Below are 115343 nucleotides of genomic sequence, written 5' to 3'. Positions count from 1 at the left end.
GGCGACAAATACCAGACGATGGATCAGAAGGCCGATCTGAAAACTCTAGCCACAAAAGACGTTCGCGCAGTCGATTATATCGCTGGGTGGTTCTGGAAGGCTTCTGACTACATTAGGCACGGCGGGCGCTTTGCCTTCGTCTCAACCAATTCCATCTGCCAAGGGGTCCAGGTTCCGCTAATCTGGCCGAAAATCATCGCTGCCAAGCAGGCAGTCTTTTTTGGCCACAAGGATTTTCTGTGGGGCAACAACGCCGCCAAGAACGCGCAGGTTACGTGCATTATCGTCGGCGTGGCGAGTGTGGAAGCCAAACCGAAATACATATTCGAGGGGGAAGAGCGCAAAGAAGTTGAAAACATCAACTTCTATATGGCGCCCGGCAAGAACGTCATCGTCGAAAGGGCGAATGAACCTATCTCCGATGTCGCGATCATGTTTGGCGGCAACATCCCAAGGGATCAGGGAAATCTTCTGCTCGCACCCGATGAGGCGAGGGACTTGACGGCCTCATACCCAGCGGCGGCGGCATTGATAAAGCCCATCTTGGGCTCCAACGAGTTCATCAATGGTTTGGAGCGATATTGCCTTTGGATCACTGACGCACAGGCTTCGCTCGCTTGTTCTATCCCGCCGATCAAGGCGCGGCTTGATCGCATCCGCGAATATCGACTGCATGGTAGCGAGCGCGGGCGTGCGGGTCTCGACACGCCTTACAAATTTGAGCGAACGATCATCGGGAATAACCATACGATTATCATTCCCAGCGTTTCATCGGAACGTCGCGCCTACCTTCCATGCGGATTGTTGCCCGCCGATGTGCGCGTCTCTAACCTCGCGCTCGCCCTCTACGACGCCCCTCTTTGGAACATGGCGCTGATTGCCTCGCGCCTGCATCTCGTCTGGATCGCCACCGTCTGCGGCAAGCTGAAAACCGACTTCCGCTATTCCAACACTCTTGGCTGGAACACTTTCCCGGTTCCCACGCTCACCGAAAAGAACAAGGCTGACCTGACCCGCTGTACCGAGGACATTCTGCTGGCGCGCGAGGCACATTTTCCAGCGACGATTGCCGACCTCTATGATCCGGAGAAAATGCCCACCAACCTTCGCGCGGCGCACGAGCGCAACGACGAGGTGCTTGAGCGCATCTATATTGGCCGCCGCTTCCGCAATGACACGGAGCGGCTGGAAAAGCTGTTTGATCTTTACACCAGGATGATTGCATCGCCGGTCGCGGCGACGAGAAAGAAAAAAGCGGGGGCGAGCGCGTGAGCGACTACGTGTTGTTTCAAATGTGGGGGCCATTTCGGCAGTCTTTGATCGAGGGCCATACATTCTATGTCGAGCAGGCTCGCAAACGCCTGCTATCGCAATTCGATGACATCAGCGCGGAAGCCGACAAAGCAGCCGAGGAATGGCTAGAGCGCAACAGCCATCTATTTGACCCTGACAGGCACGACCCCGGCGACTTCGATGAGGCTGCCTACAACCACAGTATTGAATTCTACGGGCTCCTGACCGACATGCGGGATCAGACCCGCCTGAGTGTTGTCGCCGGGATGTTCCACGAGTGGGACAAGCAGCTACGCGATTGGCTAGTACGGGAGATTGGGCATTGGCATCTTGGCGATAGCACTGCCCTGAAAGTCTGGTCGGCTGACTTCGGACAGATCGCCGATCTCTTGGAAAGCCTCGGATGGAAACTTCGCAGCGCAAGCTATTTTCGCAAGCTTGATGCGTGCCGCCTTGTGGTCAACGTCTACAAGCACGGCGAGGGAAAATCGCTTGATGAGTTGAAGCAGAGCTATACCGAATATCTTAGTGACCCGTTCAGCGGTGCTGGCAGTGCTTTTTCAGACATGAAATATCGTGACCACACGCACCTCAAGGTCAATGACGATCAGTTTCAGGCGTTCGCGGACGCAATTGTCGCGTTTTGGAAGGATGTTCCAGAGAATATCTTCGAGTCGATGGTCACAGACGTTCCTGACTGGTTTGGAAAAGCCATTCTGAAGGACCGCGACGGCCAGCTACGGATGAGCAAGAAATGACCGATAGTTTTTCAAAATCTGTGCCGTCTGTCTCCGTCTCCTACGCCCGCAACGGCTCATCGACCAAGGCCAACGCGCTTGGGATGCGGCCCATGCAGGAGCGCGCCTATGAACGGCGCGGCGAGCAATATCTTCTCATCAAATCACCGCCCGCCTCAGGCAAGAGCCGCGCGCTCATGTTCATCGCGCTCGACAAGCTGACTAATCAGGGTCTCAAGCAAGCCATCATCGTCGTACCGGAAAAATCCATCGGCGCGAGCTTCCATGATGAGCCGCTCACCAAATATGGCTTCTCGGCTGACTGGATCGTTGCGCCGAAATGGAATCTCTGCGACGCGCCCGGCTCCGACAACGGCGGCAAGGTCAATTCCCTCGGCGCGTTCCTCGACAGCGAGGATAAGGCTCTGGTCTGCACCCATGCGACCTTCCGCTTCGCCGTGGACAAGTTTGGCGTTGAGAAGTTCGACAACCGGCTGATCGCGGTGGACGAGTTCCACCACGTTTCCGCCGACCCGGAGAGCAAGCTCGGCCAGCATCTCGGCGCGTTCATCGCTCGCGACAAGGTGCATATTGTCGCCATGACCGGCTCATACTTCCGGGGCGATGCCGTGCCGGTGCTGGCCCCACAGGACGAGGCGAAGTTCGATGCCGTCACCTACACCTATTATGAGCAGTTGAATGGCTACCAGTATCTCAAGCAACTCGACATAGGCTATTTCTTCTACTCCGGCTCCTACGTCGATGACATCGCCAAGGTAATCGATCCATCGGAAAAGACGATCATACACATTCCGAACGTCAATTCCCGCGAGAGCACCAAGCGAGGCAAGACGACGGAAGTTAGCGAAATTATGGGAACGCTGGGGAGTTGGGAAGGCAAGGACCCCGACACGGGTTTCGATCTCGTCAAACGAGCTGATGGCCGCATGCTCAAGATTGCCGACCTTGTGGATGACGGCCCCGACCGGCATGCCAAGGTGCTCGCTTCGCTGAAAGACCCTGCGCAAAAGAACAACCGGGACCATGTGGACATCATCATCGCCCTTGGCATGGCCAAGGAAGGCTTTGACTGGATTTGGTGCGAACACGCGCTCACCGTGGGCTATCGGTCGAGCCTCACCGAGATCGTGCAGATCATTGGCCGCGCCACCCGCGACGCGCCCGGCAAGACTCGCGCCCGCTTCACCAACCTGATCGCCGAGCCGGACGCATCCGAGCAGGCCGTGACCGAGGCGGTGAACGATACGCTGAAGGCCATCGCCGCCAGCCTTCTTATGGAACAGGTCCTTGCGCCGCGTTTCAACTTCACGCCAAAGAATCCGCAGAGCGGCCCGGTCGAAGGCTTTGACTATGGCGAGGGCGGCTACGACCCGAGCAAGAGCAACGTCGGGTTCAACGAGGAAACCGGCCAATTCCACATCGAGATCAAGGGCCTTGCCGAACCCAAGAGCAAGGAAGCGGCGCGCATCTGCACCGAGGATTTGAACGAGGTGATCGCCGCCTTCGTGCAGGATAAGACGGCCATCGAGCGTGGGTTATTCGACGAGGAATTGATCCCCGAGGAACTGACCGTGGCTCGCATGGGCAAGATCATCAAGGACAAGTATCCCGAGCTGACTGACGAAGATCAGGAAGCCGTGCGCCAGCACGCCATCGCCGCTCTCAACATCACGCAGCAAGCCAAGCAGATCGCGGTTGGGGGTGACGGCGGGAATGGCAGTGATACCGAGCAACGCGCCAACACCGCCCTGATCGACGGCGTGCGCAAGTTTGCAATGGATGTGCGCGAACTGGATATTGATTTGATTGACCGGATCAACCCGTTCGGCGAAGCCTATGCCATCCTCGCCAAGACCATGAGCGAGGATAGCCTGAAGCAGGTGGCGGCGGCGATTGCCGCCAAGCGCACCAGCCTGACGCTGGAAGAAGCGAAGGAGCTTGCTGTCCGTGCCGTCAAATTCAAGAAGGAACGCGGTCGGCTTCCATCCATCGATTCACAGGACGGATGGGAACGGCGCATGGCCGAAGGGGCTGCCGCCTTTGTGCGCTTCAAGGATGAGGGCCGCTATGAGTGACCTCGACCTTGACGATCTGCGCGCTGAACTCGACGCCTTTGCTGTAGCTGAGAAGAAAGGCGGGCGCTCCGCGCGCGAGGAACGCATCATGGCCGGTTTTGAGGAAATCCAGCGCTTTGTCGAAACCCACGGCCATGCCCCGCAGCACGGCGAGGACAAGGATATTTTCGAGCGGCTTTACGCCGTGCGACTCGACAGGCTCCGCGCGCTTGAGGAATGCCGTTCGCTCGTCGCGCCGCTCGACAAGCAGGGACTTCTAGCTGGCGCGGCGACGGCTCCCGCTGCGCCCGTCGAAGAAATGGACGACGAGGCATTGCTTGCCGAACTGGAAGGTGCAGCAGGAGCATCAGACATCACGGAGCTTCGCCATGTCCGCACCAGCGCGGACAAACGCGCCGCCGAGGAAATTGCCAACCGGGAAAGGTGCGAGGACTTCGACGAGTTCAAGCCGCTCTTTGAAAAGGTAAAGCGCGAAATTGACGAAGGCATCCGGCAAACACGGCCATTCGAGCTAAAGGCCGAAATCCGTCCCGGCGCTTGGTTCATCGTCGGCGGGCAGTTGGCCTATGTCGCCAATATGGGCGAAACATTTTCCAACGCTCAAGGCAAGACGGACGCGCGGCTGCGCGTGATCTTCGACAACGGCACGCAAAGCAATCTGCTCATGCGCTCGCTGCAACGTGCGCTCCACAAGGATGAAGCCGGGCGGCGCATCACCGATCCCTCGGCCGGGCCGCTATTTGCCGGGGAAAGCGAAGATGGCGACCATGACAGTGGCACCATCTATGTCTTGCGCAGCAAGTCCGACAATCCCGCCGTTGCGGCTCACCGCGATGTGCTGCACAAGATCGGCGTGACCGGTGGTGACGTTGCCAAGCGGATCGTCAACGCGAGGCTCGACGCGACTTTCCTTCTGGCCGATGTGGAGGTCGTCGCCACCTACAAGCTGTCCAATATTAACCGCACGAAGCTCGAAAACCTGATCCATCGCATCTTCGATCCGGCGCGGCTCGACATCGAGATCAAGGATCGCTTCGGCAATCCAGTGATCCCGCGCGAGTGGTTCCTTGTGCCCGTGTTCGTGATTGATGAAGCTGTTGAACGGATCAAGGACGGGACGATCACCAACTACAAATACGATCCGGAGTCTGCCCGGCTTGTGCAGGCTGCAAGCTAGGACTGTCCGGCAATCATGGCGCGACGACCGGGCAATACTTTGGAAAAATGGGAAGTCGCCGTCGTCAAGGCGATGCTCGCGCAGAAGTATGTGCCGCAGGACATTCAAGCCTATTTTTCAAGACCCACGCGGTCGATCAATCACGCGCGCATTTCCGAGATACGGGATGGAACCAAGCACAAGACCATCAAGCCTGCATCGGACGCAGAGCTTGATGCGTTCCTAGAGGCTTGGCCCAATATCGACCCTGCCACGGGCCTGCATCTGCAAGGGGATGAGCTTCTTGTCAAAGCGCGCGAGGCGATGATCGCGGCTGTCCATACCTTTAACAGCGCGGGGCTTCATTTCAGGGCCGAGCTTTTCATCGTCACGAGCATCATCGCCTGGACTTATCTGCTGCACGCTTACTACAGGCGTGAGGGCATCGACTACCGATATAAGAAGAGCGGCACTGTAGAAAAAACGCCAAGCGGAGCCGAAAAATTTTGGGAATTAGGACAGTGCCTTGCGCACGGCAAATGTCCGCTCGACAAGGGCGTGGTCAACAATCTGAAGTTTCTTACCGAAATCCGGCACGAGATAGAACACCGCTCCACTAACAGGATAGACGACGCCCTGAGCGCCAAACTTCAGGCGTGCTGCATCAATTTCACCGATGCGATCAAGAAGCTGTTCGGCAAGGAGTTTGCGCTCGAAAAGCGACTGCCGATTGCCCTACAATTCGTGACGTTTGATGGTGCGCAGCGGGCCGGTTTGGTGGGCGCAGACCTGCCCGCCAACATCGCCACCGCGATGGATAATTTCCACAATGGGCTAACAGACGACGAGCAGAAAGACCCTAAATTCCGCTATCGCGTGGCGTTTGTGCCAAAGGTGTCGGGCAAGGCTTCCAAAGCAGATATTGCCATCGAGTTTATTAAGCCGGGCACACCAGAAGCCGATGCCGTTGAACGGGTACTGCTCAAGGAGGTGGAACGGCCAAAACTTCTTCCTTCTGAAATCGTTGCGAAGATCAAGGCCGCTGGCTATTCCGCGTTCAACATGCGCGATCATACCCACTTGGCGCAACAACTCGAGGCGCGGAAACCAAGCAAAGGCTATGGCGTTCAGGTCGCTAAGACTTGGTACTGGTACGAGAACTGGCTCCAGAAGGTGATTGAGAAGTTGGCGGAGGGATGGACACGTCCAAAGCCACACGGGGCGAAAAGTTGATGCTGGCGAATGCCTGACAACCTCATAAAGCATCTAACAGCGTGTCTAAACGAACCACTTTGGATTTAACCATCCCCCATTTCAAATGAAGCGCCTATGGAGGATTGCTTTGACTGAACCAGCCTCAATCCAATTCCTACCTGAGTGGCTTTTTGTTCAGCAGTCCCAGCTCCGAAGATACCTCTTGCCCAGCCGTGAGAGAGACTTGGAAAACTACTCTCAGCAGTTGTCCATGACCAAAGAGTTTTTCGATTCACTTCCGGCCAGATCGATTTTGTATGAAATATATAGGATTACGCCAGACAAGCTTAAAGAGGTTTTCGATGATGGGCTTGTCGGGCTTACGCATGCGTGTGAGTCGCTTCTTGGGTTCTGGGCCTTTCAGCATGGCTACAAGTTCAAGGCATCCTTGGATGGGTACCAATATGCGATGAATGAAGGCAATTTTCTTCTCGCCTTCTCTTGTGCTCGCGCGATGTTTGAAGAGATGGCTCATTTCCATTTTTTCTTGTTGCGGATTGAAGCCAGCCACTCGAAGACAATTCTGCTATTTGAGCAGGAGGCCCCGCGGATTCGGAAAGGAAAGCTTCCACCGGAAGGCTGGAATCGGAAGGTTGTCGCTTCCCAGCTTGAACTAATAAAGAGAGTGGCTAAGGCCGTTCAAGGCTCGGACTTTGACTGGAAGGGTTGGTTCCAGCAGACCGCAGAAAGATATGAGCTGCCACGCGTCGATATAGTTGAGTTGGTTGGCGAGCACACCGAGATGAGGAAAACACACATCTGCGACTGTATCGAGGCCCTTGACCAACAATCTCAGTTGAAGGCTACTGAGATGTACAATTTGCTTTCGGAGATGGTGCACCCGAACTTTGGTTCTAACTCCCTCGTCATTGCGACAAGAAAACGTGTCAGTGAAGTCGTTGGTGAGGTCGTCTTGTCGAACAATCCGAAAACCGTCGAAGCTGCGGCGTGGTTTTTTGAGTTAGCCGCCGCGCCCTTAGCCCAGATATTTGAATTGGAAAGAAGTTGCATTGTACGTTCACAAGCTTTGCTGAAATATTATCAAAGTTGGGCAGTTAATCTCTCGCAGGGGACCGAAATTCCCAGCAGCAGCACCAAACGTTGAGCGGGAAAGGCGGACTGTTGACGCGACGGGCTTGTTGTATGGGGCCACCCGATCCGAATGAGACCGAATGCAGTGCTGCGTTTGGCTCGACACGATAGCCGTGATGGCATTGCCGGATATATTTCTGTCGAACCGGTGAGTGCCAGCCACTAACAACCGGCCTTCATGATCAACAGGAGCATTGACTTGAAGAAAGCTAGGGCCGCTAGGAAGACGGGCAAGCGCCGCGAATGGACGAAAGCCGATCTAAGAGAACTCAAAGATCATTCAAAGGCGCGAACGCCAGTCGCCAAAATATCAAAGCTCACTAAGCGCTCGGTGGGAGCCCTCCGCCAGAAGGCGTTGCACCTGGGCATAGGACTGGGCCACCGACGATAGCTGCTGCTGCACCGCGCGGCATGACGAAAAAGAACATGCCGCGCGGCGCGATAGGTTTAGCCCTGGCGTGCTTTTGGATGATAAGCTTTTGGTGGAAACCTTACCGAAGCCGCAAGCTTGCTCGACAGTGCAGTGTCCTTGGCGGTCCCATAGTCCTTTCAGCTCATCATTTGAGCCCCGTCGGGGGTTCGAGTCGGCGGAGCGAATCGAACGGTCCCCCACCCAATTCGTGCCTTTGTTTTCAAAGACTTACCGAGCCGCCTAATCGGACTTCTCCGAACCGGGAGGCGCGTGGCCCCTCCCCACGGTGCGTTCCTGCTATACTTCGGCCCCAGGCTCGCCTTCCAATATCGAAATCGTGAGTCGGTCGAGGGGACCCAATGTCCGACGCATCACCTCAAGTGGCTCTGCGATTCCTCACGCTCGGCATAGAGCTGACCACCGAGGAGAACGCATGCCTCAACACGATCCACGATACGCTAGACCGGCTAACTCAGCGCCGTAAGGACCGCTTTCCGTTCACGGGCACGCTCGATCCCGTGTTGCGCCAAGTGATCTTGTACCGAATCGTCGCAACAGCAAGCGGCACCATTGTGAATTGGAATACGGGAAATGTGCTGTGCAGCTTTTTGACAGCCCGAGCGCTCTTCGAAACCTTTGCATTCTTGTGGGACTACAGGCGGGCAATTGACGACGCAGAGACGGGAACGCTCACCGAATTTAATGCTGTCACAGAACGACGGTTAGCGGCGACCAAAAGCCCGACAAAACTGGCACGGAATCCCGAGTGGGAGGCCACAAACATCCTCACCTTTATCAACCGAATGTCCAAGCAGCATCCTTGGGCAAGCAGGGCCTACGAGTTGATGTCGTCGAGATGCCACCCCAACACGGAAGGAATGCTTGACGCATTCGCTGACATAGAAACCGAAACTAAAGAAATCAGATTCTCGGACCGAAATGACCAAATCGCATCGGCGTTCAGACTGATCCTAGGCGTAACTGGCCTCGTCGCGGAGGCCGAACGCCTGCTTGATGAGCTGGAAAATGTCACTCAATCGATGGCTGAAAAGATCAAGGACAGAGATTTTAAGAAGCGCGTCGATGACGCTGATCGCGAAGAGAAACGATTCGAACAATTTGGAATCGACGAGGAAAACGCGTTTCTTGGTGACGCGCGCGGACAATTCGCTATCGGTAAAGCCCATGCAGTAGGCGGTGGCACCATACTTAAGGACCTGTTCCGCTCCTATTTCTGGCTCACTCTCGCGGCAGCGCAGGGGATCAAGGAAGCAAAACACTACAGGGACAGGATCGCAAAACAAGTAACGCCGCAACAGGTAGGTGAGGCAGAGGCGTTAGCCGCGTCATGGAAACCAATGACGCCGGACGAATGGGAAAGACACAACGAAGAAATTATCACTGGTCTCCGCGCCCGATTTGAACCTCCATAAGCATAGCTGCCGACGGTCAAGCTTACCCCGTGCTTGAGCTGGTCACTTCCTGACGCGTTGAGTCCCACAACCTCTTCTGCACCTCGCCCTCTAATTCTTTCACCATCTTCTCACCTTCCGACGCGAGACGATCAATGGATTTGAACTCGCGGGTCTGATGTTGAAAATTCATCTCATGTTCCGAGAGAGCCGAAAGCATCAACTGATCCAGCGCATCGAACTTTTGCTTGATGGAATCGCGAATAAAAATGCCATTCTTGCGAAAATACAAATAGAACTTGCGGCTTGCCTTCCTTGCCCGCGCTATCTTGAAGGGCTCAATTTGGTTTCGGTACGCATTCGTTTTGTCCTCCGCGTCCCTCACAAGCTGACGCTGCCACTCAGCCAACTTGCTGTGCACAAGGAAGTCTTCGAGCTGGTCAGGTCGCATCCGGCTTAGGTCAGGATGGGACTGGTAGCGAGAGACTAAGCTGATCGTGATTCCGTGAGCATCCATCAGACGAGCCCAAGCCTCCGGGAGCGCCTCGAACTCCTTTTGATGCAGCTTGGTAGCGCGATCCATTTGGGCGTTGATTGAGAACTTCAGGTGTTCAAGCTCCTTCTGTTGTTCGTGCTTGTACGCTGCGAGGCGCTCCTCGAATTTTGCATTCAACCATTTCTCACTGAACGTGCGAAACAGCCACCAGACAAATGCGCCGACCGCGCCGACTCCGACAACTAAGTAGCCGACGAACGCGAAGAAGGTTGATAGCAATTCCATTGACGGTCCTCGGCCTTCTTATCGTCGTTCGGGGTGCAACATCTCCTTAAGAATCTGGATTATCTGATCAGCGCTTAATGAACTTGAGTGCAGTGAGGCCCGCATCGATTCAAAGGTCGAATACATTCTACGATACGTCTCTACGGACGGCATGTGTGCGTTCATGTCGCGTCCCTTGAAGTGACTAAAGCGCTTCAAATCATCTATGAGGTAACACGCAATCCCACAGTGAGGTTCGTTATTGCCGTCGAATCCACGAAACTTGACGTGCTTCCCAAACGGCTCTGCTTCTTTTTCCACTCTAGCTTTCTCGGCAGGAGAAAGCTTTTCATATCCTTCCTCGATGAACATCCACATGTCGAGAATGTCCCCTGTCTCCCTGACATCTTTCGGCGTCTCGAAGGGGGCAAAAGGAATGCCGGTGTATTCCCAATTGAAACCCCACAGTTGGTCATTGTGAATCGTTGCGGAAACGAAGTTCGGGTCGAAGTCACCTTTGATCTTCTGCGCTTTATACATGTCAGCCAGCATCAGAATTATGAGCTTCTCGCCATCAGTCAGTTTCATCGAATCCCCCCAGGGCAAATCAACGCCCAAGTGTATTGATCCACGATTCAACCGGATAGAGCGAAGTTGCCGCAGGACCAGAGAAATTATTCGGGCTGAGAGCTGGCATCATCTGAACAACCCTCCGGCCTTCCGCCGTTTCGGACGCACGCGCGATAAAGCCAAGGCGCAACGTAGCTTCCCGCCCACACTCCCCGCCTCGCGTGGTCGGCTTGGGTGGCAGCTATACGCCGGACATTCTCGCGAAGTCGCGGTGTCGGCGCGCTCTCTGACTAAGTAAACAGGGTCGAGAGAAAGGCTCTTCTGCTCAGGCAGATGAATCGGCAGCATACGATAAGCTTTTCATAGAAAGCTTACCGATAATCGACGCGTGAAATTTCCGGTTGCGCGTTGAAGAAATCACTCTAGAATCGGCAGATATTCATTCTGAGTGACATGGCAGGCAAGCAAGCCAAGACGCTTTCGACCGATCATATCGACGATCTCCTCTTTTTCGCCGAGCGCTCTCGGCATCCGCACCGCAACCGCCTGATCGTACTGCTCTCGGTAAAGGCTGGCCTTCGCGCAGCAGAAATAGCCAAATTGACCTGGGAAATGGTGCTCGACCCGAGCGGCGAAGTCGGCAGCACCATCGAGCTTCAAGACAAAATCGCAAAGAAGGGCAGCGGGAGGTCGATTCCGCTGCACGCCGACCTACGAGAAACGCTCGCCGCAGTAAGGCAGCTAGGCGTAAATCAAGGGCCGGTCATTCGGTCACAGCAAGGCGGCGCAATGACGCCGCTGAGTATCGTGGTCTGGTTTCACCGCGCGTTCAAGACGCTGGATTTGAAAGGCTGCTCGTCGCATTCGGGCCGCAGAACGTTTATCACCCGCGCCGCTCGCCTAGTGCACAAAGCTGGTGGTTCCTTGCGGGATGTTCAATTGCTCGCTGGACATCGCTCGATCCAGACCACGCAAGGCTACATCGATGGCGACACGGATGCACAGAGGGCTTTGATATCTCTGATCTAGGACCGCGTTCGTCCAATTTACGACTGCCCCGACAGGTGGCGGCAAAGCCGACTGCCCCCTTTACAAAGCTTCGTGAAGTACACAATCACGCCGATGCTTTCATTCGCGCCGTCTGCACGTTCGCTGGATCACTGTCGCTACTCGATGAGATCGATGACGAGTTTCGCCGCGCGGGCCTCGATCAAGCTGTCGCGTCGGGTGAAACATCGCCCATTTTTGATTGGCTCCTGACGGCGTTCAGCTTTCAGGGCGTCTCGGATCAAGCGGCCCGAAGCTACATGGAAAAGCATGGTAGCGCGTCCTGGGCCAAAATGGAGGCGAGCGTCCAAGCGTGCCCTTCGTGCCCAAAGCTCCAAACTTACTGGCACTATGAGGGCTGCCGGTACGACAAGGGCAGCTTCACCTGCGCCGAGCCCGACCACATCGATGCCTGTCCAGTACCTCGGGCACGCCTGCGCAACGGGAGGCTGAATCAGACAGCGGCGTCATTCTTCCTCTTCGTCAGAGACATCGCTGGTGGTGATCTCGTCGGATGGATTGATACCCAATTGGAGGCGGCCAGAGGATCCGCGAACGCCGATCTCGAAACTGCGAGGCAGGAAGCCTTAATTGGTCCCCTCCGAGGCATTTTTGGCGTCGCCGACAAGGTTCTGACCAACGCCCTGTCATGGCTTATGATAGGCGCGCGCGACCAACGACCCATCTGGTTCGAAACTGGAAAGGCCATGGTGGTTGTGGACCGGCTTGTCCATAATCACCTGTTTCGGACGGGCATAATGGAAGCTTGCGGCATTCCCCATCACTACGGCCGCGGGTGCTACGCCGAAGGCGGCTGTGCCGAGATCATCCGAGGTGCCGCAGAGCGAATTGATGCACGCAGCTTCAATCCGAATTTTCCGAAAATCTTCCCGCGTTTCGTCCAGCATGCCGTCTGGTCATTATGTGCAGCGGACCGCTTAGACGTGTGCAACGCTAATCGGATTGACGACCAAAAGCCTTGCCAACTCAGCTACTGCCAACTGTTTCGAATCTGCGGTCGAAAACCGCTAAAATCGATGTAATTTCATGTAGTTACCATATATTAAGGTGCTTGTTCTTGACCATTTATTAGCATATACTGTGCAGGCAAGGTCGATTCACGACTTTAGCTGATTTTAGACTTGGAGATACTTCCGGGATTACCTGAATTACCCTGAGTACTTCTTGGACTAAAATCACTATTCAATCGCAGATTGAGGGAGCCTTGTCGGCTCCCTTCTGCATTTCTGGGAGCTAGTAGATGGGCAAGAAAACTGGGAAGGCCGCACCGGCAAAGGTTGATCAGGTCTACGTCCTAGGACTCGACGTTAATGGCAAGCCGCGCGGCGCTCGGTTCGCCGAGCTAAAGGACAGCATCGTGTCGGCGGCCATGGACATGAATTGCCGGGTACTGATCGACCAACCGGAAGCGGTGTCAGCGTTGGGCATGAAGCTGCCGGTGGGACGAGTCTACGGCAGCGGCAAGGTCGTAAAGCTGTTCGTCCCGAACATCAGGCGTGAGCTCTACGACAAGATACTGGAAGCGGCAGGTCCGCTTGCACAAGAAGAGCCTGCTGCCGAAAAACCAGACGCTCCAGGGCAGGCTTGCGACAACGCTCAGACGAACGGGAAAACGGACGCCGCGACCGCGGAGGTAAGATGTACTTCGCCGGTAACGTCCGGCTTACCGCGCAGTTGGGAAGAAATAGGCGTCGGCCACATGGTTCTGGCCCATGAGTCGCCCGATGATGGCTGGTGGGAAGCCGTGGTTATCGCGAGGGACGCAGAAATTCTGACTTTGCGATATCGCGACGCCCCCAAGCTGCCGAAGTTCATCAGGCACATCAACACGGTCGCGTTGGTCAACCCCGGCCCCGCCTGATTCTGGCGGCCCGACAACTGGCTCGGGCTGCGGCCCGAGCCGCTCTTCCTAGAAGCCCCGGCCACAGCCGTCGGGAAGCAATCCAAACACATTCCACACATCCAAAGGAGACCCAACCATGTCCACGGACACGGATCGCATACGTATGCTCAACGACCAACTTCGACGGCACCTAACGGGTGGCATGGCCGTTATGACGCCCGGCATCGCAGCCCTAGGCTCCGAAGCTGTCCACCGCCTGATTCAGACCATCGCGACTTTCGACGATTTTTGTACCGCCAATGACCCGCACGGTGAACACGATTTCGGAGCGTTCAAGTACGAAGGGGTCGGCGTGTTCTTCAAGATTGACTATTTCGACAAGGACCTAAACCTCCAGTCGCCTGATCCAGCCGATCCCGCTGTTACCGAGCGCGTGATCACCCTGATGCTGGCTGAAGAGTATTGATTGCGAAATCAGTCGGGCTTGATCGCAGAGAGTCGCTTGATCGCTTCGCGAGGGTCGAACCCGATTGCTTCAGCAAAGGCTAGAAGCTCGACTACGTCTATCTTTCTTTGCCCTCCTTCGACGGTTGCAACGAAGGACTGATATCGACGGAGCTTCTTCGCGACCTCGGCCTGAGTCAGCCCTGCCTGCTTCCGTTTTTCAACCAAGAAGTCCTTCAGGGCTTGATGTCTTGAAGACCGGAGTGTCCGGGACATGCTCGACCGCTCAAATGAGAGGGTCGATCAAATAATCCGATTTACAGATTATCTAAAAACCAGATATTTTGTGTGCTGAGATCGCGGCCCTAAGCCCGGTTTCGAGCACCAACGCTATGGCGAAAGGAGAAACCGGTGGCCAAGGGATTCAAGCTGGTGAACACCAAACCTAGTACACGGAAGATCAAGAACAAGCTTGGCGGGGCTAAAGTCGTTCACGTGAAGCCCTATCAGAGCGTCCGCAAGAAAAAGAAATAAGAGGACATATCCCATGCCCTTACTGGGGAAGCGGCCTCACGCGAATCCCATCTCAACAACACGGTGGGAAAGATGAGCGATCCAATCTGGCGTGGGGCAAACCTCTCAGGCACGACCTTCGACAGGCCGTGGAAATGGCTGCTTCTGCCCGGCGTCATCATACAATGGCTTCAGTATATGTTTCCGGGCAGAGGTTTTCGTCGGGTTGTTTCTGACACCCGAACTGCCCGCAGCCCGTTGATGACCTACTACTACAGCGCGGCGTTCTACGGCTTTGTCCTCATTCTCTGTCTTGCTCTCGGGAGCAAGTAATGGACGAGACACTGCTGCTTTTAATTCTGGCGGTCGTGGCCATTATCCTTGCTGTGCCGTATGCACTTGCGATCTTGCTCTACACGCTCCCATTTTTCGTATTATGGCTACTGATACCCATACTGACCGATGCGGAGCCACAACTTGTCATTGATCCGTCGTCGCACCCACAACTGGCAAAATTGCGTGCTGAAAAGCGCGAGGCCAAAGAACGGTACGATGAGGTTCGCTATTCTGACTGCGGTATTCGATGGTCCGACAACTTGGACCGCTTCGAAGAACGATCCATACGCGGCCGAGAATTGAATGAACAGCTCGAATATTGGCGCGCCGAGTCTAATCGGATCACGGCCGAAATTGACGAAATCGCGTTTTCCGAGATGGAGCTAGTCAGGCAGTGGCGAAAGGCTTTGCTCGCTTGGTCTCAAAAGCAGGCTGGGAACGCGGCGAAGCGAGCTGGCTGGAAGATTGCAGTGATTGTTTTCGTTGGCGTCTGGATCGCCGCCGAACTCATCGGCATGGCCTTTCCGAGCGTTATCAAGTTCTTCGCGTTCGCTTGGAATCCTGCGCCGGACTTGCTTCATCCGGGGATAGCAATTGGCGCGACAGCGGGTTGGGCGGCAGGCGTTTACCGCGTTCTTCATCCGCCAGAGTCCTTCGCCGAGCGAGCGCAGGCAACGATCAACGAATATAAGGACGCAAAGAGAGTTCGCGAGCGGGCTGAAGATAAGCAGATAGAAGGGTCGCCGCGTGAGACGGCCTCCGAAGAAGAATACGACTCCTCCGACAACGAGGGCTTTCCGGAGGAAGAATACGAAGTGGAAGAATCTTGGTATGGCGTCTTGGGCGTGTCACCCGAAGCAAGTCATGATGAGATCACCAAAGCATATCGGGAAATGATTAAACAATATCACCCTGATCGGGTGTCAGGTTTGGGAGAGAAGCTGCAGCTTCTCGCCAAGGTGGAGACTCAAAAACTGAATGCGGCACGAGAAGAAGGGCTGTCTCTGCGGACATAGGGCGGCGTTTTCAGCAGTCGTTCTGCCAGCCAAAATTCATTCAACCTGTCAGGATTCGAGGTCGCAAATGCGCATTCTGTTTACCGCATTCATTTTTCTGTTCTCCACGGCGGCACTGGCGGAGACCAAGCCGGTCGAAGTCAAGATCACGTGGAAGGGCGACTACGCGCACAACTCTGCAAAGCACTGGACTAAGGACAATCCCTACGACAGCGGCTTCAGCAAGAGCTTCAAGAACGGCACGCCGCAGGAGTTCGGCGAAGTGCAGAAGGACGGCGAGTTGAACGCATTCATCTATTCGCCAAAGGACGCGAAAGGTCCGGTGCCGTTCGTGATCGTCATGCATGGTTGTGATGGCATGACCACGACAGAGAAAGAGTGGACGGCTCGCGTTGCCGACGCGCTCAACAAGGGAGGCTTTGGCGCGCTGGTGCTCGACAGCTTCACCACCCGTTATGTAAATGAAAGTTGCGGCTTATCGGACTTGCACTGGGGCAGGCGTCGCGCTGATGATGCCTTCTCAGCGTTCGACTATCTGATCGATAAGAAGCTGGCAAAAGCCAACGAAGTCTACATCATGGGCTACAGTAACGGGGGCACGACGGCGCTGGTGTCGATGACGACACAAGAGTCTGATCACCCGCACCATTTTGCGGCGGCATTCGCAGTTGCTCCAGGCTGTAGTCCGTCCTTGCAGCATTCCGCCCTTTATACTGGCCCGATTGTGATCTTTATGGGCGATAAGGACGATGCAAATAATCCAGAGTGGTGTCGAGAACTGACAAACAAGAAACGATCAGTTCCGGTGCAAATGATCGACTACCAAGGTGCCAACCACGGGTTCGTGCTCGACGTGCCGTCGCATGTTGGTGATCATGGCTGGGCACTGACCTACAATCCAGTGGCCGAGAGGGATATGATGCAAACTATCACCGCCGCGATCAAGACGAAGAAGTTCGCCAAAGGCGTCGATCTCCGATAATTACTTCTTCCACGAGTTTTCATGGGCCAAAAATCGGAACCGGCGGGGTTCGAGCAAGTCTATGCCCCCGCTCTAGACCCCAACAGAATGCCGCGCGCTCCCGGAAATGGCTGAATGCGCCGCGATAAAATTCCCCCTTTCCAATTCAGCCTCTCAACTTTCGATCGTTGTGCTAGGGTTGGTCCGTCTCCAATGTGGGGACCTTTTTCGATGCAACGCATTTTGGAGGGAATTGCAGATGAAGTGGCAGTACGTCTTTTCTCTCATTGTCGCGTTCACCACGCCAGCCGTGGCGAACGATACGGACCAAAACCTCAAGCAGGAGGTTGAGAAGATCGGGGCCGCATACGCCGACAGCTTCAATAAGCATGATGGCGCGGGCATAGCTGGGTTATTTGCAACTGGTGGAATGCACGTCAATCCGGCAGGGCCGAGAACCGACATCGCTTCGTTCTATGAGGGGGCATTCAAGGCCGGGCTTGATCACGAGGAAATAACTGTAGATCAAGTTTGGCCTTTGGGCAGTGATACGCTTCTGGCAATGGGCCAATATCGCATCACTGGCAAGAACCAGAGCGGTGCCCCCATAGAGACAGGCGGCATTTGGACTTCAACGGATATTCGCGAAGGCGGCAGGTGGAAAATCAGGATGCTATCTGCGATGCCGAAACCACCAGCCCCGCCCCCGAAGTAGAACCTAACTAAGCCGGTTGGAATCGCGCGCCAGGAGCGGCCGGACAGAGTTCCGGCCGCCGAGCGCCAATGCTGCATTATTCGTATCCCGCTTTCTCAAGACCGCCGATGTAAATTTCCCGCATCCAAGCTTGAGCGAGCATGGTCCGATCAGATATTTCTTTAAGCGTCTGCACGGGCGTAAGTGACCGGAGAGCCGCGACAGCCTCCCGAGCTTCTTCCGTTCTGCCAAGATGCGCAAGAGTTGCAGCCTTGTAGCGCCACGTTACCCTCGCAGACGGCGCAAGCTCGATTGAGCGGTTGAATAGCGGCAACGCTTCGGCGAAGTGTCTTTCAAAGAATAGAATGATGCCGAGACCTTGCATTATGAAGTAGTTCCGTGGATCGAGCGGGTTGATGCGCAGCGCTCTTTCAAAGTTGCAGCGGGCGGTATCGAGTTCGCCACGGTATAGATAGCCAAACCCACTATTGACGCAGACAAACGCTGAGTTTGGCTGAAGGCGTAGCGCACGTTCTGCGTATTCCCGAGATGGAGCATGCTTGCCAAGGAGGATCGTGAGCACCCAAGAGGCGATAGCGAGTGCAGTACCGTCCTCGGGATCAGCTTGCACTGCTTGCTCCGCGATTCGCTCCGCCTCAAGCACTCGTTGCCTATATGGCTGCGCGCCCATGATGCATTGGCGTCCAATACAATCGGCCAGAAGCGCCAGCGCACTGGAATATTGCGGATCCAGGGCAATGGCTCGTCGGAGCAATTCTTCCGCCTGTACATAGGACTGCGGATCAAACTGTCGGATAAAGGGCTGCGCCCGCAGGAAATAGTCGTAAGCGGTCAGGTCGAACGTTGGCCTTCTTTTTGATCTTTCGATCTCCCTCAAGTTGATGGTCGGCTCGATTGCCGCAGCAACAGCGGAGGTCATTTCGTCCTGCAACTCGAAAACGTCGTTGTACTCGCGCTCGAACCGCTCTGCCCAAATGTGATGTCCGGTTTCAGCCTCGATGAGCTGACCTGTGATCCGAACGCGGTTACCCGCCTTTCGAACGCTTCCTTCTAGCACATATCGCACGCCGAGTTCCCGACCAACCTGTTTGATGTCAACAGCTCTCCCCTTGTAAGTGAATGAAGAATTCCGAGCGATGACGAAGAACCACTTTACGCGGGACAATGCAGTGATGATGTCTTCCACCATTCCGTCCGCAAAGTATTCCTGCTCCGGGTCGCCGGACATATTCTGGAAGGGTAAGATCGCAATAGAAGGCTTGTCGGGCAACTGCAATGCTGGCCGACTCGAGCCCTCTGGTGCCGAGTTCTCACCTGATCGCGAACGAAGGGCAAAAGCTCGAACCGGAACCGAGATGTTCTTGAGCGCCTTTTCTCCTTGGTCTTCCAGCGCGAGGTCGATCCTGCCGTTAATCTCTCGCTGCACTTTTTCGGAAATGAGAATGCCACATGGCTCGGCTAATCCTTCGAGACGCGCGGCGATGTTGATGCCTTCACCATAAACGTCGCCTTGATCATCAACGATCACCTCCCCAAGGTTGATACCGATGCGGAGCTGGAGCGGACCGGCCGCGAGCTGGTCTTGAATATCTTTGCCGCACTGCACAGCCGAAACCGCACTGGCAAATTCCGCCAATATGCCATCCCCGGTCGTTTTGATCAGGCGACCCTTGTACCGGGTCAGCGCTGGCTCGATGATCTCTCTGCGCAATCGCCCGATTTCAGCGTAGGTGGCCTCCTCCGCGCGCTCCATCATGGCCGAGTAACCGACCACGTCGGCCGCTAGAATTGCTGCCAATCGCCTCTGCAGGGGCTCCGCTGGCACTATGTCCTCCCGCCGCGAACCGCTATCATCAAATCACATCTGCGAGTTGCCGGGAAGTCATCAGAAGGCGACCGCCGCTAAGTCAGGACGTGAAAAAGCGGGAGCCGCGAAGGCAAACCTTCACGACTCCCTCAAGTGCCGCAGCTTCGTTGTTGTCCAAGGTAGGAAGCGCCCCTCATCCACCGAGAGCTACGGAATATAGGAAGACGCGAGGCGAGCGCGCCACTGAACGCTTGGAGCCCCGCGACCAGCGAGTTTGCGTCGGCAAGGAATGATTTGGAAAAACCCGACGAGTGTGGCCACTGGGATTTAAGAGAATGAACTGTTGAGCCGAACCACGCCGGTTGCGAACGGGTTCGCTGCATCGAGAATGGCGACGCCGATCTTCGTGTTTGAGGTCGCCGTGGCGGTGGCATACGCCGCGCCGACTCGCAACCCCAGTCGCCGTCTTGAAAAGGTCCTGTTGGCGTTTCCCACCGTCGAGAGCGCTGGGGAGCGCTGAGCCTTTGCTTTCTTGCAGCGGTTCGGCTCCGCGAGCGCTCGACGAGAGGCTCCGCTGTCCTACAGCGGCGATCTAGCCGCTCTGCCGGTCAAGTCATGTCCGCTCCGAGTCCCTATGCGGATGGCAGAGGATTACCGCCTGTGACCCAAGGGCGGACTCGTTCGTTGTTAGCTCCCGGCTTGGTGGAAGGTGCAATTCGTCACCGAAGCAGTCGCGACCAATTTCGGTCACCTACGTTGACCGAACCGCACGAACTGATCCGAAAGCGTTCTCCATCGACAAGGTCTGCTGAAGGGTGTTCAATATTGGACGAAAGACCCGAAGAGGTCCCGAAGCAAACAAACACAGTTATTGTGTCCATAGGGAGAAACGAAATGTCCATCGTCGCGCGACGATTGTCGGCGTTTTCGACCGCCATTATTTTGCTTGCTGCCGCTGGAAACACCGCAGTTGCCCAGAAGAAATACGACATCGGTGCGACAGACGATGAAATCAAAATCGGCAACATCATGCCTTATAGCGGACCAGCTTCCGCTTACGGCGTCATCGGTAAGACAGAGGCTGCGTACTTCAATAAGATCAACGCAGAGGGCGGCATCAATGGCCGCAAGATTAGATTTATCTCATACGACGACGCCTATAGTCCGCCGAAGACTGTTGAACAAGCCCGCAGACTCGTTGAACGCGACGAAGTTTTATTGATTTTCGACCCGCTGGGTACAGCGTCCAATTCGGCTATTCAAAAGTATATGAACGAGAAGAAGGTGCCTCAGCTATTCGTTGCCACCGGTGCGACAAAGTGGAACGACCCGAAACAATTCCCTTGGACAATGGGCTGGCAACCTAGTTACCAGAGCGAAGGTCGCATTTATGCTAAGTATATTTTGAAAGAAAGGCCGACTGGCAAGATCGGTATCCTCTATCAGAACGACGACTATGGAAAGGATTATGTCAAAGGCATCCGAGACGGTCTCGGCGCTAAGGCGGCTTCGATGATTGTCGGAGAGGAAAGCTATGAAACCACCACGCCAACCATCGACTCGCACGTAGTGGCGCTAAAGTCGGAGGGTGTAGATATTTTCATCAGCATCACGACACCGAAATTCGCGGCGCAGTCAATCAAGAAAGTAGCGGAGCTTGGTTGGAAACCGCTGTTCATTCTAAACAGCGTTGGCACGTCTACCGGGACCGTGATGAGGCCCGCAGGTTTTGAAAACGCACAAAACATCATCTCGGCCGCTTACAACAAAGATCCTACAGACCCGCAGTGGAAAGATGACGCAGGTATCAAAAACTTTGACGCCTTTCTTACGAAATATTTCCCGGAGGGCAATCGAGAGGACCTCTTTCTAATGACTGGCTACAATGTTGCTCAAACGATGGTTCATGTTCTCAAACAGTGCGGGGGCGATCTTACCCGCGCGAATATCATGAAGCAGGCCGCGAGCATCAAGAGTCTACAGCTGGAAGGGCTCTTGCCCGGTGTCACGATCAACACCAGCGCAATTGACTTCGCTCCGATCAAGCAATTTCAGCTCAGGAAATTCCAGGGCGAGCGTTGGGAATTGTTCGGCGATATCATCAGCAGCGAGGTCGGCGAGTAGGCATGGGAGGTGATCGGCTGAGTGGTAAGAGTTCATCCCACTAAGCATCGGGGCCACGCGGGTTCGTACTTCTGAATCTACCGCGAGGTCACAGTCAAATGTGCACCGAGCGCGGCTTGGCTCAAGCCACGGGCGCGACGTATCATCCTCAAGTTGGCACCAATGATTTGATCAAGGGCTTCACGGTGCGAGTGCGGCATGGTGCCTCTCTTCGGTTGGCGTCGCACTACTTGCGAAACGCCAGACCTTTTCCGCGAAACACCATTCCGCGGGACCTGAAACGCTTGCTTGGATCGCGGTCGTGGTCATTCGAGCATGACCCATCCAGCGCTGGATGAGATTGAGCGAAGCCCGCCCTGTAGCGCGATACGCCGAATGCATGGCTTAAGCCACGGGGCTCACTGGATCTCCCGTTTGGGACCGTTGAATGCGACCCTTATCGCGTGGCGACACGGTGGCGACACGGCCCCAAGATCAAGAAAGCCGCCCCGAAGGGCGGCTCTCAAGAACCTCATTAAATCAGAGGCTTATTTGGTTGCGGGGATAGGATTTGAACCTATGACCTTCAGGTTATGAGCCTGACGAGCTACCGGGCTGCTCCACCCCGCGTTAATCCTTGCGCGCCTTCGAAAAATGCCGGGGACGGTGAATAGAGGGCCGGCGCTGCGCGCGTGGCTTGCTCTTCCGTCCCAAAGGCTTCCTTGGAAGGCAACCCCGGGCAAAGCCCGTTGGGTGCGGGCGGTATGTACCAACCCGGGCTGCCTTTGGAAAGGGCTGCGGCGACGTTTTTTTCGACTTTATGACAGGCCGATGGACCGAATTCGGGTCTGTTTGGCTCGCCCTTGCCACAAGTTCCACAAAGGGCCAGCCTGCGGCAACAAAACGAGGCGAAACGCCGTTTGAGGAGGAGCGCCATGGAGCTTTCCATGGACCACCAGATTTTGGACCAGACCCTGGACCAATCGCCGACGAGCGCCGCGCAGCTGGCACTCGCGGACGCGTTCCACGCCATGACCGCGCGATCGCGGGCCGAGCCGGCGCCTGATCTGGCCGAGCGCCTCGACCGGCTGGCGCGGCTGCGCGCTGTTGTCGCCGAGAACGAGGAGCGCTTCCGGCAGGCGATCTCGGCCGATTTCGGCCACCGCTGCGCGGTGGAGACCAATATCGCCGAGACGATGATGGTGTTCTCCGAGATCCGGCATGCCGCCAAGCACCTGAAGGCCTGGATGGCGCCGCAGCGCGTGGCGACCGCGCTGCAATTCCTGCCCGCGCGCAACCGGCTGATCCCGCAGCCGCTCGGCGTGGTCGGCATCATCGCGCCCTGGAATTATCCGCTGCAGCTCACGCTGGCGCCCGCGATCGGCGCGATCGCCGCCGGCAACCGTGTCATCATCAAGCCGAGCGAACTGGTGCCGCACTTCGCCGCCTTACTGAAGGAAGCGGTCGCTGCGAAGTTTGACGCGAACGAACTGCTCGTCACCGGCATCGAGGACGAAATCGCAAAGGCCTTTGCTTCGCTGCCGTTCGATCATCTGGTGTTCACAGGCTCGACCCGGGTCGGCCGGCTGGTCGCGGAAGCCGCGGGACGCAATCTGACGCCGGTAACGCTCGAACTCGGCGGCAAGTCGCCGGCGATCATCGACGCCTCGGCCGATCTCGAGGAGGCGGCCGAGCGCATCGCCTATGGCAAGCTGCTCAATGCCGGGCAGACCTGCATCGCGCCCGATTATGTGCTGGTGCCTGAGGCCGCGTTGCAGGCGTTTGCCGAAAAACTGCGTGCGCAGATGCGACGCATGTTCGGCACCGATCCCGCCAACAAGGACTACACCTCGATCATTTCCGACCGGCACTATGCACGACTGGAAGGCCTCATTGCCGATGCCGCGCAGCGCGGCGCGAAGATCCTGCAACCGGCAAGGCCCGACGATCCGAACTGGAAGGCACACCGCAAATTCCCGCCGACGCTGATCGTCAATGCCACCGAAGCCATGGCGGTGATGCAGGAGGAGATCTTTGGCCCCGTGCTGCCGGTGCTGGGCTATCGCGATCCCGCAGACGCGATCGCCTTTGTCAACGCCCGCGACCGGCCGCTGGCGCTCTATTGGTTCGGCAAGGACCGCGACGCCCGTGACGAGGTGTTGGCGCGCACGATCTCCGGCGGCGTCACCATCAACGACTGCCTGTTTCATTTCGCGCAAATCAACCAGCCGATGGGCGGCGTCGGCGCATCCGGCAGCGGCGCCTATCACGGCGAATGGGGATTTCGCACGTTCAGCAAGCTGAAGCCGGTGTTTCATCGCTCGAAACTCAACCGCCTCGCCGACCTCTATCCGCCCTATGGCGGCAAGATCGCGCGGCTGGAGAAGCTGATGCGGTTGATGTCGTAAGGAACGGTCGTTCCGGGGCGCGGAGCGAACCCGGAACCTCGAGATTCCGGGTTCGATGCTACGCATCGCCCCGGAATGACGATAATGGGGGAAACACAAGTGACTGACACATTCGATTTCGTCGTCGTGGGCGCGGGCTCCGGCGGTTGCGCGGTGGCGGGGCGGCTGTCGGAGGATTCGGCGACATCCGTGGCGCTGCTCGATGCCGGCGGACGCAACGACAATTGGCGGATCACCACGCCATTCGGCCTTGCCTTGCCCTATAGCGCGGCCAACTGGGGCTTCGATACCGTGCCGCAGAAGGGATTGAACGGCCGTATCGGCTATCAGCCGCGCGGCAAGGGCCTCGGCGGCTCCTCGGCGATCAATGCCATGGTCTACATCCGTGGCCACAAATCGGATTACGACCACTGGGCCTCGCTCGGCAATGCCGGCTGGTCGTATGACGACGTGCTGCCCTATTTCAAGCGCTCGGAGGACAACAGTGATTTCGACGGCGCGTATCATGGCAAGGGCGGCCCGCTGCATGTCAACAGGCTGCGTTCGGAGAATCCGATCCATGAGATCTTCCATCAGGCCGCGCGCGAGGCGCAATTCCGCATCCGCGAGGACTTCAACGCCGAGGACCAGGAAGGACTCGGCAGCTACCAGGTGACACAGAAGAACGGCGAGCGCTGGAGCGCGGCGCGCGCCTATCTGCAGCCCCATGTCGACAATCGCGCGAATCTGCAGGTCGAGACGGGAGCGCATGCGACGAAAATCCTGTTCGAAGGCGGCCGCGCGGTCGGCATCGAATATCTGCAGGGCAAGCAGACCAGGCGGCTGCGCGCCCGCCGCGAGGTGATCCTCGCCGGCGGCGCCTTCCAGTCACCGCAATTGCTGATGCTGTCGGGCATCGGCGACGGCGATGCGCTTGCCGCGCAAGGCATCGGCGTCGTGCACCATTTGCCGGGCGTCGGGCGCAATCTGCAGGACCATCCGGATTTCGTGTTCGTGTACGCGTCCGACTATCCGCACCTTGTTCACTCCTCGCTCGGTCGGCTGCCATCCCTGCTCCGCGCGATCCAGCGCTACCGCAGCGAGCGGCGCGGCCTGATGACCACCAATTTCGCCGAATGTGGCGGCTTCCTGAAAACCCGGCCCGACCTCGACGTACCAGACATTCAGCTTCATTTCGTTATCGCGATGCTCGACGATCACGGCCGCAAGAAGCACAAGGAGGCCGGGTTCTCATGCCATGTCTGCCTGTTGCGACCAAAGAGCCGCGGCAGCGTCTGGCTGAAAAGCGCTGATCCGATCGCAGCCCCCATGATCGATCCGAATTTCTTGGGCGAGGCGGAGGATCTCGAGACGATGGTCGCCGGCTTCAAGACCACGCGACGGCTGATGGAGACGCCCGCGATGCGCGCGTTGCAGAAGAAGGACATGTTCACGTCCGACGTGAGAACGGACGACGACATCCGCGCCGTCCTGCGTAACCGCGTCGATACGGTCTATCACCCGGTCGGCACCTGCAAGATGGGGACGGATGCGATGGCCGTGGTCGATCCCAGGCTCAAGGTCCACGGCGTGGAAGGATTGCGCGTCGTCGACGCCTCGATCATGCCGACGCTGATCGGCGGCAACACCAACGCGCCGACGATCATGATCGGAGAGAAAGCGGCGGACATGATCAGGGAGGAGGTGCGGTAGCTCTTCTCCCTCTCCCCGTTCTTACGGGGGCCCGTCGGGGCAAAAAAATACAGACGATTTTAGCGATCTGAAACCGGAATGATCGGTTGGGCGTTCATACGTTCCATGGCAGGCTCCCGCTCATGAACAGTTTCGATCTCGCGGTCTATGCGGCCCTCGCGATTGCGATCGGGTTCGGTTTCAGGACCGGCCTGCTCCGCAGCGCCATGACCATCCTGGCCTATCTGCTCGCCGCGCCGATCGCGATCGCGCTGATGCCACTGATCGCGCCGCAGATCACCGGCAATCCGAATTCGCCGCTGCTGCAGAACTGGATCTGGTTCTTCGCCATCTTCGTGATCGTCGGCATGCTGTTCGGGCATATCGGCCGCGTCGCGCTGAACGACACCATGGGCGAGGCCGGCATCGGTGACCGCCTCGGCGGCGCTGCGCTGGGCGCCATCCGGGTCGGACTCGTCGCCACCACGCTGGTGCTGGTGTTCGACCAGGTCGTGCCGGCCAACCACCAGCCGCCCTTCCTCGCCGGTTCGCGGCTGCGGCCGCTGTTCTCGACCGTCGGCCAGATGGGCTTCAAGTCGCTGCCGCCGGAGGCGGGTGCCGCGATCGACCGCCTCAAGCAGGAACGGCGCATCTAGGATCATGCCCGCACATTTGCATCGCCGCGCAAGCGTGCATGCATTTTGATGCGAGCCGGTCCCTTATCAGCGGCACCACGATTGGCTAGAGTGCCGATCATCCAAAACCAGCCAGCTATTTACGGGAGTGAAACAGTGGATCTTGGGATCAAAGGTCGCCGCGCCATCGTCTGCGCATCCAGCAAGGGCCTCGGCCGTGCCTGCGCTATGTCGCTTGCCGAAGCAGGCGTTCACGTCACGCTGACCGCCCGCGGCGCTGATGTCCTGAAGAGGACGGCTGACGACATCCGCAAAGCCTGTCCGGACGTGATGGTCACCGAGATCGTCGGCGACATCACGACGCCGGCAGGCCGCGAGGCCGTGCTGAAGGCCTGCCCCGAGCCGGATATCCTGATCAACAATGCCGGCGGCCCGCCGCCCGGCGATTTCCGCAACTGGACCCGCGACGACTGGATCAAGGCGATCGACGCCAACATGCTGACCCCGATCGAGCTGATCAAGTCGACCGTCGACGGCATGATGGCGCGCAAGTTCGGCCGCATCGTCAACATCACGTCGGCCGCGGTGAAGGCGCCGATCGACATTCTCGGCCTGTCCAACGGTGCGCGCGCCGGCCTCACCGGCTTCATCGCCGGCCTCTCGCGCAAGACCGTGATCAACAACGTCACCATCAACGGACTCCTGCCCGGCCCGTTCGAGACCGACCGGCTGCGCGGCACCGCAAAGGCCGAGGCCGACAAGCGCGGCATCACGCCGGATCAGCTTCTGGCCGAGCGCGCCAAGCTCAACCCCGCCGGCCGCTTCGGCCAGCCCGACGAGTTCGGCTACGCCTGCGCTTTCCTCTGCGGCGCCAAGGCCGGCTTCATCACCGGGCAGAACATCCTGCTGGATGGCGGCGCGTTTCCTGGAACGCTGTAGCGGCAACTACGCTTCCACTCGCCTATGCCCGGGCAGCCACGTACTTTGGACGGCGAGGCAAGACGTGGGTGGCCGGGACAAGCCCGGCCATGACGACGTTGAGCCAGCGAGAATGATCACCGCTGCTTGGTGATCTCGTCTTCGTCGCGCTGGCTCGGGGCCGATGAATCGGCGGTGGTGTTTCCGTCGGTCCAGTCGATGCCGAACGCGTCCAATCCCTCCGCGAGCAAATCGCCCAGCATGGGATCGCCGAGCAGATAGCGGATGGTTTCGCGCCGCGGCGCGCGATAGGTGGCCCGGGCCTCCACGGCGCGCGCACGCAAATCGTCCCAATCGTCGATCGTGCCCTCGCCGCGCCCGAGCCATGTCAGCGCGACGAGGTCCAGCTGCTCGTCCTCGTTCAGGGCGGCGATGAAACTGCTGAGTTCTTGCCCCGATGGATCGGAGCCGTCGTCGTCCAGCACGTCGACCATATCGTCATCGGCGGCGTTCGAGCCCGAATCCGGATCGGAGTCCGCTTCCTTGACGTCGAATTCGCGGGCCTTCTCGATGATGAAGGCGACCTTCTCGGCGGAAATTGCAAGCTCTGGCATGACTGCCCCTTTTGGCCTGTCCTGGGTTCCCGCGATAACGCCGCACCGCGTCAGATGATCCATTGCGCTGGGTGACGGAAACCCGCATCTTTTGCCGCCAAAGCAAGAGCAAGGAGGGCACGCCGCAATGCAGTGGACAGTCGGCAAGGTCAAAATCACCAGGGTGGTGGAATTGGAGACGGTCGGCTCGACCCGCTTCATCCTGCCCTTGGCGAGCAATGACGCGATCCGGAAGCTGCCCTGGCTGATCCCGCATTTTGCCACCGAAGAGGGCCGGCTGAAGATGTCGATCCATTCGCTGGTGGTGGAAACGCCAGACCGACGCATCGTGGTCGACACCGGCCTCGGCAACGACAAGCAGGGCCGCGGCGTCCCGACCTGGAATAGCCGCAGCACGCCGTTCCTGGAGACGATGATGGCGGCGGGGTTTGCCCCCGACAGCATCGACACCGTGCTGTGCACGCATCTTCACGTCGACCATGTCGGCTGGAATACGAAGCTCGTCGACGGCAAATGGGTGCCGACCTTTCCCAAAGCGCGCTATGTGTTCGGCAACACCGAATATGAATATTGGCGCGATCATTCGACCGAGCCGGACAAGCAGGCCGTGTTCAACGATTCAGTGAAGCCGATCCTCGAAGCCGACCGCGCCGAGTTGATCGCGAGCGATCACCGGCTGTGCGAGGAGATCAGCGTGATTCCGACGCCCGGCCACAGCCCCGGCCATATGAGCATCCTGATCCAATCGGACGGTGAACAAGCGTTGCTGACCGGCGACGTCGCCCATCATCCCTGCCAGATGGCACATCTCGACTGGTCATCGACCGCGGATTCCGACCAGGTACAATCGGCCGCGACGCGGGCAGCGCTGTTCGGCCGCTTTGCCGACACCCGGACGCTGGTGATCGGCGGGCATTTTTCGGCCGGGCATATCAAGGGCGATGGCGACGCGTTCAGGTTTGAGGCGCTGGCTTGACGACATTGCTCCTCATGGTGAGGAGCGCGTCTTCGGGCGTCTCGAACCATGCAGGCCCCGCTTTCTCGTCCGCGACCATCCTTCGAGACGCCCGCCTTCGGCGGGCCCTCAGGATGAGGGGGAGCAATGCGGGAACGGCGACTAGTCGGCGGTTGAATTTCCCGCCGCGCTGTTCCATGAAGCTATTTAACCGATCGGTCCATCTCCAGGGAGAAACGAGAATGAAGCTTGTTCGTTACGGCGAAAAGGGTGCGGAAAAACCCGGCCTGATCGACAAATCCGGCCAATTGCGCGACCTGTCGGCGCATGTGAAGGACCTCACGGGCGAGGCCTATTCCCCGGAATCCCTGACCAAGCTGGCGGCCCTCGACCCAGCGTCACTGCCCGCCGTCTCCGGCAAGCCGCGGTTCGGCGCGCCCGTCACCGGCATTTCCAAATTCGTCGCGATCGGCCTCAATTACAGCGACCACGCCAAGGAAACCGGCGCTGCCATCCCGACCGAACCGATCATCTTCATGAAGGCCAACACCTCGCTGTCTGGCCCCAACGATGTGGTCGAAAAGCCGCGCGGCTCGACCAAGCTCGACTGGGAAGTCGAGATCGCCGCCATCATCGGCACCCGCGCCAAATATGTCTCGGAGGCTGACGCGCTCAACCACGTCGCCGGCTATTGCGTCTGCAACGACGTCTCCGAGCGCAACTTCCAGACCGAGCGCCTGGGACAGTGGACGAAGGGCAAGTCGCATGACACGTTCGGCCCGCTCGGGCCGTGGCTCGCCACCAAGGACGAGATCAAGGACGTGCAGAACCTGTCGATGTGGCTCGACGTCAACGGCCAGCGCCGCCAGACCGGCTCGACCAAAACGATGATCTTCTCGATGGCCAAGTGCATCTCCTATGTCTCGCAGTTCATGACGCTGCTGCCCGGCGACATCATCACCACCGGCACCCCGCCCGGCGTCGGTCTCGGCATGAAGCCGCCGACCTTCCTCAATGTCGGCGACGTCATCACCCTCGGCATCGAAGGCCTCGGCGAGCAGCGGCAGGAGATCGTTGCGGCTTAGGCGGCGACCTCATCTGTCATTCCGGGATGGCGCTCTCGCGCCAGACCCGGAATCTCGAGATTCCGGGTTCGATGCTTCGCATCGCCCCGGAATGACAACAAGGATCCAAAATGAAACTCTCCTTCTCCGCCGCCTCGCCGTTCGCCCGCAAGGTGCGCATCGCCGCGATCGAGCTTGGGCTGATCGACAACATCGAGTTCATGCCCGCGACCGTGGCGCCGGGTACGGTCAATGAGGACTATTCGCGCATCACGCCGCTGAAGAAGCTGCCGGTGCTGATCACCAATGACGGCGACGTCATTTTGGATTCCTACGTCATCGTCGAATATCTCAACGAGATGGCGGGCGGCAGCCTCATTCCCGACTACGGCCCTCGGCGCTGGAAGGCCAAGACCAATCATTCCCTCATCAACGGCATGCTCGATTCCATGCTGCTGTGCCGCTACGAGAAGATGGTGCGGCCGCAGGACCTGCAATGGCAGGCGTGGTCGGACGACCACTGGAACCGGGCCTGGACCGGCATGGCGCGTTTCGAGAACATGCCGGACGTGCTGAACGGGCCGTTCGACATCTCGCAGATCGGCCTCGTCTGCGTGCTCGGCTACGCCGACTTCCGCTTCGCCGATTGCGGCTGGCGCAAGGCCTATCCGAAGCTCGATGCCTTCCACCAGAAGATGCTGGAGCGGCCCTCGGTGAAAATCTCGGTGCCGCCGGCGGCGTAGCGCGCGGAGTGTTGTCATGAGTCTGAAATACGCGATCGGCGATCTCACCATCCATCGCATCATCGAGCAGGAGACCACGTTCCTGCCGGCGCTGGAGATGCTGCCCGGGTTGACGCCGGAGGTGCTGGCCGAGAACCGCGCCTGGATGCGTGAGGCGAAAGCGCTGGACGAGCAGGACGGGTTGATCCTGTGCTTCCAGTCCTACGTGATCAAGACGCCACATCACACCATTCTGGTCGACAGCTGCATCGGCAACGACAAGCCGCGGCCGCGACCGAAGTGGAACATGAAGACCGACGACACCTATTTCCGCGGGCTCGCGAGCGCCGGCATCTCCGTCGACGACATCGACTTCGTGATGTGCACGCATCTGCACGTCGATCACGTCGGCTGGAATACGCGGCTGGAAAACGGCCGCTGGGTGCCGACCTTCCCGAAGGCGCGCTACGTGTTCGCGAAGCGCGAGTTCGACTACTGGACCGAGCAGAACGCGAAGGCGGAGGTCGCGCCCTTCGTCGACAGCGTGCTGCCCGTGGTCGAGGCCAAGCGCCACGAGATCGTCGGCAACGACCACCAGATCGGCGATCACGTCCGCATCCTGCCGACACCAGGCCATACGCCCGGTCACGTCGCCTTCACCTTCGGCCGCGGTAAGGACGACGCGGTCTTCAGCGGCGATCTCATGCACTCGCCGATCCAGACGCTGTATCCGGAGCTCTCGATCAAGTTCGACGTCGACCAGGCAGCGGCGGCAACCACACGCCGCAGCTTCCTGGAGCGCTATTGCGACACCGACGCGCTGTGCTGCACCGCGCATTTTCCGTCGCCGTCGGTCGGGAAGATCAGGCGCAAGGGGAATGGATTCGTCTGCGCGGCGGTGTAGCGCCGCCTTCGTTTCCGTCATGCCCGGGCTTGTCCCGGGCATCCACGTTCTTACAATCCACGACGGCGAAGAAGCGTGGATGGCCGGGACAAGCCCGGCCATGACGAGGAAACATTATGGCCGATCTCCCCGAAATCCCCCTGCCCGCCGGAATCCGCTCGCGTTACGTGGACGGCATCAACGGCTTGCGCATGCATGTGCTGGAGGCCGGCTTCGAGACCAGGGGCCGGCCCTGCATCCTGCTGCTGCACGGCTTTCCCGAGCTTGCGTTCTCCTGGCGCAAGGTGATGCCGGCGCTTGCAGCCGCCGGTTATCACGTGATCGCGCCGGACCAGCGCGGCTATGGCCGCACCACCGGATGGACTGCCGATTACGACGGCGACCTCGCGCCGTTCCGTCTGTTCAACGTGGTGCGTGACGCGCTCGGGCTGGTGTCGGCGTTCGGTTACAGGCAAGTGGATCTGGTCGGGCATGATTTCGGCAGCCCGGTCGCATCCTGGTGTGCGCTGATGCGGCCCGACGTGTTTCGCTCGGTCGTGATGATGAGCGCGCCGTTCGGCGGACCGCCGCCGCTGCCGTTCGACACGGTCCACACACCGGCGAAGCCGCAGGCTGAATATCCCGTGCATCGTGAGCTGGCGGCCCTGCCTCGACCGCGAAAGCATTATCAATGGTATTATTCGACACGCGCGGCCAACGCCGACATGCAGCACGCGCCGCAGGGCGTGCATGATTTGCTGCGCGCCTATTATCACCACAAGAGCGCGGACTGGACCGACAACAAGCCGTACCCGCTGAAATCATGGTCGGCGAGTGAGCTGGCGAAGCTGCCGACCTACTACGTGATGGACCGCGACGAGACGATGGCCGAGACCGTCGCGAAGGAGATGCCCTCGCCGGCCGAAATCGCCGCCAATCAATGGCTGCCGGACCGCGATCTCGCTTACTACAGCGCCGAATACGGACGTACCGGCTTCCAGGGCGGCCTGCAATGGTATCGCTGCGGCACGTCGGCTGCTTACAACAACGAGTTGCAGCTGTTCTCCGGCCGCAGCATCGACGTGCCCTCCTGTTTCATCTCGGGCAGGCAGGATTGGGGCACCTATCAGCGCCCCGGCGTGTTCGAGACGATGCAGGCGAGCGCGTGCACCCAATTGCTCGGCTGCCATCTGGTCGACGGCGCCGGCCATTGGGTGCAGCAGGAGCAACCGGCCGAGGTCAGCCGATTGCTGCTTCAATTTCTCCAGCGCGCCGCCACGGCCCCTGCCGCCTGAAGCGCCGCCACCCTCCCGCCACAAGGCGTTAATCGGGGGTTCAGGGAACATTCGGCAATGTCTGACGTTGCGGAGATACCGGAGCTGGGTCCGGCGACCATGGAGAACGACATTGGACAAGAAGATCGCTGGAATTTTGGGAGCGGCAGCCGCGTTCGGAGCGCTCGGCAGCGCCCAAGCTGCGCCTGCGCCTACGGACGTCCTGCAGGCGAATTCATACGCCGACCTGCTGGAGCCGATCGCAAACGCCGGCGCCCGGCTGCAAGCCCTCGATGAAGCGACCCCGCCAAAAGCCGGCGAAAATGTTCAGGTCGCCCAATTCTATCATCACCACCATCACCATCATCACCACAGCTTCTATCGCCGCTATTACGACGCGCCGGTCGTGGTGGTCCCGCGATATCGGCGCTATTATCACCATCATCATCACCATCACCACCATCACAGCTTCTATCGCCGCGGCTACTGAGGTCGCAACGGCAGGAATGAGGTGAACAGGACCTACGGGTCCTGTTTTGCTGTCGGGGGGCCGGGCATCCGGAAATCCAGGCAGAATCGCCCATCGCGATCGCCGCAAACGGCAAACGCCGGAAGCAAGGAAACAGGCGGGACCGCAGGGCCAGGACCCGGTCGTCCGCCCTATCCGTTGCGAGCCTTGTCCTTTGCCGCGCGGTGCAGGTGCCGGTAAGTGCCGTCGAACACCGTATCGGACGACGACGTCCACTCGGTGCCGGCCGCCAGTTTGGGCCTGTTGTTGTAGATGCGGCGGGCCTGCAGCTCGCGCTCCGCCGCTTCCTCCTCGCCCATGGGCTCGAGATCGAAGTTCGCTTCCTCGGGAATGACGATGATCTGCGCAAAGGGCTCGTTGGGCCGGAAGATGTGGGTTCGGCCCTCGGCGGGCGCCTTGAACACGCAAAAGAACATCATGGGCCACCAATTGCGGATCAGCGCGGGGACGGCGATCGGCACGGTGTCAGTTGGGTCGGTATAGAATCGCGGATGCGGCTCGGTGCGAACCGCCAGGCCTTTTTCGACCTTGAGATCGAGCAGTATCTGATAGGTGTAGAAGGCCTCGCCAAACTTGCGAAACGGCGGCCATTCCGCGCCCCCTTCCGGCGGCTCACCCCAATCGGCCTCCAGGATCAAGTGACCGTCCCTGGTCGTAACGTGAAGCTCGAAATCATAGGGATAGAACAGCTCGATGCCGTATTGCGCGCCCTCGGAAAACGGCACGCAATGCCAGACCTGCTCGCGCGAACCATCGGCGCGAGGTTCGCGCTTGCCGGCCCATCCGGGGATTTCAAGCTTGGTGCGACGCGGCGCCAGCCGCGGATCGTTCAGACGAAACTTGACCTTGTCCATCATTCACCCGTCCAGCCACGTTTTAAAAAGTTCCTACCTGTGTCGGCCCCGGGTTCATGCACCCAAACAACGTTGTGACGGCCCTTCGGATGCAACCGTTCGCGCAGCTCGCGTGAATTGACCCTGAACGAATTGCAGCCTATATCAGATTAGAATTATTCTAAACTAGAGCAGGCGTGATCCGTGAAGAATTTTGCCGATTTGACCGAGCGCGAGGTGCTTGCCGTGGCGATTTCCTCCGAGGAGGAGGACAGCCGCATCTACATGAGCTTCGCGGAGGACCTGAAGGAGCGCTATCCGGATTCCGCCAAAATCTTCGAGCAGATGGCCGAGGAAGAGCGCGGCCATCGGCACATGCTGCTGGAAATGTACGAACAGCGCTTCGGTCCGCATTTGCCTCCCATCCGCCGCGAGGACGTCAAGGGCTTCCTGCGCCGCCGCCCGGTCTGGCTCACCAAGAACCTGCCGCTCGACACCATCCGCAGGGAAGTCGAGACCATGGAAATGCAGGCCGAGCGCTTTTACGTGAAGGCGGCCGAGCAGGCGGAGGATGTCGGGGTGCGCCGCCTGCTGGGTGATCTCGCCGAAGCCGAGAAAGGCCATGAAGAGACCGCCGCGAAGCTGACGGACCAGATCCTGAGCTCCGACGTGCGCGCCGAGGAAGACCGCACCAACCGCCGCATGTTCGTGCTGCAATATGTGCAGCCCGGCCTTGCCGGCTTGATGGATGGATCGGTCTCGACGCTGGCGCCGCTGTTCGCGGCTGCCTTTGCCACCCACCAGAACTGGCAGACTTTCCTGGTCGGCCTCGCCGCCTCGATCGGCGCCGGCATCAGCATGGGATTTGCGGAGGCGCTGTCGGATGACGGATCGCTCACCGGCCGGGGCTCGCCCTGGCTGCGCGGTCTCACCTGCGGCTTGATGACGACGCTCGGCGGGCTTGGCCACACCATGCCTTATCTGGTGCCGGACGCCTGGCCCAATGCGTTCTGGATCGCGACCGCGATCGCCGGCGTCGTCGTGTTCTTCGAATTATGGGCGATCGCGTTCATCCGTGCGCGCTACATGGACACGCCGTTCCTCCAGGCGGTGTTCCAGATCGTGCTCGGCGGCGCCATCGTGCTCGCGGTGGGCATCTTGATCGGGGCGGCTTAGGCGGCGGCAATGAAGCGGCATTTTTCATACACCGCGCTCGCAAGCCTGTCTGGCGGGCTCATGCTGCTTGCGTCGGCCGAGGCCGCGCGTGCCACCGACGAGATCCAAGTTTACAACGCCGGCATCGCCGATGTCGGCCAGTTCACGATCCAGCAGCATCTGAACTACATTGCGCTCGGCCAGAAGAACCCGGCCTTTCCCGGCGGGCTGGTTTCCAACCACAGCCTGAACGGCACGCCGGAATTCGCCTACGGCGTGACCGACTGGTGGGAGGTGGGCCTCTACCTGCCGTTCTCGGTTCAGGACCAGCGCTTCTACTCGGACGCGTTCAAATTGCGAACGCTGTTCGTTTCGCCGCATGCCGAACAGCGCAATTTCTTCTATGGCGTGAACTTTGAATTCAGCAACGAGACGCCGCCATTCTCCCAATCCCGCTTCTCAATGGAGATTCGCCCGATCATCGGCGTCCGGAACAGCGACTACGAGTTCATCGTCAATCCAATCGTCGACGTCCATTTCGGAAAGTTCGCCGAGCAGCACTTCACGCCGGCCGCTCGTGTCGCACGCAGGTTCGGCGAGAACCTGTTCGCGGGATTGGAATATTACAGCGACCTCGGCCAGATCGGGAGCTTCGACAAGCTTGCGGACCAGCAACACACGCTGTTCGCGGTCACCGATTTCAAAGCCGGGGATTTCGATGTGAACTTTGGTATCGGCTACGGGTTAACGCCGGCATCCGACCGGCTGGTGGTCAAGACGATCATCGGTTACGCGTTTCCGGTCCCGGGCGCGACCTCCGATGCCAACACACGCATGAGCAGCGGCCCCGTCAATCCGTTCGCACACGCCTCTGCGCGCAGCTTCCAACCCTAGGACGAATTTTTCGTCGGATCGGACCAATTGATGACCGTCCAACTGCACTATGGGACCCCGGCAAAGATCTTCCACTGGCTCATTGTGGCGCTGCTTGCCGTTCAATATCCGATCGGCTGGCTGATGCCGGACCTGCACCGCGGGATGACGCCGGGTGCCGCGATGACGTTCCACATCTCGATCGGAATGACCATTCTGGTTCTGACCGCGCTTCGCCTCGTCTGGCGGCTGACCCACCCTGTCGCGCCGGAGAGCTCGCTCCCGGCCTGGCAGCGCCTGAGCTCGGAGGCCGTGCATTGGCTGCTCTATGTGCTGGTGCTGACGACGACAGTTTCCGGCTGGCTGTTTGCGTCGTTCCGCGGATGGTCCGTTTCGTTCTTCTACCTCGTGCCGCTGCCAATGCTGGCGTCCGATAACGAAGCCGCCGGACGCACCATCGACGGCCTGCATCAGGCGATGGAATGGGCGCTCCTCGTGACCATCGTCATTCACGTTGCATCTGCGCTCGCGCACATTTTCGTCTACCGCGATCGCGTCATGCAGCGGATGCTGCCGGGATAGTTTTTTCTGGGGGTCAACTTCTATCAAGCGGCGGTTGCCACAACAGGCCAAACTGCGCATCATCCCTCCGCAACGACAGGAGAAGCGTGGTGGCCAAATCAGAATTCAGCTTCAAAAGCGCGGTCGAGTTGTCGGCCGCATTGAGCGCAAAGAAGGTCTCGTCGCTCGAGCTCACGCAAGACGCGATCAACCGCATCGAACGGCACGACGGCAAGATCAACGCGATCTGCGTCCGGGATTTTGATCGTGCGCTCAGTGCCGCGCGCGAGGCGGATGCCGCATTGGCGCGCCGCGAGAGAAAGCCCCTGCTCGGCCTGCCTATGACGGTGAAGGAATCCTACAACATCGCCGGCCTGCCCACGACCTGGGGCAATCCCGAGCAGAAGAATTTCATCGCGAAGGAAGATGCGCTGCCGGTCACGCGCGTGAAGGACGCCGGCAGCATCGTGCTCGGCAAGACCAACGTGCCGCTCGCGCTCGCCGACTGGCAGAGCTACAACGACATCTACGGCACCACCAACAATCCCTACGATCTCGGCCGCACGCCGGGTGGTTCTTCGGGCGGCTCGTCGGCCGCACTCGCCGCGGGCTATGGCCCGCTGTCGATCGGCTCCGACATCGGCGGCTCGCTGCGCGTGCCGGCGTTCCATTGCGGTGTTTACGCGCACAAGCCGACCTTCAATCTCGTCGCCATGCGCGGTCATACGCCCCCGCCGCTGCCGCCCTTGCCGTTCGAGCGTGACCTCTCGGTCATCGGCCCGATGGCCCGCAGCGCCGCCGACCTTTCCCTCTTGCTCGATGTCATGGCCGGGCCCGATCCGATCGACGCAGGCCTCGCCTACCGGCTCGACTTGCCGGCGGCGCGCCACACCGCGCTGAGAGATTTCCGCGTGCTGGTGGTTGACACGGATCCGGTGCTGCCGACCGACACCGCGGTGCGCGGGACCATCAACAAGCTAGCGGACAATCTCGCCAAGGCCGGCGTCAGGATCGAACGCAGCAGTCCGCTGTTGCCGGATTTCGCGGCCTCGTCCCGGCTCTATATGCGCATGCTGATGTCGTTCCTGGCCGCGTCCTTTGCGCCCGACATCTATGCCGGCGCCAAGGCGGCGGCGGACGCGCTGCCGGAAGGCGACAACAGCCTTGCCGCGGAACGGCTGCGCGGCATCGCGCTCAGCCATCGCGATTGGCTGGTCGCCAATTCCGGACGCACGCGGCTGCGGGCGCAATGGCGCGAGCTGTTCAAGACGTTCGACGCCGTGATCTGCCCGATCATGCCCATTCCGGCCTATCCGCACGACCATTCGCCGGACCAGGAGATGCGCCGCATCAAGATCGACGGCAAGGACCATATCTATTCCGACCAGCTCGCCTGGCCCGGCATCGCGACGCTGCCGGGGCTGCCCTCGACCGCGATCCCGACCGGCTTCGCACCGGACGGCCTGCCGGTCGGCGTGCAGATCGTCGGCCCGTGGCTGGAGGACCGTACGCCCTTGAGGCTTGCCGAACTGATCGAGCGCGAGTTCGGCGGCTTTGTGCCGCCGAAGATGTTTGACGATTAGTCTTCGTCATTGCGAGCGAAGCGAAGCAATCCAGGAATGTATCCGCCGAAAAAGTCTGGATTGCTTCGTCGCATCAGCGCAAAATTGCTTCGCAATTTTGTCGCGAGCTCCTCGCAATGACGGAGGAGAATGCTTCACTCAACTGTCAAACATGATCACGCTGCGCAGCGTCTTGCCGGCTTTCATGTTGGCAAAACCCTCGTTGATCTCCGACAGCTTCAGCTTGGCCGAGATCCAGTCTTCCAAGTGCAGTCGGCCGCGCAGATAGAAATCGACCAGGCGCGGCATGTCGACGCGAAAATGGTTGGAGCCCATCGAGGAGCCCTGGATCCTGCGCTCGCGCAGGAAGTCGAAGCCGTGCAGCTCGATTTTCTGGCCGAACGGGATCATGCCGACGATGGTGGCGGTGCCGCCGGAGGCGAGCATGGCGAACGCCTGCTCCGCCGTCTCCTTGCGGCCGAGCACCTCGAACGAATGATGCACGCCGCCATTGGTGAGGTCGCGCACCTGCTTCACGACGTCGCCGTCGGCGGGATTGATGATGTCCGTGGCCCCCAGCTTGGTCGCGAGCTGGAGCTTTGCCGGATTGGTATCGATAGCGATGATGCGGCCTGCGCCCGCAATCTGCGCGCCGTTGATCGCGGCCATGCCGACGCCGCCGCAGCCGATCACCGCCACGGTCTCGCCGGCCGTCACTTTCGCCGTGTTCACCACCGCGCCGTAGCCGGTGATGACACCGCAGCCGATCAGCGCGGCGAGATCGAGCGGCATCTCCTTCCTGATTTTGACGATCGCGTTCTCGTGCACCAGCATCTGCTCGGCAAATGACGAGAGGTTGAGGAACTGGTGCAGCTTCTCGGGCCTGGACCATTGCATCCGGTCGGAGACGCCCGGCAGCAGCTTTACGGTGGTGTCGGTGCAGAGCACGGTCCGTCCCGTGGTGCAATTATCGCAGGTGCCGCAGAACACGGACAAGCAGGTGACGACGTGATCGCCCGGCTTCACGTAGGTCACGTCGGAGCCGACCTGCTCGACGACACCGGCCGATTCGTGGCCGAGCACCGCGGGCAGCGGATGCGGATAGAGGCCTTCCATGAAGTGCAGGTCGGAGTGGCAGAGGCCCGCGACCGACGTTCGGATCAGGACCTCGCGCGGGCCCGGCTTCGGCAGGCTGATATCCTCGATGACCAGGGGCTTGTTGACTTCATAGAGGACGGCGGCCTTCATTTGCGTTTCCTCGTTGTTGTTTTTTCGTAGCGTGCAGGTCTTCACCTCTCCCTACGGGAGAGGTGACCGCGAGCCTACGCTGCCAGAACCAGTTCGCCAACCTCGCTCATGTCGGCGGTACGATCACCGAGCAGCAGCGCGGCAATGTTCTGGTGCACGGCATTTTCCGTAAGCCGGAACGGATCGCTTGGCGACACCCGATGATCGACCACCAACCGCGACAGCAGCAGACGTCGCGCATCGCCGCGCATGTCGTGGATGCGGTGCGCTTCCCAGGCGAGCGCAACGGCGCTGGCGACGTGATAGAGCACGCTGGTGGCGCGCCGCGCATCGGCCTCGTTGTCGGCCTTGCCCGCGACCTCGCGCGCAAAGCCGACCGCGCGATCGGTGAGATCGCGCAAGCGGTCGCGCCAGGCTTGCGGCACGGACGGGCTGTCGTCGAGCCGGGCGTGCAGATCGGCTGACAGCGCGGATTCGGCGCCGTGACGGCCGACCGCACGCCGCAGCGCATCGATCGCGACGATATTGCCGGTGCCTTCCCAGACCGAGCCGAGATGCGCATCGCGCAGCAGCCGCGCCGTGGCGAACTCCTCGATATAGCCGATGCCGCCGCGCATCTCGAGCGCATCGCCGCAGACTTTGCGCGCGTCGCGCGTCGCGCGGAATTTCAGCGTCGGGGTGAGGATGCGCAGCAGCGCTGCTGCGTCCTGGCTGCCGGCCTCGGCGCGGTCGAGCGCATCGGCGGTGAGAAAGCTCATCGACAGCGCCTGCTCGACCGGCAGCATGATCTTGAGCATCTGCCGCCGGCCCAGCGGCAGGTCGATGATGCGGTTGCCGAACACCACGCGGTTCGTCGCCACTGTCATCGCGTCATGATAGGCGCGGCGCATCAGCGCGGTGGATTTGACGCCGTTGGAAAGCCGCGACGAGTTCACCATCTCGGCCATCTGCACGAAGCCGCGGTCGAGCTTGCCGACCGCATAGGCGATCGCGCCCTCCAGCTTGATTTCGCCCGAAGCCATCGAGCGCGTGCCGAGCTTGTCCTTGAGGCGCACGATCCGGTAGTGGTTCTGCGAGCCGTCGTCGAGAAAGCGGGGCATCAGGAACAGGCCAACGCCGCGCGTGCCGGGGCCGGCGCCTTCGGGACGCGCCAGCAGCATCACGACCTTGGCATCGGCATTCGAGCAGAACCATTTCTCGCCATGAAGGCGCCAATGGTCGCCGTCCTGCACCGCCGTGGTGGTCAGCGTGCCGACATCGGAGCCGCCTTCCTTCTCGGTCATGAACTGGCCGCCTTGCGTCAACTTGCTCATATCGGTCTGCGTCAGGCCGTCGAGATACTTCGCCTTCAGCGCCTCGCTGCCGAAATTCGCCAGCAGCTTGGCGCAACCATCGGTGACGTTGATCGGGCAGCCCATGCCGAATTCGGTCTGGTTGAACAGGAAGGTGAAGGCGTGCTTGGCCACGACCGGATATTTGTCCGGCCAGCCCATAATGCCCCTGCGGATCGAGAGCGCATGGATCCCGAACTCGCCGAAGGCCGCCTTCTCCAGCTCGCGATAGGCCGGGTGATATTCGATCCACTGCACATCACGGCCGAACTTGTCGCGCTGGTGCAGCACCGGCGGGTGCCGGTCGGCGAGCCGCGCGCACTCGTCGAGCGGGCCGCCGGCCAACTCACCCAGGCGGTCGAGATGCGGTTCGATATGCCGGAACAGCGCCTCCGGCAGATGGATGCGTAGCAAATCCGTCAAGGCCTGATCGGCCCGGTAGAAATTCATGCCCGATGTATCGGGCGCCAGCAGGCCGGACGGTGCGGCCGCGACATCTTTCTGCTGCGTTGTGGCTGGCTGTCGCATGATCGTCCTCTTCGTTTCCGTACCCTGCGGTCGTTTTTGCGCTGCTTTAGCGCTTGCCGCTTGAGATGATGTCGATCATGCTCCCGCCGCGAGAGCGGATAAAGCCGCAAATCGTCAGGGAGGCATGATCGCCGTGAAGGAGCAATTCGCTCTGCGGAATTGTGATCGAGCTTGCCGGCGCTGCCGCTGGCTGTTCGCGCGCGCCATGCCTAGATCAGCGGCTCCCCGTCTCCGAGAGATCACGCCATGGAACATCCGAAATACAAGATCGCCCTCATCGTCGGCGCCGGCGAGGGCTTGAGCGCCTCGCTGGCGCGGCTGCTGTCCACCCAAGGCATTCGCGTCGCGCTCGCCGCGCGCAAGATCGAGAAGCTGGGCGCGCTCTGCACCGAGACCGGCGCGAAGGCCTATGCCTGCAACGCCACCGAGCCTGATGACGTCGAGCGCCTGTTCGGCCTGGTCGAGCGCGAGATCGGCACGCCCGATCTCGTCGTCTACAATGCCAGCGGCCGCGCGCGCGGGCCGTTTGTCGATCTGGTCCCGGCCGAGGTCGCGCAGGCGATCGCGGTCAGCGGCTATGGCGGTTTCCTGGTGGCGCAGCAGGCGGCCCGCCGCATGCTGCCGAACAAGCACGGCGCGATCCTGTTCACCGGCGCCTCGGCAAGCGTCAAGGGCTATGCCCAGTCGGCGCCGTTCGCGATGGGCAAGTTCGCGCTGCGCGGCCTTGCACAGAGCATGGCGCGCGAGCTGTCTCCGCAGGGCATTCATGTCGCGCATTTCGTGATCGACGGCGGCATCCGTGGCGCCGCGCGGACCGAAGCGGCGGACAGGCCGGATTCGATGCTCGATCCCGACGCCATCGCCGAGAGCTATTGGAACGTGTTGCAGCAGCCGCGCAGCGCCTGGAGCTGGGAGCTGGAGCTGCGGCCGTGGGTGGAGAAGTTCTGAGGCGGCAATTCAAGAACAGCCGTCATTGCGAGGCGCGAAGCGACGAAGCAATCCAGACTTCATCCGCGGAGACAGTCTGGATTGCTTCGCTTCGCTCGTAATGACGAAAGAGCTGCCGTAGGGTGGGCAGGCCACAGCGCCGTGCCCACCATCGATGGCGAGAAACAAATGGTGGGCACGCTTCGCTTTGCCCACCCTACAAGGCTAGGGAGGAACGATGACCACGGAAACCAGCATCGACACCGGCACTAATGAATTGCTTTGCGTCGTCCGCGACCGCGTCGCGGTGATCACGTTGAACCGGCCGGAGGCGCGCAACTCGCTGTCGGACGCGCTGACACCGGCGCTGCGCACCATGATCCGCACCTGCGGCGAGAATCCCGATATCGGCGCGTTGCTGATCACCGGTGCCGGCGAAGCGTTCTGCGCCGGCGGCAACGTCAAGGGCATGGGCGCGCATCGCGACCCGAAGAAGCTCGAGATGTCCTTTGACGACAAGGTCGCCGATCTCCAGGAGCGGCAGCGGCTGCTCACCGGCGCGCTGGTCTCGGTCCGCAAGCCGACCATCGCCGCGCTGCCGGGACCGGCGGCGGGCGCGGGACTTGCCATTGCCATGGCCTGCGACATCCGCATCGCCGCACAATCGGCCTTCGTCGCCACCGGCTACGCCCGCATCGCGCTCAGCGGCGATTACGGCATGGCCTGGCTGCTGACCCGGCTGGTCGGGACCGCGCGGGCGCGCGAATTGATGTTCACCGGCGACAAGGTCGACGCCGCGCGCTGCGAGGCGATCGGTCTCGTCAACCGCGTGGTGCCTGACGACAAATTGCAGGAAGAGGCTTTTGGGCTTGCAAAGTCGCTCGCCGAAGGCCCGCGCCTCGCGCTGCGTTACATGAAGGACAATCTCGACGAAGCCCTCCAGTTCGACTTCGAAACCGCGCGCGACCACGAGGCCGAGCGGCTGGTCCGCCTGACCACGACCGCCGATCACAAGGAGGCCGTGCAGGCCTTCATCGAGAAGCGCAAGGCGGTGTTCACGGGGAAGTAGCTGGCCGTTCGTAGCCCGGATGGAGCGCAGCGTAATCCGGGCGCTTGCGAATGTGGCACGAATCCCGGATTGCGCTGCGCTCCATCCGGGCTACGCAGCAAGCGTGAAAGCAAAAAAGCGTCCGGCGCTGAATCAACAGAGCCGGGCTTGCAGTGATGTCAGACCGAGGCTGAGGGGCTTACGGCATTGGCGCTAACCTACCAGATTGGCGTTTGATATGCGCGTTTTCTAGGCGGCTCGCGGAGATGGCGTTGAAGCTTTCGTGCAGCGGCTCGCAAGGTCTGCACATCCGGCTTAGGGGCGACGGCGTCGATGAGGGCCTCGACGATCATGCGTAGCAGGCGCCAAGCGCCATTCTTTACGCGGCCTCCCGGCGGGGAGAGTCACCGAGATGTTCCGCGATGAGCGGCTCGGTCAGCAGTGCCAACAGAAGGTGACAGAGGATGTGCGCCCTCGCACTCCTGGGATCCTCGCTCGGTGGTCGCGCGAGGCCGATGCCGCTCTTGAGATGCTTGAAGGCGATCTCAATACGCCATCGCAATCGATAGAGACTGCTGATTGCTGAAAGTGGAAATTCATCGCGATCGAGCGAGGTGATGATGATCATCCATTCGGCCGCGACCAGCGTCTCGGGCATCAGCTTACGGCCCATGTCGCGTGCCCGGCGCGTGATCTTGGCTATCGTGACATCGCGCGCCTGCTTGGGCTTGCGGATTGCCACCAGACGCAATGCGATGGGCTCTTTCGCCGACCCCTTGATCCAAATGGGCTGATCGATCAGTCCTTTGCCGCGTGCGGTTTTAAGAAGCGCAATGAGATCGAGGCAGTTTGCATCCGCATCGAGCCAGCGCGCTCCGTTCCATTTGGCTCGCACCACGATGTCGGCGCCTCCGGCAAGCACCTTCGCGATCCGATCGGGCTGCAGATAGGCGCGATCGCCGACCCGAATTTCCCCCGCTACGACATCGGCGCGATCGATGACCTCGCCCTCGCTCTCGTCGGTCAGATCGAAGGCGGTAAAGTGCTCGCTCGCCAAGTCGAAGACCGAATGCACCCGCCATACGCCGCCAGCTTCGCGATCGTTCCGGCCGGCCTTTGCCACCGCAGTGGCATCGACAAGGCGGACCGGTCGCCCCTTCGCTACGGCTGGGCACGTCCCGCCCACGTCCGCAACGAGCAACCGACCAACCAGTCGTTCGAGCCAATCCGCCGAGTTGCGCAGCCGCTTGAGAAGCGCGACGTTCGATAACGAGGCAAGCCCCATCGCCTCCGCCCATGCGGCCGTCAATCGCAGCCCGCGTGTGCCCCAACAATACGACAGCACCAGCCGCAACTGGTCCACAGCGCATTCGATCTTGCGCGCTCGCTTGAACGCACCGGATTCTCGCGCCTCCCGCTCAAGCAGGTCAGCGCCGCCCAGCCGATCGACAGTGCGCAGCCATTCGGCGTTCGAAAGTGATTCATCCGTCATTCGACGCAGGAATCACAATCGATTCTCGCACGCAAGATGGTAAGTTAGCGCCAATGGGGGCTTACGGTCTGACGGGAAAGCGCGGCGAGACGCCAGCTGGCGCAGGGAATGTCCTTTGGCGCGACATTGATCTCCTTGTCGAAGCGCACCAGTTTCCAATCGTCCGGATGGTTGACGAAGGCGAAGCCGGATTTGCGCGCAAGCGAGATCATCGCCTGGTTGGAGCGCAGCGTATCACCGAAGATGTGTGTAGCGCCCAGCGCAGCCGCGCGGCATTCCAGGTTCTTGAGCAACGCGGTGGCGATGCCGTGGCCCTGCCAGCGATCGGCGACCGACAGGCCGAATTCGACCGTCGCGGATTCCGCGTGGAGAGCGTAGCGGGCTTCGGCGACGATGGTCTCGAAGCCGTCGACCATTCTGGTCGCGACCACAGTGAAACGTTCGCGCTCGCCGACCTGGAAGAAGTCGTGCAGCAGGCCCATGGGCAATTCGCTGATCGCGCCGAAGAAGCGGTTGTAGCGGGAGCGGGTCGTGAGCGAACGGAAATAGTGCTGAAGCTCGTCGGTGTCGCGCGGCTCGACGAAGCGGACCTTGAGCGCGTCACCCTGCCGGGTTCGCAACGTGTCCGAATATTGCTTCAGGTCTTCAAGGCGAAGAATGCTCATGACATCGGCCTTAGGAGAAAAAAGGACCGCCGGCGCCCCTGTGATCAGGCGGCGCCGGCCTGGCGGCCAATCAGGCCCGCCAGAAGGGTTTGTCGGCTTCATCGGCGATATCGCTCCAGGACAGGCCGACGTCGTGGAGATCGCGGGCGGTCCAATTGGTCAGCTCGCGGCGGGTGCGGTAGCGCTCATGCCAGACATACAGCGTCTCCCCGATCTGGGAGAGCAGGCCCGGTGCATGATGATTTGTCATCAAATTGTCGGTGCAAGTGGACATTTTCAGCTCCTTGAGCTAAATTTCAACGGAGTATCCGCCTGTACGCGGCCTTCGACAAACGACAATTTGTACTCCTTCGCATGAAATAAGCTCATGCATCCTGCTGCCAAATGACTGCCAGATTGCCGTCCCTGAACGGATTGCGGGCGTTCGAGGCTGCCGCGCGCCATCTCAGCTTCACGCTGGCAGCGGTCGAACTGAACGTGACGCAGACCGCGATCAGCCACCAGATCCGCAGGCTCGAGGAGGAGCTCGGCATTCGCCTGTTCATCCGGCAGAACCGCGCGCTGGCGCTGACGCCGGAGGCGCGCGAGTACCTGCCGGGCATTCGCGCCGCCTTCAACGACCTCCGGCTCGCGACCGACCGCCTGCTGCGCAAGGACGACGACAAGGTTCTGACGATCTCGACGCTGGCATCGCTCGCCGCGAAATGGCTGCTGCCGCGGCTGACCGATTTCCAGGAGGCCCATCCCGGCATCGACGTCCGCATCACGACATCGACGAGCCTCGTCGACTTCCAGCGCGACGACGTCGACGCCGCGATCCGCTACGGCCGGGGCCAATGGCCGGGCCTGCGCGCCGACTGGCTGATGGCCGATGAGTTGTTTCCGGTCTGCAGTCCGTCGCTGCTGCGCGGCGACAAGCCGTTGCAACGCCCCGAGGACCTGACGGGCTATCCGCTGCTGCACACATCCAACGCCAACAGCGACGACTGGCGGCTGTGGCTCACGGCGGCGGGCCTGCCCGTCGACATCTCCAAACAGCCCGGCATCACCTTCGACATGATCTTCATGACCATCCAGGCCGCGATCGACGGCATCGGCGTGGCGATGGGACGAACCTCCTACGTGCAGGACGACATCACCAAGGGCCGGCTCGTGGTCCCCTTCAAGATCGCGTTGCCGGCCGATGCGGGCTTCTACCTGGTCTCGCCGGAGGGCCGCCGCGAAGCCCCAAAGCTCGCCGCCTTCCGCCAATGGATAATCGTGGCGACGCAGAATAAAGCCTGAAAAATCATCAGCTTCCGCAGCAAAACAAGTTGACTCGCGGTGCCTCGCGCGGGAGGGGTAAGCCGGATTGTCACAGCAACAATCTGTCGCCTTGCCGTGAAAATGGATTCCGGTCCGGCCACGTCCGAAGGGGAGAAACGCCATGGCTGGACCAGCAGCATCAACCAATCCGCCCAGGATCAAGTCGCGCATCGGCGCGATCCTGCGCGCCACCAGCGGCAATTTCCTCGAGCAGTTCGACTTCTTCCTGTTTGGATTTTATGCGCAGGATATCGCAAAGGCGTTCTTCCCCGCCGCAGACGAGACCGCAGCTCTGCTCAATGCTTATGGCGTGTTTTGGCTCGGTGCGCTGATGCGTCCCGTCGGCGCGATCGTCCTCGGCTCCTATATCGATCGCATTGGCCGTCGCCAGGGCCTGATCGTCACGCTCGCGCTCATGGCGCTCGGCACCGTAGTGATCGCCTTCTGCCCGTCTTACGCAGCGATAGGTGTCGCTGCCCCCGCGATTGTGCTGATCGGCCGATTGATTCAGGGCTTCTCCGCCGGCGTAGAACTCGGCGGTGTCTCTGTTTATCTGTCCGAGATCGCGACCCCAGGTAACCGCGGCTTTTACACCTCGTTCCAATCTTCCAGTCAGCAGGTCGCGATCTTTGTCGCAGCGATCATCGGCTTCATCTTGAGAGAAGCCATGCCAGCCGACACGTTCCTGGATGCGATCGGAGGGATCGCGAAATGGCGCATCCCGTTCTTTGTCGGCTGCATCATCATCCCCGTCATTTTCATGTTGCGGCGTTCGCTCGAGGAAACCCCGGCGTTCCTGGCCATGAAAAAGCATCCGACCGCGCGCGAGGTGTTCGCGTCGGCGATCGCGAACTGGCGCATCGTCATTCTCGGGATGATGATCGCGGTACTGACCACGACGACCTTCTACTTCATTACGGTGTATGCTCCCGGTTTCGGCAAGCAGCTCAACCTTTCGCCGCAGGGGACCCTGCTCGTGACCCTTCTCGTCGCGGTCACCAACTTCATCTGGAATCCGGTTGGCGGCGCAGTCTCTGACCGGATCGGCCGCAAGCCGGTGCTGGTGACCATCGCGATCCTGGCATTCTTGACTGCATACCCGGCGCTGTCCTGGCTCGCGGCAGCGCCCACTCTCGGGAAACTGCTGGCAGTCCAGATGATGTTCTCGTTCTACTTTGGCGTTTACAGCGGCACGATGCTGGGATGTCTGGTCGAGATCGTGCCGGCACATGTCCGTACCACCTGTTTCTCCATCGCTTTCGCATTGGCTGCAGGTATCTTCGGCACGTCCACCCCGGCCGTGGCAACCAAGCTCATCGGCATGACCAACGGGGACAAGGCCTCGCCGGCGTACTGGCTGATGTTCGGCGCGGCGCTCGGCATCATCGGCGCGCTCGTCGTCTATCGCGGCGGCGGCAAGGCGGTGAGAACGTATGACGCGGTGGTCGAGCCGGTGGCGGGACACTGATCGTCATTCCGGGGCACCCGAAGGGCGAGCCCGGAATCCATTTCTCAGAGCATTCCTGCGGCACGATGGATTCCGGGCCCGCGCCAAGAGGCGCGCCCCGGAATGACAGCGGCCGCCCTACAGCTCCACCACCACGTAGTCGCTCTCGACCTTCACCGGAATGGTCTCGGCGACATACGGCCCCTTCACCACACTCGCGCCCGGCTCGACATGTGCCGGGTAGGCCTTGACCCGAAAGCGGCGGGGGTCGCAGTAGGATTGGCCGGTGCGGACGTCGAACTCCCAGCCATGCCAGGGGCAGCGGATGATCTCCCCGAGTTTGGTGTATTCGATCTCGCCGGGGTCGCTCGATTGCGCAAGGCCGATCAGCGGGCCCTCGCATAGCGCTGCGCCCTGATGCGGGCAGCGGTTCATCAGGCCGAAATATTCGCCCTTGATGTTGAAGACCGCGATCGGCCGTCCGTCGATCTCCAGAAATTTTCGCGTGCCCGGCGGCAGCTCGTCGACCTGACCAATAACGTGTCTCGCCATCAGCAAATGCCGTAGAGCTTCTTGGCATTGCCGAGGTAGAACGCCTCGCGATTGGCCTCGCTGACGCCGGCCGGCAGCACGCGCGAGGGCTCGTCATAGTCCCAATGCGGATAGTCGGTCGCGAACAGCAGCCGGTCCCAGCCGATCCATTTGATGACGTCGAACAGATCCTCGCGCCGCTCCGGATCTTCCATCGGCTGCGTCGTCCACCACACCTGCTCGCGGATATATTCCGACGGCGGCCGCTTCACATGCGGCACCTCGCTGCGCAGGCGCTGCCAAACCTTGTCCAGCCGCCATCCCAGTGAGGGCGCCCAGCCGAAGCCTGCCTCGATCATCACCATCTTCAGTTTCGGGAAGCGCTCGAACACGCCTTCGAGCACGAGACTCGCCAACGCGGATTGCTGGCACTGCGAGTGGCCAACCATCTCCTCGATGTAATAGCTCGGCCAGCCCGACGGCGTGATCGGGTTGCCGCCGAAGCCGAAGGCGTGGACGCCGACCGGCAGCCCCGCTTCCTCCGCAGCCTGATAGATCGGCCAGTAGCGGCGCTGCCCGAGCGGCTCGACATTGCGGCTGAGCAACAGCACCTGCACGAAGTTCTTGTCACCGGCGCGCTCGCGGATCTCGGCGGCCGCCGCCATCCCGTCCTCATTGCCGACGACAATGGACGCCTTCAGGCGCTTGTCCTTGGAGGTCCATTTGTCGATCTGCCAATCGTTGATCGCCGAGCACAGGGCGGCCGAGAGCTCGTGGTTGCGGATGCCCTGCCCGGTGTTGAGCGGGTTGAGCACGCCCAACTGCACGTTATTGGGATCGAGCAACTGCTTCTGCATGAAAGACAGCGAGGAGCCCTGCGGGCCGCCTTCGGGTGGATAGGCATCGCGGCGCGAGGCGTTGGGCTGCGCCTTGGGATAGGGCGGGCCTTCCATCATCCCCTGATAGGCATGGACGCCGTAGATCTCGAGATGATGCTGCCAGCGTTTGGCGAGATAGGGATAAAGTTCGGTTCGGGTGGCGCGCGCCGGATGGATGTCGCAGTCCGCGATCGCGGTCTTGGCGGTGACGGGGGAAGCGGCTTCGGTGCTCTCGCGGAACTGGATATTCATCGCCTTGCCTCCTTTGGCAGCGGCTAAGTCAGGCGGGGATAGGTGGCGTGTGGATTATCGATCATGATCTTGCGCACGAGATCGGGAGTGAGCCCTTTGGGCAGCGCATCCTGGCCGTCGAACTGCCAGTGCGGATAGTCCGTGGAGAATAGGACCAATTCGTCCGACTGCATATGATCAAACAGGCGAATTAATGTCGCTTCATCTGGCGGCGCATCAAATGGCTGTAACGAGAAGCGGATGTTGCTACGCACAATCTCCAGCGGCGCGCGATCGACCCAGGGCGTTTCCATCCGCACCCCTCGCCAGAACTTGTGCAGGCGCCAGAGATAGGGGGAAATCCAGGAGATTCCGGATTCCAGCATCACCATCTTAAGCCGCGGGTGCCGGACAAACACGCCCTCGACGATCAAACTGGTGAGCTGGGTCTGGAACGCCTGCGCCTCACCGACATAGTCCTCGATGTGGTAGGAACCCCAGCCCACCGCGGTCGGCGGATTGTGATAGGCGGAACCGGCATGGATGCCGACCGGCAGGTCGAGGCGTTCCGCCACCTCGTAGATCGGCCACAGCGCGCGCTTGCCGAGCGGCGTGTCGCCCATCACCAGCATCAGCACCTGCACGAAACGCTTGTCGGGCGCGCAACGCTCGATCTCGGCGACGGCCTTCTCGACGCTTTGCGTCGGGATCACGATGGAGCCGCGCAGCCGCGGATCGCGATCGAGCCATTCCTTGGCGAGCCAATCGTTCAGCGCGCGGCAGAAGGCGGCTTGCAAATCCTCGGAAAACACCATCTGCACGCCGTAGAGCGGATTGCAGATGGCATGGTTGACCCGGAAGGCATCGAGCACATGGCGCTGCATGTCGGCGATGGCGGAGCCGGGCTTGCCGGATTCGGGCCGCCAGTCCGGCCGCGCCGTGATCGGCGAGTTTTGCGGATAGGATTGCGAGATCAGATCGACCATGCCGCGCGTCGTCACCTGATCACGCCAATAGTCGTTCAGGTACGGCAGCAGGCTGGTCAGATGCGGCACGGCCGGATGCACATCGCAATCCACCCCGCCGGCGATCAGGGACGCCATGACGTCTCCCTTACGTGTCCTCGTCGCGTTTCCCTTGCGCAGCGCTTCCTCGCGCCGTCTTGCGTCCCACCATTCAAGCAGGCCTGCCCGTCATCCGCAACTCGGCCAATGGCGCTGTCATATGCTAGGAAGGCACGGCTCGGTTGCGAAGATCAGAGGTGCAGGAATGAAAGAGCTGGTTGGCATTGCGGAACAAATCGCAGGCAGACTGATTGCGCGCAAGCAGACCATCGCGGTCGCGGAATCCTCGACCGGCGGCCTGATCTCGGCGAGCCTGCTCGCGGTGCCCGGCGCGTCGGCTTATTTCCTTGGCGGCGCCGTGGTCTACACCCGCGACGCGCGCCGCGTGCTGATGGATATTTCGGACGAAGGAATGAAAGGCTTCCGTTCGTCCTCGGAGCCTTATGCGAAACTTCTGGCGGAGCAGATGCGCGGCCAATTCGGCTGCGACTGGGCCCTGTCCGAGACCGGCGCCACCGGCCCCACCGGCAACCGTTACGGCGATGCCGCCGGCCATAGCTGCATGGCCGTCGCGGGGCCTGCGGCCGAGGTGATGACGCTGGAGACCAGCAGCAACGACCGGCTTGCGAACATGCAGGCGTTCGCGGCGACGGCGCTGAAGCTGCTGCTGCGGAATTTGTCGGAGTAACTGCATCGTCAACCCAAGTGAGTCGGGAAAGCCTCCCCAAAAGCTCGCTGTCATGCCCGCGAAGGCGGGCATCCAGTACGCCGCGGCCTGTCGATTGAATCACAACCGTCTCGGAGTACTGGATCGCCCGGTCAAGCCGGGCGATGACAGCGGAGGTCGGGTCGACGTTACCTTCCCAAATGCCGCATGAAAATCCGCACGATGTAACCCTTGAAGCGCGGCGCCTCGTCGTAGAGGTCCGACGCGATCCGCTCGATGGTCTCGCGCAGCGACACGAACTGCGCCTGCCGTGCGCTGCTCTCGGTACCCTGCATGCCCGCAAGCTCATCCATCGCGGCATCGCTGATCTGGCATTGCACGATGTCACCATCGCCGTCGCTCAGCATGGTGAAGCGGAAGGCCAGCCGTTCGAGGTCATGGCCAATGATCCTGTCGCGCGTCAGCGGCATCTAATCGTCCCGGTCGAGCGCCCCCGCGCGGGACAATGCTGAAAATCTCTCCGCTTGTCAGCAGCAAACGGGCCTTCGTCCTACTGAAACGCAACCTCGGCGAAACTGCGCAGCTTGCGTGAATGCAGCCGCTCCGATTCCTGCTGCTTGAGCCGTTCCAGCGCCTTCAGGCCGATTTCGAGATGCTGGCCGACGCGGCGGCGGTAGAACTCGCTGGCCATGCCGGCAAGCTTGATCTCGCCGTGCAGAGGCTTGTCGGAAACGCAGAGCAGCGTGCCGTAGGGAACGCGAAAGCGGTAGCCGTTTGCCACGATCGCCGCCGATTCCATGTCGAGCGCGACCGCGCGCGATTGCGACAGGCGGCGAATGACCTCCGGCCCGCTGATCTCCCAATTGCGGTTGTCGACGCTCGCGACGGTTCCCGTGCGCATCAGCCGCTTGAGTTCGAAGCCTTCGAGCCCCGTGACATCCTCGACCGCCTCCTCGAGGGCCACCTGCATCTCGGCGAGTGCCGGGATCGGCACCCAAAGCGGCAACTCGCGATCGAGCACGTGATCCTCGCGCACATAGCCGTGCGCGAGCACGTAGTCGCCGAGCCGCTGCGTGTTCCGCAATCCCGCACAATGCCCGAGCATGAGCCAGGCATGCGGCCGCAGCACCGCGACATGGTCGGTGACGTTACGCGCGTTGGACGGTCCGGTGCCGATGTTGATCAGAGTGATGCCGCGATAGCCGGGCTCGACCAGGTGGAAGGCCGGCATCTGCGGCGCACGCGCCGGGGCAACGCCTGTCGTCGCGCCGCCGCTGCGCGTGATCACATTGCCCGGCGCAACAAAGGCATCAAAGCCGGCCTCGCCGGACTGGAGGCGCTGCTGGCACAGCTGCGCGAAGGCGTCGACATAGAACTGGTAATTGGTGAAGATCACGAAGTTCTGGAAATGCTCGGGGTCGGTGCCGGTGTAGTGGTAGAGCCGGCGCAGCGAGTAATCGACGCGGGCGGCGCGAAACAGCGACAGCGGCTCGGGCGCGCCGGGCTGAAGCTCGAACGTGCCGTCGGCGATGGCATCGTCCATGGTGGCCAGATCAGGCACGTCGAACGCATCGCGCAGCGATCGCGTCACGGCCGAGTTCTCGCTGGTGCTAATGGCAGCTTCGATGTTGATGTCGCGGCGATAGGCGAAGTGGACGGGGATCGGCTCGCTGGACTCGCCGATTTCGACTGGCACGCCGTGGTTCTGGATCAGCAAACCGATCTGCTCGGTGAGATAGGTCCGGAACAAATCCGGCCGGGTCACGCTGGTTTCGTGCACGCCGGGCCGGGCGACGAAACCATAGGCCAGACGCGAGTCGAGCCGCGCATGCGTCGCGGTCGTGACGCGGACAAACGGATAGTAAGCCCGCGCCCGCGTCGTGATCGCCTCGCCGCCGACATAGGCTTCGAACCGGTCGCGCAGGAATTTAGTGTTGCGCTCGTAGATCTCTTCGAGACGGGCGACGGCCGCAGTCGCGTCGGAAAAGGCTTCGGTGGCGATGGAGGGAGGAGATTGCATGGTTCGACCGCGGATGGTTGAGCGTGAGTCGAACTATAGCAAGAAACAAGGTGCCGTAGGGTGGGCAAAGCGAAGCGTGCCCACCATCAACCTTGGGGAACGAAAATGGTGGGCACGGCGCTTTGCGCCTTTGCCCACCCTACGGGACCGTCACGCCGCGGCTTGATCGCCGCGCCGTCGCGCGTCACTTCTCCCGGAACGCCCGCATGAACTGATCGTGCAACGGTTTCATCAAATAGGACAGCATGGTGCGGTCGCCGGTCTGGACGAAGGCTTCCGCCGGCATGCCGGGGATCAGCTTGGAGTCGCCGAGTTTGGCGACCTCTTCCGCGGACATCGACACGCGGATGGTGTAGTAGCTCTGGCCGGTGCGCTGGTCGGTGGTGACGTCGGGCGAGACGCGGGTGACGACGCCGTTGAGTTCGGGCGTGGTCCGCTGGTTGAAGGCGGAAAGACGCAGCAGCGTCTTTTGGCCGATCTGGAGCTTGTCGATATCGACCGGATTGACCTTGGCCTCGACCTGGAGATCGTCAGCCTGCGGCACGATCAGCATCAGGGCATCGCCGGCAGTCACGACGCCACCGACCGTGTGAACGGTCGATTGCAGCACCATGCCGTCCTGCGGCGCGCGGATGTCGACGCGGCGGAGCTGATCCTCGGCCGCGACCTTGCGCTCGATCAACTCGCCGATCTTGTCATTGGTCTCGCGCAAATCTTTCGAGACCTCGCTCACCATGTCCTTGTCGACCTGGATGATCTGGAGCTCGGTCTCGGTGATCTTGCCCTTGGCCTGGGCCCGCGACGCGATGTACTGCGCACGCTCGCCGTTGAGGCGGGCGCTGTCGCGCTCGAGCGTGGTCAGGCGCGAGATCTGCACCAGATGCTTGTCATAGAGATCGCGCACACCGACCAGTTCTTGCTGCACCAGCGCGATCTCCTTGTCCTTGGCCTTCTCTTGCGCCGCGAGGCCATCGATCTCCTCGTTGAGCTGCTGGATGCGCTCGCGCAGCTGCGCCTTCTGGCCCGCGCGGCCGTTGACTCGGACGTCGAACAGCTTGGTTTCGGCGGAGAGCAGCACCTTGACGTCGGGATCGTCGGCACGATCGAGCAGCGATTGCGGAAACTCGATCTTGTCCAGCCCGCGCTGCTCGGCCTGAAGCCGCGCCGCACGCGCCTGCGATGCATCGAGATTCTTGGTGACGATGGCGAGGTTGGCCTTGGTGACGGTGTCGTCGAGCCGCACGACGATGTCGCCCGCCTTGACCACGTCGCCATCGTGCGCGCGCACTTCGCCGACCACACCGCCGGTCGGGTGCTGCACCTTCTTGACATTGGATTCGACCACGATCTGGCCGGGCGCGATCAGTGCGCCGGAAATCTGCACCGTTGACGCCCAGCCGCCGAGGCCGACGGCCAGAACCAGCACGATCCCGAGGCCGAGCATCAAGTGAAACCGGATCGAGTCCCGCACGGTCCGCTTCGCGCCCGGCTTTGTGCCGGCAATCGTCATCGTGCTCATGATTTGGCCACTCCGCCTTCGCTGACGATCTTGATCGGCGCCGGCGGCGCGACGCGGGGCTGGAGCACCTGGGCGAGCACCTGCTCCTTCGGGCCGAAGGCCTGCATGCGGCCGTCGCGCAGCACCAGGATCTGGTCGACCGCCTCGACGCCGACCGGCCGGTGCGCCACCACGACCACGATGGCGCCGCGCTCGCGCGAGGCACGGATGGCGCGCGTGAGCGCCTCGTCACCTTCGGTGTCGAGATTGGAATTGGGCTCGTCCAGCACGATCAGGAACGGATTGCCGTAAAGCGCGCGCGCCAGCGCCACGCGCTGCGCCTGGCCCGCCGAGAGCGAGGTGCCCTGCTCGCCGACCTGGGTGTTGTAACCCTCGCGCATCTTGATGATCATCTCGTGCACGCCGGCCTGTTTGGCCGCGGCAATGATGCCGTCAGACGTCGCCTCCGGATCGAAGCGGCTGATGTTCTGCGCGATGGTGCCGCCGAACAACTCGACGTCCTGCGGTAGATATCCGATGTGGCGGCCGAGCGCGTCGGATGACCATTGGTCGAGCGCCGCGCCGTCGAGCCGCACCTTGCCACGCACCGGATGCCAGACGCCGACCAGCGCGCGGATCAGCGACGATTTGCCGGAACCGCTCGGCCCGATCACGCCGAGGCCGTTGCCGGCTTCGAGGGCAAACGTGACGTCCTGCACGATGAGACGCTGGTCGCCAGGCGGCACCATCGCGACGGCTTCGACCGAGAGCCGGCTGGTGGGTGCCTGCAACTGGGTCGGCAGCGCCTGCGCCGGCATCTGCTCCAGGAGGCGGCTGAGGCGATGCCAGCTCTGGCGTGCCGCGACAAAGGACTTCCAGTGCGCGATCGCGAGATCGACCGGCGCCAGCGCGCGGGCGGACAGGATCGACCCCGCGATGATGATGCCGGCAGTCGCTTCCTGGTGGATGACGAGATAGGCGCCGACCGCGAGCACGGCCGATTGCAGCATCATGCGCAGCACTTTTGCCACCGCGCCGAGACCGCCGGCGACGTCGCTCGCACGCTGGTTGCCGGCGAGATATTTTTCGTTGGCCTCGCTCCAGCGCTGATTCAGCCGGCCGGCCATGCCCATCGACACCAGCACTTCGGCATTGCGGCGGCTGGACTGGGCGAGATCGTTTCGCTGGGCGGCAAGGCCCATCGCCTCTTTCGCCGGCTGGCGCGACAGAAACTCGGTGACCACCGTCAGCGCCACCAGGATGACCGCGCCGATCAGCGCGGTGAGGCCGATCATGACGTGGAAGGCGAAGCAGATGGCGAGATACAGCGGCAGCCAGGGCAGATCGAAGAACGCGCTCGGTCCCATGCCGCCGAGGAAGGAGCGGACATTGTCGAGGTCGCGCAGCGGCTGAAGTCCCTCGTTGCGGCTGCCGACGAGCAGCGGCAGGCGCACGATGGTGTCGAACACGCGCTTGTTCAGGGCTTCGTCGAGCGCCGTACCGATCCGTCCCAGGATGCGGTTGCGGATCATGTCGAGCACGCCCTGCGCCATATAGAGGCCGCCGGCGAGGACGATGAGGCCGACCAGCGTCGGGATGCTGCGGCTCGGTAGCACCCGGTCGTAGACTTCGAGCATGAAGATCGACCCGGTCAGATAGAGCAGGTTGATCATGCAGCTCATGAAGCCGAGCCCGATCAGCGCCGTGCGGCAGGCACGCAGCGCATCACCGAGCTCTGAACGGCGGAGGCCGGGAACGGCTGCCATCAGTCTGATCTCTTTCGGATGAGGGGCAAAACCCCCTGATTTCAACGGCACGTCGAGGGCTACTCGCCGCGGATTAATATCGCGTTCTCCGCGTGCAACGCAGTCGGCTGAATCCGGGACCTTGGTCGGCCACGTCTACCCCGGATGGTCTGATGCGCAAGTCCGGTATTCCACAGTCTTTGTGGCTTTTCATAGCAAAAAAACGACGCCTCCCCCCGGCTCGGGGAGAGGCGCAAAGTTCCGATCGACTGGACGTGCGAGCGCTAGAACCGGCCGCCGCCGCGCACCAGCCGCACCACCAGCAGCAGGATGATCGCGCCGATGGCCGAGTAGATGATCTCCGAGACCAGCCCGAGGCCCAAGTGGATGCCGAGCCGCGGGAACAGGAAGCTGGCGATAAACGCGCCGGCGATGCCGATCACGATGTCGCCGATGATGCCGAACCCCGTTCCGCGCACGACCTTGCCGGCGAGCCAGCCGGCAACCAGGCCGACGAACAGGATGATGATGAGGCTTTGGCCAGAAATATACATAAGTTGAAGTCCCTCTCCGTGAACGAGGAGCATGGAACCGCAATCGGGATGAATGGGGTGTGAATACAGGTTCCGGCGCTTTCGGAGGCCCCCGCGCAGGCAAAAATGTCGAAAACAACCCCATGCACAGTAGAACGGGTCTTCGCCGACCGCGCCCGGTGGAGTGTGACAACCCGCTGCTGGTGCGGGGAATTCCCGGGATCAGGCGCGCTCCGGCGAGGGCGCGGCCACCGAGGCTGCCAGCACGCACCGGGCCGCCCTGCCCGGTCCCACCTCGACAGTCGCAGGCAACTGCTCCAGGCAGCGCGGCTGCGCCACGGTGCAGCGCGGGGCGAAGGAGCAATTGTGCGGCCTCTCGGCCAGCGAGGGTGGGGTGCCGGGGATGGTCTCGAGCCGTTGCCCCCGCTTGGCGCCATGGATGGTGGAGGCGAGCAGGCCCTTGGCATAGGGATGCACCGGGGAGCGGACGATGTCGCGAAGGGTCCCCTGCTCCACGATCTGGCCGGCATACATCACCGCGACGCGGTCGCAGATCTCGATCGCAACACCAATGTCGTGGGTGACGAAGATGACGGACATGCCGAACTCGCGCTGAAGCTCGCGCAGGAGCAGCAGGATCTGGATCTGCACGGTGGCGTCGAGCGCCGTGGTCGGCTCGTCCGCGAGCAGGATCTTCGGCCGGCAGGCCAGCGCCAGCGCGATCATGGCGCGTTGGCGCATGCCGCCACTCATTTCGTGCGGATAGGCGTCGAGCCTTCGCTTGGCCGAGGGAATGCGCACGACCTCGAGCATATCGAGCGCCCGCGCGCGGCCCTCCGCGTGCGACTTGCCCTCGTGGCGCACCACGCTCTCGGCGATCTGTGCGCCGATGGTGTAGACCGGATCGAGCGCCAGCGCCGGCTCCTGGAAGATCAGCGACACAGTCTGCCCGCGGAACGACGACAGCTCCTCGTCGTTCATGGCGAGCACGTCACGTCCCATGACATTGACTGCGCCCGAAATCTGCGTGCGCTTCTTCGGCAATAGCCGCATCAGCGCCCGCAGAGTCACGCTCTTGCCCGAACCGGACTCGCCGAGCAGCCCCAGCACTTCGCCGTCGCCGAGCGAGAGGCTGAGATCGTTCACGGCATAGACCGCGCGCTCGCCGGTGAAGCGGATGTTGAGGCCTGAGATCTCGACCAGCTTTGTCATGACGGCAATTTGGGGATCCGGTCGTGATAATCGGTCGCGCGCTGGAACGCGGCGCCGATGGTGAGCAGGGTCGCTTCGTCGAAGGAGCGGCCGATCAGCTGCATGCCGATCGGCAGGCCGCTTTTGGTGAAGCCGGAGGGAACGGTGAGCGACGGCAGGCCGAGATAGTTGACCGGACGGGTGAACAGCGTCAGCCGCTGCAACAGCGCCGGCGCATTCGGTCCGCCACCGACGTCGCTTTCCGCGATCGTCGGCGCCGGCACGGGCGATGCCGGCGCGATCACCGCATCGACGCCGACTGTAGCCGCATTGTGCGCGGCAAGCGCCGGCCCGCGCCAGCGCATCGCCTCGAGATAGGTGATGGCGGGAACGGCAAGGCCGTTCTGAAGCCGCATCAGGACCTGCGGGCCGTAATCCTGCGGCCGCTCGATCATCCAACGCTTGTGGAAGGCGGCGGCTTCGGCCGCGAGCACGAGCTGGCTTGCCGCGGACAATTGCCGCTGGTCAGGCAGCTCGACGGTGACGATGTCGGCGCCCTCGCGCTTGAGCACCGCGATGGTCTCGTCCAGCACGCGCGCGACCTCGCCGTCGAGATCATCGACATAGAAGGAGGCGGGCACGCCGATCTTCAGGCCTTTCAGCGAGCCCCTGGTCGCGGCGACATAATCCGACAGCGGCTCGTGGCTCGCGGTCGAGTCCTCGGGATCGGGGCCGGCCATCACCGCCAACAGTAGCGCGCAATCCTCGGCCGTGCGGGCGAGCGGGCCGACAGTGTCGAGCGATTGCGACAACGGCATCGCACCGGCGCGGCTGACGCGGCTCCAGGTGGTCTTCAGCCCGGTGACGCCGCAGAAATGCGCGGGCATGCGGATCGAGCCGCCGGTATCAGAGCCCAGCGCTGCATAGGTCAAGCGCGCCGCGACCGCCGAGCCGGAGCCGGACGACGAGCCGCCGGTGATATGCGCGACATTCCAGGGATTGCGTACCGGACCATAGTGATGGTTGTGCCCGGTCGGGCCGTAGGCGAATTCAGCCAGATGCAGCGTGCCGAGCCGGACCTGGCCGGCATCCTTCAGCCGCTGCAAGGCGGTCGAGGTCGTGGTCGGCACGAAATCGCGGCGGATCAGCGAGCCGCAGGTCGCGACATGCCCCGCATCGTAATACATGTCCTTGTGCGCGAGCGGCACGCCGTGCAGCGGACCGCGGACGATTCCCTTGGTAAGCCGGGCGTCGGCGGCCACGGCCGCCTTCAGCGCGGCTTCCGATTCGATCGACATGAAGGCGTTGAGATGCGGCTGCCACTGCGCGATGCGATGCAGCAGCGCGCGCGTCACCTCCTGCGAGGAGACCTGCTTCATCGCGATCGCACGCGCGACCTCGGTGAGCGTCATTAAGGCGGGCTCGGTGCTCATTTTGACACCTTCGCGGTCTGCGCGAGCACGTAAGAAGCCGGTTCGAGATCGAACGGCAGCGTTCCGGCGATGGCCGCGAAGCCTTCGAATGCGGGTCCAATGGAATTGGAGATGCGTGTCGCGATCTCGTCGTCCACGGGAATGCCGGCGAGCTGTGCGATCGGCTTGATCTCTTTGGGTGTCGGTCTCGTCATGCGGTCTTCTCCCTGGGCGCGCGGCTATGGCCTGAACCCGGAATCGCCGTGTGGCAGGCGGCCTCGTGGCCCATTGTATCGAGCGCGGTGAGTTTTGGTGTCGCATTTGCGCAGAGCGGCTCCGCAAACGGGCAACGGGTGTGAAAGCGGCAGCCCGGCGGCGGGTCAATCGGATTGGGCGGATCGCCCGTGATCGGCGGCGTCTCGGTACGACGGTCCGGATCGGAGGACGGCATCGCGGCCAGGAGTGCGCGCGTGTAGGGATGCGCAGGCCTGTCCCAGACCTGATCGACCGGGCCGAGCTCGACGACCTCGCCGAGATACATCACCAGCACGCGATCGCTGATGTAGCGGACCACGTTGAGGTCATGGCTGATGAAGAGATAGGTCAGGCCGAACTCGCGCTTGAGATCGGCCAGCAGATTGAGCACCTGCGCCTCGACGGATTTGTCGAGCGCGGACACCGCTTCGTCGAGGATCACCAGCCGCGGCGACAGCGCCAGCGCCCGCGCGATGTTGACGCGCTGGCGCTGGCCGCCGGAAATCTCGTGCGGATAGCGGTTGGCGAAATTCGCCGGGACCAGGCCGACCTTGCCGAGCAGCTCGCGCGCAAGCGCACGCGCCGCGCCATCGGCCATGCCGTGGACCTTGGGGCCGAACGCGATGGATTCCTCGATGGTGAGGCGCGGATTGAGCGAGGCGTAGGAGTCCTGGAACACCATCTGCATGCCGCGGCGAAGTTCGCGCAAGCTCAGCGACGGGCCGACGGCCATGCCGTCATAGATGATGTCGCCGGTATCGCGCGGCATCAGGTGCATGAGCAGCCGCGCGGTGGTCGACTTGCCGCAGCCGGACTCGCCGACGATGCCTACGGTCTCGCCCTTGGCGACCGAGAAGGAGACATTGTCCACCGCGCGCACGGTGCGCTTGGCGGCGAACAGCCCCCCGCGCACCGGAAAATGCTTGGTCAGGCCATTGACCTTGAGCAGCGGCTGCGCGAGACCGCCGCGATCCTCGACGGGCTCCAACATGCTGACCGACTGAGTTACATCAGACATGGCGGCCCCCTTCACCTCTCACCATCGGGGAGAGGTCGGCGCGAAGCGCCGGGTGAGGGGGCGCGGCAAACTCGATGCAGCCTAACCCCTCACCCGGATTGCATCTGGCGATGCAATCCGACCTCTCCCTTCGGGAGAGGTGTGGCACCGAGGCCCTGGCTGTCTGCATCGCTCTCATCATTCTCTAATTCCTGATGTCCATGGCGCTGCGCAGACCGTCCGAGAGCAGATTGAAGCAGATCGAGACTGCGAAAATCATCGCGCCGGGGAGCGCTGCGACCCAGGGATTGACGTAGATGGCGGTCCGCAGCGTGTTGAGCATCAAGCCCCATTCCGGCTCCGGCGGCTTGGTGCCGAGGCCGAGGAAGGAGAGACCGGCCGCCAGAATCATCGAGACCGAAATGAGACTGGTGGCATAGACGAAGATCGAGCCCAGCACGTTGCCGAGGATATGCACGCGCATGATGGTGAAGGGGCCGGCGCCGGAGGCGCGCGCGGCCTCGACGAAATCCATGTTGCGCACGCCGGTGGTGACGCTTTCGGCGACGCGGGTGATCTGCGGCACGAACACGACGGTCAGCGATACGATGGAATTGAGGATGCCGGCGCCGAGCGCGCCGGAGATCGCGATCGCCAGCAGCACGGATGGAAAAGCGTAGAACACGTCGATCGTGCGCATGATCGCGGTGTTGAGCTTGCCGCCGACATAGCCGGCGACGAGGCCGAGCGAGGTGCCGATGCCGAAGGCGAGGATCACGGGCAGGATGCCGATGACCAGCGACAGCCGCCCGCCATAGATCAGCCGGGCCAGCATGTCGCGGCCGAGTTCGTCGGTGCCGAGCGGATAGCCTGATGTGCCGATGTGGCGGAGGCGGCGGATCATCGAGCCCTTGTAGGGATCCTCCAGTCCTAGCCACGGCGCGAGGATCGCGGACAGAAAGATCAACAGCAGCACAAGCGCGCAAGCCATGCTGACCTTGTCGCGGGCGATACGGCGGCCGACAGTCGCCCAATAGCCGCGCGCCCTGGTCGCAGGCGCTGCCTGCAGCGCGGCGTCGGCGGTCACTTGAAGTGGGAGCTCGCTCATCACCGCAACTTCCAACGTCGTCCCGGCGAAGGCCGGGACCCATAACCACGAAAGGTAGTTTGGCGAAGACTCGTGGTTGCCGTCTCGTCCCACAGCCGCTTACTGGGGTTATGGGTCCCGGCCTTCGCCGGGACGACCCTGAATGTGTGCCACCTCATCCCGCTAGCCCCGCTTGATGCGCGGGTCGATCGCGGCTTGGGCGATGTCGACCAGCAGATTGAGGAAGACGAAGAACAGCGCCAGCACCAGGATCGTACCCTGTAACAGCGGCAGATCGCGCTGGAAGATCGCCGAATTGAGCAGGAAGCCCGAGCCCGGCCAAGAGAACACGGTCTCGATCAGGATCGAGCCGCCAAGCATGTAACCCAGTTGCAGCCCCATCACCGCCAGCGCGGTCGGCGCGGCGTTCTTGATGACGTGGCGGAACACGCCGGTTTCGTGCAGGCCTTTTGCCCGCAACGCCTCGACGAAATCCTGCGAGAGGATGTCGCCGGTCAGTGCGCGCACGGTGCGGGTCACGATGCCCATCGGGATCACCGACGTCGTGATCGCCGGCAGCACCAGATATCTCAAATGCGCCCAGTCCCAGGCCCAGGAGCTGGAGCCGTTCGGCCCGGCGCCCACAGCGGGCAGCCAGTTCAGCTCGACCGAGAAGATGATGACGAGCACCATGCCGAGCCAGTAATGCGGCACCGAGACGCCGGCGATGGCAAATGATGTGGCGAGCTTGTCGATCCAGGTCTCACGGAAATAGCCGGCGACCAGGCCGAGCAGGATGCCCATCGTGAAGCCGATGATCCCGGCGGCAATCGCCAGCGTGACGGTGTTGCCGACCGCGCGCATAACTTCGGCGAGCACCGGGCGGCCAGTGGCGATGGAATTGCCGAGATCGCCGTGAAGGGCGCGGAGCAGCCACAGACCGAACTGCACCGGCAGTGGACGGTCGAAACCGTAAGCGGTACGCAGCTGGGCGGCGAGCTCCTGCGAGGCATCGGCCGGCAGCACCGCGACCAGTGGATCGCCCGGCGTGATATGCACGAGCAGAAAGCACACCAGCGCGACGCTGATGACGATCGGAACGACGTAGACGATGCGTCTGGCGATATAGGCGAGCACGTTTGGGTCTTTCTTCCTTCTTCCCTTGTGGGAGAAGGTGGCGCGGAGCGCCGGATGAGGGGTTCTATCCGCGGATATAGCTTTCAATATAGGAGGAGTCTCTCCGCGGAGAGAACCCCTCACCCGGCTTCGCTTCGCGAAGCCACCCTCTCCCACAAGGGGAGAGGGTGCAGTGTGCGTGTGGCGCGAACTACTGCATCGACACCAGCGAGAAGTCGATGAACCAGCTCTTCGGCTGCACCACGCCCGTGACCTTCGGGCTCATGGCGCGCGGGCCGACGTCGTGGGCGACGTAGAGGAAGGCGGCATCGTCGACGGAGGCTGCGTGCAGCTCGGCGAGCGCGGCGTCGCGCGCGGCAGGATCGAAAGTCTGCCGCGCCTTCTTCACGAGCTCGTCGAACTTGGGATTGTTGATGAACCCCCAATTGTTCGAGACCGGCGGCGCCATGCCCGATTGCAGGAAGCGCACCAGCGCGAAGAACGGGTCCATCGCCGCATAGGTGACATTGGTCGCGTTCGCGCCGTTGGCCGAGGGGTCCTTGGCGCCGCGGCGCCAGTTGGTGAACAGCGTATTCCACTCGATGACGTCGAGCTGCACGTCGAAATAGCATTCGGCCAGCGCCTGCTGGAGATATTCGTTCATCGCCAGCGGCTGCATCTGCCCCGACCCGGACGCGGAGGTCTGGGTCTTGACCGTCAGCTTCTTGTTGGGACCGAAGCCGGCCTCCTGCATCAGCTTCTGCGCGGCCGCCTTGTCATACTTGATCTCGAAAGTCGGTTTTCCCCGCCAGGGATGGCCTGGCTCGAAGGTGCCGGTCGCAGGCACCATCAGCCCCGCGAGCAATCCGTCCTTGAGGCCTTCGCGATCGATGCAGAGGTTTGCCGCCTTGCGCACGCGGATGTCGTTCCAGGGCGAGCCTTCAATACGCGAGAACTGCCAGGGCCAGACATGCGGTTGCTCGTTGGCGTAGAGCTTGAAGCCGCGCTGCTTCAGTTCGGGCAACGCATCCGGCGCCGGCGCCTCGACCCAATCGACCTGTCCGGACAGCAGCGCCGCGGTGCGCGCGTTGGCCTCCGGCATCGGCAGCAGCACCATCTTGTCGACCTTGGGCACACGCGCCTTGTCCCAGTAATTCGCGTTCTTGACCAGTTCGAGCCGCTCGCGCGGCGTGAAGGCCGCCATCTTCCAGGGGCCGGTGCCCGCGGCGTCCTTGGCGAAGGCGGTCCAGGCGGCCTGCGACTTTGCCTTGGCGTCGGCGCCTTCGGCCTTGTCGTAGAAATGCTGCCACTTCGCCGGGCTCGCCATGAAGAGGTTGGTGAGGTTGATCGGCAGGAAGCTGTCGGGCTCCTTGGTGGTGAGCTCGACCGTCATGTCGTCGATCTTCCGGGCAGAAAGGAGCGTCGGCATGCGCGACGCCGTAACGCCGACCTGGCTCGGATCGAACTGCGGGGCGTCCTGCTTCAAGACCTTCTCGACATTCCACACCACCGCATCGGCATTGAACGGCGAGCCGTCATGGAAGCTCACGCCGGGGCGCAGCTTGAAGGTCCATTTGGTCTTGTCGGCATCGTCGACCTTCCACTCGGTGGCAAGCCCGGGGATCACCACGCTGGCCTTGTCCGCGGAAGACAGGTCCCAGCCGGTGAGCGCGTCATACATGGTCAGGCCGGTGAAGCGGTTGCCTTCAAAGCCCTGATCAGGCTGGCCCAGCGTGCGCGGAATATCGGCAGCGGTCATGCCGATGCGCAGCACGGTTTCGGCACTGGCGGCGCGCGGCCATGCGGCGGCCGTCGTCAGCGCCAGCGCCGCAATCAGCGCCGCGCGAGTTGTCTTGATGAGCATGGCCTTGGTCCTTTTCCGGCTTTCGATGATTAATTTTGATGCAAACGTATGCAATGGCTATGCCAATGGGGAAACTTATTCTGCAAATTGCCCCTGCGACGACAAGTCCTTGTGATTAAGCGTTCGCAAAACCGCCTTGCTGCCTATTCTGGCATCAAGCTTGCAAGTTTGGCCCCGAATTTGTCTTGAGTTTTTCCTTGGAGCTTTGCCATGCGTCACCGATTGTCGACCTGTCTCGCCGTGCTTGCGCTGGCGTTGTCCGCAGTCGCGGCGCGCGCCGAAACCGTGGTGCGCTACGGCATCTCGATGGCGGACATTCCGCTGACCACCGGCCAGCCCGATCGCGGCGCCGGCGCCTATCAGTTCACAGCCTATACCATCTACGATCCGCTGGTCGCCTGGGAGATGGACGTCGCCGACCGCCCCGGCAAGCTGGTGCCCGGCCTCGCCACGGAATGGAAGGTCGACGACACCGACAAGACCAAATGGCGCTTCACGCTTCGCAAGGGGGTGAAGTTTCACGACGGCAGCGAGTTCAACGCCGACGCGGTGATCTGGAATCTCGACAAGGTGCTCAACGACAAGGCGCCGCAATTCGACAAGCGCCAGAGTGCGCAAGTGAAGACGCGGCTGCCCTCGGTGGCGAGCTACGCCAAGATCGACGAGTCCACGATCGAGATCACGACCAAGAAGGTCGATTCCTTCTTCCCCTATCAGATGCTGTGGTTCCTGGTGTCGAGCCCCGCGCAGTATGAAAAGCTCGGCAAGGATTGGGACAAGTTCGCAAGCCAGCCCTCGGGCACCGGCCCGTTCAAGCTGACCAAGCTGGTGCCGCGCGAGCTTGCCGAGCTCAGCAAGAATCCGGACTACTGGAACGCCAAGCGCATTCCAAAGGTCGACAAGATCGTGCTGGTGCCGATGCCGGAAGCGCTGACGCGCACTAACGCGCTGCTCGCGGGGCAAGTCGACCTGATCGAGACGCCGGCGCCGGATGCCGTGCCGCAGCTGAAAGCGGCCGGCATCAAGCTCGTCGACAACGTCACGCCGCATGTCTGGAATTATCATCTGAGCGTGCTGCCGGGCTCGCCCTGGACCGACATCCGGCTGCGCAAGGCGCTCAACCTTGCGATCGATCGCGAGGCGGTGGTGGGCCTGATGAACGGGCTTGCCAAGCCCGCCAAGGGCCAGGTCGACCCCTCGAGCCCCTGGTTCGGCAAGCCGAGCTTCGAGCTGAAATATGATCCGGCTGCGGCGAAGAAGCTGGTCGAGGAAGCCGGCTACTCCAGGGACAAGCCGCTGAAGGCGACCTTCATCATCGCACAGGGCGGCACCGGCCAGATGCTGTCGCTGCCGATGAACGAGTTCCTGCAACAGAGCTTCAAGGAGATCGGCATCGACATCGAGTTCAAGGTGGTCGAGCTCGAGACGCTCTATACGCACTGGCGCAAGGGCGCGGCCGACGAGATCAACGCCGGCATCACCGCCAACAACATCGCCTACGTGACATCAGATCCGCTCTACGCCATCGTCCGCTTCTTCGCCTCCGACCAGGTCGCGCCGGTCGGCGTCAACTGGGGCGGCTACAAGAACCCGAACGTCGACGCGCTGATCAACGAAGCCAAGCAGACCTTCGATGTCGCCAAACAGGACGATCTGATCGCGCAGGCGCATGCCCTGATCGTCGACGATGCCGTGCTGGTCTGGGTCGTCCACGACACCAACCCGCACGCGCTGTCGCCGAAGATCAAGCAATTCGTGCAGGCGCAGCACTGGTTCCAGGATCTGACGACGATCGGGGTGGAGTGAGGCGGGCGACGCGGCCGCGTCAAACACCACTGTCGTCCCGGCGAAGGCCGGGACCCATAACCACAAAATTGGATTTGGCGACGACAGCCAACTCCGATCTCGCGCAACTACTTCTGCTGCGGAGTATGGGTCCCCGGCCTTCGCCGGGACGACACCTCGTGTGACGCTTGAGCAGACATCGTAGGCTGGGCAAAGCGACTTGTCCGCCGTAGCTCGCAGAGCGAAGGCGGAAGCGTGCCCACCATTTTGACTCGGTATGAAGCGATAGGGTGGGCACGGCGCAAGAGCGCCTTTGCCCCACCGTGCGAGAGCTCGCAATGACGGGCGTGTCGGCGGCAACCGGGACCACACACCCACGCCTACTTCGTCAGCAGTGCATACGCCCCGGTCCATCCTTCCGGCGGCGGATCAACCTGGAAATCCTTGATGCGCGCTTCATAGAGCCCGAACAGCTTTTCCAGCGTGCCGGCGTCCTCGCTGTTGCGGCCGCGCTCGATGGCGTCGAGGGCACCCTGCCAGTTGCGGCTGCGGTAGCAGCCGAGCATTTCGATGGTGATGTTGCGCAGGCGCTGGAAGGCGGCCGAATGCATCACGTCCGCACGGCCGGCGATGGCGTAGATCACTTCCGGCTCGGTCTTGCCCTTGACCATGATGAAATCGAGCTCGAGGATTGCGAACTTGTCCTTGGCGGCGAGCGCGGTCCTGGAGCCGACGATGATCGGGAAGCCGTATTCTTTGGTCTGGCCTTCGAGGCGCGAGGCCAGGTTGACGCTGTCGCCGAGCACCGAGTAGTTCTTCTTCAGGTCGGAGCCCATGTTGCCGACCACGCCGATGCCGGTGTTGAGGCCGATGCCGACATTGAGCGGGATGTAGACGTGGCCGCCGTCCGCGGCTTCCTGCTCGCGGTCCTTGTTGACCGCGTCGATTTGGTCAAGCATCTGGATCGCGGCCTCGCAGGCGTTGAGCTCATGTTGCGCGTCGTCGAGCGGCGCGTTCCAGAACGCCATGATGGCGTCGCCCATGTATTTGTCGATATAGCCCTTTTGTTCGATGATGACGTCGGTGAGCGGCGTCAGGAAGCGATTCATCAGCGCGATCAGGCCCTGCGGATCGTGCTTGTAGCTCTCCGAGATCGTGGTGAAGCCGCGCACGTCGGAGAACATGATCGTCATCTCGCGCTCCTCGCCGCCGAGCACGAGCTTCTCCGGCGACTGCGCCAGCTGCTCGACCAGCACCGGCGACATGTATTGCGCGAACATGCCGCGGATCTGCACGCGCTGGCGTTGCTCACGCACGAAGCTCGCGAAGATCAGCGTCAGGTAGAGCGCGGTGGTCGACAACAACGGGTAAGTGAAGTCGATCAGGTAGCGGTATTTCCAGTAGAAGAACCAGGACGTGCCGACCAGGACCGCAGCGAACATCGCGCCGGCAATCACCAGCCGCACCGGTCCGAGATTCGGCGTGAAGATGATGACGAGGATGCCGATGATCATCGCGGCAAGCAGCTCGACGCCGAGCGCATAATTCGGCCGCGAGATCGCAGCGCCGCTCAGCACGCTTTCGAGGACCTGGGCGTGGATTTCCACTCCCGGCATGGCGCGCGCCACAGGCGTGGTCTTGATGTCGTTCAGGCCGACGGCGGAGGTGCCGATCAGCACCAGCTTTCCAGCGATCTTGCTCGGCGGCACGGTGTTGTCGAGCACGTCGGCTGCCGAGACATAGATCGAGGGATCGTGACGGGCATAGTGCACCCAGAGCTGGCCATTCTCGTCGGTTGGGATCTCGACACCTTTGAGGCGGACGCCGCGTATGCCGGTCTTGTCGGTGCGCACCAGCAGCGTCGGCGTCCCCGTGACGACCCGCAGGATCTCGAGGCTGAGCGAAGGCATGATGTTGCCCTGCGCGCGCATGATCATCGGCACGCGCCGGATCAGGCCGTCCCGTTCGGTCCTGATCGTGAACAGCCCGCGGCCCGCCGCCACCTTCTCGATCACAGGCACGTTGCGCAGCAGCCCGGGGAATTCGAACAGGAAGCGCTCGGCCTCCGCTTCGCCGACCGTCGCCACACCGGTGAAGGGAAGCGTCTTGTCGATTTCCGACGTGATCGCCGGCTGTCCGGTCTCGCCCAGCACGACGCGGGAGCGCTTGATCGCCTCCGAGAGGATCTGGTCGTTGCTCGGCAAATCGCGCAGCTTGGTGCGTGTGGCGTCGTCCAGATAGCGCATCTGGTTCGCGACCAGATCCGGGTTGAGCCGATCGGGCTCCGAGAACACGACGTCGAAGCCGATCGCCACTGCACCGTTGCTGGTGAGGTTCTGGATCAGGTCCGCGATTCGCGTGCGCGGCCACGGCCACTGGCCGAGCCTGGCGAGGCTCTTGTCGTCGATGTCGACGATCGTGACCGGTCGCACCGCTGCCTTTTCGCGCGGATCTATCAACTGAAATATGTCGAAGTTGCGCAGCCGCAGCTCCTGCACCGGCGGCGGATCCCAGACGCGCAGGGCTGCAAACACGACCAGCAGCGCAAGGCACACCAGCCGCGCAAAGCCGAACTTTCGCGTGAACCACCGCCGCAGGATCTTGAGACGTTTCATGTCAGTCGAGCTTCCTGCCGCGCATCACGCCTTCGGGCCGATCATGGCGGGTCAGCGCGCCAATGGCTATTCCTCAGGCCAAGGATTACCGATTTTTTGCCGTGGTCAAGTTGAGCTTGAGGCGCCGGGAGGGCCGCCGCTCGCCAGCGCCCGCGCGGCATCAGGTGATGTGGAAGATGAAATCGCTGGTCTTGAGCGTGGCGGTCACATTCCTCAACAACAACTGCTCATGCTCCGTGACCGGTGCGCTGTCGGGTTGGTTGACCTGCTGGCACCACGTGACCAGCGTGTCGCCGGACTGCTGGGTGATGTGGAGATTGTCGATGGAGCTGACATCCGAGAACTGCCGCAGGTCGATTTTGTCGCCCGTTGCGAAATCGGTGATGGTGTGGGTGCCGTCATCCCCGCTCTTGCCCGGCGCAAACACGAATTGATCCTTGCCGCCGCCGCCGGTCAGCGTGTCGCCGGTCGTGGTCGCGAAAATGACGTCCTTGCCGCTGGTGCCTTGCAGGGTGATCCCCTGGGAGGTGTCGCCGGCCTCGTCGAAGATGAAGTTGACGGTGTCGTGGAGACCGGTGGTCGTATCTGTCACCGTGAGCGTGATCTGGTCGGTATCGGGTGGTGTTTCGCCGGGATTGTAGGTTATGCCGTGCTGCAAGGCCGTGTTGACGTCGTCGAGCGAGCCGGACGCCGGCGACAAATCGACGCTGCTGTCGGGCGCATGCGCGGTGACTGCGGTGACCGTAAAGCTGTCCGTCGAAGCGCCGGGATCGGTGTCGATGACCGAGAGATGGGTGACGGTGTCGGTGTTGAATTGACGGTCATGCGAGACCCGGAGATGGGTCGTGTCGATGACGGGCCCGCCGTCAGGCGCGGTGACGCTCGTGCTGATCGTGGCGGCCGTGTCCGACACCGGAGCCGTCCCGTCGGTGCTCATCGCCGTGATGTCGGTCGTCGCCGTCAAGGCTGAATTCGTGATGCCGCCGGTATAGGTGTCGTCCAAGGCGTGCACGCCGAGCGGATCCGGTGTGCCCGTATAGCCGTCCGCCGGCACGAAACGGATCAGCGCGTCGGTGCCGAGCACCAGCGCCTGCGTGTCGCTGACCGATCCGATATCGACCCATTGATGGGTGCCGGCGACTTCGTATTGCCAGACGCCCTCGGCGGCCGCGGCAGCGTCCGAAGTGACCGCGATGGCCTTCAGGCTAGCGTTATCATCGGCATCGTGGAACTTGCCCGCGAAGAGATCGCCGACGGTGCTGCCGCCCGGATTGCTGTCGTTGCCGGCGACCGGGCCCAGCGTCGCGTTGTCGAGCGTCGGGGCATCGTTGCTGCCGGCGATGTTGATGGTGATGACGCCGTTGCCGGTGCCGCTCGGCGCATGGCCGTCGTCGGGCCCGATGGTGTATTGCAGCGACAGCGTGTGGCCGGCGGCGAGGAAGTCGAACGCCTCGCTGCCTGAATTGAAGTCCCACGTGAACTGGGAGTGGGTGGCGGTGCCGTTGAGGATGTCGCCGGACTGCACGGACAGATAGTTCAACAGCGTCGCGCTCGAGGGTTCGCCGACATAGTCGGTCTGGAGCACGCCGTCGAGCTTGATGTCGAGATGGTCGACCGCGACCGTCACGTGATCGGTGGCATCGGCATCCGACACCGTCAGCGTGCCCTGTTTCGCCAACGCCGCATTGGTCTCGGACAGGTCCGCGCCGGAATGATCGTTGGTTTCGGCTGTGATCGCGGGCGCGTCGTTCTTGCCGGTGATCGTGACCGTAACCTCGGCCGTATCGGTCTTGCCCTGGTGGTCATCGAGCGTGAGGGTGGACACGACGTTGGCGGTCTGGCCTTCGCCGAGGAAATCCAGCGCGTTGTCGGCGATCGAATAGCTCCAGTCGACCGTGCCATTGTTGGTACCGGTGGTCTGCAGCGCCAGCGCCTGCTCGAGCACGGCGGTCTCGCCGGCCGTCAGGGTCAGATGCGTGGCGTGGTCGGCGTCGAGCCAGGTCACGGTCTGATCCGTAATCGCAACGGTCGCCGTCGGCCGCTCCGTCAGATCGACATCGCTGAACGCGATCGTGCCGGTCGCGGCCGGTGCCGGATCGGCACTTGGTGAACCGGTGGTGTTCTCGAGTTCGCTGAAGCTCGCGCTTTGCGCCGGGCTTCCGGCGAAGTGAGGCGCGTCGTCGATTGCATTGAGCGTGACCAGCGTGCCGCCGTGACCGTCGCTGCCGCCGGCAAAATGCGCGTTGCTGTAGTCCGCGCCGACGAGTTTCACCGTGATGGTGTGGCCGTAGGCATCGCTTACGACGAGGTTGCCGGTCGCGGCGTCATAGATCGCCGAGGTGCCGCCATCATACTTGATCGTCGACAGGTTGAGCTTGTCGGTCGCGGCAAAGCCCGCGACCGATCCGCCGAAGTCCGACGTGTCGATCTGGAGCTCGGCGCCATCGCCGGCGAAGGTGATGGTCTGCGACACCGTGGCATTGAGGTCGAGCGTCGCATCGGCATCGACGGTGACCGAACCCGAACCGGACAGCGACCCGAACAGCGTCAGCGCGCCGTCATGGACCTCGATGGCCCCGGTGTTGGCGATGGTGCCCGAGATCGACGCTGTGCCCCAGCTATCGATGTTCTGGTCATTTTCGATGCTCAGCCTGGCGCCGGAGATCGAGGCACCGTGCAGATCGATGGCGCCATGGTTGACGATCGATGACGCATTGCCGAAGACGCTGGTGCCGGCGACCGTCCAGGTGCCGTCCGCCTGGTTATTGAATGTGGCCGTAGCAACCGAGATGTTGCCGTTGATGTCGCCGGTGTTGTTGATGGTGAGGTGGCGGCCGCTCTCGGCGATTGCGTCGGTTGTCGCGGTTACGCTGCCGGCATCGTCCGGCCCGATCGTGCCGGAATTGTCGATCAGCGCGGTGCCGGTCGTGTTTCCCTGGACGAAGATCGCGTAATGGCCGCTCGCTCCCACGACCGAGCCGTGGTTGGTGATGTGCGTGTCGCCGATTGCGGCCGGACCATTCGTGTCGGCTGTGCCGTTCTGGGTGACGACGATACCAGCCGTTCCCGTGGCGGTAAGTTCGCCGTCATTGAGGATGGTGACGTTGCCCGCGCCGGTCGCCACCACGCCCAGGGCAACCGCCCCCGTGGCGGAGCCTTCATTGGTGACGCTGACATCGCCTCCGCCATGGTCGAAGGCGCCGATCGCGGTGCCCGCGGCCGTGATCGACGACGTCTCCCCGGTCGTGACCGTGACTTTGCCGACGCCCCAGGTGAACGCCTCGATGCCGTAGCCGGCCGCCGCGGTGATCGTCGCATCGCTGGTGACGGTCACGTCGCCGTAGACCTTGTTGGAGAACTGTCCGTTTTGGTCCGGGTTGTAGCCGGCAACGATGCCGCCCGGTGTCGCGCCGCTCAGGTTCGCCGTCGAACCTGAGTGGATGGTGCCGTGGGCGGTGACCTGGATCGTGCTGTGCACGCCGCTCGCGATGACGGAGGCCTCGTTGACGGCGAGGATGCCCGTACTTCCGGACGTGATGGCGTCGCCACCCGACAGCGAGACACTGATATTGCCCTGGTCGAGGCTGTAGGCATCGATGCCATAGCCCGCCGTCCCCGTCACCGATGCGCTGGCACCGAGCGAGACAGTGACATTTCCGGTACCGCCGCTCAGTGCCAGGGCTCTGACGCCCATCTGGGCACCGACCACAGTGGTGCCTGTGTCATCGTTCACCGTGACATCGCCATTGCCGTAGTTGTAGGCATCGATGCCGTGGCCGCCCGTGGCGCTGATGTCGCCATGGTTGTTGACGACGACAGTGCCGTTGACGTCGGTGTTGGCATTGCTTCCCGTCGTCGCGCCGGTGTAGCCGGCCTGAATGCCCGCTGGCGCACTGTTGCTTTGAGTGAGGCTGCTGCCGGAATGAACCGTGCCGTAGTTCTCGACCGTGATGGTGCTTCCGGCCGACTCATCGAGCGAAATCGCGCGATTGACCGCAACGACGCCCGAGCTGCCTGACGTAATCACACTGCCGGCCTCGGTTGTCACGCTCTCGTGCCCGGCGCCATAGCTGCGCGCCCGGATGCCATAAATTGCGCTTCCCGTGACGTTGCCGCCGGCGTCGATATCGATGTCGCCGTCGCCGTGCGTGGTCGCGTCGATACCATAGGCGCCGCCCGCTGCTCCGCCGAGCTGGGTGATCGAGATGTCGCCGGCATTGGCGACATTCAAGTTCTCGACGAAGACGCCGACCGAATTCGCGCCGGTCCCGGTCGCCTTGCCGGTGACATTGTCGATCGTGATATCGCCTGCCCCAGTCACACTGTCACGCAGCGTGATGCCGTTGCCGGCGAGGCCGGTGATGTCCTTTGTCGCCGTCAGCGAGATATCGCCAACGCCGTTCTGGGTGACGAGGACGCCATTGGCCGCACCGGTCAGCGCGCCGGTTGGCGTGAGAACGATATCGGCGGCCTTGGCGAGCGTGCCGCCGCTCGCCGTGAAATCGAGCGCGTCGCCGTTCGACGTCGTGATGTCGGCCGCGCCGGTCACGGTGAAGGTGCCGCCGACCGACGACTGGCCGGTGATGGTGCCGGTAAAGCTCTGGCTGGCCACCTTGTCGAGTTGAAGCGTGTCGGTGCCGCCCGCGAAGCTCACAGTCTGCGCTGTGGCTCCTGCGAGCTCCAGCGTCGCATTGTCGTCGACGATCAACGAGCCGGCGCCGGTGAGACCGCCGGCGAGGTTCAGCGTGCCGGCCTGCACCTCGATGGTGCCGGTGTTGGTGACGGCGGCCGTAATCGCGTTCGAGCCGGACATCCCATAAAGATGACCGGAATTGCCAAGGCTGCCGCCATTGATCGAAACATCAGTCAGGTACAGCTTCGAGGTGCCGTCGATCGTGACCGTGCCGCCGCCGTTGGTGACGGTCAGCGATGCGAGCTTCACGATGCCGCCGCCGATCGCCTTGATATCCGCGGTATTGACGATGAGTTCGCCGGAAATGTCGAGCTCGCCGCCATTCGCCTGGATCAGCTTGTGATTGGTGACGGTGTGGAGCACGGCGGGATCGATCGTCAGCGTGCCGCTGGTGACCGTGATCGTGCCGGTGTTGGTGACGTCGGCTTCGGTGATGGCGCTCGCGGCGGTCGATTCCAAGGTGCCGGCGATGGTCACGGTGCCGCCGTCGATGGTCGCGCCGGCGAGATCGAGCGTCGACGTGCTATCGACCGAGACGACGGCGCTGCTCGCGTTCGTCACCTTGTTCGCGATCAGCTTGAGCGTGCCGCCGTTGATCGCAGCGAGCGTGTCGTTGTTGGCGACGTTCTCGCCATTGATGTCGAGCTCGCCGAGATTGGCCCGAATCGTCCCATCATTGGTGATGGCGGCCGAAGTCGTGGCGACAAGGGCCAGCACGCCGCCGACCGCCTCGATCAGATGGCTGTTGACGATGGCGGTGTTCGTGATCGTGCTGGTACCATAGGAGCTGAGCGTCCCTGAGACGTTGAGCTTGCCGCCGGCGAGACTTGCCCCGCTGAACGACAGGGTGTTGCCGGCGTCGATCTTGACGGCACCCGTGCCATTGGCGGTGATCGCAGTGTCCGAAACCGTCGCTGTGTCCAGCGTCAGCGTCTTCCCGCTCTCCACTATGACGAAGCTGGTGCTCAGCGTCGCGCTGCCGTCGATCGTGCTGTCGCCGGTCATGTCAATCGTGCCGGTGCCGTTGACGGCGCCGCCTGAAATCTCGGTGCCCGACAGCGTCAGTGTCTGGCTGCCGTCGACCTTTACCGTGCCGCCACTAGTCACGACGTCGTTGAGCAACGTCGCCGGACCGGCGATCTCCAGCGTGCCGTTGTTGGTGATCGGGCCGCCCTGGATCTTGGCGCCGCCTTGAAGCTTGACGGTGTTGTCGAGCTCGATGCTGGAATTGTCGGTGACGGTCGAGCCAGACACGGTGACGCCGTCCAGCGTCAGCTTGGCATCGGCAATGACCGCGCTCGTGCTCAGCGTCGCTCCGCCGTCGATCGTGCTGGCCCCGGTGACGTCGATCGTTCCGGTCCCGTTGATGCTGCCGCCCGAAATCTCCGTGCCTGACAGCGTCAAGGTCTGGCTGCCGTCGACCGTCACCGTGCCGCCACTAGTCACGACGTCGTTGAGCAACGTCGCCGGACCGGCGATCTCCAGCGTGCCGTTGTTGGTGATCGGGCCGCCCTGGATCCTGGCGCCACCTTGAAGCTTGACGAGGTTGTCGAGCTCAATGCTGGAATTGTCGGTGATGATCGAGCCCGACACCGTGACACCATCCAGCGTCAGCTTGGCATCGGCAGTGACCGTGCTCGTGCTCAGTGTCGCGCCGCCATCGATCTTGCTGGCGCCGGTGACATCGATCGTGCCGCTGCCGTTGATGCTGCCGCCCGAAATCTCCGTGCCTGACAGCGTCAGGGTCTGACTGCCGTCGACCTTGACCGTGCCGCCGTTGGTCACGACGTCGTTGAGCAGCGTCGCTGCACCGGCGATCTCCAGCGTGCCGTTGTTGGTGACCGGACCGCCCTGGATCTTGGCGCCGCCCTTCAGGGCAACGGTGTCGTCGAGCTCGACACTGCCCTTGTCGGTGATCGTGGTGCCATCGACCGTGATCGCGTCGAGCATCAGGGTCTTGAGGCTCTCGACGGTGACAAAGCTGGTGCTCAGCGTTGCCCCCGCGTCAATCGCGCTAGCTCCGGTGACGTCGATCGTACCGGCGCCGGTTATCGAACCGCCGCGAATCTCGGTGCCCGACAGCGTCAGCGTCTGGCCGGCATCAACCGCCACCGTGCCATGATTGGTGACGACGTCGTCGAGCAGCGTCGCGGGGCCCTCGACCTCCAGCGTGCCGTTATTGACGATCGGGCCACTTCCGCCGACGGAGGGGCCTTCGGAGAATTGGACGGGGCCGATGGCAAAGTCGTTCGGCGAAAATGTCGCCCTGGTCAGCATAAATTCGACCTTGGCGATGTCGGCGCCGCCGCTGATCAGGTCGATGAAGATTGCCGAACCGTCACCGCTGGCGGTGCTCACGCCGTCTTCGCTGACCGTGCCGATCACGTTGCCAGCCAGATCATAGGCGATGATCTCAGCGGTAAAGCTGCCGTAGTAGTCGGCCTGGATCTGCGCACCCGCCGAAGAGACCGGCGCTGCGAATTTGATGGTGATGTCAGGCCCCGCCTGACGATCCCACAGAAGATGGGTTCCAGCGGCGAAATTCCCGCCCCAACCCGAACCTTGATCACGCAGCTCGAAGACGCTGCCGGCGGAAGAGACCGTGCCGCCGCTGCCATCTGCCGCGACGACCTGCTGCGGACTGCCAAGTACGGTGAATGACGTGCCGAGCTGTCCCCAGTTGAACTCCACCGTGGCAGGGCTCCCGCCCTTCGGGGCGGAGACGCTGGACCCGCCCTTGATCACCGCGCCACCGGTGAGCTTCACGGTCCCGTCGACCGTGATGCTGCCCTTGTCCGAGATCGTCGCACCATCGAGCGTGGCGGTATCGAGCGTCAGGGTCGTTCCGGTCTCGACAGTCACTGCGCTGGTGCTCAGCACGGCATTGCCGTCGATCGTGCTGTTGCCGGTGACGTCGATCGAGCCCGCGCCGCTAGTGACGCCACCGCTTATCTCGGTGCCCGACACCGTCAGGGTCTGGCCGGAATCGACGCTGACCGTGCCGTTGTTGGTCACAACGTCGTTGAGCAGCGTGGCAGGACCGGCAATCTCCAGCGCGCCTTCGTTGGTGATTGGACCCTGGGCGTCGATCGATGCACCCTGGATCGTGGCGCCGCCCGTCAGCATGACCGTGCCGTCAAGCACCACTCCGCCGTTGTCGGCAATGGTCGCACCCGACACCGTCACATCGTCGAGCGTCAGCGTCACATCGCTTTCGACCGTGACCGCAGCATTGTTGAGCGTCGTGCCGCCATCGATCGTGCTGTCGCCGGTGACGTCGATCGTGCCCGCGCCGCTAATGACGCCGCCGCTTATCTCGGTGCTCGACACCGTCAGGGTCTGGCCGGAATCGACGCTGACCGTGCCGTTGTTGATCACAACGTCGTCGAGGAGCGTGGCAGGACCGGCAATCTCCAGCGTGCCTTCGTTGGTGATCGGACCCTGGGCGTCGATCGATGCACCCTGGATCGTGGCGCCGCCCTTCAGCATCACCGTGCCGTCAAGCACCAGTCCACCGTGGTCGGTGATGGTCGCACCCGACACCGTCATATCGTCGAGCGTCAGTGTCACATCGCTTTCGACCGTAATTGTGCCCTTGTTGAGCGTCGCGCCGCCATCGATGCTGCTGTTGCCGGTGACGTCGATGCTGCCGCCGAACGTGCTGCTGAAATTATTGATGACGCCGCCGCTGATCTCGGCGTGATCCAGCACCAGCTGGCCATGATCGTCGACGGTCATCACACCCGACGAATTGTCGACCGTGGTCCCGTGGGCCAGCGTCAGCGTCGCGCCGGCATGGACTTCGATCGTCGAATTGTTGGTGACAGTCTCCGTGTCGAAAGCGACAGTCCCCGTAACGTTGACCGTGCCGGAATTGTGCAGCGCGCCGTTCTCGACCAGGCTGATGCCGTCGAGCTCCAGCGTGCCCAGAATGTTGACGGTGCCGCCGTCGATCGTCGCGGCATCGACGATCAGCGTCGTGCCGGCATCGGCCTTCAGCGTGCCACCGGCATTGTGGATCCCGGCCAGCGTCTTCAGCGTGCCGCCGGACAGCTCGATCGTGCCGGAATTGGTGATCGTTATGGCTTTGGCGAAATCGCCACCGCCCGCGAGCGTGAGATAGCCGCCATTGCTGAACACGGCCGTGTCGAGGATCTCGGCCTTGCCGCCGACCGACATCGTACCGGTCGCGGTGTTGTTGAAGATCGAGTCCGCGCTCATGTTGAGCGCGCCGGCGATCGTCAGCGAGCTCTTGTTGATCACTTCCGGCGGCGGGCCGCCGAAATCGTTCATCGTGATCGACTTGGCGTAGGCCGCGGCGTCGATTGTGACGGGATAAGAGGGCGTCAGTCCATGCAACTGATCGGTGATGACAATGACGTCGTCACTGATCGTCGGGACGGTGCCGGTTTCCCAGTTCGCGCCGTCCTTCCAGAAGCCGCCGGCCGGCGTGTTCGTCGCGATCCACACAACGGCAGGAGCGTCGGTGCCGGTGATCGTGACCGTAATGGTCTGGTCCGAGGTCGCACCTTGCGAATCCGTGACCGTCACGGTGTAGGTCAGGGTCAGCACTTGGCCCGCCGGGATGAAGTCGGCGAGATAGACCGGGATGTCCTTCAGCGACCAGTGGATTGATCCCGTGCCGGTCCCGGTGCTGTCGTCGGCGGATGCAATCGAGACCAGCAAGGAGCTCGAGAGGAAGTCGGAGATGCTCTGGGGGACGGTGGCGCCGGGCAAGACCGCGCTGAACTTTGACACCGACACCGTGTGGGTGTCGGTGAGATCGACATCGGTGAAGGTCAGCGTGCCCGAGGTGGGAACGTGCGTCGTGAGCGGCCCGCCCGGCACGCTGGTGCCACCGGCGAAAGTGATGGTTGGAACGCCGGTGGTGATCACCGGCTTGTCGTTGGTGCCGGTGATGGTGATGGTGATCGGGATGGTCGTGATTTCGGGATTGACCGCGAAATTGTTGTTGATGCTGACGAGGTAGGTCACCGTCAGCGTTTCGCCCGCCCCGAGGAAGTCGAACGCGTGATCGGGGATCGTGAAGGTCGCGAGCGCCGATCCGTTGTTGTTGTTGCCGGCGTCAGGGACGACATTGATCTTGATCTGCGTCGCCGCGATATCCAGCTTCTGGAGAGCAGTGAGCGAGCCGGTGACGTCGTGATGGCCCGCGTCCATGTAGACGTAGTTCGGCGCGCCAGCGAGGTCCACCGAGACCGTCGGCAGGTCGCCCAGATTTTGATCGACGAAGTTGACCCGGAAGGTGAACGTGTCGGGACCCACGGTGTCGCCGGTCGTGTCCGCGCGGTCGCCGGTCGCGTTCGGGTGCTCGGTGACGTTGAACGCAGTCTTCAAATTGCCGTTGGCGTCAAGGACGCGCGAATCGGGCGACCCGGGAATACGCGTGCTGGATTGCGTCTCGAGGCCCTGCCCTTGCGTCGCCGGGGGATTGAGGTTGGTGAAAACTGCGGTCGCAGTCGTGGAGCCGGCCTGCGCCTTGATCAGAAATCCGTCAGCGGTCTGGGTGATCGTGTCGGTGGAGTTGTTGGTCAGCTTGGTGTTGGTGCCGTTGTCCGTGAACTTCAGCGTGAACACGTCCGTGATCAGCTTCTGAACGTCGGGGGACATCAGCGCATTGCTGATCGAGACGTTGCCGCCGCTGATCTGGATCATCTGGCCGGCCTGGTTGACCGTCGCGATCGGCAGCAGCGTGACCTTGTCGAACAGGATGTAGGAGCCGGTGGTGCCGTTGGGCTCGACCAGCACCTGGAAGCTCGCCTGCGGCTGCGGATCGCCGCCGCCGGAGGGAACGACGAAATTGATCTGGGTCAGCACGGCTGTACCGCGGATGCCCATGGTCGCAACCGGCGTGTCGACCTTCATGTCGCCGTGCTTGGCGGTCTCGCCGGCGACAAAGGTGATGGTGCCCGCGACCAGGCTGAGCAGCGAGGAATTGTTCGACCCGTTGGGGTCGTACACCATCTCGTTCAGCACCATCCGCGCATTGGAGGACAGGCCGAACACGGTGCCGTCGATGAAGGTGATGCCCAGCGTCGAGTCGCCGCCGGTCGAGACCACGTCGCCCTTTTCGACATTGTCGCCGTTGTTCAAAATGATCGAGACGCCGTTGCGGACGGCGGTCGCGCTGCCGGAGAGCTTGGTGACGTGACCGATGACCGCGGCCGCCGCCGCGCCGGGCGCGGCCTGCGCATATTCGACGTGGCCCGTGAGCGCGTTGACGATGTCGCCGGTGAGGTGGGCGCCATCGGGCGAGGCGATCGCCGCGCGCTTGTCGCCCCTGAAATAATCCTCGACGACGAACTCATGGCCGTCATGGGACAGCACGAGGTCGACACCTGCGCGCTTGAACTCGCCGTTGAAGATCAGGTTGGCGTCGGGAACGACAAAAGCGCCCTCGGGCACATGGCCATGCCCCTTGGCGATAAAGGGCTTGGCGGTGAACGAATCGACATGGTCATGGGCGGGGGAGTGAGAACCCTGGCCATCCAAAAAGAGCGCGGCGTCAAACTTGCCAGCGTAATTCAACCGGTCACCGTAAAAGGGTTAATATTTAAATAAGTATCGACCGCCTAAGCTTGCATATCATTACCAAGTCCTTAGCGAAACCATCCATCGCTTGTGTGATTTCGCGTCACAAGGCCGTTGCCGCTCGTGCCGATCGCCTCGCCTGCGCAGAAGCTGAAGTAATTGCTGGCGTTGCTCTGAGTAATTCCTGGTCTATCTGGCCGCACTGCCCGTCACCCCATGTATTCCATCGTAGAAATCGGACAGTAGATACTTGCGTCGTCTCTGCTTCGTGGTGCCCCGCAACATCCTGCGGCAAATACGGAACTAAATCTGTGACCCAACTAACAGAACCCGTGAAATAGCGGGTCATTAGCCATAAGCCGCAGAACCGGCCCTCCTGCAACTTCTACCTGCAATTGGCTCTATTTCGCGGCGGACGAGGCACTCCTAGCCTTCGAATCGTAAAATTTTACCCAAACTGGCCAGTCCAGCTTCAGCCTGCTTCGCGGTTTTGGGACCTCTGCCGGGCGCCTTAAGCAGAACAAAACGGCCCGCCTCGCATGATCTGCCCGAAAGCAACAAAGCCGGCACGTCGAGGTCGAGGGGGACCTGGCGAAGCCGGAAGGGGATGTCAGATGGAAACCGCTGCTCATACGCGCGCCTGGCGTGCGATCCTTGTCTTGTGCGGATTGATCCTGTTCGGATCGGCCGCCGATCTTCGTGCCGGCACCCTGCTATCGCCGGGACCGGGCGTTCTCGTACGCAAATCCGCCGAGCCGTTCGGCGTGTTCGCCTTCGCCATTTCGACCGGCGGCCTGCGGCAGAAATGGTTCGCGCTGAAAGACCAGCTCGACGACGACATGGTGCAGCTCGCGCTGTGCGACGGCGACCGCGACAATTGTGCCTCGCCCGCGGCGCTCAAGCTGCTCGCCATTGTCGACCAGGCCCGCACTCGCGACGGCCGCGCACGGCTGGGCGAGACCAACCGCGCCATCAATCTCGCCATCCGCGCCGTCAATGACGGTGCCGACGACATCTGGAGCTCGCCGCTTGCGACCTTCCAGCGCGGCGCCGGCGACTGCGAGGATTACGCCATCGCTAAACTGGCCGCACTGCGGCTTGCCGGCGTCGCCGCCGAGGACCTCCGCATCGTCGTCGTGCGCGATGCCAAGGCCGGCGAAGCGCATGCGGTCGCGGCTGCACGGCTCGACGGGCACTGGCTGATGCTCGACAACCGCCGCATGGCGATGGTCGAGGATGAGAACGCGCGCGGCTACCAGCCGCTGTTCGTGCTCTACCAATCCGCCGTGCTGAAATATGTCGGCGAGCCCATGCAGTTCTCCGGACTCGATAGCCCGCCTCTGTCGCTGGTCGCCGAGACGCGCTGATCTGAATTCCAGTTTCGTAGCCCGGATGGAGCGCAGCGAAATCCCGGGAGCTCTATCGCGTCTTGCGCCGGCGCCGGCTTGCGCTCCGCTCCATCCGGGCTACCGCCGCTTGCATAAACCGAGCGCCACAAGCCCATTTCGTCTTGCAGTCTGGAACTGCTAGCATGGCGCCAAACATGCTAGGGACGACTGGATGCGGTTCATCGTATTGTCTGTGCTTGCGCTGCTGGCCCTGCCCGCAGCACCAAGCTCCGCCCAATCCGGCGCGTCCGACCGCTCCATCGCCGACAAGCTGCCGCTGTTTGCAAAGAACAATTGCCGGCAGAACCGTGACCCCGCCAACCAGTTGTTCTGCGGTGACCCAGAACTTGCCGCCGCGGCCGAGAGACTGAGCGCCGCGATCGAGGCGCGGCTCGCGCGGCTGCCCGATCGCCTGCCCGCCATCGAGGAGAATGCGATCTGGATCCGGCAGCGCAGCCTGGGCTGCGGAATCGTCGGCCAGGCCGCGATCCGCTATGACGAGGTCGACCAGATCAGGGCCTGCCTGCTCAAGGTCACCGAGGAGCGCGCTGCTGTGCTGCGCGACCCCGATTTCGACTGCCTCGCGGCCAACACCGCGGCTGGTGCGCTGATCTGCGCGGACCCGTCGCTGGCGCTTGCCGAGACCGAGCTCAACGGCGAGGTGCTCGGCTTGATCGGCAAGCTCGACCCGAACGCGGCACGCTTTGCCTTCGCCGAATACGGTCGATGGACGCGGGAGCGCGACCGCAAATGCAATCTGGTCGGCAAGGAGAACGTGCCGCTTGCCGAGCTGTCGTCCGAGGAAGGTTGTCTCGCCGACTCTTTGCGGCGCCGGACCGACGTGATCGCCGCGGCCAAAGGCGATCCGAAGAAGGTGTTCGGCCGGCAGGTCGCGGCCAAATCGCCCGACACCGACGCCGTCGACTTCTGCGCGGCGCGGATTCACGCCGCCAATTCCTGCGGCAATTTCGTCCGCATCAACCGCGTCTATGCGCTCGACAGCCAGGTTAGCGACGAGGAGGCGCAGGTCACCGGCGAGATCGAGATGGTCGTGCTGGCGCCCTTCACCGCTTGTAGCAAGGTCGCGTCCACCTGCACGGGCACGTGTTGGGATTTGCGGACAGGCCGTCCGCAGCCGGCAGCCGCAAACAGAGAGCGCGCCGCAGAGGCCTTCAACGTCACACGCAGCGTGAGAATCCAGCGCACCTTCGCCTTCGTGAAGGCCAATGACGGCTGGCGATGCCGCGAGGACGAACTGGCGCCGGTGAATTCAGGTGTCTCGAGCGGCGGGTCGTGACCTCTTCCTTCTCCCCTTGTGGGAGAAGGTGGCGCGAAGCGCCGGATGAGGGGTCTGCTTCAGCGAATTCCACAACAAGAGAATCGCGCGCGGAGAGAACCCCTCACCCGGCTTCGCTTTCGCGAAGCCACCCTCTCCCGCAAGGGGCGAGGGTGCACCGTCATCGCGGCGAGAAATCAAAACATCAGATTGTCCTTCACCAGCACCCAGCGGCCGGCCTTGACCTGCTGTACCTGGGTGATGGTGTTGGCGAGGTGGTCGGTCTTGGAAAACTTCGTCGGCGGCGAGTTGAAGATGTCGAGGAACTTGTCGCCGGATTCCAGCGCGTCCAGCATCTTCTGGCCAGTCAAATCCTTGCCCGCCTTGTTCGCGTAGAACGCGAACGTCATCACCGCGTTGTAGCCGATGATCGCCTGCGTGTTGGCATCGGTGCCAAACATCTTCTTGTAATTGATGAGCCAATCGTGGACCTTGCCCTTGGCGGTGTCCTCATAGGGAATCTCGAAGCCGGACGCGGCATAGAGCCCTTCGACCGCCTCCTTGCCCAGCGTCGGCACTTCCAGCACGTTGGTCGGCGTGGCGCCGAGGAAGGTAACGTCCCAGCCGAGCTTCCTGGCTTCCGTCATCGCGCCGATGGTCTCGCGGATCACGGTGCCGAGCACGACGAGGTCGCAGCCGTCGGACTTCATCTTGGCGACCTGCGCGCTGAAATCGGAGGCACCGCGCTTGTAGCTTGTCACCGAGGCCGGCTGCAGCTTCATGGCGGTGAGCTGCTGGTTGAAGCCGTCGAGCACGTTCTTTCCGTACTCGTCATCCTGATGCATGATGCAGGGCTTCTGGAAATTCTTCCACTCCACCATGTATTTCAACGCCGCGCGCGTGCTCTCGACGTAGGGCAGGAGGTTGTTGAACTTCAGCCGCTCCTGCGGCTTGGCCGGATCGAACTTGAAGGTGAACTCGGCGGCCGTCAGCGGAAACAGCTGGAGCACGCCGGCGTCGAACAGGATGTCCTGCGCCGCAAGCACCGTCGGCGAGCCCATCGGGCCGATCATCGCAAAGATCTTGTCGCGCTCGACCATCTTCTGCGAGGCCAGCACCGCCTTCTTCGGATCGTAGCCATTGTCCTCCAGAATCATCCTGATCTTGCGCCCCTGGATGCCGCCGGCCGCATTGATCTCCTCGACCGCCATCTTCATGCCGTTGGAGACCGGCACGCCCCACACCTTGATCGGGCCCGACAGGTCCTGATGGGTGCCGATGACAATCTCGTTGGCCGAGACGCCTTCATTGGTGACCTTGGTTTGCGCCGCGGCCGGCAGACAGGTGAGCGCCATTGCACCCACCGCAAGGCCGAACGCTTTCAACGATCTCGACATTGACGTCTCCTCCTTAGGCCCGTGTTGTACAAAGGGCGAGGGCCATCGCTCCTTCGTTGTTGACGAACAGGTCGTTCAAGCCACCGCGCGCTGGGGATACATCGCATCGATCTCGGCGGCATAGCGCTTGTTCACAAAGTTGCGCTTCAGCTTCATGGTTGGCGTCAGCTCCTCGTCTTCCGGGGTAAGCTGGCGTTCGATCAGGTAAAACTTCTTGATGGTCTCGACGCGGGCGAAATTGCCATTGACCGCCTCGATCTCGCGCCAGATCAGATCCTGGATCTGCATCGCGCGGCACAAGCTGGCGTAATTGGTGAAGGGGATGTCGTGGTCCTGGGCGAACTTCTCGACATTCTCCTGGTCGATCATCACGAGGCAGGTGAGATACGGCCGCTTGTCACCGATCACCACGGCGTCCGAGATATAGGGCGAGAATTTGAGCTGGTTCTCGATCTCGGACGGCGTGATGTTCTTGCCGCCGGCGGTGATGATGATGTCCCTCATCCGATCGGTGATTTTGATGAAGCCTTCGTTGTCGATGGCGCCGACGTCCCCGGTGTGCAGCCAGCCGCGCGCATCGATCGTCTCCGCGGTCTTTTCCGGCTGGTTGAGATAGCCCACGAACAGGAAGTCGCCCCTGATCAGGATCTCGCCGTCGGGAGAGAGCGCGACCTCGCCCCAGGGCACGGCCGTACCGACCGAGCCGAGCTTGATGCGCTCGGCCGGCATCATGGTCGCGACCCCGCAATTCTCGGTCTGACCATAGACTTCGTGGATGTCGATGCCGAGCGCGAGAAACCAGCGGATCAACTCCGGCGCGATCGGCGCGGCTCCGGTGAAGGCGATGCGGCAGCGGTCGAGCCCCATCATGCGGCGGATGTTGCGAAATGCAAGCCGGTAGGCGAGATGGCTGGCCAAGCGAAGCGAAAGCGGCGGCGTGTTGCCCTCGATCCGGCAATCGACCATGCGATAGCCGATTGAGATCGCACACCGGTACACCCATTGCTGCAACGGCGTCGCATCCTTCAGAGCGATGGTGATGGACGAATAGAACTTTTCCCAGATGCGCGGCACCGCCAGGAACACCGTCGGCTGCACCTCGCGCAGATTGTCCGGCACCGTCTCGGGGCTCTCGGCAAAGTTCATCACCGAGCCGAGCGCGACCGAGATGTAATAGCCTCCGACGCGTTCGGCGACGTGACAAAGCGGCAGGAAGATCAGACGGTCATCGTCTTCCCGCGCCGGGATGAAGTCGGTGGCGTGCCGCATCTGGTGCGTGACGCTGCGATTGGCGTGCATCGCGCCCTTCGGCGGCCCCGTGGTGCCGGAGGTGTAAACGAGAACGGCAAGATCGCCGGCGCTGCGGCTGTCGATCATCTCCTGCCACAGCGCCTCGCGGCCGACCATGTGGTTACGCCCGAGCGCCCGAAATTCGTCGAGCGACATCACCATGTCGTCGGAGAAGCCGCTCAGGCCCTCCATGTCGAACACGACGATGCTTTGCAAGCTCTCGCAATGCACACGGCAGGCCAGGATCTTGTCGAGTTGCTCTTCGTCCTCGGCGAAGATCACGCGCGTCGCGGAATCCTTCAGGAGATATTCGATCTGGGCCGCCGCGTCGGTCGGATAGATGCCGGAGGAGACACCGCCGGCGCAGAGGATGCCCATATCGGCATAGACCCATTCGGGTACTGCGTTGGCGACGATGGAAGCAACGTCGCCAGGCTTGAACCCGGTCGCGTGCAGGGCATAGGCGATCTCCTTTGAGATTTGCAGCCATTCGCGCCAGCTCGTCGGCTGCCAGATGCCGAATTGCTTCTCGCGGATCGCGGGCCTGTTCCCACGCAGCTCTGCTGCGCGCAAAAAACTCCTCGCGATCGTGTCGGCGACCGTCAGCACCGCCGGTCCGGCCATGCGCGTTTCCTCCTTGTCGCTTTCCCCTCCGTTGCCTGCCTTGCCGGCGGTCTGTTGCGGATGGGCCGGTTCATTTAACGCCAAATCTTGCTCTAACGCCAAGTTTTCTTCTTTTTCCAGCGCCGCTCGCCGCGCGCGCCGGCTTCCTTCGCACCAAGATAGAATTCCTGGATGTCCTTCGAATGCATCAGGCGGTCGCAGCTGTCGTTCATCACGATGCGGCCGATCTCCAGCACGTAGCCGTAGTGCGCGGTCTCCAGCGCCACCTTGGCGTTCTGCTCGACCAGCAGGATCGACATGCCCTGCTCCTCGTTGACGCGGCGGATGATCGTGAAAATCTCCTTCACCAGGATCGGCGACAGGCCGAGCGACGGCTCATCGAGCAACAGAAGCGCCGGCCGGTTCATCAACGCGCGACCGATCGCGAGCATCTGCTGCTCGCCGCCGGAAAGCTGGCCGGCCGGCTGGTTGATGCGCTCCTTCAGCCGCGGGAAATAGCCGTAGACCCGCTCCAAATCGTCCGCCACGCCGCCGCGATCACGGCGCGGATAGGCGCCTATCATCAAATTCTCGCGCACCGACAGGAACGGGAATACCTCGCGTCCCTCCGGCACATGGCTGAGCCCAAGGCGCACGATCTTGTCGGCCTCCATGCGCTGGATCGGCTTGCCCATGAACTCGATCGAGCCCTTCTGCGGATCGAGAATGCCGGAGATCGTCTTCAGCACCGTGGTCTTGCCGGCACCGTTGGCGCCCAGCAGCGTGACGATGCGTCCGCGCGGCACTTCCAGCGAGATGCCGCGGATCGCCATGATCGGCCCGTAATAGCTCTCGATGTTGGAAAGCTTCAGGATGATCTCGGGAGTGACGCCGGCATCCATCGCGTCAGGCTCCCAGATACGCGGCGACGACGTCGGGATGCTGCTGCACCTCGGCGGGCGAGCCCATCGCCAGCACCCGGCCGTAGTTCAGCGCGATCACGCGATCGGAGACGCGGTTGACCAGTGACATGTCGTGCTCGACCATCAGCACGGTGACGCCGAGCTCGCTCTTCATGTCGCGAATCCAGAACGACATGTCGTCGGTCTCTTCGACATTCAGCCCGGACGACGGCTCGTCGAGCAGGATCAGCTTCGGCTCCGAGCAGAGCGCGCGCGCCAGCTCGATCACCTTGCGCACGCCGTAGGGAAGGCCCGAGATCAGCTTGTCGCGATAGGGCTCGAGATCGAGGAATTCGATGACCTGCTCGACCCTGCGGCGATGCAGCTTCTCGTTGGCCCGCACGCTCGGCAGGAACAGCAGTTCCTGCCAGAGCTGCGTGGTCGAATGCCGGTGGCGGCCGACCAGCAGGTTCGACAGCACGGTGGCATTCTCGAACAGCTCGATGTTCTGGAAGGTGCGGGCGATACCGAGTCTCGCAATGTCGTAAGGCGGCTGTTCCGTGATGTCCTGGTCCTCGAAGAAGATGCGGCCCGAGGTCGGCCGGTAGATCCGCGAGATCAGGTTAAAGATCGAGCTCTTGCCGGCGCCGTTCGGCCCGATGATCGAGAGGATTTCGCCCTTCTCGAGCGCAAACGACACAGCATCGACTGCTTTGAGCCCACCGAAATGCAGCGATAGATTCTCGGCGCGGAAATAGCTCATCGGTTCCGCTCCGACTTCACGTAGATCTTCTGCCGCTTGAAGGTGGCGCGCTTGTAGAGCGGGAACAGCTGGAAGAAGAGCTTTATCTTGAGCCAGCGGCCGTAGAGCCCGAGCGGCTCGAACAGCACGAAAAGCACGATGATGATGCCGTAGATCGCGCCCTTCAACCCGTTGAGCGAGGCGAAGGCCGCGACCTTCGACTGGACGTTGGCGGCAGTTTGCGTGCCGGCCCCGAACGTGGCGGCGATGGCCGCGATGATGCCGGGCATGTCGTCCTTGAGGTAGGTCAGGAATGGGTCGATCATCACGATGAAGATCGCGCCCAGCACCGCACCGTGCAGGCTGAAGGTGCCGCCGATCAGGATCACGATGATGAACTCGATCGAGAGCTGAAGGGTGAACATCTCCGGCGAGATGAAGGAGAGCTTGTGCGCGAACAGCACGCCGGCAAAGCCGGTGATCGCCGCCGAGATCGCAAACGACTTCACCTTGTAGAGCGCGACGTTGATGCCCATGCTGCGGGCCGCCGTCTCGGAGTCACGGATCGCGACGAAGGCGCGGCCGGTCGGCGAACGCAGCAGATTGAGCGTGCCGACGATGGTCAGCACCAGCACCGCGAGGCAGATGAAATAGAACGTCGGGCTGTCGCGCGAGACCGTGACGCCGAGCAGCGACGGCGCCTTGATCCGCATGCCCTCATTGCCGTTGGTGACGCTCTCCCAGCGCGCCAGAATCTCCTCGACGATGAAGGCGAAGGAGATGGTGGCGATCACGAGATAGATGCCCTGGAGCCGCAGCGCGGGAAAGCCGACCAGCGCGCCGATGCAGCCGGTCAGCACGCCCGCAGCGACGAAGTAGACCGGGAACGGCACATTGTATTTCTGCAGATAGGCCGCGGTGTAGGCGCCGATCGCAAGAAATGCCGCGTGCCCGAGCGAGGCCTGTCCCGTGAAGCCGGTCAGGATCAAGAGCGCCACGCCGACGGTCGCATAGATGCAGACGAAGACGAGCTGGCTCATCAGGTAGCTCGAGAGCACGTAAGGCGCGATCAAGAGCACCGCGAGCAGAAGTCCGTAGGAGACAAAATAGCCAGAATGCGGAAATAGCCTGATATCGTCGTCATAATCGGTCTTGAACAGGAAGCGCATGGCGTTCAGACCTTCTTGCGCATGTGAAGGCCGAACAGGCCTTCGGGCTTGAGCAAGAGCACGGCGAGCAGCACGATGTAGGGCGCGACGTCCTTCCAGCCCTCCGCCAGGTAAAAGCCGGCCATGCTCTCGATCACCCCGATCAGCACGCCGCCGACGACCGCGCCGGGAATCGAGCCGAAGCCGCCGAGCACGGCGGCCGGAAACGCCTTGAGGCCGAGCACGAGGCCGACATTGGAATGGATGAAGGTGATCGGCGCCAGCAGCACGCCGGCGCAGGTCGCGACGGCCGCGCTGATCGCCCACACGACCGACACTACGCGCTTGACCGGGATGCCCATGTAATAGGCCGCCAGCATGTTCTCGGAGCTGGCGCGCATCGCGGTGCCGAGCGTGGTCTTGTTGAAGAAGAGATAGAGCAGCGCACAGAGGATCACCGTCGCCGCGATCACCGACAGCTTATCATGGGCGAGCACCAGCGAACCGATGCGCAGCACGCCCTGACTGAACGGCGTGTCGATCTTGAAATCGTCGGTGCCCCAGATCATGCCGGCAACCGAGCGCAGGAAATAGCCGAGCCCGATGGTCGCCATGATGATGGAGAATTGCGGATAACCGAGGATCGGCCGCACCACGATCCGTTCCGCCAGCATGCCGAACAGCGCCATCGCGGCCACCGCAGCGGCAAAGCCGATCCAGTAGTTCAGGCCCATCATGCCGATGAAGGTGAAGGCGAAGAAGCCACCCAGCATCATCAGATCGCCCTGGGCGAAATTAACGACCTCGGTGGCCTTGTAGACAAGCACGAAGCCGAGTGCGATCAGGCCGTAGACGCAGCCGAGCGCAACACCGCTGACCAGCTGCTGAACGAAATCCAGCATTGCCGCGCTTCCTCCCGACACAACCAGCGGTTCTTCCTGACCGCCTTGCCGCGTCTTGTGTCCAGCCGCTACGCAGTCGTTTCGCTGCGTCAGCGCGTTTTGTCCCGGCGCCAATTCAGCCTGAACCGCCAAGCGCTGTCAACAAACGGTGACTTGCCTTTAGTCCAAGCCCTGGTCCAAGGCGGATGCCGGAATTTGCAGCAGCGCGATTCACCCTGCCGAAACATCTTCAGGCCATGGTCGCGGGCAACGCAAAACCGGATGGTGTGGCCGTCATGAAGCCCGACAGCTCGGCGCTCGAAGTCCGAGGGTTAACGAAGCGTTTTGACCGTTTGGCGGTCGATAGCCTCGATCTCACCATTCACGCCGGTGAATTCTATGCTCTTGTCGGCCCCAATGGCGCCGGCAAGACCACCACCCTGCGCATGGTCGCCGGCCTGCTCCGGCCCGATGCCGGCGGAGTCTCGATCTTCGGCATCGATGCGCTCGCAAATCCCGTCGCGGCCAAGCAGGTGATGGCGTGGGTCTCCGACGAGCCGATGATCTACGACAAGCTGACGCCGCTCGAATATCTCGAATTCGTTGCCGGCCTCTGGGGCATCGCGCCGTCGATCTCGGAACCGGTCGCGCAGGACCTGCTGAGCTCGCTCGGGCTCGAGCCGCACCGGCACGAACGCTGCGAAGGCTTTTCCAAGGGCATGCGCCAGAAGGTGGCGCTGGCCGGCGCGCTAGTGCACGATCCCCGGCTCATCATCCTCGACGAGCCGCTAACCGGGTTGGATGCCGTCTCCGCCCGACATGTGAAGGGTCTCCTGAGCGAGCGCGTGCGTGCAGGTTGCACCGTCATCATGACCACGCATATTCTGGAGGTGGCCGAGCGCATGGCCGACCGCATCGGCGTGATCGCGTCGGGCCGTCTTGTCGCTGAAGGGACTCTCGCCGAACTGCGCCAGCAGAACGGCCATTCCGACACCAGCCTGGAGGATCTCTTCATCGCGCTGGTGACGCTCCAGGAAGCCGCGTGACCTCCGCGACGGCGCTCTCCTGGTTCGCGCGCCACGAACTCCGGCTCGCCTGGCGCGAATGGATCGCCATGATGACCGGCGGCCGGCGCCGGCGGACGCGCGTCGCAATCATCGGCCTGCTCTCCTTTGCGGCATTGCTGCATGTACCGGCCTGGGCGGTGATCGGCCGCTTTGCCCATCTGCAACTGCCGCTCGACAAGTCGTCGTTGATCGTGATCTCGGCGACAATTTTCCTCGCCTGGACGCTGATGCTGTCGCAGGCGATCGAATCGGTGACCCGGGTGTTTTATGCCCGCGCCGACCTTGACCTCATCATGTCGTCGCCGGCAACGCTGGCGAACCTGTTCTCGGTGCGCATCGCCGCGATCGCACTGACCGTCACGGCGATGGCACTGTTGTTCTCGACGCCGTTCATCGACGTGCTGGTGATCGGGGGCGGCGCGCGATGGCTCGCCGCCTTCGGTGTCGTGGTCGCGATGGGCCTGTCGGCGGCCGCGATCGCGATTGCCGTCACCATTCTGTTGTTTCGCCTGATCGGCCCGGCGCGGACGCGCTTGGTGGCGCAAATCGTCGCCGCGATCATCGGCGCAGGCTTCGTGATCGCACTTCAGGTCGCGGCGATCATCTCCTATGGCACGCTGTCGCGCTTCACCATCCTGACCTCCGGTACAGTGGCCGACCATGCTCCGGATATCGACAGCGTGTGGTGGTGGCCCGCGCGGGCGACGATGGGCGACAGCGAGGCGCTGCTGTTGCTTCTCGCTCTCGGGCTCGTGCTGCTTGGAAGCGTGATGGCGATGTTCTCGGGTCGCTTTGCCGATACCGCGATCGACGCCGCTGCCTACGGCGTGTCCAGTCGCCAAAGCGCGAAGGAACGGCCGTTCCGCCGCGGATCGCGGCAGCAGGCGTTGCGACGCAAGGAATTCATTCTGCTGTGGCGCGACCCGTGGCTGATCTCGCAGACCCTGATGCAGCTGCTCTATCTGGTGCCGCCGGCGCTGCTGCTGTGGCGCAGCTTTGCCGACAGCTCCGCGGCGCTGACGCTGATCTCGCCCGTCATGGTGATGGCGGCGGGACAGCTCGCCGGAGGGCTCGCCTGGCTGACGATTTCGGGCGAGGACGCGCCCGATCTGGTCGCGACCGCACCGCTGACGCCGTCCGGCATCACCCGCGTCAAGATCGAGGTGGTGCTGATCGCGATCGCCGTCATCTTCTGCCCGCTGGTCATGGTGCTGGCCTTCGCGTCGCCGTTCCAGGCCGCCATCACTGCGGCTGCAATCATCATCAGCGCGGCCTCCGCCACCGCGATCCAGCTCTGGTTCCGGGTCCAGGCCCGGCGCAGTCAATTCCGCCGCCGCCAGACCTCGTCGCGGCTTGCCACCTTCGCGGAGGCCTTCTCCTCGATCGGCTGGGCCGCCACGGCCGCGCTGCTGCTCGCTCTCCCCATCGCCGGCCTCGTCAGCGGCCTGATCACCGCCGGCCTCGTCGCCATCACCTGGAAGTTCAGTCCGCGGCGGGAGTGAGGGCGCTTTCGCCTTGGTCTACTCCTCTTGAAAGTAAGGCTAGATTGCCTTACTTATTGGAGATCGCGAGGAGGATCGCATGGGCACGCTCACTGTCACGGCGAAGGGACAGGTTACGCTGCGGAAGGACCTCCTGGAGCACCTCGGTGTGCATCCGGGCGACAAAATCTCGATAGAAAAGCTTCCTGGGGGGCGAGTTGAGGTGAAAGCGGTTCGGCCGACCGGAAAGATTTCGGATGCCTTCGGCTTCCTGAAGGGAAAAACGAACGGTCGATCGCTGTCGATCGAAGAGATGAATGAGATTATTGCTGACGGCTGGGCCGGCAAGCGATGAAGATAACAGCCGACACCAACGTCCTGATACGGGTTCTGGTCGGGGACAATGCCGAACAGAGCAAGGCGGCGGAAGCCGTTCTCAAGAAGGCAGAGGTAGTCGCTATCTCGATCTCCGCATTGTGCGAATTAGTCTGGGTCCTCTCGCGAGGCTACCGAACTTCCACTGTGAATATCGCGGCTTCGATCCGGCACTTGATCAGTGCCTCCAATGCGGTCGTCGACCGGCCGGCAGCCGAAGCAGGATTGGCGCTCCTCGATGCCGGAGGCGATTTCGCCGATGGCGTCATCGCCCACGAAGGCAACTGGCTAGGAGCCGATACCTTCGTGTCCTTCGACAAGAAGGCCGTGAAACTGATCGAGGCAAGCGGCGGATTGGCTCGGGTGGCTGGCACCACATGACGCGAGGATAATTCGTAGATACACTCAGCAGATCGTCGATGAACGGCGGACGGTTCTGCATGTTTCGATCATTGCTGACAGCTTTTGCATTTTTCGGCTGGCTGACTACGCCTGCCCTCACCCAGCAGCCACCTCAGCGCAGCGAATGCCTGGCGATGGCGAATGCCGCACCCCGCGCCATGCCGGCCGCCTTCCGGCAGGCGGCGAATGCGGCCGAGGTCGAGATCACCTATGCCGGCCACTCGACCTATTTCATCGACACACCGGGCGGCGTGCGGATCGCGACAGATTATAGCGGGGCATATCAGGTTGGGCGGTTGCCCGACGTCGTCACCATGAACCGTGCCCATAGCACCCACTACTCTCTGTCTCCGGACAAGCGGATTGCCCATGTGCTGCATGGCTGGGGCGAAGACGGCAAGCCCGCCGTCGTTTCGGAACGCATCGGCGACACCTTCATCCGCAACGTCACGACCGACATCCGCCGCTATTTCGGCGACGATTCCGGCACCGACATGATCCGCGACGGCAACTCCATCTTCATCTTCGAGGTCGCGGGCCTCTGCATCGGCCATCTCGGCCATCTCCACCACAAACTCGACGACAGCCATTTCGCCCAGATCGGGCGGCTCGATATCGTGATGGTGCCGATCGATGGCACGTATACAATGTCGCTCGACGGCGTCTCGGAAATCACAAAACGGCTGCGCGCCTCGATAGTGCTGCCGATGCACCGCTTCGCCACCCCGCTCGACGAATTCATGCGCCTGATCGGCCAGCAGTTCGAGATCGACCGCCGCACCGAGCGCAGTTTCCGCATATCGCGCGACGCGCTGCCGACGACGCCGACGGTGATCATCCTCGACGGCGTGTGATCCAGACGAGACCGGAACCCAAGACCATTCGCAGACTTGATTGCTTCGATTGTCGTCTGGATCGGAGCAATCATGAGTAGAAAACTCCTGGTCATTGGTTCGTTCGCGGCCATTTACCTGCTGTGGGGTTCCACCTACCTCGCGATCGCGTTGGGCCTGAAATCCATTCCGCCCTTTATCCTGATGGCACTTCGCTCGTTCTGCGGCGGCATCGTCTTGCTCGCCGTCAGCGGGCGCGAGATCGCGAGCGCCTCGTTGGGGACGTGGTTGCAGGCGGGCCTGTGCGGATTGTTGTTCTTCGTCGGCTGCCATGGCGTACTCGCTTTCGCCCAGCAATCGGTTCCGTCCGGCGTGGCAGCCATCGTCCTGGCAACCATCCCGTTCTGGATTCTGCTGATCGATCTCGTGTTCCCAACCGTCCGGCGTCCGAAGCCCATTGCATTGTTCGCGCTGGTGCCCGGCTTCTTCGGTGTCGGCCTGGTCGCCTGGCAAAACGTCAAGCTGGCCGGCATTAGTATCCTTCCCATCATCTGGCTGCTCGCCTCAGCCTTGTCGTGGTCGATCGGCACCGTCCTGTCCCGACGGATGTCGGACCAGGCTCCGCCGACGCTGCTTTCAGGTATGCAGCTGTCGATCGGCGGCGTCGTCTTGTTCGCGCTCAGTTGGCTGACAGGTGAGTTCGACAGCTTCAGGCCCGGCGATGTCTCGATGATTTCAATTGCAGCCGCGCTGTGGCTCATCATCTTCGGCAGCGTGATCGGGTTTACGGCCTACAATTGGCTGCTGGAGAACGTTTCGACATCGCTGGTGTCGACCTATACCTTCGTCAATCCGGTCATTGCCGTGATGCTCGGAACTCTTCTGCTCGGCGAGCCGTTTTCACGGGCCAGCTTGCTTGGCGCAGGCCTGGTGATCGTATCCGTCATCGTGATTTGGCGCGCTGAACGGTCGAGCGATTCGCGCGCGCACGAGGCGGTCGACCGAGGCACGAGGCATTTGTCATTGCACAAAACCTGACAGCAATTGACGGCAATTTTCTCCAAGACGGCCGCGGCCGACCGGTGCTGATCTTCCCTCGACAATGGAGATTGGCATGACAGGCTTTGCGAAATTGCTGCACGCGGACGGACCGAATCCCGAGCATGCGCAGGCATTGCAGCTTTACGGCCGTTTCATCGGCGACTGGGATGCCGAGATCACGGCTCACGGACCTGACGGGACGAAGCACATCGCCCCCGGCGAAATCCATTTCGGCTGGGTGCTGGAAGGCCGCGCCGTCCAGGATGTCTGGATCATCCCGCGCACCGCCGGCGCTCCGGCTTTTCCGCTCGCCGGCAACTGGTACGGCACGACGTTGCGGGTCTACGACCCGGCCATCAATGCGTGGCGAATATCCTGGTTCGATCCTGGTCGCAGCGTGTTCCGCCAGCAGATCGGCCGTCCGCGTGGCCAGGATATCGTGCAGGAAGGGACGACCGAATCCGGCGACCTGACGCGCTGGAGCTTTACCGAGATCACCGACGGCTTCTTCCATTGGCTTGGCGAGCTCAAGCCGGCCGCTGCAACCGATTGGCGGCTGGTGGTCGATGTGCAGGCGAAACGGTACGAAACCTGACCCTCGCTCCCGTGTGCTCGGGGTGACAGGCGCCGTTGCACAGAGCGCGCTGCTGCGCGCGACGACAAGATGTTAGGCTCCCTTCACAAAGAACATGAGGGGAGCGAACGCCAATGGCTGCAAGCGGTCTGCCTGGCAACGCTTGGCGGCCCTATGTCGAGACCTGCATCGAGGCGTTCGGACCGACGCGGGCGATGTTCGAGAGCAACTTCCCGCCGGACAAGGGCCAGTGCAGCTATCAGGTGATCTTCAACGCCTTCAAGCGCATCGCCACTCCTCTGCGTGAAGCGGAGAAGACGGCGCTTTTCTCGCAGACCGCCATCAATGTCTACCGGCTCGAGCTCCCGTCTTGACGCGAAACAGGGGCCGGGACGTTAGTCCCGCCCCCTCTTCCGTCGTGGCCGCTGGGAAGCGTCCTGGAAATGGCTAGCCGGCACCCATCAGCGTCGCGGGACGGCGCTCGCCGGGCGAGAGGAACATCCGCTTGAGCTTGTTGACGACGCGGACCATGAAGCCGATCAGCGCCGGGTTGGTCTTGCGGCAGAAAGCGATCTTCTTGACGTGGCCCTCGACATGCCATTTGGCGTGCGCGCCATCGCGGAAGAAGATCACGTCGCCGACGCCGTAGCGCTTCGGCGCCATACCGTCGCTTTCGAGCACGATCGATCCTTCCAGGATCATGATGGTCTCGTCGAAATCATAGTACCAGTTGAAGCGGCCTTCGGTGCAGGACCAGATGATGGTCGAGGCGGTGCCGTCGGCGCTGGTCGAGAGGATGTGCGAGCGCGAGACCGGGTTACCCTCGATGACCCAGGCCGGCTCGATCGGCCGCAGCTCCAGATCCACATTGCAACTGGCGATTTCAATCAATGAGCGCGACATCTGCTTCCCCAGGACAGGATAAAACACGGTCGGGCGGGGCCCGGATTATTTCAAAAGATGTGCGGAACCGTAGTAGCCGGTTTTTAATTCTTTCTTACGCTGGGCTGCGAAAATCAGCCGCAAGTTGCATGTAGCGACGGCCTAACGCTGCGATTTGCCTCAGATTCCTGCATATGAACCCATCTTTTCCGGGGTGCGACAAAATGCACGAAGCAACCAGGAAGGCCGCGCCGATGCCCCTTAGCCCGGAGAGCCTGAGCGCCTGAGCGCCAACAGCGAGGTCGTCGCATGGCTTGGGACCTTCGATCTCTCCTTCGAGCCGGATGAAGAGCCCTGGTTTGCCATCGACGGCATCGAAAAGCCTCGCCAGATCGCCAGCGACGCCTCCGGCGGCGCCTTCGTGCTGCGCCCGGCGCTGGATGTTCTCTACGTCTCGTCGGAAGGCCGCGCCGGGGTCATCGCCGAGGATTTCGAAGCGTTCATCCAGCTCGTCGTCGCCTGCCCCTATTGGCTGGACATCCTTAAATTCTCCGCGGGCGGCGACCTGGCCGAGATGCGGCGCGCGGCCCGCGCGCTGGAGGCGACGCTTGATGACCAGGATGAGGTCAACCAAGCCCGCGAGGAAATCCGCGGTGCGCTCAACCTGCCGGAGCCGGACGATCCGGTTGGCGCGCTCTATGAGGCGGTCGCGGCGTCCGACGCCATCGTGCGGACCACCGACGGCAGCCCGTTCACGACGCTATTCAACCGCTTCAGCATCGACAGCAATCCGATGCTGCGCAACGCGGCGGCATGAAGGCGACACGCTGGAGCAAATGTCTAGGAAAGACTGTCGCCGGATGCTTACCTCTCCCTACGGGAGAGGTGAAGGAAGTTACTTCGCCCACTCGCCCTTGCGGAACACCGGCTCCTTGCTGCCGTCGGCCAAAATGCCGTCGATGTCGGTCTCGACCGAACCGATCATCCAGTCGATGTGGATCAGGCTCTGGTTGCCGCCCTGCGCCGCGATCTGCTGCGGCGTGAGCTGCGCGCCGTTGACGAAGCACTTCGAATAGCACTGGCCGAGCGCGACGTGGGACGCCGCATTCTCATCGAACAGCGTGTTATAGAACAACAGCCCGCTCTGCGAGATCGGCGAGGAATGCGGCACCAGCGCCACTTCGCCGAGACGCCGCGAACCCTCATCGGTGTCGAGCACCTTGTTCAGCACCTCGGCGCCGCGGGACGCCTTGGCGTCGACGATCCTGCCGTCCTCGAAGCGCACCGCGATGTTGTCGATCAGCGTGCCCTGGTAGGACAGCGGCTTCGAGCTCACGACGTGACCTTCGACGCGCCGGCAATGCGGCGTGGTGAAGACCTCTTCGGTCGGGATATTGGCGTTGCAGCTGATGCCGTTCTTCGACAACGAGGCGCCGCCCTCCCATTCATGGCCGTCAGCGAGTCCGATGGTGAGATTGGTGCGTGGACCGGTGTAATGCAGCGCGCGGAAGCGCTTGCCGTTCAGCCAATTGGTGCGCTCACGCAGCACCGCGTTGTGGCTGGCCCAATTGCCCATCGCATCCTCGCGGTCGACGCGGGACGCCGCGAAGATCGCATCCGCGAGCTTGCCGATTGCGACCTCTTCGGAATCGTCGGGGAATACCTGCTTGGCCCAGGACGGGCTCGGATAGGCGATGATGTTCCAGTTGGTGTCGAAATTGACGATCTTTTCCAGCGCCGGCTGATAGGCCATGGAATTGGCCTTGCTCGCGCGCGCCACCTTCGAGGGATCCTCGTTCGACAGCAGCATTGGATTGTCGCCGACGATCGCAAGCCGCGCCGTGTTCTCCGAGAACGCCTTCGCCATGCCCTCGTAGAGCCAGCCGGCGGCGCGATCGAAGCTGTTGTCGTGACCGTGGCGGTAACGCGCCAGCGTCATTTCCTCGTCGGAGAGGATCGGGGTCACAATGCCGGCGCCGGCCTTGTAGGCGTGCGCGGCGATCCGGCGCACCAAAGGCAGCGCAATCGCCGGTGCCGTCAAAAGAAGGTCCTGTCCCGGCCGCAAGCCCAGTCCCACCTTCACCGCCACTTCGGCCAGCCGGTCGAGCTTCACGGGATCGATGGGAGTTGCGGAATTGCGTTGCTCGGTCATGCCGGGTCCTTTGTCGAAAATCTCTCGTTCAATCTAAGTCTAGCATCCCACGGCGCAAGTACGCGAGCACCTTGAGATGTGCAGAAGCTACGCGGTTTCACGCATTTTGGTTTTCAACGCGTTGCCGATTTCAGCACCCGGTCGACCATGGCGGGCGCAAGGCCAAGGTAATTTTTCGGTGAAGTCAGCGCCTCGATCCCTGCGCGATCGATTCTGGCGGTGACGCGCGGATCGGCCGACAGCGCATCGGCAAGGCTCATGCCCTTCTCATTGGCGAGCCGGCAGGCGTCATAGACCACGTCATGGGCTTCCTGCCGCCCGATCTGCGGCGCAAGTCCCATCATGACCGCTTCGGCCACAATCAGGCCGCGGCTGACGGCGAGATTGTCATTCATCTTGGTCTCGTCCACGATCAGCCCGCCAAGCGCGAACTTGGCCTGGTGCAGGGAGCCTGCGGTCAGCACGAAACTTTCGGGGATCGCCATCCATTCGGCGTGCCATGGGCCGGTGGCGCGCTCGAAATCCTGCACCATGGCGTCCAGCATGAGGCCGGCGTGCTGGCGCACCGCCTTGGACGCGGCCAGCATCAGCTCCGAGGAGATCGGGTTGCGCTTCTGCGGCATGGTCGAGGAGGCGCCGCGGCCCTTGACGAAGGGCTCGTAGACCTCGGCGAATTCGGTCGAGGCCATGATCATGATATCGAGCGCGATCTTACCGAGCGAGCCGGTGACGAGCGCGAGGAAGTTCACCGCCTCGGCAAAGCCGTCCCGCGCGACATGCCAAGTCGAGGCGGGAACGCCGAGCTTCAGTTCGGCGCAGAGCGCCTCCTGCACCTCAAACCCCTTGTCGCCGAGCGAAGCCAGCGTGCCCGCCGCGCCAGCGAACTGGCCGACCAGGACGCGCGGCTTCAATTGCGCCAGCCGCTCGGCGTGGCGGTCGAACATCGTGAGCCAGATCGCGGTCTTGTAGCCGAACGTCACCGGCAATGCCTGCTGGAGATGGGTGCGGCCGGCCATCGGCGTGTCGCGATGGCGCCTGGAGAGGTCAGCCAGGATGTTGCGGAGCTCGGCGAGATCCTTCTCGATGATTTCGAACGCTGCGCGCAGCTGCAGGACCACGGCGGTGTCCATGATGTCCTGCGTGGTCGCGCCCCAATGCACGTAGCGGCCGGCCTCGCCGCATTGCTTCACCATCTGGTGCACCAGCGGCAGGATCGGATAGCCGACAACGTCGGTCTCCTGCCGCAACAGCTCGAAATCGAATGCGCTCACGTCAGTCCGCGCCGCGATCTGCTCGGCGGCGTCCCGCGGGATCACGCCGCATCGAGCCTCCGCCTTCGCCAGTGCCACTTCGACCTCGGCGTAACGTGCCACCAAAGCGACGTCGGAAAACACCTCGCGCATCTGCGGCGTGCCGAAGGCGTCGCGGAACAGAATGGAATCGAGCACGGTGGTCGAAGCGGAAAAGGCGGGCATGGGCGTTTCTTCGTGGTTAGAGCTTTGCGGAGGATGCAGATTACGCGAGATGTCCGGCGGAGCAATCAACAACCACCTATCGCCACATATGCTTCGCTTCGCCGCTTGCTCACAATGACGGAGAGGGGCAGCTCGTTGGCAATCCAACCGAAACGGCGGCCGATATCCGTGCTGGCGGCGAGCCACATGTTCAGCGTGCATCTCGGCATCTCGAAGGGTTTCGGCGGGCAGGGATGGCGTAATCGGCGCCGCGCGCGCTATTTGGCTTTGGCCTGCATCGGTTTCACTAGCGGCACTTGTGCCTATTCCTTGTCGGCGCGGGGGCCATTGAGATCGCCGGTCAGGCCGACGAGCTGGCCGGGCTGGGCGTCGAGGGTCTGCTGCCATGTCTGGGTCTGGCGTAGCAGCTTGATCAGGCAGCCCTTGAGCTTGAGGCGATCGCCGGATTCCCGCCACAGTGCATGACGCCGCCCTTGCTGAGACCGCTCTCGCGCGCGATGGCATCGAGCGTCAGCCGGCCGGGTCCGTCGCGCGCAATGACCCTGATCGCGGCTTCGAGCGCGGCGTTGCGCGAGCGTTCGGAGCGCGTGGCATTGTCCATGGCGGACTTGTCTCCATCACGGGACAATGAATCAAGTGAAAACAGGACGCGCTGTACATTTTTTGTGCGAACACTGTCGAGACTTTCATCTTGCGGCGCAGAACGAGACCATGTGAGCCTCGATGCTGGATGGAGACTGGGATGGGCCGGCCGTCGCTTCGCGCGCGAGGACGTTGCGAAGCGGTTACGGCTGGTCTCGCTTGAGAAAGATACGACATGCCGAAACGAGTGTTGCTTGGTGTCCTTCTGGCTTGCGGCGTCACCGCCTCGGCGCTGGCGCAAGAGCCGAAAATGGGAGGCGCGATCAACGCCGTGATCCAGCCCGAGCCGCCGAGCCTGATGCTTGCGATGGTCCAGAACGGCCCGATCCAGATGGTATCGGGCAACATCTTCGAAGGCCTGCTGCGCTACAGCCCCAAGCTCGAGCCGCAGCCGGAACTCGCGGAGAGCTGGAGCATCAGCGAGGACGCCAAGACCTACACGTTCAAGCTCAGGAAGGGCGTGACCTGGCACGACGGCAAACCCTTCACATCCGCCGACGTGCTGTTCTCGATCGAGATGCTGAAGCAGACCCACGCGCGTGCCCGCAACAATCTGGTGCAGGTCGACAAGGTCGAGGCACCCGACGATTACACCGTGGTGTTCACGCTGAAGCAGCCATTCGGGCCGTTCCTCGGCATCTTCGAGGTCGGCTCGATGCCGATGGTGCCGAAACATCTCTATGAGGGCACCGACTGGAAGACCAACCCCTACAACAACGCGCCGGTCGGCACCGGCCCCTTCATGTTCAAGGAATGGCAGAAGGGCTCGTTCATCCGCCTGGTCAAGAATCCGAACTACTACGAGAAGGGAAAGCCCTATCTCGACGATATCTACTGGCAGGTCATCCCCGACGCCGCCGCGCGCTCGGTGGCTTACGAGACCGGCAAGGTCGACGTGCTGCCCGGCGGCTCGGTCGAGAATTTCGACGTGCCGCGGCTCTCGAAGCTGAAGGACACCTGCGTCACCGGCGCGGGCTGGGAGTTCTTCTCGCCGCTGGCCTGGCTGTGGCTCAACAATCGCCAGGGTCCGCTCGCGGACAAGCGGGTGCGACAGGCGGTGATGTACGCGATCGACCGCGATTTCGCCAAGGACGTGATCTGGAACGGGCTCGGCAAGGTCGCGACGGGCCCGTCGGCCTCGACCATCAAATACTACACCGACGACGTGCCGAAATATCCCTACGATCCCGCGAAGGCCAAGGCGCTGCTGAAGGAAGCCGGCTACAAGGGCGAGAAGATCCGCATCTTGCCGCTCGCTTACGGCGAGACCTGGCAGCGCTGGGGCGAGGCCGTGAAGCAGAATCTCATGGATGTCGGCATGAACATCGAGACGATCTCGACCGACGTTGCCGGCGGCAACCAGAAGATCGGCGATTGGGACTACGACATCGCCTTCACCTATCTCTACCAATATGGCGATCCAGCCCTCGGCGTCGGCCGCAACTACGTCTCCAGCGCCATCGCCAAGGGCCAGGTCTTCAACAATGTCGAGGGCTACTCCAATCCCGAGATCGACAAGTTGTTCGCCGACGGCGCGGTCGCAACGCCGGATTCCAAGCGCAAGGAGATCTACGAGAAGGCGCAAAAGATCCTGGTCGAGGACGTGCCGGTGGCCTGGATGCTGGAGCTGCAATTCCCGACCATCATGCGTTGCAACGTCAAGAACCTGATCACCACGGGGATCGGGGTCAATGACGGCTTCAAGGACGCATGGCTCGAGAAGTGAGGGCGTGCGCTCCGAACTCCCCTTACCCCTCCCGCTTGCGGGAGAGGTCGCTTCGCTCGAAGAGCGTAGCGGGTGAGGGTTCTCTCCTCCTGGCAATCCCTCTGCGGAAGCACCCCCTCCCCTGCCCTCCCCCGCAAGCGGGAGAGGGAGCGCACCGTCGCCGCGGCCGCGACCACCCCGACTTCATCCCTATTTGATCATGCTCTCCTTCGTCGCTCAACGTGTCGTGAAAGGCGTGATCGTGCTGCTCGCGATCGTCGTTCTCAATTTCTTCCTGATCCGGCTGGCGCCCGGTGACCCCGCCGTCGTGATGGCCGGCGAGGCCGGCGCCAGTGACCAAGTCTTCGTCCAGCAATTGCGGGAAAAGTTCGGCCTCGACAAGCCGCTGCCCGAGCAGCTCTTCATCTATATCAAGGGCATCGCTAATCTCGACCTCGGCTTCTCGTTCCGCCAGCAGGCGCCGGTGTCGAAGCTGATCATGGAACGGCTGCCGGCGACGCTGCTGTTGACGCTCACGGCATTCGCGATTTCGCTCGTCCTCGGCGTCCTCTTCGGCACCTTCGCCGCGCGTTTTGCCGGAACTTTCCTCGACACCGCCATCACCGTGTTTGCACTGATCTTCTACGCCATGCCGATCTTCTGGGTGGCGCTGATGGGAATCCTGCTGTTTTCGGTCACGGTCGATTGGCTGCCGAGCTTCGGCTACGAGACCGTCGGCGCCAACCTCACCGGCCTTGCCCATATCATCGACGTCGCCAAGCATCTGATCATGCCCGCGATGACGCTCGGCCTGTTCTTCATGGCGACCTACACCCGCATGACGCGTGCCTCGATGCTGCAGGTGCAGCGGCTCGACTTCGTCAAGACCGCGCGCGCCAAGGGCCTCTCCGACGCCGTGATCCAGCGCCGCCACGTGCTGCGCAACGCGCTGCTCCCCGTCGTGACGCTTGCCGGCGTGCATGCCGGCACGCTGATCGGCGGCGCCGTCATCACCGAAACCGTGTTCGCCTGGCCCGGCATCGGGCGTCTGATGTACGACGCGCTGTTGCAGCGGGATTACAATCTGCTGCTCGGCGTGTTCGTGACCTGCTCGGTCATGGTCCTGATCTTCAACCTCATCACCGACCTGGTCTATCGACTGGTCGATCCGCGCATCGAATACGCCACATGAAACATTTCTGGAAATCGATGCTGAAGAGTCCGAGCGGTGTCATCGGCCTCGTCATCCTGCTGCTCGCGATATCAGTCGCGGTGTTCGGGCCGCTGCTGTTCCCGAACTCACCCTGGCGGATGGTGCAGCGGCCTTTCCTGCCGCCCTTCACGCTCTCGACCGTGCCGCTCGGCACCGACGCGCTCGGCCGCGACATCTTTGCCGGCATGATCTTCGGTGCGCGGGTGTCGCTGCTGGTCGGCCTCATCTCGACGTTGGTGGCGCTGATCGTCGGCGTACCGATCGGCGCGATGGCCGGCTATTTCGGCGGCCGGGTCGACGACGCCCTGATGCGCTTCACCGAATTCTTCCAGACCATTCCGAGCTTCGCGCTCGCGATCGTGCTGGTCGCGATCCTGCAGCCCTCGATCTATTCGATCGTGACCTCGATCGCGGTGGTGAGCTGGCCGCCGGTCGCCCGCCTCGTCCGTGGCGAAGTGCTGTCGCTGCGGACGCGGGAATATGTCCAGGCGGCCGTGGTGACCGGCCAGAGTAACAGCTGGATCATCCTGCGCGAGATCCTGCCCAATGCGCTGTCGCCGGTGATCGTGCTGGCCTCGCTGATGGTCGCGACCGCGATCCTGCTGGAATCCTCGCTGTCGTTCCTCGGCCTCGGCGATCCCAATCTGATCTCCTGGGGCTACATGGTCGGCGCCGGCCGCACCGTGGTCCGCCAGGCCTGGTGGATCACCGTGTTTCCCGGCGTCGCCATCCTGATCTCGGTGCTCGGCCTGAACCTGATCGGCGAAGGCCTCAACGACGCGCTCAATCCGCGGCTGTCGCGGGAGGGGCGCTGATCATGACCGCGCCGCCCGCCGTTTCCATCACGAACTTGCGGATCGCACTGCCCAAAGGCGCCGAACGTCCTTTCGCGGTCGACGGCGTCTCGCTGGATCTGCGACCGGGCAAAATCGTCTGCGTCGTTGGCGAGTCCGGCTCCGGCAAATCGATGTGCGCGCATGCGCTGATGGGCCTGCTGCCTGATACGGTCGACATCGCCTCCGGCGAGATCCAGTTCGAAGGCCGCGACCTGCTCAAGCTCGATGACAACGGCTGGCGCGATTTGCGCGGCCGCCGGCTCGCGATGATCTTCCAGGAGCCGATGACCGCACTCAATCCGTTGATGCGGATCGGCGACCAGATGGCCGAGATGTTCGAGGCCCACGGCCTGCTCACGCCGAAGGAGCGCCGCGCCAAGGCCCTGTCGCTGGCACGCGAGGTCGGCCTGCCCGACCCCGAGCGCATCGTGCGCGCTTATCCGCACCAGCTCTCCGGCGGCCAGCGCCAGCGTGCCATGATCGCAATGGCGCTCGCGCTCGAACCGGCCGTGCTGGTCGCAGACGAGCCGACCACCGCGCTCGATGTCACGACGCAGGCGCAGATCCTCAAGCTGATCCGCAACCTTCAGCGCAACCGCAACATGGCGGTGATGTTCATCACCCACGATTTCGGCGTGGTCGCCGACATCGCCGACCAGGTCGTGGTGCTCAGGCACGGCAAGGTCGTCGAGGAAGGCCCGGCCAGCGCCGTCTTCAACAATCCGCAGCACGACTACACCAAGGCGCTGCTCGCCGCCGTGCCGACCATGGACCCGCCGGCGCGCGCGCCGCTCGACGATCGGGCCAAGGCCGTCGAGGTGATCGGGCTGGACAAGACCTACGTCACCTCCGGCGGCTGGTTTCGCGAGGACCGCCGCGTCGATGCCGCACGCGAAGTCAATTTCACGATCCTCAAGGGTGAGACGCTCGGCCTGGTCGGTGAATCCGGCTCCGGCAAATCGTCGGTGGCCCGTCTCGTCATGCGGCTGATCGAAGCCGACCGCGGTACGGTGCGGATCGGCGACACCGATCTCACCCGGCTCGCGGGCAAGGCGCTGCGAGCCGAGCGCCATCGCATCCAGATGATCTTTCAGGATCCGTTCGCCTCGCTCAATCCGCGCCGCAAGATCGGCCACATCATTGCCGACGGCCCGATCGCGGCCGGTACAGATCCAAGAATGGCGTTCGAGCGCGCCCGCGATCTCCTCAAGATGGTCGGGCTGGACGCCGGCGCGCTCGACCGCTATCCGCATGAATTCTCCGGCGGCCAGCGCCAGCGCGTCGGCATCGCACGCGCACTCGCGCTGGAGCCCGAGATCATCGTCGCCGACGAAGCCGTCTCCGCGCTCGACGTCTCCGTACAGGCACAGGTCTTGAGGCTGCTCGAAGACCTCAAGGCACGCCTCGGCCTCTCGATGCTGTTCATCACCCATGATCTTCGCGTGGCGGCGCAAATCTGCGACCGCATCGCGGTCATGCAGCGTGGCGTTATTGTCGAGATGAAGCCGACGGCTCAGCTCTTCGCAATGCCCGAGCATCCCTATACACGCGAGCTGCTGGCAGCGGTGCCGGGACAGAAGGAACGCGCGCCGGCAGCGTAGGTCAGCTGGTCGCGGCTCTACTTGGTCCGAGGATTCGTGTTGTTCCAGGTCGGGACTGAATTGGTCACACCGACGGAGGGCTGATTGGACGTTCCGACCGACGGCGCCGTCACCGTCCCGACAGTCTGCCCAGAACTTCCAAACGTCCCTTGCTGTACCGGTGCTCCGGTGCGCCCGCTGGTGCTGCTCTGTGCAGGCGTCCCCGACGTTTGCGCGTTCACAGCGGACGGTGCAGCAGCGAATCCGAGCGCGACGAGTGCCGCAATGGAGCGTTTCGTTCTTGTCATGGCTGATCCTCTCGGGTGCGATCTCTCAATCGCGACGGCCGTTCGTCAAGGCGAACCACTCGTGCACTGAGTAAACTGACAACTCCACCCGCGCGAAAATGTGCCCCCATGCCGCCCCGACGTGGGGCTCAACACTTCATCACGATGCTGCGAAGCGCGTCCGGGCGGATAGATGATCGGCACATCGTCAAGGTATCCCGCTCCGCCCCAGGAACGGAATAGTCACGAGCTTTTTATCCCTCGTGACCGCCTGCGCGGCTGCGCGGCCCGAGCCGGCACCCCACATACGAATAGAATGATTTCCATCATCTCATGATGGATCGAGGATTTATTGGAGCCGACATGGGCCAGATTATTCAGTTTGTCTCGAAATCCGAGCGCGAGCGCATTCGCCTCATTCAGGAAGCGCGTGCGATTTATGACAGCATTTTCCCGTCGACTGATCCGGCCGGCGAGCAGCCGGGCGGAGCCAGTGCGCGCCAGAACGACAGGGGCAACCTCGCGTGATCAAGATCATTGCCGTGCTCTGCAATCTTGCCTCACCGGCGAGTTGTCACGAGCAGATCGTCACCACGTCGGACTTCGCCGATGTCTCGATGCAGTCCTGCCTGATGGGCGCGCCGCAGTTCGCGGAGTGGATGACCCAGTATCCAGCCGAACGGCTGGCTGGATGGGGCTGCGTGATGGGTCAGCAGGGCGGCCGAGGCGCCTGAGGTGAGAGACCGCGGGTCTCTCCTCATCTGACGGGCGGGTTGGTGTTGCTCCAGGTCGGGACTGAGTTGGTCACGCCGACAGATGGCCAGTTATAAGTTCCGATCGAAGGTGCCGTAACCGTCCCGACCGACTGGCCCGACGACCCGTAGGCGCCGGGCTGCGGCGCGGTCACTCCGGGGCTTCTATAGGTTGGGGCCACGACGGTCGTCGTCGAATGCCTGCTGGATCTGTGCCGCTTGGCTTCAGCCGCAAAGGGGGCCACCACCAGCCCGATGGTGATGCACGCCGCGATGGCGAGCCTGGTTGCCGTCATGGCTCATCCTTTCCTGATGCGAGGCGTCCATTGGCCGGACAGCCTCCGTAGACGCCGAGCTTACAACGCCATCTGTGCGGAAATGTGCCGAATGCCGACAAGCCGAGCATCACTGCCGCTTCGGATAAATGGATTGAACGACATCTCCCGACAGGGGCAGCTTGAACACGGGCCTGCGATTTCCTTCGCTGACGCTCGACCGGCGCGGACACACTAGCACGATCATGTCTGCCTTCGGATCGACCCGAATCAGCGTTACTGCATTCACCTCGACGACGTCGCGTATCGAGGTGAGATGACGGGCACTGAACTGAAGCAATTGCGGGCCGACCTGTCCGAGGTGCTCGGCCGGGAGCTCACGGTCGCCGACATGGCAAAGCTGTGTGGCCTGCCGGCGGCGACCGGCGCCGTCACGATCAGGCGCTGGGAAGTGAGCGGTCCGACCGTGGCGGCGACCAAAGTGCTTCAAGTGCTCGCGATGGCGAGCGAGCGCTATCCGATCATGGAGAAATTCGACGTCTTCGACCGCCACGACGTGCGCGAGGAAGACCGGCCCGCAAAGCGCGCGGCGTTCCGCGAGCAGATGCGCGACGAGGCGCGGCGGCGTCTTGGTTAATGAAAGCCGCGCGCAGGTTACGCGACGCCTCTCGAATTAAGTCTTCCTTCAGCATTTCTTAAGCGGCCATTAAGCACAAAAAGCATTTGCAGCCCAACAAGTTAGGTTGGGGGCCGCCGTGCCATGGATGTGACAGCATTTTCGTCAAAAGCGAGCTATCTGCAAAACCAACGACGGCGCTGAAAGCGCGCCTGCCGGGGACAAAGTGTTGGAGTTCAAGACTATGAAGAAGATTCTGTTTGCGACCGCGGCGCTGCTCGTGCTGGGCGCGGCTGCGCCGGCCGTCGGCGCCGATCTCGGTGCCCGGCCCTATTACAACAAGGCTGCGCCGGCCTATGCCGCGCCGATCTACAACTGGACCGGATTCTATATCGGTGCGCATGTCGGCGGCGCGTTCTCCAGCGACAACAATTTCAACGGCCTCTCCACCGGCAACAACGGCAACGGCCGTTTCCTCGGCGGCTTGCAGGCCGGCGCGGACTGGCAGCTCAACCCGAACTTCGTGGTGGGCGCCGAAGCCCAGTATTCCTGGCTCTCCGGCAATGTCGGCGCGGTGTTCCCGGGCGGTGTCGCCTACACCAACGACCAGCGCGGCCTCGGCTCGATCACCGGCCGGGTCGGCTACACCTGGGGTCCGGGCCTGCTCTACGTGAAGGGCGGCTACGCCTATTCCGACAACAACGAGAAGGTGACCGTCGGCGGCGTGCCGGCCGCCTTCGTCATCACTGGCGATCACCGCAACGGCTACACCGTCGGCGCCGGCCTCGAGTACATGTTCGCCCCGAGCTGGTCGGCCAAGGCCGAGTACCAGTATTACAATTTCGGCGACGCGCACTTCACGGGCGGCCCGCTGGCAGGCACCGGCAACTTCACCACCGACGACCACACCATCAAGGCGGGCGTCAACTACCGCTTCAACTGGGCAAACTCGACCGTCGCGCGCTACTGATCGCGCGTCACGATCTGTTCACCATCAAGGGCCGGCCCCGTTTGCCGGCCCTTTCTTTTTTCGTTGTGCTTTTTTCGTTCTGCGGAACTGGCACAAGCAATTGGGCAACTTGCGATTTTTTAACCCGCCCCGGACATACTCCGCGCCGAAAACAAGAGAGTGCGGGTGTGGGGGAATTTCGATGGCGATCCGTCTGAGCCTTGGTCGTTTCAAGCCTCGTTTCAAAATGCCGAAAATGGGCCTGCGCGGTAGCCTGTTCGCGGCCTTCGCGGTGATCGCGGGTATGGCCCTGGTGATCGCAGCCGGCGCCGGCCTGGTGTTCAACCATCTGGGCTCGACCATGATGGATCTGAGCGGCCGCGACATTCCGCGGCTCTCCGCAAGCCTTCAACTCGCCTCGCAAAGCGCAACGCTCGCCGCGCAGGGTCCGGGCGTGCTGGCGTCGCCCACCGACGAGGCGCTGAACGAGCGCACCAAGAAGGTGCAGGAGATCCAGCAGCTCGCCATGGCCAAGCTCGGCGAGATCATCGAGCTCGGCGCCGACAAGCAGATCGCGACCGCGCTCCGCGACAACGCCAAGAGCATCGACGAGGCGACGCAGAGCCTGGTATCGGCCGCACGCGAGCGGCTCGACACCGGCGCACTGCACGACAAGCAGTATGAAGCGCTGCGCAAGGCGCAGCTCGCCTTCGTCGGCGCGGCCGGCCCCGCGATGCTGGATACGCAGACGCGGCTGAACGCCATCCTCGGCGCCGTCGACCTCGCCGCGGACGATGCCACCGAAGCGGCCCGCACGGTCGCCCAGATCTCGACGGTCTCGGCCAACGGCAATCTGATGGCCGCCGACATGATGGCGGCGCTTTCGGCCAACAACAGCGACACGCTGGAGGCGATCGAGAAGGAGTTCAAGACGACGCGCGATCGCGTCAAGTCGAACCTCGAGGACCTGCCGAACATCCCTTCGATGCAGGCGGTGCGCGATACCATCCAGAAACTGTTCGCCTTCGGCGAGGGCAAGACCGGCGTGTTCAAGATCCGGCAGAAGGAGCTCGACTCGATCGACTACGGCCAGACCATTCTGGACGAGACCCGCAAGCTCAATGTCGGCCTCGGCATCAGCGTGCAGCAGCTCGTCGACGGCGTGCAGAAGGAGACCAACGCGTCGACCTTCCAGGCACGGCAGGAGATATCGCTCGCGACCACGGCAATGCTGGCGCTGGGTGCGCTGACGCTGGTGGGCTCGGCGCTGTTCGTCTGGCTCTATGTCGGCCGCAGCATCCTGCGGCGGATCCGCGAGCTCCAGCGCGCGATGCAATTGCTCTCGGCCGGCGACCTCGACACCGAGATCGTCCGCTCCAGGCAAAATGACGAGATCGGCGCGATGAAGGAGACGCTGACCGTGTTCCGCGACAGCATGATCGAGGCCCGGGCGCTTGCGAGCGAGCAGGACAAGGATCGTGTCGCCAAGGCCGAGCGGGCCGCGCATATGGAGGCGAAAATCGCCGAGTTCGAGGGCGCGATGCGGTCCGCACTCGACAATCTCGCGCAGTCGGCCAACTCGATGCAGTCGACCGCACAGAGCATGTCGACCACAGCCGACCAGTCCAACGCGCTGGTGAATGCGGTGGCTTCGGCCGCCGAGGAGACCTCGGTCAACGTGCAGACCGTCTCATCCGGCACCGAGCAGCTGTCGTCCTCGATCGAGGAGATCAGCAAGCAGGTGGTGACCTCGGCCGCGATCGCCAGGAAGGCGGTCGACGAGGCCGGCGCCACCGACGCCACGATGCAGACGCTTGCCGACAGCGCGAGCCGCATCAGCGTCGTGGTCGACCTGATCCAGACCATCGCGTCGCAGACCAATCTGCTCGCGCTCAACGCCACCATCGAGGCGGCGCGCGCGGGCGAAGCCGGCCGCGGTTTCGCGGTGGTCGCCTCCGAGGTGAAGAGCCTCGCCAGCCAGACCGCCAAGGCGACGGAGGAAATCCGTACCCAGATCGCCAGCATGCAGCAGGTCACGACCTCTGCCGTCGGCGCCATCCAGGGCATCGGCCGCATCATCGGCGAGATCAACGACGTGACCACGACGATTGCAGCGGCCGTCGAGGAACAGGGCGCGGCCACCCGGGAGATCGCCCGCAACATCCAGCATGCGGCCGGCGGCACCAGCGAGGTCTCGAGCAACATCGTCGGCGTCTCGACGGCCTCGGCCGAAGCGGGTGCTGCGGCCAGCGAGGTGCTGGGCGCATCAGATGCGCTCCGCCGCGAGGCCGACATGCTGCGCGGGGAGATCGACGCGTTCCTCAACAACATGCGGGCGGCGTAAGCGCCGTTCCGCAGCCCGGATTGCGCTACGAAGCGTAATCCGGACTGAGGACATCAGAACAGGAAAAGCCCGAGAACACCGAAGTTGATCCGCGGGCTCCCTCCCTCCTTTGCCGGGCCGGGAGCCGCCCTTCTGCAAAAAAATCGAAAACAACCCCATGCACAGTAGCCGGGGCACTGAACTCATTGGACTAATGCTCCTCGGCCGGCGACACGCATCGGCTGCGCGCGTGCGTCGTTGACTCGTCGGGCAAAACACTGGCAGAATGGCAAAATCGAAAGTTCGTCACACCCGCGCGGAGCAGTCCGCCGCGGGTTTTTTTATGTCGGAGCACAGATTGCCATGATCAAAGTATCGCCGTCATCCACCGCAGTCAGCAACACCACCCTAGCAGTGAAACCAGGATCGGATTTGGATAGCTGGCCCCGCTGGATTCGTGAGGCGCTTGCAATCCAGCTTGGGAGCACAGCGATCGCACACCCCGATGTCGAAACGGCGCCAGCGCGCGTCGATCCTGGGAGCGTACGAATTCTAAGTCGCGCGCCGTCCTCACCTAGCAGGCCTTGATTAGGAAAAGCTTCTGTCGATTGTTGCGCGCACTGTCGCTGCAACCCGTCTCTCACTTACGGGGTGCAGTCCAGTAGTGTTGCTAGGATACCCGCTAGAATTACGGAATTACGGTGACAGTGCACTTAATTACCGCCAGAGCTCAATCGTCCTCCGGTGCCGACGGCTTGGGCCCGCGCTTGGCCGGCTTGAGGAGACGCCCGGTCTGGCGCTCGATGCGGGCGATGAAGCGGCTGTCTCCCAGCGGTCGGCCGATGCTCTCTGCGGCACGCAGTGCGCCGAACAGATCCGCCTCCGGTTCGGTTGCCAGCAGATCGGCGAAGTCCGGGAAGCGATCGCGGATCGGCGCCAGCGCGGTCAGGCCATCGTCCTTGCCGCGCAGATGCGCGCGCGCGCTCGACCAGCGCCAATCCTGCGCCCGCGCGACCAGCCGCGCCCGCACCGGGTTGAGCGACACGTAGCGTAGCGCCGCCGCGAGATGCTGTTCGTCCATGGCGACGGCGCCGAACCGCCCTTGCCAGAAATGTCCGCTGCGCTTGCGTCGCGCCTGGATGGTTCCGGCATAGCTGCGATGCACGCGGGCCAGCGCACGGCGCAGCCCGTCGGGATCGGATGGCACCAGGATGAGATGCACGTGGTTGGGCATCAGGCACCAGGCCCACACCTCGACCCCGGCGCCTTTGCAATTTTCGGCAAGCAGCTCGCGATACAGCGCATAGTCGCCGTCCTCAAAGAACGTGCGCGCCCGGCCATTGCCGCGCTGGGTGACATGGTGGGGATGGCCGGGGATGACGACACGAGCAAGACGAGCCATGCCGCATCATGCCAGCCGAACCGGGCCGGCGTCAATTTAGTGCACTGTCACCGTAATACGCCTGGATGGTTCCGGCATAGCTGCGATGCACGCGGGCCAGCGCACGGCGCAGCCCGTCGGGATCGGATGGCACCAGGATGAGATGCACGTGGTTGGGCATCAGGCACCAGGCCCACACCTCGACCCCGGCGCCTTTGCAATTTTCGGCAAGCAGCTCGCGATACAGCGCATAGTCGCCGTCCTCAAAGAACGTGCGCGCCCGGCCATTGCCGCGCTGGGTGACATGGTGGGGATGGCCGGGGATGACGACACGAGCAAGACGAGCCATGCCGCATCATGCCAGCCGAACCGGGCCGGCGTCAATTTAGTGCACTGTCACCGTAATAGTAATAAATTCTGACGGGAGATTTCAACAAGCACACCACGACGTCAGCACAGATCCGTTGGCGCGCGTACGGGACGACCGGATCTCCAGATATTTCCATCTATACCTACGGCTGGATCGATCACCGCGGTCGAGACCAGTGAGGTTCAGCCTCGACCGCCGCTTAACCACGATATCGGACCTGTAGCCGGGAATGGAGCGCGGCGAAATCCGGGCTACGGAAAACTGCCGGAATGACGGCTATGCGGGCCGCTTTAGCGTCCTTTTTCGGCTGGCGCGCCGTGGCGAGCGGGTTTAAGCCGGTGGCATGAACGCAAAAACCGATATCGCGCAGTCCTCCGCCGAGGCCCTGCGCTACCCTTGGGAGCAGCATCCCGGTCCCGAAGAGGTCGTGGAGGTGCGGCCCGGCGTGTTGTGGGCGCGGCTGAAGCTGCCGTTCCGCCTCAACCACGTGAACATCTACCTGCTCGCCGACGGCGACGGCTACGCGATGGTCGATGCCGGCTTCGGCAACGAAGAGTCGATCGAGGCCTGGACAAAACTGTTCGACGGTCCGCTGAAGGGCGTTCACATCACGCGGCTGATCGTGACGCATTCGCATCCCGACCATGTCGGCCTCGCGGGCTGGATCGTCGAGCGGTTCAATTGCCCGTTGGTGATGTCGCAGGTCGAGTATCTGCAATCGGTCTATCACCAGAACCGCGGCACCGAGGAACGGCGCGAGGCGCAGCGGCTGTTCTTCCGCCGCCACGGCATGGACGAGTCGCTCACCGAAAAACTGCTGGGCCGCGGCCAGGATTATCTCAAGCGGGTCTCCGTGTTGCCGCCATCCTACCGCCGCATCTCGCATGGCAACGAGGTCGTGATCGGCGCGCGTCGCTTCAAGGTGATCACCGGCGGCGGGCACGCGCTCGACCAGGTGATGCTGTATTGCGCCGACGACAAGCTGTTCCTCTCCGCCGACCAGGTGCTGAGCAAGATCTCGCCCAATGTCAGCGTCTGGGCAGTCGAGCCCGACCAGAATTCGCTCGGCGAATATCTGGCCTCGCTTGCGAGCCTCACCACGACGCTGCCCTATGATTTGCTGGTCCTGCCCGGACATGGGGTCCCGTTTTACGGGCTGAAGACCCGCATCAAGCAGCTCGCCGATCACCACGAGGAGCGCTGCCGCCTGATCGCGGAAGCCTGCCGCGAGGTGCCGCAGACCTCGCGCGCATTGGTGCCGGTGGTGTTCAACAAGCATGTGCTGGACGAACACCAGATGGGCTTTGCCGCCGGCGAACTGGTCGCACACGTCAACTACATGATCGTCGAGGGCAGGCTCACAGCCGAGACACAGGACGGCGTGCTGCGCTTCAGGACGACGTGAGGGCTCACTTCACCTCGCTTGCGGGGCAGGGCAGTCGCATGTGGCATTTTGGACGGTGTGAGCGCGCGCCTCGTCCTTCGAGACGACCGCTTCGCGGTCTCCTCAGGATGAGGCTAAGCGGCAATCGGAG

Annotated in this window: 97 protein-coding genes, 1 tRNA gene and 2 pseudogenes (1 of these 100 running past the window's edge); 57 read left to right on the top strand and 43 right to left on the bottom strand. The window is 62.2% G+C overall.

Features of this window, described 5'->3' with window-relative positions:
• The 7 genes from AC0L2O_RS14120 to AC0L2O_RS14090 form a co-directional block, all read left to right on the top strand.
• A protein-coding gene (locus AC0L2O_RS14120) for a class I SAM-dependent DNA methyltransferase (protein ID WP_473370146.1) crosses the window boundary here: on the top strand, positions 1–1272 show its 3' portion. The gene continues 1479 nt to the left of window position 1, outside the view; only the last 1272 of its 2751 coding nucleotides appear in the window; the start codon falls outside the window, past its left edge; it ends in the stop codon at positions 1270–1272.
• Entirely contained in the window at positions 1269–2051 is a 783-nt protein-coding gene (locus AC0L2O_RS14115; protein WP_473370145.1) for a hypothetical protein, read from the top strand. Before AC0L2O_RS14120 ends, AC0L2O_RS14115 begins: the two co-directional genes overlap by 4 nt.
• Positions 2048–4126, top strand: a complete 2079-nt coding sequence (locus AC0L2O_RS14110; RefSeq protein WP_473370144.1) for a DEAD/DEAH box helicase — start codon at positions 2048–2050, stop codon at positions 4124–4126. Before AC0L2O_RS14115 ends, AC0L2O_RS14110 begins: the two co-directional genes overlap by 4 nt.
• Complete coding sequence (locus tag AC0L2O_RS14105; protein ID WP_473370143.1) at positions 4119–5303, top strand: GIY-YIG nuclease family protein; 1185 nt, start codon at positions 4119–4121, stop codon at positions 5301–5303. The genes AC0L2O_RS14110 and AC0L2O_RS14105 overlap by 8 nt, the downstream gene beginning before the upstream one ends.
• A 15-nt stretch (positions 5304–5318) precedes the next feature.
• Complete coding sequence (locus AC0L2O_RS14100; protein WP_473370142.1) at positions 5319–6515, top strand: DUF3644 domain-containing protein; 1197 nt, start codon at positions 5319–5321, stop codon at positions 6513–6515.
• 232 nt (positions 6516–6747) lie between these two features.
• Positions 6748–7641, top strand: a complete 894-nt coding sequence (locus AC0L2O_RS14095; RefSeq protein WP_473370141.1) for a hypothetical protein — start codon at positions 6748–6750, stop codon at positions 7639–7641.
• Positions 7642–8399: 758 nt separating this feature from the next.
• Positions 8400–9473: a hypothetical protein gene (locus tag AC0L2O_RS14090; RefSeq protein ID WP_473370140.1), complete on the top strand. Its 1074-nt coding sequence runs from the start codon at positions 8400–8402 to the stop codon at positions 9471–9473.
• 22 nt (positions 9474–9495) lie between these two features.
• On the opposite strand, the gene AC0L2O_RS14085 is transcribed toward AC0L2O_RS14090, so the two are convergent.
• Positions 9496–10233: a hypothetical protein gene (locus AC0L2O_RS14085; protein ID WP_473370139.1), complete on the bottom strand. Its 738-nt coding sequence runs from the start codon at positions 10231–10233 to the stop codon at positions 9496–9498.
• A gap of 18 nt (positions 10234–10251) precedes the next feature.
• A complete protein-coding gene (locus AC0L2O_RS14080; RefSeq protein WP_473370138.1) occupies positions 10252–10800 on the bottom strand; it encodes a YfbU family protein in 549 nt (182 codons plus the stop codon).
• Between the two features lie 435 nt (positions 10801–11235).
• On the opposite strand from AC0L2O_RS14080, the gene AC0L2O_RS14075 reads away from it, so the two are divergent.
• The 4 genes from AC0L2O_RS14075 to AC0L2O_RS14060 all read left to right on the top strand — a co-directional run bounded on the left by AC0L2O_RS14075 (position 11236) and on the right by AC0L2O_RS14060 (position 14159).
• Positions 11236–11811, top strand: a complete 576-nt coding sequence (locus AC0L2O_RS14075; protein ID WP_473370137.1) for a tyrosine-type recombinase/integrase — start codon at positions 11236–11238, stop codon at positions 11809–11811.
• 35 nt (positions 11812–11846) lie between these two features.
• Positions 11847–12872 (top strand): hypothetical protein, encoded by a 1026-nt coding sequence (locus tag AC0L2O_RS14070; RefSeq protein WP_473370136.1) that lies wholly within the window; start codon positions 11847–11849, stop codon positions 12870–12872.
• 218 nt (positions 12873–13090) lie between these two features.
• Positions 13091–13711, top strand: coding sequence for a hypothetical protein (locus AC0L2O_RS14065; protein ID WP_473370135.1), 621 nt, complete (start codon positions 13091–13093; stop codon positions 13709–13711).
• Positions 13712–13829: 118 nt separating this feature from the next.
• Positions 13830–14159 (top strand): DUF3768 domain-containing protein, encoded by a 330-nt coding sequence (locus tag AC0L2O_RS14060; RefSeq protein ID WP_473370134.1) that lies wholly within the window; start codon positions 13830–13832, stop codon positions 14157–14159.
• Between the two features lie 8 nt (positions 14160–14167).
• On the opposite strand, the gene AC0L2O_RS14055 is transcribed toward AC0L2O_RS14060, so the two are convergent.
• Entirely contained in the window at positions 14168–14413 is a 246-nt protein-coding gene (locus tag AC0L2O_RS14055) for a helix-turn-helix domain-containing protein (protein ID WP_473370133.1), read from the bottom strand.
• A 135-nt stretch (positions 14414–14548) separates the two neighbouring features.
• Between AC0L2O_RS14055 and AC0L2O_RS14050 the strand changes: the two genes are divergently transcribed.
• The 4 genes from AC0L2O_RS14050 to AC0L2O_RS14035 all read left to right on the top strand — a co-directional run bounded on the left by AC0L2O_RS14050 (position 14549) and on the right by AC0L2O_RS14035 (position 17678).
• Positions 14549–14671: a hypothetical protein gene (locus AC0L2O_RS14050; RefSeq protein WP_473370132.1), complete on the top strand. Its 123-nt coding sequence runs from the start codon at positions 14549–14551 to the stop codon at positions 14669–14671.
• Positions 14672–14982: 311 nt separating this feature from the next.
• On the top strand, positions 14983–16002 hold the full coding sequence (locus AC0L2O_RS14045) for a J domain-containing protein (protein ID WP_473370131.1): 1020 nt from the start codon (positions 14983–14985) through the stop codon (positions 16000–16002).
• Positions 16003–16069: 67 nt separating this feature from the next.
• Positions 16070–16984 (top strand): dienelactone hydrolase family protein, encoded by a 915-nt coding sequence (locus tag AC0L2O_RS14040; RefSeq protein ID WP_473370130.1) that lies wholly within the window; start codon positions 16070–16072, stop codon positions 16982–16984.
• Between the two features lie 238 nt (positions 16985–17222).
• Positions 17223–17678, top strand: a complete 456-nt coding sequence (locus AC0L2O_RS14035; protein WP_473370129.1) for a nuclear transport factor 2 family protein — start codon at positions 17223–17225, stop codon at positions 17676–17678.
• Between the two features lie 76 nt (positions 17679–17754).
• On the opposite strand, the gene AC0L2O_RS14030 is transcribed toward AC0L2O_RS14035, so the two are convergent.
• Positions 17755–19476, bottom strand: coding sequence for an adenylate/guanylate cyclase domain-containing protein (locus tag AC0L2O_RS14030; protein WP_473370128.1), 1722 nt, complete (start codon positions 19474–19476; stop codon positions 17755–17757).
• A 903-nt stretch (positions 19477–20379) separates the two neighbouring features.
• On the opposite strand from AC0L2O_RS14030, the gene AC0L2O_RS14025 reads away from it, so the two are divergent.
• Positions 20380–21609, top strand: coding sequence for an ABC transporter substrate-binding protein (locus AC0L2O_RS14025; RefSeq protein WP_473370127.1), 1230 nt, complete (start codon positions 20380–20382; stop codon positions 21607–21609).
• 532 nt (positions 21610–22141) lie between these two features.
• On the opposite strand, the gene AC0L2O_RS14020 is transcribed toward AC0L2O_RS14025, so the two are convergent.
• Positions 22142–22218, bottom strand: a tRNA-Met gene (locus AC0L2O_RS14020).
• A 305-nt stretch (positions 22219–22523) separates the two neighbouring features.
• Here AC0L2O_RS14020 and AC0L2O_RS14015 point away from each other — a divergent pair.
• From AC0L2O_RS14015 to AC0L2O_RS14000, 4 genes are all read left to right on the top strand, one after another.
• Positions 22524–23996: a coniferyl aldehyde dehydrogenase gene (locus AC0L2O_RS14015; RefSeq protein ID WP_473370126.1), complete on the top strand. Its 1473-nt coding sequence runs from the start codon at positions 22524–22526 to the stop codon at positions 23994–23996.
• A 99-nt stretch (positions 23997–24095) separates the two neighbouring features.
• The gene (locus AC0L2O_RS14010) at positions 24096–25688 is read left to right on the top strand and encodes a GMC family oxidoreductase (protein ID WP_473370125.1); all 1593 of its coding nucleotides are present in this window, start codon (positions 24096–24098) and stop codon (positions 25686–25688) included.
• A 122-nt stretch (positions 25689–25810) separates the two neighbouring features.
• Entirely contained in the window at positions 25811–26323 is a 513-nt protein-coding gene (locus tag AC0L2O_RS14005) for a CvpA family protein (protein ID WP_473370124.1), read from the top strand.
• A gap of 135 nt (positions 26324–26458) precedes the next feature.
• Positions 26459–27241, top strand: coding sequence for an SDR family oxidoreductase (locus AC0L2O_RS14000; RefSeq protein WP_473370123.1), 783 nt, complete (start codon positions 26459–26461; stop codon positions 27239–27241).
• 116 nt (positions 27242–27357) lie between these two features.
• On the opposite strand, the gene AC0L2O_RS13995 is transcribed toward AC0L2O_RS14000, so the two are convergent.
• Entirely contained in the window at positions 27358–27834 is a 477-nt protein-coding gene (locus AC0L2O_RS13995) for a DUF3775 domain-containing protein (RefSeq protein WP_409191633.1), read from the bottom strand.
• 127 nt (positions 27835–27961) lie between these two features.
• Between AC0L2O_RS13995 and AC0L2O_RS13990 the strand changes: the two genes are divergently transcribed.
• The 6 genes from AC0L2O_RS13990 (at position 27962) to AC0L2O_RS13965 (ending at position 33222) form a co-directional block, all read left to right on the top strand.
• Entirely contained in the window at positions 27962–28810 is an 849-nt protein-coding gene (locus tag AC0L2O_RS13990) for an MBL fold metallo-hydrolase (RefSeq protein ID WP_473370122.1), read from the top strand.
• Between the two features lie 221 nt (positions 28811–29031).
• Entirely contained in the window at positions 29032–29874 is an 843-nt protein-coding gene (locus AC0L2O_RS13985) for a fumarylacetoacetate hydrolase family protein (protein ID WP_473370121.1), read from the top strand.
• 110 nt (positions 29875–29984) lie between these two features.
• A complete protein-coding gene (locus AC0L2O_RS13980) occupies positions 29985–30596 on the top strand; it encodes a glutathione S-transferase family protein (protein ID WP_473370120.1) in 612 nt (203 codons plus the stop codon).
• Positions 30597–30612: 16 nt separating this feature from the next.
• Positions 30613–31479, top strand: coding sequence for an MBL fold metallo-hydrolase (locus AC0L2O_RS13975; RefSeq protein WP_473370119.1), 867 nt, complete (start codon positions 30613–30615; stop codon positions 31477–31479).
• A gap of 116 nt (positions 31480–31595) precedes the next feature.
• Positions 31596–32753, top strand: coding sequence for an alpha/beta hydrolase (locus tag AC0L2O_RS13970; RefSeq protein WP_473370118.1), 1158 nt, complete (start codon positions 31596–31598; stop codon positions 32751–32753).
• A 112-nt stretch (positions 32754–32865) separates the two neighbouring features.
• Positions 32866–33222: a hypothetical protein gene (locus AC0L2O_RS13965; protein ID WP_369720692.1), complete on the top strand. Its 357-nt coding sequence runs from the start codon at positions 32866–32868 to the stop codon at positions 33220–33222.
• Between the two features lie 170 nt (positions 33223–33392).
• Here the strand turns inward: AC0L2O_RS13965 and AC0L2O_RS13960 are convergent, their stop codons facing one another.
• Positions 33393–34115 carry a hypothetical protein gene (locus AC0L2O_RS13960; protein ID WP_473370221.1) on the bottom strand — a complete coding sequence of 241 codons (723 nt, stop codon included), beginning with the start codon at positions 34113–34115 and terminating at the stop codon, positions 33393–33395.
• Positions 34116–34298: 183 nt separating this feature from the next.
• Between AC0L2O_RS13960 and mbfA the strand changes: the two genes are divergently transcribed.
• From mbfA to AC0L2O_RS13940, 4 genes are all read left to right on the top strand, one after another.
• Complete coding sequence (gene mbfA, locus AC0L2O_RS13955; protein WP_369720691.1) at positions 34299–35270, top strand: iron exporter MbfA; 972 nt, start codon at positions 34299–34301, stop codon at positions 35268–35270.
• Between the two features lie 9 nt (positions 35271–35279).
• Positions 35280–36143 (top strand): hypothetical protein, encoded by an 864-nt coding sequence (locus AC0L2O_RS13950; protein ID WP_473370117.1) that lies wholly within the window; start codon positions 35280–35282, stop codon positions 36141–36143.
• 30 nt (positions 36144–36173) lie between these two features.
• Positions 36174–36704, top strand: a complete 531-nt coding sequence (locus tag AC0L2O_RS13945; RefSeq protein WP_409191626.1) for a cytochrome b — start codon at positions 36174–36176, stop codon at positions 36702–36704.
• Positions 36705–36793: 89 nt separating this feature from the next.
• Entirely contained in the window at positions 36794–38266 is a 1473-nt protein-coding gene (locus tag AC0L2O_RS13940; RefSeq protein ID WP_473370116.1) for an amidase, read from the top strand.
• A 138-nt stretch (positions 38267–38404) separates the two neighbouring features.
• Here AC0L2O_RS13940 and AC0L2O_RS13935 read toward each other — a convergent pair whose 3' ends face one another.
• On the bottom strand, positions 38405–39493 hold the full coding sequence (locus AC0L2O_RS13935) for a Zn-dependent alcohol dehydrogenase (protein ID WP_409191624.1): 1089 nt from the start codon (positions 39491–39493) through the stop codon (positions 38405–38407).
• A 74-nt stretch (positions 39494–39567) separates the two neighbouring features.
• A complete protein-coding gene (locus tag AC0L2O_RS13930; protein ID WP_473370115.1) occupies positions 39568–41352 on the bottom strand; it encodes an acyl-CoA dehydrogenase family protein in 1785 nt (594 codons plus the stop codon).
• 246 nt (positions 41353–41598) lie between these two features.
• Between AC0L2O_RS13930 and AC0L2O_RS13925 the strand changes: the two genes are divergently transcribed.
• Together AC0L2O_RS13925 and AC0L2O_RS13920 are read left to right on the top strand one after the other, a co-directional pair.
• Entirely contained in the window at positions 41599–42300 is a 702-nt protein-coding gene (locus tag AC0L2O_RS13925) for an SDR family NAD(P)-dependent oxidoreductase (RefSeq protein WP_473370114.1), read from the top strand.
• A gap of 217 nt (positions 42301–42517) precedes the next feature.
• Positions 42518–43348, top strand: a complete 831-nt coding sequence (locus AC0L2O_RS13920; protein ID WP_369720683.1) for an enoyl-CoA hydratase — start codon at positions 42518–42520, stop codon at positions 43346–43348.
• Positions 43349–43706: 358 nt separating this feature from the next.
• On the opposite strand, the gene AC0L2O_RS13915 is transcribed toward AC0L2O_RS13920, so the two are convergent.
• The 3 genes from AC0L2O_RS13915 to AC0L2O_RS13905 all read right to left on the bottom strand — a co-directional run bounded on the left by AC0L2O_RS13915 (position 43707) and on the right by AC0L2O_RS13905 (position 45758).
• Entirely contained in the window at positions 43707–44819 is a 1113-nt protein-coding gene (locus AC0L2O_RS13915) for a transposase (protein ID WP_473370113.1), read from the bottom strand.
• Between the two features lie 44 nt (positions 44820–44863).
• A complete protein-coding gene (locus AC0L2O_RS13910; RefSeq protein ID WP_473370112.1) occupies positions 44864–45484 on the bottom strand; it encodes a GNAT family N-acetyltransferase in 621 nt (206 codons plus the stop codon).
• Between the two features lie 70 nt (positions 45485–45554).
• The gene (locus tag AC0L2O_RS13905; RefSeq protein WP_473370111.1) at positions 45555–45758 is read right to left on the bottom strand and encodes a DUF1127 domain-containing protein; all 204 of its coding nucleotides are present in this window, start codon (positions 45756–45758) and stop codon (positions 45555–45557) included.
• A 110-nt stretch (positions 45759–45868) separates the two neighbouring features.
• On the opposite strand from AC0L2O_RS13905, the gene AC0L2O_RS13900 reads away from it, so the two are divergent.
• Positions 45869–46768: a transcriptional regulator GcvA gene (locus AC0L2O_RS13900; RefSeq protein ID WP_473370110.1), complete on the top strand. Its 900-nt coding sequence runs from the start codon at positions 45869–45871 to the stop codon at positions 46766–46768.
• Positions 46769–46910: 142 nt separating this feature from the next.
• On the top strand, positions 46911–48257 hold the full coding sequence (tcuC, locus tag AC0L2O_RS13895) for a tricarballylate/proton symporter TcuC (protein WP_473370109.1): 1347 nt from the start codon (positions 46911–46913) through the stop codon (positions 48255–48257).
• A gap of 117 nt (positions 48258–48374) precedes the next feature.
• Here the strand turns inward: tcuC and AC0L2O_RS13890 are convergent, their stop codons facing one another.
• Genes AC0L2O_RS13890 through AC0L2O_RS13880 form a run of 3 tightly spaced genes read right to left on the bottom strand, consistent with a single transcriptional unit; the run spans position 48375 to position 50979 of the window.
• Positions 48375–48788, bottom strand: coding sequence for a Rieske (2Fe-2S) protein (locus AC0L2O_RS13890; protein WP_473370108.1), 414 nt, complete (start codon positions 48786–48788; stop codon positions 48375–48377).
• Positions 48788–49897, bottom strand: a complete 1110-nt coding sequence (locus AC0L2O_RS13885; RefSeq protein ID WP_473370107.1) for an amidohydrolase family protein — start codon at positions 49895–49897, stop codon at positions 48788–48790. The genes AC0L2O_RS13890 and AC0L2O_RS13885 overlap by 1 nt, the downstream gene beginning before the upstream one ends.
• Positions 49898–49920: 23 nt before the next feature.
• On the bottom strand, positions 49921–50979 hold the full coding sequence (locus tag AC0L2O_RS13880) for an amidohydrolase family protein (RefSeq protein WP_473370106.1): 1059 nt from the start codon (positions 50977–50979) through the stop codon (positions 49921–49923).
• 166 nt (positions 50980–51145) lie between these two features.
• On the opposite strand from AC0L2O_RS13880, the gene AC0L2O_RS13875 reads away from it, so the two are divergent.
• A complete protein-coding gene (locus AC0L2O_RS13875; RefSeq protein ID WP_409191621.1) occupies positions 51146–51628 on the top strand; it encodes a CinA family protein in 483 nt (160 codons plus the stop codon).
• A 167-nt stretch (positions 51629–51795) separates the two neighbouring features.
• Here the strand turns inward: AC0L2O_RS13875 and AC0L2O_RS13870 are convergent, their stop codons facing one another.
• The 12 genes from AC0L2O_RS13870 to AC0L2O_RS13815 form a co-directional block, all read right to left on the bottom strand.
• Positions 51796–52077, bottom strand: coding sequence for a DUF1488 family protein (locus AC0L2O_RS13870; protein WP_369720674.1), 282 nt, complete (start codon positions 52075–52077; stop codon positions 51796–51798).
• 80 nt (positions 52078–52157) lie between these two features.
• On the bottom strand, positions 52158–53627 hold the full coding sequence (locus AC0L2O_RS13865; RefSeq protein ID WP_473370105.1) for an AMP nucleosidase: 1470 nt from the start codon (positions 53625–53627) through the stop codon (positions 52158–52160).
• Positions 53628–53811: 184 nt separating this feature from the next.
• Positions 53812–55146, bottom strand: a complete 1335-nt coding sequence (locus AC0L2O_RS13860) for an HlyD family type I secretion periplasmic adaptor subunit (protein ID WP_369720672.1) — start codon at positions 55144–55146, stop codon at positions 53812–53814.
• Positions 55143–56891 carry a type I secretion system permease/ATPase gene (locus tag AC0L2O_RS13855; protein ID WP_473370104.1) on the bottom strand — a complete coding sequence of 583 codons (1749 nt, stop codon included), beginning with the start codon at positions 56889–56891 and terminating at the stop codon, positions 55143–55145. The genes AC0L2O_RS13860 and AC0L2O_RS13855 overlap by 4 nt, the downstream gene beginning before the upstream one ends.
• A 263-nt stretch (positions 56892–57154) precedes the next feature.
• Positions 57155–57424 (bottom strand): GlsB/YeaQ/YmgE family stress response membrane protein, encoded by a 270-nt coding sequence (locus AC0L2O_RS13850; RefSeq protein ID WP_409191617.1) that lies wholly within the window; start codon positions 57422–57424, stop codon positions 57155–57157.
• A 201-nt stretch (positions 57425–57625) separates the two neighbouring features.
• Positions 57626–58615 carry an ABC transporter ATP-binding protein gene (locus AC0L2O_RS13845; protein WP_473370103.1) on the bottom strand — a complete coding sequence of 330 codons (990 nt, stop codon included), beginning with the start codon at positions 58613–58615 and terminating at the stop codon, positions 57626–57628.
• A complete protein-coding gene (locus AC0L2O_RS13840) occupies positions 58612–60027 on the bottom strand; it encodes an amidase (protein WP_473370102.1) in 1416 nt (471 codons plus the stop codon). Before AC0L2O_RS13840 ends, AC0L2O_RS13845 begins: the two co-directional genes overlap by 4 nt.
• On the bottom strand, positions 60024–60221 hold the full coding sequence (locus AC0L2O_RS13835) for a hypothetical protein (protein ID WP_369720667.1): 198 nt from the start codon (positions 60219–60221) through the stop codon (positions 60024–60026). The genes AC0L2O_RS13840 and AC0L2O_RS13835 overlap by 4 nt, the downstream gene beginning before the upstream one ends.
• Positions 60218–61279: an ABC transporter ATP-binding protein gene (locus AC0L2O_RS13830; RefSeq protein WP_473370101.1), complete on the bottom strand. Its 1062-nt coding sequence runs from the start codon at positions 61277–61279 to the stop codon at positions 60218–60220. The genes AC0L2O_RS13835 and AC0L2O_RS13830 overlap by 4 nt, the downstream gene beginning before the upstream one ends.
• A 184-nt stretch (positions 61280–61463) precedes the next feature.
• Complete coding sequence (locus AC0L2O_RS13825) at positions 61464–62366, bottom strand: ABC transporter permease (protein ID WP_369720666.1); 903 nt, start codon at positions 62364–62366, stop codon at positions 61464–61466.
• Between the two features lie 162 nt (positions 62367–62528).
• Positions 62529–63482 carry an ABC transporter permease gene (locus tag AC0L2O_RS13820; protein ID WP_369720665.1) on the bottom strand — a complete coding sequence of 318 codons (954 nt, stop codon included), beginning with the start codon at positions 63480–63482 and terminating at the stop codon, positions 62529–62531.
• Between the two features lie 190 nt (positions 63483–63672).
• Entirely contained in the window at positions 63673–65325 is a 1653-nt protein-coding gene (locus tag AC0L2O_RS13815; RefSeq protein ID WP_473370100.1) for an ABC transporter substrate-binding protein, read from the bottom strand.
• A gap of 210 nt (positions 65326–65535) precedes the next feature.
• Here AC0L2O_RS13815 and AC0L2O_RS13810 point away from each other — a divergent pair, with 210 nt between their 5' ends.
• The gene (locus tag AC0L2O_RS13810) at positions 65536–67131 is read left to right on the top strand and encodes an ABC transporter substrate-binding protein (RefSeq protein WP_473370099.1); all 1596 of its coding nucleotides are present in this window, start codon (positions 65536–65538) and stop codon (positions 67129–67131) included.
• Positions 67132–67490: 359 nt separating this feature from the next.
• Here the strand turns inward: AC0L2O_RS13810 and AC0L2O_RS13805 are convergent, their stop codons facing one another.
• Positions 67491–69725: a CHASE2 domain-containing protein gene (locus AC0L2O_RS13805; protein WP_473370098.1), complete on the bottom strand. Its 2235-nt coding sequence runs from the start codon at positions 69723–69725 to the stop codon at positions 67491–67493.
• A gap of 160 nt (positions 69726–69885) precedes the next feature.
• Positions 69886–80967: a beta strand repeat-containing protein gene (locus AC0L2O_RS13800; protein ID WP_473370097.1), complete on the bottom strand. Its 11082-nt coding sequence runs from the start codon at positions 80965–80967 to the stop codon at positions 69886–69888.
• Between the two features lie 617 nt (positions 80968–81584).
• On the opposite strand from AC0L2O_RS13800, the gene AC0L2O_RS13795 reads away from it, so the two are divergent.
• Positions 81585–82337, top strand: a complete 753-nt coding sequence (locus tag AC0L2O_RS13795; protein ID WP_473370096.1) for a transglutaminase-like cysteine peptidase — start codon at positions 81585–81587, stop codon at positions 82335–82337.
• Between the two features lie 193 nt (positions 82338–82530).
• Positions 82531–83655: a lysozyme inhibitor LprI family protein gene (locus tag AC0L2O_RS13790; RefSeq protein WP_473370095.1), complete on the top strand. Its 1125-nt coding sequence runs from the start codon at positions 82531–82533 to the stop codon at positions 83653–83655.
• A 176-nt stretch (positions 83656–83831) separates the two neighbouring features.
• Here the strand turns inward: AC0L2O_RS13790 and AC0L2O_RS13785 are convergent, their stop codons facing one another.
• The 6 genes from AC0L2O_RS13785 to AC0L2O_RS13760 form a co-directional block, all read right to left on the bottom strand.
• On the bottom strand, positions 83832–85031 hold the full coding sequence (locus tag AC0L2O_RS13785) for an ABC transporter substrate-binding protein (protein WP_369720660.1): 1200 nt from the start codon (positions 85029–85031) through the stop codon (positions 83832–83834).
• Between the two features lie 75 nt (positions 85032–85106).
• Complete coding sequence (locus tag AC0L2O_RS13780; RefSeq protein WP_473370094.1) at positions 85107–86945, bottom strand: AMP-dependent synthetase/ligase; 1839 nt, start codon at positions 86943–86945, stop codon at positions 85107–85109.
• 92 nt (positions 86946–87037) lie between these two features.
• On the bottom strand, positions 87038–87826 hold the full coding sequence (locus AC0L2O_RS13775; RefSeq protein ID WP_473370093.1) for an ABC transporter ATP-binding protein: 789 nt from the start codon (positions 87824–87826) through the stop codon (positions 87038–87040).
• A 4-nt stretch (positions 87827–87830) separates the two neighbouring features.
• Complete coding sequence (locus tag AC0L2O_RS13770; protein ID WP_473370092.1) at positions 87831–88589, bottom strand: ABC transporter ATP-binding protein; 759 nt, start codon at positions 88587–88589, stop codon at positions 87831–87833.
• Positions 88586–89737, bottom strand: coding sequence for a branched-chain amino acid ABC transporter permease (locus AC0L2O_RS13765; RefSeq protein ID WP_473370091.1), 1152 nt, complete (start codon positions 89735–89737; stop codon positions 88586–88588). Before AC0L2O_RS13765 ends, AC0L2O_RS13770 begins: the two co-directional genes overlap by 4 nt.
• Before the next feature lie 5 nt (positions 89738–89742).
• A complete protein-coding gene (locus AC0L2O_RS13760) occupies positions 89743–90618 on the bottom strand; it encodes a branched-chain amino acid ABC transporter permease (RefSeq protein ID WP_409191604.1) in 876 nt (291 codons plus the stop codon).
• 275 nt (positions 90619–90893) lie between these two features.
• On the opposite strand from AC0L2O_RS13760, the gene AC0L2O_RS13755 reads away from it, so the two are divergent.
• The 8 genes and pseudogenes from AC0L2O_RS13755 to AC0L2O_RS13720 all read left to right on the top strand — a co-directional run.
• Complete coding sequence (locus AC0L2O_RS13755) at positions 90894–91643, top strand: ABC transporter ATP-binding protein (protein ID WP_369726613.1); 750 nt, start codon at positions 90894–90896, stop codon at positions 91641–91643.
• Positions 91640–93166, top strand: coding sequence for a permease (locus AC0L2O_RS13750; RefSeq protein WP_473370090.1), 1527 nt, complete (start codon positions 91640–91642; stop codon positions 93164–93166). Before AC0L2O_RS13755 ends, AC0L2O_RS13750 begins: the two co-directional genes overlap by 4 nt.
• 79 nt (positions 93167–93245) lie before the next feature.
• The gene (locus AC0L2O_RS13745) at positions 93246–93500 is read left to right on the top strand and encodes an AbrB/MazE/SpoVT family DNA-binding domain-containing protein (RefSeq protein WP_369720656.1); all 255 of its coding nucleotides are present in this window, start codon (positions 93246–93248) and stop codon (positions 93498–93500) included.
• Positions 93497–93901 (top strand): type II toxin-antitoxin system VapC family toxin, encoded by a 405-nt coding sequence (locus AC0L2O_RS13740; RefSeq protein ID WP_369720655.1) that lies wholly within the window; start codon positions 93497–93499, stop codon positions 93899–93901. Before AC0L2O_RS13745 ends, AC0L2O_RS13740 begins: the two co-directional genes overlap by 4 nt.
• A gap of 59 nt (positions 93902–93960) precedes the next feature.
• Positions 93961–94776 (top strand): MBL fold metallo-hydrolase, encoded by an 816-nt coding sequence (locus AC0L2O_RS13735; protein ID WP_473370089.1) that lies wholly within the window; start codon positions 93961–93963, stop codon positions 94774–94776.
• 72 nt (positions 94777–94848) lie between these two features.
• Positions 94849–95793 (top strand): EamA family transporter, encoded by a 945-nt coding sequence (locus AC0L2O_RS13730; RefSeq protein WP_473370088.1) that lies wholly within the window; start codon positions 94849–94851, stop codon positions 95791–95793.
• A gap of 76 nt (positions 95794–95869) precedes the next feature.
• Positions 95870–96391: a hypothetical protein gene (locus tag AC0L2O_RS13725; RefSeq protein ID WP_473370087.1), complete on the top strand. Its 522-nt coding sequence runs from the start codon at positions 95870–95872 to the stop codon at positions 96389–96391.
• A gap of 140 nt (positions 96392–96531) precedes the next feature.
• Positions 96532–96744 (top strand): annotated as a pseudogene (locus AC0L2O_RS13720) (amidohydrolase family protein); the annotation flags it as partial.
• Between the two features lie 73 nt (positions 96745–96817).
• Here AC0L2O_RS13720 and AC0L2O_RS13715 read toward each other — a convergent pair.
• Positions 96818–97273: a cupin domain-containing protein gene (locus AC0L2O_RS13715; protein ID WP_369720652.1), complete on the bottom strand. Its 456-nt coding sequence runs from the start codon at positions 97271–97273 to the stop codon at positions 96818–96820.
• Positions 97274–97673: 400 nt separating this feature from the next.
• Here AC0L2O_RS13715 and AC0L2O_RS13710 point away from each other — a divergent pair, with 400 nt between their 5' ends.
• Positions 97674–98069: a hypothetical protein gene (locus AC0L2O_RS13710; RefSeq protein WP_473370086.1), complete on the top strand. Its 396-nt coding sequence runs from the start codon at positions 97674–97676 to the stop codon at positions 98067–98069.
• Between the two features lie 78 nt (positions 98070–98147).
• Here the strand turns inward: AC0L2O_RS13710 and AC0L2O_RS13705 are convergent, their stop codons facing one another.
• The 3 genes and pseudogenes from AC0L2O_RS13705 to AC0L2O_RS13695 form a co-directional block, all read right to left on the bottom strand.
• Positions 98148–99404 (bottom strand): aminopeptidase, encoded by a 1257-nt coding sequence (locus AC0L2O_RS13705; RefSeq protein WP_473370085.1) that lies wholly within the window; start codon positions 99402–99404, stop codon positions 98148–98150.
• A 113-nt stretch (positions 99405–99517) separates the two neighbouring features.
• The gene (pcaB, locus tag AC0L2O_RS13700; protein ID WP_473370084.1) at positions 99518–100879 is read right to left on the bottom strand and encodes a 3-carboxy-cis,cis-muconate cycloisomerase; all 1362 of its coding nucleotides are present in this window, start codon (positions 100877–100879) and stop codon (positions 99518–99520) included.
• Positions 100880–101336: 457 nt separating this feature from the next.
• A pseudogene (locus tag AC0L2O_RS13695) lies at positions 101337–101480 on the bottom strand (TetR family transcriptional regulator); the annotation flags it as partial.
• Between the two features lie 216 nt (positions 101481–101696).
• On the opposite strand from AC0L2O_RS13695, the gene AC0L2O_RS13690 reads away from it, so the two are divergent.
• The 4 genes from AC0L2O_RS13690 to AC0L2O_RS13675 all read left to right on the top strand — a co-directional run bounded on the left by AC0L2O_RS13690 (position 101697) and on the right by AC0L2O_RS13675 (position 106876).
• Positions 101697–103247: an ABC transporter substrate-binding protein gene (locus AC0L2O_RS13690; RefSeq protein ID WP_473370083.1), complete on the top strand. Its 1551-nt coding sequence runs from the start codon at positions 101697–101699 to the stop codon at positions 103245–103247.
• A gap of 199 nt (positions 103248–103446) precedes the next feature.
• Positions 103447–104418, top strand: coding sequence for an ABC transporter permease (locus AC0L2O_RS13685; protein ID WP_473370082.1), 972 nt, complete (start codon positions 103447–103449; stop codon positions 104416–104418).
• Positions 104415–105254: an ABC transporter permease gene (locus AC0L2O_RS13680; RefSeq protein ID WP_473370081.1), complete on the top strand. Its 840-nt coding sequence runs from the start codon at positions 104415–104417 to the stop codon at positions 105252–105254. The genes AC0L2O_RS13685 and AC0L2O_RS13680 overlap by 4 nt, the downstream gene beginning before the upstream one ends.
• A gap of 2 nt (positions 105255–105256) precedes the next feature.
• Positions 105257–106876, top strand: coding sequence for an ABC transporter ATP-binding protein (locus AC0L2O_RS13675; protein WP_409191593.1), 1620 nt, complete (start codon positions 105257–105259; stop codon positions 106874–106876).
• Between the two features lie 17 nt (positions 106877–106893).
• Here AC0L2O_RS13675 and AC0L2O_RS13670 read toward each other — a convergent pair whose 3' ends face one another.
• Positions 106894–107163, bottom strand: coding sequence for a hypothetical protein (locus AC0L2O_RS13670; RefSeq protein WP_409191592.1), 270 nt, complete (start codon positions 107161–107163; stop codon positions 106894–106896).
• Positions 107164–107505: 342 nt separating this feature from the next.
• Between AC0L2O_RS13670 and AC0L2O_RS13665 the strand changes: the two genes are divergently transcribed.
• Positions 107506–107670 carry a hypothetical protein gene (locus tag AC0L2O_RS13665; RefSeq protein WP_409191591.1) on the top strand — a complete coding sequence of 55 codons (165 nt, stop codon included), beginning with the start codon at positions 107506–107508 and terminating at the stop codon, positions 107668–107670.
• The gene (locus AC0L2O_RS13660) at positions 107667–107876 is read left to right on the top strand and encodes a hypothetical protein (protein ID WP_473370080.1); all 210 of its coding nucleotides are present in this window, start codon (positions 107667–107669) and stop codon (positions 107874–107876) included. The genes AC0L2O_RS13665 and AC0L2O_RS13660 overlap by 4 nt, the downstream gene beginning before the upstream one ends.
• Positions 107877–107899: 23 nt before the next feature.
• Here the strand turns inward: AC0L2O_RS13660 and AC0L2O_RS13655 are convergent, their stop codons facing one another.
• Complete coding sequence (locus tag AC0L2O_RS13655; RefSeq protein ID WP_369720642.1) at positions 107900–108190, bottom strand: hypothetical protein; 291 nt, start codon at positions 108188–108190, stop codon at positions 107900–107902.
• 295 nt (positions 108191–108485) lie between these two features.
• Between AC0L2O_RS13655 and AC0L2O_RS13650 the strand changes: the two genes are divergently transcribed.
• The 3 genes from AC0L2O_RS13650 (at position 108486) to AC0L2O_RS13640 (ending at position 112078) form a co-directional block, all read left to right on the top strand.
• Entirely contained in the window at positions 108486–108806 is a 321-nt protein-coding gene (locus AC0L2O_RS13650) for a hypothetical protein (protein WP_369720641.1), read from the top strand.
• Between the two features lie 223 nt (positions 108807–109029).
• Positions 109030–109755: an outer membrane protein gene (locus AC0L2O_RS13645; protein WP_473370079.1), complete on the top strand. Its 726-nt coding sequence runs from the start codon at positions 109030–109032 to the stop codon at positions 109753–109755.
• 181 nt (positions 109756–109936) lie between these two features.
• A complete protein-coding gene (locus AC0L2O_RS13640) occupies positions 109937–112078 on the top strand; it encodes a methyl-accepting chemotaxis protein (protein WP_473370078.1) in 2142 nt (713 codons plus the stop codon).
• Positions 112079–112787: 709 nt separating this feature from the next.
• On the opposite strand, the gene AC0L2O_RS13635 is transcribed toward AC0L2O_RS13640, so the two are convergent.
• Entirely contained in the window at positions 112788–113459 is a 672-nt protein-coding gene (locus AC0L2O_RS13635; RefSeq protein ID WP_473370077.1) for a transposase, read from the bottom strand.
• 31 nt (positions 113460–113490) lie between these two features.
• Positions 113491–113787: a transposase gene (locus AC0L2O_RS13630; protein ID WP_473370076.1), complete on the bottom strand. Its 297-nt coding sequence runs from the start codon at positions 113785–113787 to the stop codon at positions 113491–113493.
• Between the two features lie 364 nt (positions 113788–114151).
• Between AC0L2O_RS13630 and AC0L2O_RS13625 the strand changes: the two genes are divergently transcribed.
• A complete protein-coding gene (locus tag AC0L2O_RS13625; protein WP_473370075.1) occupies positions 114152–115213 on the top strand; it encodes an MBL fold metallo-hydrolase in 1062 nt (353 codons plus the stop codon).
• Positions 115214–115343 lie beyond the last annotated feature (130 nt).

The organism is Bradyrhizobium sp. Kon10 (genome assembly GCF_055807395.1).
The sequence above is the reverse complement of the archived record's forward strand: the minus strand, read 5'-3'. Positions and strand labels throughout refer to the sequence as shown.

Coding starts and splice junctions, on each gene's coding strand:
- AC0L2O_RS14005 (WP_473370124.1), top strand. CDS start 25,811: ATGAACAGTTTCGATCTCGCGGTCTATGCGGCCCTCGCGATTGCGATC.
- AC0L2O_RS13770 (WP_473370092.1), bottom strand. CDS start 88,589: ATGAGCTATTTCCGCGCCGAGAATCTATCGCTGCATTTCGGTGGGCTC.
- AC0L2O_RS14045 (WP_473370131.1), top strand. CDS start 14,983: ATGGACGAGACACTGCTGCTTTTAATTCTGGCGGTCGTGGCCATTATC.
- AC0L2O_RS13945 (WP_409191626.1), top strand. CDS start 36,174: ATGACCGTCCAACTGCACTATGGGACCCCGGCAAAGATCTTCCACTGG.
- AC0L2O_RS14085 (WP_473370139.1), bottom strand. CDS start 10,233: ATGGAATTGCTATCAACCTTCTTCGCGTTCGTCGGCTACTTAGTTGTC.
- AC0L2O_RS13855 (WP_473370104.1), bottom strand. CDS start 56,891: ATGGCAGCCGTTCCCGGCCTCCGCCGTTCAGAGCTCGGTGATGCGCTG.
- AC0L2O_RS13655 (WP_369720642.1), bottom strand. CDS start 108,190: ATGACGGCAACCAGGCTCGCCATCGCGGCGTGCATCACCATCGGGCTG.
- AC0L2O_RS13725 (WP_473370087.1), top strand. CDS start 95,870: ATGACAGGCTTTGCGAAATTGCTGCACGCGGACGGACCGAATCCCGAG.
- AC0L2O_RS14055 (WP_473370133.1), bottom strand. CDS start 14,413: ATGTCCCGGACACTCCGGTCTTCAAGACATCAAGCCCTGAAGGACTTC.
- AC0L2O_RS13875 (WP_409191621.1), top strand. CDS start 51,146: ATGAAAGAGCTGGTTGGCATTGCGGAACAAATCGCAGGCAGACTGATT.
- pcaB (WP_473370084.1), bottom strand. CDS start 100,879: ATGCCCGCCTTTTCCGCTTCGACCACCGTGCTCGATTCCATTCTGTTC.
- AC0L2O_RS14075 (WP_473370137.1), top strand. CDS start 11,236: ATGGCAGGCAAGCAAGCCAAGACGCTTTCGACCGATCATATCGACGAT.
- AC0L2O_RS14110 (WP_473370144.1), top strand. CDS start 2,048: ATGACCGATAGTTTTTCAAAATCTGTGCCGTCTGTCTCCGTCTCCTAC.
- AC0L2O_RS13670 (WP_409191592.1), bottom strand. CDS start 107,163: ATGACAAGAACGAAACGCTCCATTGCGGCACTCGTCGCGCTCGGATTC.
- AC0L2O_RS14025 (WP_473370127.1), top strand. CDS start 20,380: ATGTCCATCGTCGCGCGACGATTGTCGGCGTTTTCGACCGCCATTATT.
- AC0L2O_RS13765 (WP_473370091.1), bottom strand. CDS start 89,737: ATGCGCTTCCTGTTCAAGACCGATTATGACGACGATATCAGGCTATTT.
- AC0L2O_RS13985 (WP_473370121.1), top strand. CDS start 29,032: ATGAAGCTTGTTCGTTACGGCGAAAAGGGTGCGGAAAAACCCGGCCTG.
- AC0L2O_RS13690 (WP_473370083.1), top strand. CDS start 101,697: ATGCCGAAACGAGTGTTGCTTGGTGTCCTTCTGGCTTGCGGCGTCACC.
- AC0L2O_RS13760 (WP_409191604.1), bottom strand. CDS start 90,618: ATGCTGGATTTCGTTCAGCAGCTGGTCAGCGGTGTTGCGCTCGGCTGC.
- AC0L2O_RS14065 (WP_473370135.1), top strand. CDS start 13,091: ATGGGCAAGAAAACTGGGAAGGCCGCACCGGCAAAGGTTGATCAGGTC.
- AC0L2O_RS13990 (WP_473370122.1), top strand. CDS start 27,962: ATGCAGTGGACAGTCGGCAAGGTCAAAATCACCAGGGTGGTGGAATTG.
- AC0L2O_RS13880 (WP_473370106.1), bottom strand. CDS start 50,979: ATGGCGTCCCTGATCGCCGGCGGGGTGGATTGCGATGTGCATCCGGCC.
- AC0L2O_RS13860 (WP_369720672.1), bottom strand. CDS start 55,146: ATGAGCACGATGACGATTGCCGGCACAAAGCCGGGCGCGAAGCGGACC.
- AC0L2O_RS13980 (WP_473370120.1), top strand. CDS start 29,985: ATGAAACTCTCCTTCTCCGCCGCCTCGCCGTTCGCCCGCAAGGTGCGC.
- AC0L2O_RS13705 (WP_473370085.1), bottom strand. CDS start 99,404: ATGACCGAGCAACGCAATTCCGCAACTCCCATCGATCCCGTGAAGCTC.
- AC0L2O_RS13675 (WP_409191593.1), top strand. CDS start 105,257: ATGACCGCGCCGCCCGCCGTTTCCATCACGAACTTGCGGATCGCACTG.
- AC0L2O_RS13835 (WP_369720667.1), bottom strand. CDS start 60,221: ATGACGAGACCGACACCCAAAGAGATCAAGCCGATCGCACAGCTCGCC.
- AC0L2O_RS13935 (WP_409191624.1), bottom strand. CDS start 39,493: ATGAAGGCCGCCGTCCTCTATGAAGTCAACAAGCCCCTGGTCATCGAG.
- AC0L2O_RS13650 (WP_369720641.1), top strand. CDS start 108,486: ATGACGGGCACTGAACTGAAGCAATTGCGGGCCGACCTGTCCGAGGTG.
- AC0L2O_RS14015 (WP_473370126.1), top strand. CDS start 22,524: ATGGAGCTTTCCATGGACCACCAGATTTTGGACCAGACCCTGGACCAA.
- tcuC (WP_473370109.1), top strand. CDS start 46,911: ATGGCTGGACCAGCAGCATCAACCAATCCGCCCAGGATCAAGTCGCGC.
- AC0L2O_RS13960 (WP_473370221.1), bottom strand. CDS start 34,115: ATGGACAAGGTCAAGTTTCGTCTGAACGATCCGCGGCTGGCGCCGCGT.
- AC0L2O_RS13845 (WP_473370103.1), bottom strand. CDS start 58,615: ATGACAAAGCTGGTCGAGATCTCAGGCCTCAACATCCGCTTCACCGGC.
- AC0L2O_RS13830 (WP_473370101.1), bottom strand. CDS start 61,279: ATGTCTGATGTAACTCAGTCGGTCAGCATGTTGGAGCCCGTCGAGGAT.
- AC0L2O_RS13640 (WP_473370078.1), top strand. CDS start 109,937: ATGGCGATCCGTCTGAGCCTTGGTCGTTTCAAGCCTCGTTTCAAAATG.
- AC0L2O_RS13805 (WP_473370098.1), bottom strand. CDS start 69,725: ATGAAACGTCTCAAGATCCTGCGGCGGTGGTTCACGCGAAAGTTCGGC.
- AC0L2O_RS14095 (WP_473370141.1), top strand. CDS start 6,748: ATGACCAAAGAGTTTTTCGATTCACTTCCGGCCAGATCGATTTTGTAT.
- AC0L2O_RS13870 (WP_369720674.1), bottom strand. CDS start 52,077: ATGCCGCTGACGCGCGACAGGATCATTGGCCATGACCTCGAACGGCTG.
- AC0L2O_RS14035 (WP_473370129.1), top strand. CDS start 17,223: ATGAAGTGGCAGTACGTCTTTTCTCTCATTGTCGCGTTCACCACGCCA.
- AC0L2O_RS13885 (WP_473370107.1), bottom strand. CDS start 49,897: ATGAATATCCAGTTCCGCGAGAGCACCGAAGCCGCTTCCCCCGTCACC.
- AC0L2O_RS13915 (WP_473370113.1), bottom strand. CDS start 44,819: ATGACGGATGAATCACTTTCGAACGCCGAATGGCTGCGCACTGTCGAT.
- AC0L2O_RS13685 (WP_473370082.1), top strand. CDS start 103,447: ATGCTCTCCTTCGTCGCTCAACGTGTCGTGAAAGGCGTGATCGTGCTG.
- AC0L2O_RS13850 (WP_409191617.1), bottom strand. CDS start 57,424: ATGTATATTTCTGGCCAAAGCCTCATCATCATCCTGTTCGTCGGCCTG.
- AC0L2O_RS14080 (WP_473370138.1), bottom strand. CDS start 10,800: ATGAAACTGACTGATGGCGAGAAGCTCATAATTCTGATGCTGGCTGAC.
- AC0L2O_RS13905 (WP_473370111.1), bottom strand. CDS start 45,758: ATGTCCACTTGCACCGACAATTTGATGACAAATCATCATGCACCGGGC.
- AC0L2O_RS13930 (WP_473370115.1), bottom strand. CDS start 41,352: ATGCGACAGCCAGCCACAACGCAGCAGAAAGATGTCGCGGCCGCACCG.
- AC0L2O_RS13810 (WP_473370099.1), top strand. CDS start 65,536: ATGCGTCACCGATTGTCGACCTGTCTCGCCGTGCTTGCGCTGGCGTTG.
- AC0L2O_RS13755 (WP_369726613.1), top strand. CDS start 90,894: ATGAAGCCCGACAGCTCGGCGCTCGAAGTCCGAGGGTTAACGAAGCGT.
- AC0L2O_RS13995 (WP_409191633.1), bottom strand. CDS start 27,834: ATGCCAGAGCTTGCAATTTCCGCCGAGAAGGTCGCCTTCATCATCGAG.
- AC0L2O_RS13680 (WP_473370081.1), top strand. CDS start 104,415: ATGAAACATTTCTGGAAATCGATGCTGAAGAGTCCGAGCGGTGTCATC.
- AC0L2O_RS13970 (WP_473370118.1), top strand. CDS start 31,596: ATGGCCGATCTCCCCGAAATCCCCCTGCCCGCCGGAATCCGCTCGCGT.
- AC0L2O_RS14060 (WP_473370134.1), top strand. CDS start 13,830: ATGTCCACGGACACGGATCGCATACGTATGCTCAACGACCAACTTCGA.
- AC0L2O_RS13840 (WP_473370102.1), bottom strand. CDS start 60,027: ATGAGCACCGAGCCCGCCTTAATGACGCTCACCGAGGTCGCGCGTGCG.
- AC0L2O_RS14105 (WP_473370143.1), top strand. CDS start 4,119: ATGAGTGACCTCGACCTTGACGATCTGCGCGCTGAACTCGACGCCTTT.
- AC0L2O_RS13630 (WP_473370076.1), bottom strand. CDS start 113,787: ATGGCTCGTCTTGCTCGTGTCGTCATCCCCGGCCATCCCCACCATGTC.
- AC0L2O_RS13975 (WP_473370119.1), top strand. CDS start 30,613: ATGAGTCTGAAATACGCGATCGGCGATCTCACCATCCATCGCATCATC.
- AC0L2O_RS13790 (WP_473370095.1), top strand. CDS start 82,531: ATGCGGTTCATCGTATTGTCTGTGCTTGCGCTGCTGGCCCTGCCCGCA.
- AC0L2O_RS13795 (WP_473370096.1), top strand. CDS start 81,585: ATGGAAACCGCTGCTCATACGCGCGCCTGGCGTGCGATCCTTGTCTTG.
- AC0L2O_RS13715 (WP_369720652.1), bottom strand. CDS start 97,273: ATGTCGCGCTCATTGATTGAAATCGCCAGTTGCAATGTGGATCTGGAG.
- AC0L2O_RS13735 (WP_473370089.1), top strand. CDS start 93,961: ATGTTTCGATCATTGCTGACAGCTTTTGCATTTTTCGGCTGGCTGACT.
- AC0L2O_RS13645 (WP_473370079.1), top strand. CDS start 109,030: ATGAAGAAGATTCTGTTTGCGACCGCGGCGCTGCTCGTGCTGGGCGCG.
- AC0L2O_RS14040 (WP_473370130.1), top strand. CDS start 16,070: ATGCGCATTCTGTTTACCGCATTCATTTTTCTGTTCTCCACGGCGGCA.
- AC0L2O_RS13815 (WP_473370100.1), bottom strand. CDS start 65,325: ATGCTCATCAAGACAACTCGCGCGGCGCTGATTGCGGCGCTGGCGCTG.
- AC0L2O_RS13920 (WP_369720683.1), top strand. CDS start 42,518: ATGACCACGGAAACCAGCATCGACACCGGCACTAATGAATTGCTTTGC.
- AC0L2O_RS13780 (WP_473370094.1), bottom strand. CDS start 86,945: ATGGCCGGACCGGCGGTGCTGACGGTCGCCGACACGATCGCGAGGAGT.
- AC0L2O_RS14090 (WP_473370140.1), top strand. CDS start 8,400: ATGTCCGACGCATCACCTCAAGTGGCTCTGCGATTCCTCACGCTCGGC.
- AC0L2O_RS13730 (WP_473370088.1), top strand. CDS start 94,849: ATGAGTAGAAAACTCCTGGTCATTGGTTCGTTCGCGGCCATTTACCTG.
- AC0L2O_RS13625 (WP_473370075.1), top strand. CDS start 114,152: ATGAACGCAAAAACCGATATCGCGCAGTCCTCCGCCGAGGCCCTGCGC.
- AC0L2O_RS13950 (WP_473370117.1), top strand. CDS start 35,280: ATGAAGCGGCATTTTTCATACACCGCGCTCGCAAGCCTGTCTGGCGGG.
- AC0L2O_RS13865 (WP_473370105.1), bottom strand. CDS start 53,627: ATGCAATCTCCTCCCTCCATCGCCACCGAAGCCTTTTCCGACGCGACT.
- AC0L2O_RS13785 (WP_369720660.1), bottom strand. CDS start 85,031: ATGTCGAGATCGTTGAAAGCGTTCGGCCTTGCGGTGGGTGCAATGGCG.
- AC0L2O_RS13925 (WP_473370114.1), top strand. CDS start 41,599: ATGGAACATCCGAAATACAAGATCGCCCTCATCGTCGGCGCCGGCGAG.
- AC0L2O_RS13825 (WP_369720666.1), bottom strand. CDS start 62,366: ATGAGCGAGCTCCCACTTCAAGTGACCGCCGACGCCGCGCTGCAGGCA.
- AC0L2O_RS13665 (WP_409191591.1), top strand. CDS start 107,506: ATGGGCCAGATTATTCAGTTTGTCTCGAAATCCGAGCGCGAGCGCATT.
- AC0L2O_RS14100 (WP_473370142.1), top strand. CDS start 5,319: ATGGCGCGACGACCGGGCAATACTTTGGAAAAATGGGAAGTCGCCGTC.
- AC0L2O_RS13900 (WP_473370110.1), top strand. CDS start 45,869: ATGACTGCCAGATTGCCGTCCCTGAACGGATTGCGGGCGTTCGAGGCT.
- AC0L2O_RS13635 (WP_473370077.1), bottom strand. CDS start 113,459: ATGGCTCGTCTTGCTCGTGTCGTCATCCCCGGCCATCCCCACCATGTC.
- AC0L2O_RS13910 (WP_473370112.1), bottom strand. CDS start 45,484: ATGAGCATTCTTCGCCTTGAAGACCTGAAGCAATATTCGGACACGTTG.
- AC0L2O_RS13890 (WP_473370108.1), bottom strand. CDS start 48,788: ATGGCGAGACACGTTATTGGTCAGGTCGACGAGCTGCCGCCGGGCACG.
- AC0L2O_RS13745 (WP_369720656.1), top strand. CDS start 93,246: ATGGGCACGCTCACTGTCACGGCGAAGGGACAGGTTACGCTGCGGAAG.
- AC0L2O_RS13740 (WP_369720655.1), top strand. CDS start 93,497: ATGAAGATAACAGCCGACACCAACGTCCTGATACGGGTTCTGGTCGGG.
- AC0L2O_RS13775 (WP_473370093.1), bottom strand. CDS start 87,826: ATGGATGCCGGCGTCACTCCCGAGATCATCCTGAAGCTTTCCAACATC.